Origin of the sequence: Pseudomonas sp. 2995-3 (assembly GCF_002742565.1) — a bacterium.
GTDB classification, from domain to species: Bacteria; Pseudomonadota; Gammaproteobacteria; order Pseudomonadales; family Pseudomonadaceae; genus Aquipseudomonas; species Aquipseudomonas edaphica.
The window spans coordinates 1-115,343 of record NZ_LJSB01000125.1 but is presented as its reverse complement, the minus strand read 5'-3'; the positions used below and the strand labels follow the sequence as shown (position 1 = coordinate 115,343).

Annotated in this window: 89 protein-coding genes and 1 riboswitch; of the genes, 43 read left to right on the top strand and 46 right to left on the bottom strand. The window is 61.4% G+C overall.

Features of this window, described 5'->3' with window-relative positions:
* Positions 1-17: 17 nt before the first annotated feature.
* Both AOA62_RS05615 and AOA62_RS05610 read right to left on the bottom strand, forming a co-directional pair.
* Positions 18-467 carry a DUF1249 domain-containing protein gene (locus tag AOA62_RS05615; protein ID WP_017138485.1) on the bottom strand — a complete coding sequence of 150 codons (450 nt, stop codon included), beginning with the start codon at positions 465-467 and terminating at the stop codon, positions 18-20.
* Positions 458-1,075 carry an NUDIX domain-containing protein gene (locus AOA62_RS05610; protein WP_017138486.1) on the bottom strand — a complete coding sequence of 206 codons (618 nt, stop codon included), beginning with the start codon at positions 1,073-1,075 and terminating at the stop codon, positions 458-460. The genes AOA62_RS05615 and AOA62_RS05610 overlap by 10 nt, the downstream gene beginning before the upstream one ends.
* Before the next feature lie 194 nt (positions 1,076-1,269).
* Here AOA62_RS05610 and AOA62_RS05605 point away from each other — a divergent pair, with 194 nt between their 5' ends.
* Positions 1,270-2,016: an RsiV family protein gene (locus AOA62_RS05605; RefSeq protein ID WP_017138487.1), complete on the top strand. Its 747-nt coding sequence runs from the start codon at positions 1,270-1,272 to the stop codon at positions 2,014-2,016.
* Here the strand turns inward: AOA62_RS05605 and cytX are convergent.
* Both cytX and thiC read right to left on the bottom strand, forming a co-directional pair.
* On the bottom strand, positions 1,985-3,274 hold the full coding sequence (gene cytX, locus AOA62_RS05600) for a putative hydroxymethylpyrimidine transporter CytX (protein WP_017138488.1): 1,290 nt from the start codon (positions 3,272-3,274) through the stop codon (positions 1,985-1,987). The two genes, AOA62_RS05605 and cytX, sit on opposite strands and share 32 nt — an antisense overlap.
* Before the next feature lie 136 nt (positions 3,275-3,410).
* A complete protein-coding gene (thiC, locus tag AOA62_RS05595; RefSeq protein ID WP_017138489.1) occupies positions 3,411-5,315 on the bottom strand; it encodes a phosphomethylpyrimidine synthase ThiC in 1,905 nt (634 codons plus the stop codon).
* A 147-nt stretch (positions 5,316-5,462) separates the two neighbouring features.
* Positions 5,463-5,568, bottom strand: a riboswitch (TPP riboswitch).
* 196 nt (positions 5,569-5,764) lie between these two features.
* Here thiC and AOA62_RS05590 point away from each other — a divergent pair.
* Positions 5,765-7,204, top strand: coding sequence for a TolC family outer membrane protein (locus AOA62_RS05590; protein ID WP_026013800.1), 1,440 nt, complete (start codon positions 5,765-5,767; stop codon positions 7,202-7,204).
* Between the two features lie 137 nt (positions 7,205-7,341).
* Here the strand turns inward: AOA62_RS05590 and waaA are convergent, their stop codons facing one another.
* Together waaA and AOA62_RS05580 are read right to left on the bottom strand one after the other, a co-directional pair.
* Entirely contained in the window at positions 7,342-8,619 is a 1,278-nt protein-coding gene (gene waaA, locus AOA62_RS05585; RefSeq protein WP_017138491.1) for a lipid IV(A) 3-deoxy-D-manno-octulosonic acid transferase, read from the bottom strand.
* Between the two features lie 23 nt (positions 8,620-8,642).
* Entirely contained in the window at positions 8,643-9,533 is an 891-nt protein-coding gene (locus AOA62_RS05580; protein WP_017138492.1) for a LysR family transcriptional regulator, read from the bottom strand.
* Between the two features lie 103 nt (positions 9,534-9,636).
* On the opposite strand from AOA62_RS05580, the gene AOA62_RS05575 reads away from it, so the two are divergent.
* The 4 genes from AOA62_RS05575 to AOA62_RS05560 are packed head-to-tail and all read left to right on the top strand — an operon-like array spanning position 9,637 to position 13,013.
* Positions 9,637-9,972, top strand: coding sequence for a multidrug efflux SMR transporter (locus tag AOA62_RS05575; RefSeq protein WP_017138493.1), 336 nt, complete (start codon positions 9,637-9,639; stop codon positions 9,970-9,972).
* 55 nt (positions 9,973-10,027) lie between these two features.
* Complete coding sequence (locus tag AOA62_RS05570) at positions 10,028-11,203, top strand: FAD-binding oxidoreductase (RefSeq protein ID WP_017138494.1); 1,176 nt, start codon at positions 10,028-10,030, stop codon at positions 11,201-11,203.
* Complete coding sequence (locus AOA62_RS05565) at positions 11,200-12,012, top strand: aldo/keto reductase (protein ID WP_017138495.1); 813 nt, start codon at positions 11,200-11,202, stop codon at positions 12,010-12,012. The genes AOA62_RS05570 and AOA62_RS05565 overlap by 4 nt, the downstream gene beginning before the upstream one ends.
* Before the next feature lie 41 nt (positions 12,013-12,053).
* Entirely contained in the window at positions 12,054-13,013 is a 960-nt protein-coding gene (locus AOA62_RS05560) for a hypothetical protein (protein ID WP_017138496.1), read from the top strand.
* 74 nt (positions 13,014-13,087) lie between these two features.
* Here the strand turns inward: AOA62_RS05560 and AOA62_RS05555 are convergent, their stop codons facing one another.
* The 3 genes from AOA62_RS05555 to msbA all read right to left on the bottom strand — a co-directional run bounded on the left by AOA62_RS05555 (position 13,088) and on the right by msbA (position 17,462).
* The gene (locus AOA62_RS05555) at positions 13,088-14,023 is read right to left on the bottom strand and encodes an NAD-dependent epimerase/dehydratase family protein (protein ID WP_017138497.1); all 936 of its coding nucleotides are present in this window, start codon (positions 14,021-14,023) and stop codon (positions 13,088-13,090) included.
* Positions 14,016-15,440: a bifunctional D-glycero-beta-D-manno-heptose-7-phosphate kinase/D-glycero-beta-D-manno-heptose 1-phosphate adenylyltransferase HldE gene (gene hldE / locus AOA62_RS05550; RefSeq protein ID WP_017138498.1), complete on the bottom strand. Its 1,425-nt coding sequence runs from the start codon at positions 15,438-15,440 to the stop codon at positions 14,016-14,018. The genes AOA62_RS05555 and hldE overlap by 8 nt, the downstream gene beginning before the upstream one ends.
* Before the next feature lie 216 nt (positions 15,441-15,656).
* Positions 15,657-17,462: a lipid A export permease/ATP-binding protein MsbA gene (gene msbA, locus AOA62_RS05545; protein WP_017138499.1), complete on the bottom strand. Its 1,806-nt coding sequence runs from the start codon at positions 17,460-17,462 to the stop codon at positions 15,657-15,659.
* Between the two features lie 159 nt (positions 17,463-17,621).
* Here msbA and AOA62_RS05540 point away from each other — a divergent pair, with 159 nt between their 5' ends.
* Complete coding sequence (locus AOA62_RS05540; RefSeq protein ID WP_099548084.1) at positions 17,622-19,484, top strand: bifunctional O-antigen ligase/aminoglycoside phosphotransferase family protein; 1,863 nt, start codon at positions 17,622-17,624, stop codon at positions 19,482-19,484.
* A gap of 555 nt (positions 19,485-20,039) precedes the next feature.
* Here AOA62_RS05540 and AOA62_RS05530 read toward each other — a convergent pair.
* From AOA62_RS05530 to AOA62_RS05495, 8 genes are all read right to left on the bottom strand, one after another.
* Positions 20,040-20,924, bottom strand: a complete 885-nt coding sequence (locus AOA62_RS05530) for a glycosyltransferase (RefSeq protein ID WP_099548082.1) — start codon at positions 20,922-20,924, stop codon at positions 20,040-20,042.
* Positions 20,921-22,075: a glycosyltransferase family 4 protein gene (locus AOA62_RS05525; RefSeq protein ID WP_017138502.1), complete on the bottom strand. Its 1,155-nt coding sequence runs from the start codon at positions 22,073-22,075 to the stop codon at positions 20,921-20,923. Before AOA62_RS05525 ends, AOA62_RS05530 begins: the two co-directional genes overlap by 4 nt.
* On the bottom strand, positions 22,072-22,956 hold the full coding sequence (locus tag AOA62_RS05520; protein WP_099548081.1) for a DUF6625 family protein: 885 nt from the start codon (positions 22,954-22,956) through the stop codon (positions 22,072-22,074). The genes AOA62_RS05525 and AOA62_RS05520 overlap by 4 nt, the downstream gene beginning before the upstream one ends.
* A gap of 58 nt (positions 22,957-23,014) precedes the next feature.
* Positions 23,015-24,430 carry a PIG-L family deacetylase gene (locus AOA62_RS05515; RefSeq protein ID WP_099548080.1) on the bottom strand — a complete coding sequence of 472 codons (1,416 nt, stop codon included), beginning with the start codon at positions 24,428-24,430 and terminating at the stop codon, positions 23,015-23,017.
* Positions 24,427-25,323, bottom strand: a complete 897-nt coding sequence (locus tag AOA62_RS05510; protein WP_017138505.1) for an antimicrobial resistance protein Mig-14 — start codon at positions 25,321-25,323, stop codon at positions 24,427-24,429. The genes AOA62_RS05515 and AOA62_RS05510 overlap by 4 nt, the downstream gene beginning before the upstream one ends.
* Positions 25,323-26,453, bottom strand: a complete 1,131-nt coding sequence (locus AOA62_RS05505) for a glycosyltransferase (RefSeq protein ID WP_056860561.1) — start codon at positions 26,451-26,453, stop codon at positions 25,323-25,325. The genes AOA62_RS05510 and AOA62_RS05505 overlap by 1 nt, the downstream gene beginning before the upstream one ends.
* Positions 26,437-28,194, bottom strand: coding sequence for a carbamoyltransferase (locus tag AOA62_RS05500; RefSeq protein WP_017138507.1), 1,758 nt, complete (start codon positions 28,192-28,194; stop codon positions 26,437-26,439). Before AOA62_RS05500 ends, AOA62_RS05505 begins: the two co-directional genes overlap by 17 nt.
* Positions 28,195-28,327: 133 nt before the next feature.
* Positions 28,328-28,663 carry a YceK/YidQ family lipoprotein gene (locus tag AOA62_RS05495; protein ID WP_099548079.1) on the bottom strand — a complete coding sequence of 112 codons (336 nt, stop codon included), beginning with the start codon at positions 28,661-28,663 and terminating at the stop codon, positions 28,328-28,330.
* Positions 28,664-28,846: 183 nt separating this feature from the next.
* Here AOA62_RS05495 and AOA62_RS05490 point away from each other — a divergent pair, with 183 nt between their 5' ends.
* Positions 28,847-30,925, top strand: a complete 2,079-nt coding sequence (locus tag AOA62_RS05490; RefSeq protein ID WP_099548078.1) for a TonB-dependent receptor — start codon at positions 28,847-28,849, stop codon at positions 30,923-30,925.
* Positions 30,926-31,056: 131 nt separating this feature from the next.
* Here AOA62_RS05490 and AOA62_RS05485 read toward each other — a convergent pair whose 3' ends face one another.
* From AOA62_RS05485 to glnE, 8 genes are all read right to left on the bottom strand, one after another.
* Positions 31,057-32,499: a lipopolysaccharide kinase InaA family protein gene (locus AOA62_RS05485; protein WP_099548077.1), complete on the bottom strand. Its 1,443-nt coding sequence runs from the start codon at positions 32,497-32,499 to the stop codon at positions 31,057-31,059.
* Positions 32,499-33,251 carry a lipopolysaccharide kinase InaA family protein gene (locus AOA62_RS05480; RefSeq protein ID WP_099548076.1) on the bottom strand — a complete coding sequence of 251 codons (753 nt, stop codon included), beginning with the start codon at positions 33,249-33,251 and terminating at the stop codon, positions 32,499-32,501. The genes AOA62_RS05485 and AOA62_RS05480 overlap by 1 nt, the downstream gene beginning before the upstream one ends.
* Positions 33,248-33,982 carry a lipopolysaccharide kinase InaA family protein gene (locus AOA62_RS05475; protein ID WP_017138512.1) on the bottom strand — a complete coding sequence of 245 codons (735 nt, stop codon included), beginning with the start codon at positions 33,980-33,982 and terminating at the stop codon, positions 33,248-33,250. Before AOA62_RS05475 ends, AOA62_RS05480 begins: the two co-directional genes overlap by 4 nt.
* Positions 33,982-34,788 (bottom strand): lipopolysaccharide core heptose(I) kinase RfaP, encoded by an 807-nt coding sequence (gene rfaP / locus AOA62_RS05470; RefSeq protein WP_017138513.1) that lies wholly within the window; start codon positions 34,786-34,788, stop codon positions 33,982-33,984. The genes AOA62_RS05475 and rfaP overlap by 1 nt, the downstream gene beginning before the upstream one ends.
* Positions 34,785-35,909 carry a glycosyltransferase family 4 protein gene (locus AOA62_RS05465; protein WP_017138514.1) on the bottom strand — a complete coding sequence of 375 codons (1,125 nt, stop codon included), beginning with the start codon at positions 35,907-35,909 and terminating at the stop codon, positions 34,785-34,787. The genes rfaP and AOA62_RS05465 overlap by 4 nt, the downstream gene beginning before the upstream one ends.
* Positions 35,909-36,970 carry a lipopolysaccharide heptosyltransferase I gene (gene waaC, locus AOA62_RS05460; protein WP_099548075.1) on the bottom strand — a complete coding sequence of 354 codons (1,062 nt, stop codon included), beginning with the start codon at positions 36,968-36,970 and terminating at the stop codon, positions 35,909-35,911. The genes AOA62_RS05465 and waaC overlap by 1 nt, the downstream gene beginning before the upstream one ends.
* A 1-nt stretch (position 36,971) precedes the next feature.
* Complete coding sequence (waaF, locus tag AOA62_RS05455) at positions 36,972-38,006, bottom strand: lipopolysaccharide heptosyltransferase II (protein ID WP_017138516.1); 1,035 nt, start codon at positions 38,004-38,006, stop codon at positions 36,972-36,974.
* A gap of 229 nt (positions 38,007-38,235) precedes the next feature.
* Positions 38,236-41,175 carry a bifunctional [glutamate--ammonia ligase]-adenylyl-L-tyrosine phosphorylase/[glutamate--ammonia-ligase] adenylyltransferase gene (gene glnE / locus AOA62_RS05450; protein ID WP_099548074.1) on the bottom strand — a complete coding sequence of 980 codons (2,940 nt, stop codon included), beginning with the start codon at positions 41,173-41,175 and terminating at the stop codon, positions 38,236-38,238.
* A 383-nt stretch (positions 41,176-41,558) separates the two neighbouring features.
* On the opposite strand from glnE, the gene aceE reads away from it, so the two are divergent.
* The 4 genes from aceE (at position 41,559) to msrA (ending at position 49,585) form a co-directional block, all read left to right on the top strand.
* The gene (gene aceE, locus AOA62_RS05445; RefSeq protein WP_017138519.1) at positions 41,559-44,204 is read left to right on the top strand and encodes a pyruvate dehydrogenase (acetyl-transferring), homodimeric type; all 2,646 of its coding nucleotides are present in this window, start codon (positions 41,559-41,561) and stop codon (positions 44,202-44,204) included.
* Between the two features lie 11 nt (positions 44,205-44,215).
* Positions 44,216-45,865: a dihydrolipoyllysine-residue acetyltransferase gene (gene aceF, locus AOA62_RS05440; RefSeq protein ID WP_099548073.1), complete on the top strand. Its 1,650-nt coding sequence runs from the start codon at positions 44,216-44,218 to the stop codon at positions 45,863-45,865.
* 306 nt (positions 45,866-46,171) lie between these two features.
* Entirely contained in the window at positions 46,172-48,865 is a 2,694-nt protein-coding gene (locus tag AOA62_RS05435; protein WP_017138521.1) for a bifunctional diguanylate cyclase/phosphodiesterase, read from the top strand.
* A 72-nt stretch (positions 48,866-48,937) separates the two neighbouring features.
* A complete protein-coding gene (gene msrA, locus AOA62_RS05430; protein WP_017138522.1) occupies positions 48,938-49,585 on the top strand; it encodes a peptide-methionine (S)-S-oxide reductase MsrA in 648 nt (215 codons plus the stop codon).
* A gap of 95 nt (positions 49,586-49,680) precedes the next feature.
* Here the strand turns inward: msrA and AOA62_RS05425 are convergent, their stop codons facing one another.
* A complete protein-coding gene (locus tag AOA62_RS05425; RefSeq protein WP_017138523.1) occupies positions 49,681-50,517 on the bottom strand; it encodes a 23S rRNA (adenine(2030)-N(6))-methyltransferase RlmJ in 837 nt (278 codons plus the stop codon).
* Between the two features lie 250 nt (positions 50,518-50,767).
* On the opposite strand from AOA62_RS05425, the gene AOA62_RS05420 reads away from it, so the two are divergent.
* Positions 50,768-52,045, top strand: coding sequence for an O-acetylhomoserine aminocarboxypropyltransferase/cysteine synthase family protein (locus tag AOA62_RS05420; protein WP_099548072.1), 1,278 nt, complete (start codon positions 50,768-50,770; stop codon positions 52,043-52,045).
* Here AOA62_RS05420 and AOA62_RS05415 read toward each other — a convergent pair.
* Positions 52,031-52,756, bottom strand: a complete 726-nt coding sequence (locus tag AOA62_RS05415) for a DUF4123 domain-containing protein (protein ID WP_099548071.1) — start codon at positions 52,754-52,756, stop codon at positions 52,031-52,033. The two genes, AOA62_RS05420 and AOA62_RS05415, sit on opposite strands and share 15 nt — an antisense overlap.
* 15 nt (positions 52,757-52,771) lie before the next feature.
* Positions 52,772-54,784 (bottom strand): type VI secretion system tip protein VgrG, encoded by a 2,013-nt coding sequence (locus AOA62_RS05410; protein WP_099548070.1) that lies wholly within the window; start codon positions 54,782-54,784, stop codon positions 52,772-52,774.
* Positions 54,785-54,970: 186 nt separating this feature from the next.
* Here AOA62_RS05410 and AOA62_RS05405 point away from each other — a divergent pair, with 186 nt between their 5' ends.
* Positions 54,971-55,459, top strand: a complete 489-nt coding sequence (locus AOA62_RS05405; RefSeq protein ID WP_099548069.1) for a DUF2165 family protein — start codon at positions 54,971-54,973, stop codon at positions 55,457-55,459.
* Between the two features lie 139 nt (positions 55,460-55,598).
* Here AOA62_RS05405 and putP read toward each other — a convergent pair whose 3' ends face one another.
* Positions 55,599-57,083, bottom strand: coding sequence for a sodium/proline symporter PutP (putP, locus tag AOA62_RS05400; protein ID WP_017138528.1), 1,485 nt, complete (start codon positions 57,081-57,083; stop codon positions 55,599-55,601).
* A 460-nt stretch (positions 57,084-57,543) separates the two neighbouring features.
* Between putP and putA the strand changes: the two genes are divergently transcribed.
* Together putA and AOA62_RS05390 are read left to right on the top strand one after the other, a co-directional pair.
* Positions 57,544-61,497: a trifunctional transcriptional regulator/proline dehydrogenase/L-glutamate gamma-semialdehyde dehydrogenase gene (putA, locus tag AOA62_RS05395; RefSeq protein ID WP_017138529.1), complete on the top strand. Its 3,954-nt coding sequence runs from the start codon at positions 57,544-57,546 to the stop codon at positions 61,495-61,497.
* 210 nt (positions 61,498-61,707) lie between these two features.
* Positions 61,708-63,510, top strand: coding sequence for an acyl-CoA dehydrogenase (locus AOA62_RS05390; protein ID WP_099548068.1), 1,803 nt, complete (start codon positions 61,708-61,710; stop codon positions 63,508-63,510).
* On the opposite strand, the gene AOA62_RS05385 is transcribed toward AOA62_RS05390, so the two are convergent.
* Both AOA62_RS05385 and AOA62_RS05380 read right to left on the bottom strand, forming a co-directional pair.
* Positions 63,507-63,800: a cell division protein ZapA gene (locus AOA62_RS05385; RefSeq protein WP_017138531.1), complete on the bottom strand. Its 294-nt coding sequence runs from the start codon at positions 63,798-63,800 to the stop codon at positions 63,507-63,509. The genes AOA62_RS05390 and AOA62_RS05385 overlap by 4 nt on opposite strands.
* The gene (locus AOA62_RS05380; RefSeq protein ID WP_017138532.1) at positions 63,797-64,027 is read right to left on the bottom strand and encodes a hypothetical protein; all 231 of its coding nucleotides are present in this window, start codon (positions 64,025-64,027) and stop codon (positions 63,797-63,799) included. The genes AOA62_RS05385 and AOA62_RS05380 overlap by 4 nt, the downstream gene beginning before the upstream one ends.
* A gap of 277 nt (positions 64,028-64,304) precedes the next feature.
* Here AOA62_RS05380 and AOA62_RS05375 point away from each other — a divergent pair, with 277 nt between their 5' ends.
* The 5 genes from AOA62_RS05375 to trxC all read left to right on the top strand — a co-directional run bounded on the left by AOA62_RS05375 (position 64,305) and on the right by trxC (position 73,492).
* Positions 64,305-65,930: a methyl-accepting chemotaxis protein gene (locus AOA62_RS05375; RefSeq protein WP_017138533.1), complete on the top strand. Its 1,626-nt coding sequence runs from the start codon at positions 64,305-64,307 to the stop codon at positions 65,928-65,930.
* 261 nt (positions 65,931-66,191) lie between these two features.
* Entirely contained in the window at positions 66,192-67,934 is a 1,743-nt protein-coding gene (locus AOA62_RS05370; protein WP_017138534.1) for a potassium/proton antiporter, read from the top strand.
* Positions 67,935-67,990: 56 nt separating this feature from the next.
* A complete protein-coding gene (gene mscK, locus AOA62_RS05365; protein ID WP_017138535.1) occupies positions 67,991-71,329 on the top strand; it encodes a mechanosensitive channel MscK in 3,339 nt (1,112 codons plus the stop codon).
* A 48-nt stretch (positions 71,330-71,377) separates the two neighbouring features.
* Positions 71,378-72,841: a protein adenylyltransferase SelO gene (gene selO / locus AOA62_RS05360; RefSeq protein ID WP_017138536.1), complete on the top strand. Its 1,464-nt coding sequence runs from the start codon at positions 71,378-71,380 to the stop codon at positions 72,839-72,841.
* A 216-nt stretch (positions 72,842-73,057) separates the two neighbouring features.
* Complete coding sequence (trxC, locus tag AOA62_RS05350; protein ID WP_017138537.1) at positions 73,058-73,492, top strand: thioredoxin TrxC; 435 nt, start codon at positions 73,058-73,060, stop codon at positions 73,490-73,492.
* A 125-nt stretch (positions 73,493-73,617) separates the two neighbouring features.
* Here trxC and AOA62_RS05345 read toward each other — a convergent pair whose 3' ends face one another.
* The gene (locus AOA62_RS05345; RefSeq protein ID WP_099548066.1) at positions 73,618-73,839 is read right to left on the bottom strand and encodes a DUF6124 family protein; all 222 of its coding nucleotides are present in this window, start codon (positions 73,837-73,839) and stop codon (positions 73,618-73,620) included.
* 478 nt (positions 73,840-74,317) lie between these two features.
* Positions 74,318-75,088, bottom strand: a complete 771-nt coding sequence (locus AOA62_RS05335; RefSeq protein ID WP_017138539.1) for a ParA family protein — start codon at positions 75,086-75,088, stop codon at positions 74,318-74,320.
* A gap of 317 nt (positions 75,089-75,405) precedes the next feature.
* Between AOA62_RS05335 and AOA62_RS05330 the strand changes: the two genes are divergently transcribed.
* From AOA62_RS05330 to AOA62_RS05235, 20 genes are all read left to right on the top strand, one after another.
* The gene (locus tag AOA62_RS05330; protein ID WP_099548064.1) at positions 75,406-76,125 is read left to right on the top strand and encodes a beta-ketoacyl synthase chain length factor; all 720 of its coding nucleotides are present in this window, start codon (positions 75,406-75,408) and stop codon (positions 76,123-76,125) included.
* On the top strand, positions 76,101-76,913 hold the full coding sequence (locus tag AOA62_RS05325; protein WP_017138541.1) for a 1-acyl-sn-glycerol-3-phosphate acyltransferase: 813 nt from the start codon (positions 76,101-76,103) through the stop codon (positions 76,911-76,913). Before AOA62_RS05330 ends, AOA62_RS05325 begins: the two co-directional genes overlap by 25 nt.
* On the top strand, positions 76,891-77,160 hold the full coding sequence (locus AOA62_RS05320; protein ID WP_017138542.1) for a phosphopantetheine-binding protein: 270 nt from the start codon (positions 76,891-76,893) through the stop codon (positions 77,158-77,160). The genes AOA62_RS05325 and AOA62_RS05320 overlap by 23 nt, the downstream gene beginning before the upstream one ends.
* A 9-nt stretch (positions 77,161-77,169) precedes the next feature.
* A complete protein-coding gene (locus tag AOA62_RS05315; protein WP_003187949.1) occupies positions 77,170-77,424 on the top strand; it encodes an acyl carrier protein in 255 nt (84 codons plus the stop codon).
* Positions 77,421-77,966, top strand: a complete 546-nt coding sequence (locus tag AOA62_RS05310; RefSeq protein WP_017138543.1) for a membrane protein — start codon at positions 77,421-77,423, stop codon at positions 77,964-77,966. Before AOA62_RS05315 ends, AOA62_RS05310 begins: the two co-directional genes overlap by 4 nt.
* Entirely contained in the window at positions 77,963-79,633 is a 1,671-nt protein-coding gene (locus AOA62_RS05305) for an acyl-CoA synthetase family protein (protein WP_017138544.1), read from the top strand. Before AOA62_RS05310 ends, AOA62_RS05305 begins: the two co-directional genes overlap by 4 nt.
* A gap of 167 nt (positions 79,634-79,800) precedes the next feature.
* A complete protein-coding gene (locus tag AOA62_RS05300; RefSeq protein WP_017138545.1) occupies positions 79,801-80,535 on the top strand; it encodes a glycosyltransferase family 2 protein in 735 nt (244 codons plus the stop codon).
* A complete protein-coding gene (locus tag AOA62_RS05295; protein WP_099548063.1) occupies positions 80,532-81,467 on the top strand; it encodes a glycosyl transferase in 936 nt (311 codons plus the stop codon). Before AOA62_RS05300 ends, AOA62_RS05295 begins: the two co-directional genes overlap by 4 nt.
* Positions 81,451-82,992: a histidine ammonia-lyase gene (gene hutH / locus AOA62_RS05290; RefSeq protein WP_099548062.1), complete on the top strand. Its 1,542-nt coding sequence runs from the start codon at positions 81,451-81,453 to the stop codon at positions 82,990-82,992. Before AOA62_RS05295 ends, hutH begins: the two co-directional genes overlap by 17 nt.
* Positions 82,985-83,410, top strand: coding sequence for a thioesterase family protein (locus AOA62_RS05285; RefSeq protein ID WP_099548061.1), 426 nt, complete (start codon positions 82,985-82,987; stop codon positions 83,408-83,410). Before hutH ends, AOA62_RS05285 begins: the two co-directional genes overlap by 8 nt.
* A gap of 29 nt (positions 83,411-83,439) precedes the next feature.
* The gene (locus tag AOA62_RS05280) at positions 83,440-84,090 is read left to right on the top strand and encodes an outer membrane lipoprotein carrier protein LolA (RefSeq protein ID WP_099548060.1); all 651 of its coding nucleotides are present in this window, start codon (positions 83,440-83,442) and stop codon (positions 84,088-84,090) included.
* Positions 84,080-86,392, top strand: a complete 2,313-nt coding sequence (locus AOA62_RS05275; RefSeq protein WP_099548059.1) for an MMPL family transporter — start codon at positions 84,080-84,082, stop codon at positions 86,390-86,392. Before AOA62_RS05280 ends, AOA62_RS05275 begins: the two co-directional genes overlap by 11 nt.
* Before the next feature lie 33 nt (positions 86,393-86,425).
* The gene (locus AOA62_RS05270) at positions 86,426-87,673 is read left to right on the top strand and encodes an NAD(P)/FAD-dependent oxidoreductase (protein ID WP_099548058.1); all 1,248 of its coding nucleotides are present in this window, start codon (positions 86,426-86,428) and stop codon (positions 87,671-87,673) included.
* The gene (locus tag AOA62_RS05265; protein WP_017138552.1) at positions 87,670-88,404 is read left to right on the top strand and encodes a class I SAM-dependent methyltransferase; all 735 of its coding nucleotides are present in this window, start codon (positions 87,670-87,672) and stop codon (positions 88,402-88,404) included. Before AOA62_RS05270 ends, AOA62_RS05265 begins: the two co-directional genes overlap by 4 nt.
* Entirely contained in the window at positions 88,401-88,883 is a 483-nt protein-coding gene (locus AOA62_RS05260; RefSeq protein WP_099548057.1) for a hypothetical protein, read from the top strand. Before AOA62_RS05265 ends, AOA62_RS05260 begins: the two co-directional genes overlap by 4 nt.
* Positions 88,880-90,046, top strand: a complete 1,167-nt coding sequence (locus tag AOA62_RS05255) for a beta-ketoacyl-[acyl-carrier-protein] synthase family protein (protein WP_099548056.1) — start codon at positions 88,880-88,882, stop codon at positions 90,044-90,046. Before AOA62_RS05260 ends, AOA62_RS05255 begins: the two co-directional genes overlap by 4 nt.
* Complete coding sequence (locus AOA62_RS05250) at positions 90,043-90,504, top strand: hotdog family protein (RefSeq protein WP_017138555.1); 462 nt, start codon at positions 90,043-90,045, stop codon at positions 90,502-90,504. The genes AOA62_RS05255 and AOA62_RS05250 overlap by 4 nt, the downstream gene beginning before the upstream one ends.
* Positions 90,501-91,229, top strand: a complete 729-nt coding sequence (fabG, locus tag AOA62_RS05245; RefSeq protein ID WP_099548055.1) for a 3-oxoacyl-ACP reductase FabG — start codon at positions 90,501-90,503, stop codon at positions 91,227-91,229. Before AOA62_RS05250 ends, fabG begins: the two co-directional genes overlap by 4 nt.
* On the top strand, positions 91,229-92,455 hold the full coding sequence (locus tag AOA62_RS05240; RefSeq protein WP_099548054.1) for a beta-ketoacyl-ACP synthase: 1,227 nt from the start codon (positions 91,229-91,231) through the stop codon (positions 92,453-92,455). Before fabG ends, AOA62_RS05240 begins: the two co-directional genes overlap by 1 nt.
* A 26-nt stretch (positions 92,456-92,481) precedes the next feature.
* Positions 92,482-92,901 (top strand): hypothetical protein, encoded by a 420-nt coding sequence (locus tag AOA62_RS05235; RefSeq protein ID WP_017138558.1) that lies wholly within the window; start codon positions 92,482-92,484, stop codon positions 92,899-92,901.
* 118 nt (positions 92,902-93,019) lie between these two features.
* On the opposite strand, the gene AOA62_RS05230 is transcribed toward AOA62_RS05235, so the two are convergent.
* Entirely contained in the window at positions 93,020-93,913 is an 894-nt protein-coding gene (locus AOA62_RS05230; RefSeq protein ID WP_017138561.1) for a LysR family transcriptional regulator, read from the bottom strand.
* A 124-nt stretch (positions 93,914-94,037) separates the two neighbouring features.
* On the opposite strand from AOA62_RS05230, the gene AOA62_RS05225 reads away from it, so the two are divergent.
* Positions 94,038-95,312, top strand: coding sequence for an MFS transporter (locus AOA62_RS05225; RefSeq protein WP_099548053.1), 1,275 nt, complete (start codon positions 94,038-94,040; stop codon positions 95,310-95,312).
* 117 nt (positions 95,313-95,429) lie between these two features.
* On the opposite strand, the gene hemE is transcribed toward AOA62_RS05225, so the two are convergent.
* The 10 genes from hemE to pilM all read right to left on the bottom strand — a co-directional run bounded on the left by hemE (position 95,430) and on the right by pilM (position 109,913).
* Entirely contained in the window at positions 95,430-96,497 is a 1,068-nt protein-coding gene (gene hemE, locus AOA62_RS05220; protein WP_099548052.1) for a uroporphyrinogen decarboxylase, read from the bottom strand.
* A gap of 238 nt (positions 96,498-96,735) precedes the next feature.
* Positions 96,736-98,154 (bottom strand): FAD-dependent oxidoreductase, encoded by a 1,419-nt coding sequence (locus AOA62_RS05215; RefSeq protein ID WP_099548051.1) that lies wholly within the window; start codon positions 98,152-98,154, stop codon positions 96,736-96,738.
* 32 nt (positions 98,155-98,186) lie between these two features.
* Complete coding sequence (gene gltB / locus AOA62_RS05210) at positions 98,187-102,632, bottom strand: glutamate synthase large subunit (RefSeq protein ID WP_099548050.1); 4,446 nt, start codon at positions 102,630-102,632, stop codon at positions 98,187-98,189.
* Between the two features lie 354 nt (positions 102,633-102,986).
* Positions 102,987-104,555, bottom strand: a complete 1,569-nt coding sequence (locus AOA62_RS05200) for an AAA family ATPase (RefSeq protein WP_099548049.1) — start codon at positions 104,553-104,555, stop codon at positions 102,987-102,989.
* Between the two features lie 10 nt (positions 104,556-104,565).
* Positions 104,566-105,666 carry a 3-dehydroquinate synthase gene (gene aroB / locus AOA62_RS05195; protein WP_017138566.1) on the bottom strand — a complete coding sequence of 367 codons (1,101 nt, stop codon included), beginning with the start codon at positions 105,664-105,666 and terminating at the stop codon, positions 104,566-104,568.
* Between the two features lie 123 nt (positions 105,667-105,789).
* The gene (aroK, locus tag AOA62_RS05190; protein ID WP_099548048.1) at positions 105,790-106,308 is read right to left on the bottom strand and encodes a shikimate kinase AroK; all 519 of its coding nucleotides are present in this window, start codon (positions 106,306-106,308) and stop codon (positions 105,790-105,792) included.
* Between the two features lie 4 nt (positions 106,309-106,312).
* A complete protein-coding gene (locus AOA62_RS05185; RefSeq protein WP_017138568.1) occupies positions 106,313-107,641 on the bottom strand; it encodes a type IV pilus secretin PilQ in 1,329 nt (442 codons plus the stop codon).
* A 69-nt stretch (positions 107,642-107,710) separates the two neighbouring features.
* Positions 107,711-108,712: a pilus assembly protein PilP gene (locus AOA62_RS05180; RefSeq protein WP_099548047.1), complete on the bottom strand. Its 1,002-nt coding sequence runs from the start codon at positions 108,710-108,712 to the stop codon at positions 107,711-107,713.
* Positions 108,709-109,260 (bottom strand): PilN domain-containing protein, encoded by a 552-nt coding sequence (locus tag AOA62_RS05175; protein ID WP_017138570.1) that lies wholly within the window; start codon positions 109,258-109,260, stop codon positions 108,709-108,711. The genes AOA62_RS05180 and AOA62_RS05175 overlap by 4 nt, the downstream gene beginning before the upstream one ends.
* Complete coding sequence (gene pilM / locus AOA62_RS05170) at positions 109,257-109,913, bottom strand: type IV pilus biogenesis protein PilM (protein ID WP_099548046.1); 657 nt, start codon at positions 109,911-109,913, stop codon at positions 109,257-109,259. Before pilM ends, AOA62_RS05175 begins: the two co-directional genes overlap by 4 nt.
* 216 nt (positions 109,914-110,129) lie before the next feature.
* Between pilM and AOA62_RS05165 the strand changes: the two genes are divergently transcribed.
* The gene (locus AOA62_RS05165; RefSeq protein ID WP_099548045.1) at positions 110,130-112,595 is read left to right on the top strand and encodes a penicillin-binding protein 1A; all 2,466 of its coding nucleotides are present in this window, start codon (positions 110,130-110,132) and stop codon (positions 112,593-112,595) included.
* 741 nt (positions 112,596-113,336) lie between these two features.
* Here the strand turns inward: AOA62_RS05165 and AOA62_RS05160 are convergent.
* Positions 113,337-114,605: a malic enzyme-like NAD(P)-binding protein gene (locus tag AOA62_RS05160; protein ID WP_099548044.1), complete on the bottom strand. Its 1,269-nt coding sequence runs from the start codon at positions 114,603-114,605 to the stop codon at positions 113,337-113,339.
* Between the two features lie 288 nt (positions 114,606-114,893).
* Positions 114,894-115,121, bottom strand: a complete 228-nt coding sequence (gene rpmE / locus AOA62_RS05155; RefSeq protein ID WP_017138574.1) for a 50S ribosomal protein L31 — start codon at positions 115,119-115,121, stop codon at positions 114,894-114,896.
* Positions 115,122-115,343 lie beyond the last annotated feature (222 nt).

The window sequence follows — 115,343 nt, the reverse complement described above, 5'->3', positions numbered from 1 at the left end:
AAAGACGCAGTTCACATCTAGCGCACGACTTCGAATTCATGGCCCAGGGCCAGGCAGTGACTCAACCATTCGCCGAGGAACACATTGAGTTGTGCTTTCTCATCGGGCTGGTGCATGAACACATTCGGATAAGGATAGATGCTGCGAAAGCGTCGCGCGTGTTCTGCGCTGATGACTTCGGCCATGCGCGCATCGTGATACACCTGAACCTCCAGCTGCGGCACCGGCAGCCAGGGCAGGCTGTGCTCCTGGCGCACCCGCAGGGTGGTGGTGTACGGGCAGTTGACGATGACCTCAAGGGTCAGCACGCCCAGCATCTGGTCGCCATGGGTCACGGCAATACGCCGCGCCTCAGGCGCGTGACGCATGTCGGGGAGCAGGCGCATCAGCCGCGCATAATTGGCCTCGCAGGCGGCTTGCAGCCCGATCAGGTCAACCCGGTATCGTTCCCGTGCCTTTACTGCCATAACCCCCTCACTTCCGCGCGATTAAGCGCAAGCCATTGCAGGGCGATAATGCTGGCTGCGTTGGAAATTTTGCCGTCACGCACCGCTTGCAGGGCATCTTCAAAGGCCCAGGGGGTGACGCGGATATCTTCTGCTTCTTCTTCCAGTCCATGGACGCCACCTGCACCTGAGCTGTCGCAACGACCGAGGTACAAGTGCACGAATTCGGTACTGCCACCGGGCGACGGGAAATATTTGGTGATCGGCCACAGCGCAGAGAACGTAAGGCCAGCTTCCTCCTCGGCTTCGCGGTGTGCAACCTCCTCCGGTTGTTCGTCCTTATCAATCAGCCCCGCGACCATTTCCACCAGCCACGGGTTGCCGGTACGGCCCATGGCGCCGATACGGAACTGCTCGATCAACACCACTTCATCGCGCTGCGGGTCGTAGGGCAGCACGCACACCGCGTCATGACGCACAAAGACTTCACGATTGATCACCCGGCTCATGCCGCCATCGAACTTCTCGTGGCGCAGTTGCACGCGATCAAGCTGGTAAAAGCCCTTATAGGCATTGTCGCGCTGAACGATCTCGATGGTGTTCGGCGTCGATTTGGCAATGTCCGTCATATCCTTCCTCGTTACGCAGGTGCAATTCGCGCCATCCTAACGCGCCCATGGCCCTTGATGCAGCCCCTTTCCGGTTGCCGGGATAGACGGCGAGCGTCAAACTCACTCTAATCAGCTTAGTGGCGAACTGACGGCTTTGTTCGCAGTCGAAGCGCTACTCTTTTTCGCTTTCCATCGATTTCCGAAGGACGCACATGTCGCTTTTAAAAATCGCCTCCGTGGCCTGTATTGCCTTGACTCTGGGCGCTTGCCAGAGCCTGTTCCAGCCCAGCTACCTCAAGCCCCTGGACACCAAGCCGGACACTTCCGAACAAATCAAACCCGGCTGCAACAGCCCGGAATGCCCACTGGTGAACATCGACACCGTGCACTTCCCCAGCGAGCCGCAGTTGGACAGCATTGTTGAGCAACGCCTGCTGCAAATGACCCGCACCACGCCCGGCGCCAGCGTGCCGCCGACCCTGAATGCCTACCGCGACAAGTTCCTGCGCGAGTCGCCGAACCGCAACAGCATGTACTTGCAAGCCAAGGTACGTGAGCAGCATGACGGACTGGTGATCGTTGAAGTGTCCAGTTATCTGGATACCGGCACCGCCCACGGCGCGCCCGGCCGCGGTTTCATCAACTATTCACGCCTGCTGCACAAAGAGCTGAGCCTGGCCGACATGTTGCTGCCGGGCCAGGAACAGGCGTTCTGGAACACCGCGAAAGTCGCCCACAACAGCTGGCTGATCAATTCGCAGATGGACCGCGACCCGGAGTTCGTGAAGAGCTGGCCGTTCCAGAAAACCCCGAACGTGGCCCTGACCAGCGCCGGTGTGGTGCTCAAGTACAACGTGAGCACCATCGCCCCTTACGCATTGGGGCTGATCGAAATGACCATCCCCTACGCGCGCCTCACCGGCGTGCTCAAGCCTGAGCTGATGCCTGCGCGCCACTGACCGCACGCCCTAACACCAGCTGTAACAACCCTGCCAGTACCAGTGCCGGCAGGGTTGCGCCGATATCCGGATACAGGTTGGCCAGCACGTGATAGGTGGCGATGCCACCCAGCCAGGCCACCAGCGCCGGCCAATGCAGGTTGGCAACCGTGCCCTGGCCACGCCGGCGCAGGATAAAGTGATCCACCAGCACCACGCCGAACAGCGGCGCAAACACCGAGCCGATCAGCAGCAGGAAGTTCTGATACTGCGCCAGCGGCGCCAGGCAGGCGATCAAGGTGCAGATCACACCGATGACCAAGGCCAGGTGCTCGACCTTCAAGCGCAACAGAATCCCGCTGGACACTGCCGCCGAGTGAATATCGGCAAAGGCGTTTTCCGACTCGTCCAACAGGATCAGCAGCAACGGAATGCCCAAGCCAGCACCGGCCAGCGCCAGCAACAGCGCATTCACTTCACCACTGGGCGCAAACGCCAGGGTGTAGGCCACGCCCAGGCTCATCAGCCAGAAGTTACCGATAAAGAAGCCCAACGCCGTACCGCCGAACACGCTTTTGGCGCGCTGGCCGAAGCGTGAGTAGTCGGCGATAAGCGGCAACCACGACAGCGGCATGGCGATGGCAATATCAAAGCCCACCGCAAACGGCATCGAGCCGTCACCGGACTTGGCCCACAACGCCGTGAGGTCAGCCTTGGCGAACAGGTTCCAGGTCAGCCACAGGCAGGCGGCGAGCAGCAGCCAGATGCCCCATTTACGCAGGATCTGGCGCACGAATGTCAGCGGCCCGCTGACCGCCAGCAACGTCGCCAAGCCACCGAAAAACAGGGTCCACAGCAATGGGCTGGCGAGCAGGCTGCCCTCGCTGAACGCGCGAGTGCCCAGCAAGCTGGCGGCGTCGCGCATCACGATGATCTCGAACGAGCCCCAGCCGACCAGTTGTAAAAGGTTCAGCAGTGCCGGAAGGCTCGCGCCCTTGGCGCCGAGGCTGAGCTTGAGCGCGGCCATGGCGGACAGGCCGGTGTCGCTGCCGATCACACCGACGGCGGCCAGCAGCAACACACCGACCAGCGTGCCGAGAAAAATCGCCAGCAACGAGCCGGACAAGCCCAGGCCCGGCGCGAGCAAGGCGCCGGTTTGCAGGACCATCAGGCCGATGCCAAGGGAGAACCACAGGGAGAACAGGTCGCGGGCGCCGAACACGCGTTTGTCGGCGGGGACCGCGATGTCCGGAGAGTAAGTACTCGGTTGAATGCTCAAGGGTGTTATCTCTGAGGGACATGATCGTTCCCACGCTCTGCGTGGGAATGCCGCTAAGGACGCTCTGCGTCCGCCTTTGTGACGCAGAGCGTCACGGGATGCATTCCCACGCTGAGCGTGGGAACGATCGTGGATGTCAGACCTTCTTGTACAGCTGACTGCCTTCGTGCTTGAACCGCTCCGCCTGCTCGGCCAAGCCCTTGGCCACGTCCACATCCACCGCTTCAATGCGCTGGTTGGCGGCGTACTCGCGTACTTCCTGGGTAATTTTCATCGAGCAGAATTTCGGCCCGCACATCGAACAGAAGTGCGCGACCTTGGCCGAGTCCTTCGGCAAGGTTTCATCGTGATACGAACGCGCGGTGTCAGGGTCCAGGCCGAGGTTGAACTGGTCTTCCCAGCGGAACTCGAAGCGCGCCTTGCTCAAGGCGTTGTCACGAATCTGCGCGCCCGGATGCCCCTTGGCCAAGTCCGCAGCGTGCGCGGCGATCTTGTAGGTGATGATCCCGGTCTTCACGTCATCCTTGTTCGGCAAACCCAAGTGTTCCTTGGGCGTGACATAGCAGAGCATGGCGCAACCGAACCAGCCGATCATCGCCGCACCGATACCCGAGGTGATGTGGTCGTAGCCCGGTGCGATGTCGGTGGTCAGCGGGCCGAGGGTGTAGAACGGCGCCTCGTCGCAGCATTCGAGCTGCTTGTCCATGTTCTCCTTGATCAACTGCATCGGCACGTGGCCCGGGCCTTCGATCATGGTTTGCACGTCGTGCTTCCAGGCGATTTTGGTCAGCTCGCCGAGAGTTTCCAGTTCGCCGAATTGCGCAGCATCGTTGGCGTCGGCAATCGAGCCTGGACGCAAGCCGTCGCCAAGGGAGAAGCTGACGTCATAGGCCTTCATGATTTCGCAGATTTCGTCGAAATGCGTGTAGGTAAAGTTCTCTTTGTGGTGCGCCAGGCACCACTTGGCCATGATCGAACCGCCACGGGACACGATGCCGGTCACGCGTTTGGCAGTCAGCGGCACATAACGCAGCAGCACGCCTGCGTGGATGGTGAAGTAGTCGACGCCCTGCTCGGCCTGTTCGATCAGGGTGTCGCGGAACAGCTCCCACGTCAGGTCTTCGGCGGCGCCGCCGACTTTTTCCAAGGCTTGATAGATCGGAACGGTGCCAATCGGCACCGGCGAGTTGCGGATGATCCACTCGCGGGTTTCGTGGATGTGCTTGCCAGTGGACAGGTCCATCACCGTGTCCGAACCCCAGCGAATGCCCCAGGTCAGTTTCGCCACTTCTTCTTCAATGGACGAACCCAACGCACTGTTGCCGATATTGCCGTTGATCTTCACCAGGAAGTTACGGCCGATGATCATTGGCTCCAGTTCGGTGTGGTTGATGTTGGCCGGGATAATCGCGCGGCCACGGGCGATTTCTTCGCGCACAAACTCAGGCGTGATGATTTTCGGCACGCTGGCGCCGAAGCTGTGACCGGCGTGCTGCTGGTCGAGCAGGCCACTGGCACGGGCTTCTTCAAGCTTCATGTTTTCGCGGATGGCGACGTATTCCATCTCGGCGGTAATGATGCCTTTGCGCGCGTAGTGCATCTGCGTGACGTTGGCACCTGCCTTGGCGCGGCGCGGGTTCTTCACGTGCGCAAAGCGCAGTGCGGTGAGCTCAGCATCGCTGAGGCGCTGTTGGCCAAAGTGCGAACTCAGGCCGGACAGGCGCTCGGTGTCGCCACGCACTTCGATCCACGGCGAACGCACATCACCCAGGCCTTTGCGCACGTCAATGATGACGTTGGGGTCGGTGTACGGGCCGGAGGTGTCGTACACCACCACCGGTGCGTTGATTTCACCGCCGAAATCGGTGGGCGTCACGTCCAGGCTGATTTCACGCATCGGCACACGAATGTCCGGGCGAGTGCCTTGCACGTAGATTTTTTGCGAGCGGGTAAACGGCTGCACGGAGCCGGAGTCGACTTTGGCCGATTCACTCAGGTGCACGGTATTTTTTAATTTTTGGCTTTTTAATTCAGTGCTCATCACGGGCTCTCCAACTTATCCAGGCGGTGGATTTTTGTCGGAGCGAACCTGTGACGGATGGACGCACTGAAACCAGTGCTGTGCAAGGCACGAGCGCTGTTCGATTGTCGAACAACATCCCGGACGAAGCACAAGAGGACTCGCCGGGTGACGAGAAATCTTGTTCCCTACGCAGGCGTTAACCTGATCAGGTTCAACGGGATCCGGTATTTACCGATCTCAGCCTTCCAACAAGGCACCCCGACAAGAACGCGGCCAGTCTAGACCATGGTGTGGGCAAATTGCCAATAGCGGTGTATTCAGCGTGATGAATGGCGTGATTGCGGGATTGTTGCGCGGGGTCAGCGCCACTACACTCGGGCGTCGTCACAATGCTTGACGCCAGGAATGGCCAGCCTTAGCCTTGGGCGCTTAATTACAGTCGTAATATTCACACTAGGGATCGCCTCATGCTGCGCAAACTCTCACTGGCTCTTGCCGTGTCTTGTGCGACCAATGGAATGGTCTGGGCAGCTGAAGCGCCCTTGTCCGCCAAAACCGACTTGGTCAGCGTCTACCAGGAAGCGGTGAACAACAACGCCGACCTGGCCGCCGCCCGCGCTCAATATGGCGCGCAAAAAGAAGTGGTGCCCCAGGCTCGCGCCGGTTTGCTGCCGAACCTGTCGGCCGGCGCCGACAGCAATAACGTGCGCACCCAGATCGACCAACCGGCAGCCACCGTCAACCGTGACGCGCACTCCTGGCGTGCAACCTTGAGCCAGCCGCTGTTCCGCGCTGATCGCTGGTTCCAGCTGCAAGCCGCCGAAGCCGTCAACGAACAAGCTTCGCTGCAACTCTCGGCGACTGAACAGAACCTGATCCTGCAAAGCGCCGAAAGCTACTTCGCCGTGCTGCGCGCCCAGGACAACCTGGCGTCGACCAAGGCCGAAGAAAACGCCTTCAAGCGCCAGCTCGACCAGTCCAACGAACGCTTTGATGTAGGCCTGTCGGACAAGACCGACGTGCTGCAATCCCAGGCCAGCTACGACACAGCCCGCGCCAACCGCATCGTCGCCCAACGCCAGGTGGACGACGCCTTTGAGGCGCTGATCACGCTGACCAACCGCCAATACAACGCGATCCAGGGCATCGTGCACACGCTGCCGGTGCTGCCACCGGCGCCGAATGACGCCAAATCCTGGGTCGAAACCGCCGGCCGCCAAAACTTGAACTTGCTGGCCAGCAACTACGCCGTGACCGCTGCCGAAGAAACCCTGCGCCAGCGCAAGGCCGGCCACTTGCCGACCCTCGACGCCGTGGCGCAATACGAAAAAGGCGACAACGACGCGCTGGGTTTCAGCAACCCGAACCAATTGCCCGTGCCGTACGGTGGTGATGTGTCTCAGCGCACCATCGGCCTGCGCCTGAATATCCCGATCTACAGCGGCGGTTTGACCAGCTCGCAAGTGCGCGAATCCTATTCACGCCTCGACCAGACTGAACAGCAACGCGAAGGCCTGCGCCGCCAGGTGGTGGAAAACACCCGTAATCTGCACCGCGCGGTGAACACCGATGTGGAACAGGTGCAGGCGCGCCGCCAGTCGATCATCTCCAACCAGAGCGCGGTGGAAGCCACGGAAATCGGCTATCAAGTGGGTACGCGCAATATCGTCGATGTGCTGGATTCACAACGCCAGCTGTACTCGTCGGTGCGCAACTACAACAACAGCCGCTACGACTACATCCTCGACAACCTGCGCTTGAAGCAGGCGGCGGGCACGCTCAGCCCTGGGGATTTACAGGACCTGACGCGTTACCTCAAGGCTGACTACAACCCGGACAAGGATTTTCTGCCGCCGGATCTGGCCAAGGCCGCCGCCGAGCAGCTCAAAGCCCGCCCCGGGTATTAACAACACAGCAAAACCAATGTGGGAGCTGGCTTGTGTGGGAGCTGGCTTGCCTGCGATGCAGGCAACTCGGTACATCAGACATGCCCAGTTGATGCTATCGCAGGCAAGCCAGCTCCCACATTTTGGTCCGTGTTGGTTCAGTGATTGAGCAGTTTGTCCAAACCGTCCAGTAAGCGTTTCAGCGCACCCTGGTTGGCCTGCATCACCTTCAATCCCGCCTCTGCCATCTTGCGCGCATCCTGCGGCAGTTCGAACAACTGCCGCACGGCTTCTGCCAAGCCTTGCGCATCATCCACCTCACGCAACGCCCCGGCCTCACGCATCATCGCGCTGATTTCGAGGAAGTTGAACAGGTGCGGCCCCATGATCACAGGCTTGGCCAGCGCCGCCGGTTCCAGCGGGTTGTGGCCGCCGGTAGGCACCAGGCTGCCGCCGACGAAGGCGCTGTCGGCAAGGGCGTAAAGGAATAGCAGCTCGCCCATGGTGTCACCGAGCAGCACGGAGGTCTGCGCCGTCACCGGTTCAGTGCTGGAGCGGCGCACCGTGGCAAAGCCTTGTTGCTCGCACAACTCGAACATCGGCCCGAAGCGCTCCTGATGACGCGGCACCAGAATCAGCAGCGCGTTGGGGTAACTTTCGAGCAGTTGGCGATGGGCGGCCAGCACCACTTCATCCTCGCCTTCGTGGGTGCTGGCGGCGATCCACACCGGGCGCTCGGTGGCGCCCCATTGCTCGCGCAAGGCGGCGGCACGCACCGGCAGTTGCGGATCGATGGTCAGGTCGAACTTGATCGAGCCGGTGACTTCAACGGTTTGTGGTCGTGCGCCCAGGCTCAAAAAACGCTGGGCTTCGGTTTTTGTCTGCACCGCAAACAGGCTCATCTCGGCCAGCATCGGCGCGGTCAGCTTGGCGAAGCGCGCATAACCTTTGGCCGAACGCGCCGACAGCCGCGCATTGGCCAGCGCTACCGGAATACCACGCTGAGCGCAGGCGTGGATGTGGTTGGGCCACAGCTCGGTTTCCATGATCACGGCGAGCCTGGGCTGCACACGATCAAGAAAGCGCTTGGCGGCGCAAGGCAAGTCATAGGGCAAGTAGCAGTGCTGAATGCGCGGTTCATTGGCGAACAGCGCCTGGATACGCTCCGAGCCGGTGGGCGTCATGCAGGTAACGGTAATCGGCAGCGTCGGGTGGCGCTCCATCAACCCGCGAATCATCGGCGCGGCCGCGATGCTTTCGCCCACCGACACCGCATGCACCCAGATCCCGCCCGGCTGCATCACCGGCAGGCCATAGGAAAACCGCTCGCCGATACGTTTTGCATACGCCGGCGCCTTGCGCGCGCGCAGCCACAGACGTAAAGCCACCAACGGCAGCGCCAGGTAAAACAGACAGCTGTAGAGAGTTCTATTCATGGCGGCGGAGTTTATCGGCTTTTTCAGTCGATCGCCTGCAAGCACTCGGCAAATCGCTCGGTCAGGAAGCGTGCGGCCGGGCCCAGGTGCTCGTCGCGGCGCCAGACCAGCTCCACCACCAGCGCCGGCGGCGTCCATTCGCTGTCCAGCTCGACCATCTGCTGTTGATAGGCCGGGTACTGCACGATGTGCCGAGGCAGCCAGGCCCAGCCCAGGCCACTCATCAGCCATTCGGCCAATACGTAGAAGCTGTCGGCACGCCACACCAAGGGGCTCGCGGCTTCACTGCCGGGGTACACGCTGGTCTGGGTCGACATCAGCAGTTGCCGAAACTGCGCCAGGCGCTGGCAAGTCACGTATTTGTCCTGGGCCAGTGGATGATTCACGCCGCACACCGTGACCATTTCCACGCTGCCCACCACCCGCCGCTCAAGCGCTTCGGGGATCTGGTCGTGATAGAACAGCAAACCCAGGTCGGCCTTGCGCTCCACCAGCTTGCGCGCCACATCGCCTTGCGCGGCGCTGGACAGTTGTACTTCCAGCAGCGGGTATTGCCGGGCCAACGCTTCAAGGCTGTCGAGCACCGGCTGAAATAACATGGCTTCGTCCTGGGCCAGGCGCAGGCAGGCTTCTTCACCACGGGTCAGCGACAACGCCCGACCATTGAGCCGTTCACATTGGCGCAGCACCTCACGCGCTTCTTCCAGCAACACACTGCCGGCTTCAGTCAGACGGGGCTGACGGCCGCTGCTGCGCTCGAACAGGCTAAGCCCAAGGTCCGCTTCCAGCAGGGCAATTGCGTTACTCACCGCCGATTGCGCCTTGCGCTGCCCACGCGCCACCGCCGAAAACGAGCGCTGCTCGGCGACGCTGACAAACAGGCGCATCTGTTCCAGGTTCCATTGCACGCTCATGACTCAACCCATCTTTAAATCGGATAGGTAATGACTTTATCTCATCTCGCGAAGGGTTAAAATGCGGACCTAATCAAGCACGTATCACACCGAGGATTCCCCCATGAATGTTGCCTACGTTTACCTGGCCATTGCCATTTGCTCGGAAGTGATCGCGACCGTTTCCATGAAAGCCGTCAAGGGCTTGAGCACGCCGATTCCGCTGTTGCTGATGATTGTGGGGTATGGCGTGGCCTTCTGGATGCTCACGCTGGTGGTGCGCACGGTGCCGGTGGGCATCGCCTATGCGGTCTGGGCCGGACTGGGCATTGTAATGGTCAGTATCGCCGCGCTGTTTATCTACGGGCAGAAGCTGGATGTACCAGCAATGCTGGGCATGGGCCTGATTGTGCTGGGCGTGGTGGTGATTCAACTGTTCTCGAAAACCGCCGGGCACTGACCGCCACGCTACAGCCTGTATACTGCGCCTCTTGTCTTGAACACTGAGGTCGCCGATGCCATCCGTTATTTCCACCGACGTTCTGATTGTCGGCGCCGGGGTTGCCGGCCTCTGGCTTAACGCACGCCTGCGCCGCGAGGGGTTTTCCACGGTAGTGGTGGAAAGCGCCACCTTGGGCGGCGGGCAAAGCGTGAAGTCCCAAGGAATCATTCACGGCGGCGCGAAATACGCCCTGCATGGCGCGCTCACCGGCGCGTCCGAAGCCATTGCCGACATGCCGCGCCGCTGGCGCGAAGCCCTGGCGGGTAACGGCGAGCTGGACCTGACCGGCGTGCGCTTGCTCTCCGAAGCCCATTACCTGTGGTCGCCCGGCACGATCGCCGGCAACCTCACCAGCTTCTTTGCCAGTAAAGCCGTGCGTGGCCGCGTCGATCAGGTCAAGGGCGACGAATTGCCGCCAGCCCTGCAGGACCGTCGCTTCAAGGGCAAAGTCTATCGCCTGGCCGAACTGGTCATCGATGTGCCCAGCCTGATCGAACGCCTGGCGCAATTGGCCGGCGACGGCTTGCTCGCCGGGCAACACATCGAACCGCTGCTTGAAGGCGATACCTTGGTGGGCCTGAAGGTCGATGGCCGCGAGATCCGCGCCCAGCGCATCGTGCTGAGTGCCGGTGGCGGCACCGCTGAGTTACTGACGGCCCTGGGCCTCAGCCAGCCCGCCATGCAAACCCGCCCATTGCATATGATCATCGCCAAAGGCCCTGGCCTGAAGCCGCTGTATGCGCACTGCCTGGGCGGCGGCACCAAGCCACGCCTTACCATCACCACTCACCCGGCTGCCGACGGCAACTGGGTGTGGTACATGGGCGGCGATATCGCCGAGGCGGATGGCGTGGCCCGCACACCACAAGAACAGATCGCCACTGCGCAAAAAGAGCTGGCGCAGTTACTGCCGTGGATCGACATGAGCCAGACCCAATGGGCCACCCTGCGTGTCGAGCGTGCCGAGCCGCTGCAATCGGGCCTGAGCCGCCCCGACAATGCCTTCCTCGCCGAACAAGGCCGCCTGCTGGTGGGCTGGCCGACCAAACTGGCGCTGGCACCGGACTTCGCCGATCGTGTACTCAACGCCCTGGAACGCGACGGCATTCGTCCAAGCGCCAGCGACGCGCTGCCCGAGCTGCCAAAACCGGCCCTCGGCCAACCTGCCTGGGAGCAACTGTTGCCATGAGCCTGCCAACCCTGCACGACCTGTATCGACCACTGGGCAGCACCGGCCTGCTGGTCTCGCCGCTGGGCCTGGGCACCGTCAAGCTGGGCCGTGATCAAGGGGTGAAATACCCCAACGGCTTCCAGATTCCCAATGACGACGAAGCACGGATGTTATTGCGCCAGGCCCAGCAATTGGGCATCAACCTGATCGACACCGCGCCGGCTTACGGGCGCAGTGAGGAGCGCCTGGGGCCACTGCTACGCGGCCAGCGCAACGACTGGGTGATTGTCAGCAAGGTCGGCGAAGAGTTTGCCGACGGCGTGTCCCATCACAATTTCAGTGCCGCGCATACGCGCATGTCCATTGAGCGCAGTTTGAAACGACTTGAAACGGATTTCATCGATCTGGTGCTGGTGCATTCTGATGGCAATGACCTGCATATCCTCAATGATTGCGAGGTGTACGAGACCCTGGCGCAGCTGAAAAAAGAGGGCAAGATCCGTGGTTTCGGCTTCTCCGGCAAAACCGTCGAAGGTGGCGTGAAGGCTCTGGAACAAGGTGATTGCGCGATGGTCACCTACAATCTGAATGAACAGGCCGAGAAAGCCGTGATCGATTACGCCGCCGCCCACGGCAAAGGCATCCTGGTGAAAAAAGCTCTGGCCAGCGGCCACGTGTGCCTTGAGCCAGGAATGGATCCAATTCATGCCAGTTTCATGCTGTTGTTTGCGCAAACGGGCGTCGCCAGTGCTATTGTCGGGACCATTAATCCGCTGCACCTGGCCCACAACGTGGCGACCGCTGCCCAGGTCATTCGTCAACTCTGATGCCGCCCACGCGGCCGACCCCGTCGCAAGAAGGAGCCGACATGCCGCGAACGCTGATTAGAAAAAACCCCAGTAACTTCAAGACACTGCCGCTGCACGTCGAAGCCACCCCCGAAGGCCTGAGTTACCAGAGCGTGGGCATGCCGCTCAACTTCGCCCAGACCCTGCAACGGCGCAAGCCGGTGGAGGTGGCAAACCCTGAACGTTTCGCCCTGGAACTGGCCAACCTCGGCGTGTCGGTGCGCCTGACCCTGCATTGGCAGAACAAGGATTACTGGGTACTGGTGCGTCAGCGCCGCCAGGACCGTGGCGACGTGGTGCTCAAGCTGATCTCCGGCTACGTACCCGCCCACGAACTGAACCTGCCACTGCACACCGCTATCCAGGAAATTGCCGAAGAATGCCTGCTGGAGACGCCCGAAGGCTGGCTGGGCGGGCGCTTCAATGACACCTGGCTGCCCGCGCCCTACTCCGCCGCGCTGCATTACCGTGAAGCCCTGCCGTTTCGCTTGAGCCCGCTGTCCGGCGCCGCTCGCCCGGTGCGCTGCGCCACCATGCAACTGATCGAGCGCCCACGGGCTTACGTGCATTTGCCCACGGCGTCGCTGCAGCTGATTTATGACCTGCGCCTGGAAGTGCCCAAGGAAGCCAAATCCCTCAGCCTGTTCCATGTCGATGAACGACTGGAAGGCGACCAACTGGTGGCGCGCCTCGACCGCCAGCGCCCGGATTTGTACCTGATGCCATTGAAGGACGGCCAGCCGCTGGCCGAGCTGTACACCGTCAAGAAAGACCAGCTATACCCGGCCAGCACACGCGGCTTGTACCTGGCGGAAAGCTTCGCCCAGCAGGAAGGCTGGCTGGTGCGCGATGAGCGCATTCGCTGGAAGGATTGGCTGCGCCAACAAGGCCTGGCGGAGCCTGAGAAGGAGTCGAAGTTGAAGCGATTGGCGCAACGGGTGCTGCGCAAGATCGTGCCGAAGAAAAAGGCCAAAGGCTGACGCAAATCCAATGTGGGAGCTGGCTTGTGTGGGAGCCAGCTCCCACACAAGCCAGCTCCCACAGATGACCGAGGTCAGCCGTTAAGCAAGCGCTCCAGGCCGACCTTCAGCGGCGTCGGCTCCGGCAGCGTAAAGCTCGCCAACAGGCGCTGGTTATTCGCCCGCGAATGGCGGATATCACCCGAGCGCGCCGGCCCGTAAGTGATCACCGGCAACTGCCCCACCACCTCTTCCAGCGCCTGAAGCACCTGCTTGAGCGTGGTCGTGCGGTTCCATCCCACGTTGATCGCACCCAGTGGCGCTTCGGGCGCTTCGATGGCCTGGACCAGCACATCCACCAGGTCTTCCACGTACATGAAATCCCGGGTTTGCTCGCCGTCGCCAAACACGCTGATCGGCACACCCTGCTGCACACGCTCGCTGAAGATACTGATCACGCCGGAATACGGCGATGACGGATCCTGGCGTGGCCCGAAAATGTTGAAGAAACGGAAAATCACCGGTTCCAGGCCATGCTGGCGGCGATAGAAATCAAAGTAGTGCTCGCCCGCCAACTTGTCCGACGCGTAAGGCGTCAGCGGCGCCTTGGTGGTGTCTTCGTCAATCGAAGCACCCTCGCCGTTGTTGCCATACACCGCCGCGCTGGAGGCAAACACCACGCGCTTCACGCCAGCCTTGCGCATGGCTTCGCAGACATTCAGGGTGCCGACGAAATTGCTCTGGTGCGTGCTCACCGGATCATCCACCGAGGCCTGCACTGAAGCCACAGCAGCCAGGTGCACGACGGCGGTGGCGCCGACGGCGGCTTGCGCCACCAACTCGGCATTGGCGACATTGCCTTCAATCAGTTGTACGCGCGGATTATCCAGCGGCAAATTGCTGCGTTTGCCGGTGGACAAGTCATCCAGCACCCGCACGGCATAGCCTTTGGCAAGTAGCGCATCGACCAAGTGCGAGCCGATAAAGCCGGCACCTCCGGTGATCAACACCCACTTTTCAGCATTACTCATTGTTGCGGATCTTCTCGACAATGGCTGTGGTCGAGCTGTTCTCAACCAACCCCAGCACTTTGACCGTACCACCGTAAGCGCTGACGATATCGGCGCCTACGACTTGATCGACGGAGTAGTCGCCACCCTTGACCAACACGTCCGGCTTGACCTGGGCCAGCAGGTTTTCCGGGGTGCCTTCAGAGAAGCTGATCACCCAGTCGACTGCGCCGAGACCTGCCAATACGGCCATACGCCGGTCAACACTGTTGATCGGACGGCCAGGCCCCTTCAAGCGGCTGACGGAGGCATCGTCGTTGACCGCGACGATCAGGCGGTCGCCTTGGGCGCGCGCCTGTTCCAGATAAGTCACGTGGCCAGCATGCAGGATGTCGAAGCAACCGTTGGTGAACACAATGCTTTCTTTGTGGGCACGGGCGTCGTCGATGGCCAGCAGCAATTGCTCGATGCCCAGCACGCCGCGCTCCGAGCCTTCGGAACGCTGGATCGCCCGGCGCAGCTCGGGTGCGCTGATAGCCGCGGTACCCAGTTTGCCCACCACAATACCCGCCGCCAGATTGGCCAGGGCCACGGCGTGGGGCAGTTCTTCACCCGCCGCAATCGAGGCGGCCAGGGTGGAGATGACGGTGTCACCGGCACCGGTGACGTCGAACACTTCACGGGCACGGGCCGGCAGGTGCATCGCCGGGTGGTCCGGGCGCAGCAGGGTCATCCCGTGCTCGCCACGGGTCACCAGCAAGGCGCCCAAGTCGAGATCGGCCATCAACGCCGCGCCTTTGGTCACCAGCTCATGCTCATCGGCGCAACCGCCGACAATGGCTTCGAACTCACTGAGGTTTGGTGTGATCAGGCTGGCGCCCCGATAAATCGAGAAGTCCTTGCCCTTGGGATCGGCCAATACCGGAATGCCGCGGGCCTTGGCGGCCTGGATCAGCATCTGGTGGTTTTTCAAGGCGCCTTTGCCGTAGTCGGACAACACCAGCACCTTGATACCTTCGAGCAGCGCGTCGACCTGGCCGCTGAGGGCCAGGGCGTCGGTGGCGAAGGGTTCTTCGAAATCGATACGCAGCAATTGCTGGTGACGGCTCATGACCCGCAGCTTGACGATGGTCGGCTGATGGGCAATGCGCTGGAACAGCGCGCGCACACCGGCACCGCGCAGGCTGTTGGCCAGGCTGTCGGCGGCTTCGTCGTCGCCGGTCACACCCACCAGGGAGGCCGGGGCGCCGAGGGCGGCAATATTGAGGGCAACGTTGGCAGCGCCACCTGGACGGTCTTCGATTTGCTCGACCTTGACTACCGGTACCGGTGCCTCAGGGGAAATCCGTGAGGTACCGCCATGCCAGTAACGGTCGAGCATGACATCGCCGACCACCAAGACAGGGGCTTGATCGAATCGCGGCATGGACAACTTCATGGAGCAACCCACATACAAAATGAACAGGGGCGCGATATTAGCACAGGGTTATGGGAGGCTTGTGGAGGGTGTGCACAGAAGATAGTGCGACGGACCTGCCATTGAATCCACCGAGGAACACATGTGGGAGCGGGCTTGCCCGCGATGGCGGTGAATCAGTCGAAACATTCGGTGACTGACACTGCGCTATCGCGGGCAAGCCCGCTCCCACAAGGTTTAGGTGATGTCGGCCGGCACCGGGGCATCCAGGCCCATGGCATGCAGGCGGGCGTAGTAGCCGTTCTGGGCCAGCAGCTCGGCGTGGCTGCCGCGCTCGACGATCCGACCGTCGTCCATCACCAGGATCAGGTCGGCCTTCTCGATGGTGGACAGGCGGTGGGCAATCACCAGGGTCGTGCGACCCTGCATGACCTTGTCCAGGGCCGCCTGAATGTGGCGCTCGGATTCGGTGTCGAGGGCCGAGGTGGCCTCGTCGAGAATCAGCAGTGGCGCGTTCTTCAGCAGGGCCCGGGCAATGGCCAGGCGCTGGCGTTGGCCGCCGGACAGCAGCACGCCGTTCTCGCCCACCTGGGTATCGAAGCCTTTCGGCAACTGGTCGATGAAATCCTTGGCGTAAGCATCCGCCGCCGCCGCTTCAACGTCGGCCCGTGGCGCGCCGGCCAGGTCGCCGTAGGCGATGTTGTTGGTCACGGTGTCGCTGAACAGCGTGACATGCTGGGTTACCTGGGCAATATGCTTGCGCAGGTTAAGCAGCTTGTAGTCTTCGACCTCTACGCCGTCGAGCAGGATTTCGCCGCTTTCGTGGTGGTAGAAACGCGGGATCAGGCTGGCCAGTGTGGACTTGCCGCTGCCGGAACGGCCGACCAGGGCGATCATCTGCCCGGGCTCTGCGGTGAAGGTGATGTCCTTGAGCACATGGCGCTCGGTGCCTGGGTAGGTGAAGTTCAGGTTGCGCACTTCCAGGCGGCCACTGACCTTGTCGCGCTCGACGCTGCCGCGGTCGACTTCCTGCTCTTCGTCCAACTGTTCGAAAATGCTTTCAGCACCGGCCACGCCTTTCTGGATGGTCGAGCTGACTTCCGACAGTTGGCGGATCGGCTTGGGCAACAGCCCGGCCAACGTGATGTAAGCCACCATGTCACCGGCCGACGCGTCACCGCGAAGGTAGAGCACCAGGAACATCAGCACCGCCATGGCGGTATAGATCACCAACTGCAGCAACGGGGTGTAGATGGCCCCGGTGCGGGTCATGCGCAGTTGCTTGTCGGTGTTGCCCTGGCTGGCCTTGAAGAAGCGTTTCTCCTCGTAGACTTCACCGCCGAAGCTGCGCACCACGCGATAGCCCTGGATGGTTTCCGAAGCCACGTGGGTCACATCGCCCATGGCCACCTGGATCTTCTTGCTCTGCTTGCGGAATTTCTTGCTGGCCGTGCTGACCATCACTGCAATCAACGGCAGGATGGCGATCATCACCAGCGTCAGGCGCCAGTTCATGAACAGCAGCGAGGCAAACAGGAAGATCACCGTCATGCCTTCGCGAATCACCACCTTGATGGCATCGGTGGCCGCCCCCGTAACCATGGTCACGTTGAAGGTGATGCGCGAAATCAGGTGCCCGGAGTTGTGGTTGTCGAAATAACGGTTGGGCAGCGTCAGCAGATTGTTGAACAGCTGCACACGCAAGTCGTGAACCAGGCCCAGGGAAACCTTGGCCAGCAAGTAGTTGCCCAGGAACGAACCCAGGCCCTGCCAGGCGGCGATCAAAATGATCAGCAACGGCACGGCTTGCAACAATTTCATGTCACGCAGGAATGGGACGCTGGGGAACAGCACGGCGTCAGGATTGGATAGGCCGTCGACAAAGTACTTGAGGATGTACCCCAGCATAGGCTGGGTCGACGCGAAAATCAGAAATCCGACAATACTCAACGCGAACAAGCCGGCGTAAGGCTTAACGTACATGAGCAGGCGGAAGTATATTTTCAAGCTCGAAGGGCTTGCGCTCGGACTGGAGTCGGTCATATCACGCGGCGTTTTGAAAAAGGAGGCTGACTTTAGCACAGCTTCTCTGTTGTACTTGCACCCGGCGTGACCCGCGGCCCGGCTGGATCCAACGGGCGACATTATATAGCCACTGTCTTAACATGGTCGGCTTTCTCTATTCTGGAACGGCTTTACTGTATGCACTCCAAGCGCCTTACCTATGGCACAAATCGCGTTTTCGACTTCCTGGTCCTCTGGATTTTGCCCATTGGCTTATTGTTGCTTCTGAGTTCGCTGTTTTTCGTCAACAATCGCAATGTCATGCACCGCGGCTTCTATATTTTCTTTGCCCTGCCGGCCTTGCTCCTGCTGTGCCTGCGCCCACGTGAACTCAAAGAGTTACTACGCGAGCCGCTGGTGCTTGCCTTCACAGCATTTTGCGCATGGGCAATGATCACGGTGCTGTGGAGCCCGGAACCCACCGGCGACTCCAACCTGTTCAAGATCCCGTTGCAGACGTTCATGTTGTTTGCCGGCTGCGGGCTGCTGCTGCATTACCGCAATGACCTGTTCAAGCCGATCTTCTTCAGCGCCGCCGTGATTGCGCTGGTGGTGACGCTGTTAAACCTGGTGGCATTCGTCAAAGGCTTCGAGCCGAGCATGCGCATGATTGGCGGCCTCGGCGCCTTGGACAACCCGCTGCTCAGTTCCCACCTGTTCGGCTTTTTCTGCGTGTATTGGCTGTACCTCTGCGTCACCACCAAACGGCTACGGGTACTGTGGCTCAGCGCACCCGCCCTGGCGGTCATGACCCTGGCAATTCTGGCCACCGGCTCCAGGACGCCATTGGTTGCACTGGTGATAGCAGTCCTCTGGATGGGCCTGCTCAGCCGCAATCGACGCTCGGCGCTGATGGTTGCCGCCCTGGTGCTGGCGGCCGCCGGCTTGCTGCTGTTTTACCCGCAACAGATCACCGAGCGCGGCAGCTCATTCCGCTTCGAAATCTGGCAAATCATCCTTGACCGCATCGCCGATCATCCATGGCTTGGCCACAGCTACGACTCCGAACTGTATGTAAAACCTGCCAACTACGATTTTGAACCACTGCGCGAACCCCACAGCTTTGCCTTGGGCGTGCTTTATTACGTCGGCATCATCGGCTTTATCCCGTGGATCTTCCTGCTTGGCCGCGGGCTGTACGCAGGGCTCAAGGAGCGCGCGCAGCCGCTGTTTATCCTGACTTCCTCGCTGCTGGCCTACGGCATCGGCGCGGGGCTTACCGAAGGCGGTGGCATCCTGTCGCGGCCCAAGGAGCACTGGTTCCTGCTGTGGATCCCCCTCGCACTGATCGCCGGCCTGAGCATCGCCAAGCGGCGCCACAGCCTGCTGCGCATTGTGGTGAGCACGCCCAAGCCACAGGTGTTCAAAGCCCTGTGCGAAGGCGCGCATATCGTCGAGGAAGATGGCCTGGGGCCTAAAGTCCTGCGCCTGGGCAATGGCAGCTTCCTTAAGCTGTTCAGGGCTCGACGCTGGTACACCTCGGGCACATTCAACCCGTACTCGGAACGGTTTGCCTGCAACAGCGAACAGCTCCAGGCACTGGGCATTACAGCACCGCCGATCCTCGACCTGTACAGCCTGCGCGACGGCAGCACCGCCGTGCGTTACCAGCCACTGCCGGGCCTGACGTTGCGCCAGGCCTTGCAAAGCCTGGACAGCAGCCTGCGCGAATCGCTGATCGAACGGTTTGGGCGGTTTATGGCCCAACTGCACGAACGCGGTGTCTACTTCCGCTCCCTGCACCTGGGCAATGTGCTTCTGTTGGAAGACGGCGAGTTCGGCCTGATCGACGTGGCGGATATGCGCGTCTATCCGTCAGCGCTGCGCAACACGCTGCGCCAGCGCAACCTCAAGCATATGCAACGCTATTCGCAGGATCGCAATTGGTTGTTCGAAGCTCACTTCGAGCAATTGGCCAAGGGCTATGCCTCGGTGGCTTCGCCGCACGCCACGCAGAAAATCCGCGAGCAGGTACTGACACTCGCCCGCCCGGCGGCCTGATGTGGGAGCTGGCTTGCCTGCGATGCAGACACCTCGGTACTTCTGATGCACCGAGGTGATGCTATCGCAGGCAAGCCAGCTCCCACCTTTGACCGAGTATGGCTCTGCTGTTGCTCTGGCCCTTACATCCTTTTCGATGACGAAGTCAGCGGTCTTTTGATCTGCGCTTTTGATCGTGATCTTGATCTGAAATCGCCCCGTCAAACACGATGGCCGCAATTCGACAGTGATTTGGGGGGTAAACCGGCAGGGATGCCGGTTTAGCCGCGCTGGGCCAAGGATGGCCCATCGCGGCGACCCCCCAAATCACTGGCGGATTGCGGGCATGCCGAGCCATAGCGAGGCACCGAGTGTTGGGGCGAAGACTTTTTGGTTACTTTTGTCTGGGCCGGCATTCCGGTCTTTACAAAAGTGACCCGCTGTAAGAGCGGAACCAATTGAAGCCGTTACCGCAGCAACGGATATGTACACCAACAACCCCCCATCGCAGGCAAGCCAGCTCCCACATTTAGATTGCGGCACACCCAGTGAAGGTGTGCTGCTCTGATCTTGGTATCAGTCTTTTTCCAGCGGGGAAAAATACAGGCGGCCCAAGCCGCGCCACGTCTTCTTGTTCCAGGCCCGAAACGGGATCTGCGCCAGCAGCTCTCGCGCCAACGCACGGTTGCGGTTGGAGGTTTTGAGGAACATGGAGCTGAGGAACTTGTAACGCACCTCGTTGTACAGCGGGTGATCACTGAACAACGCGTAGGTGCGCAGGATATTATCGATCATGAATCGATGATTCTTGTACGAATTGGTCGCGTGCTTGCGGTAGCGCGCCATCACCACGTTCAAGCCATCAATAAAGTACCCGGCGTGGGTAATCTTCAGTTCGATCAGCAAATCTTCCAGACGAATCTGCGGGTCAAACCCACCGACCTTTTCCAGCGCTTCACGCCGGATCATCAGCGTAGGCGCTGGCGGGTAAGGTTTGCGCTCCAGGAACATATCGTCGAAATCCAGGCGTCGAAACGGTACGTCACGGCGCTGGCGCTTCTCCGGGAACAGCTCGCCCTGGGAGTCGATCAGCTCGATATTGCCCGCACAGATCCCCACCTCAGGCTTGCCATCCATATAGGCCACCTGGGTCGCAATGCGCTCGGGCATCATGATGTCGTCCGAACCGAACGGCACGATCAGCGGCCCCTGAGACCGGGCAATCGCACCATTGAGGGTGTTGGTCAGCCCCTGGTTCTGCTGCACACGAAAGTCGAACCTGTGTTGCTCCTGCAGGCGACGGATGCGCTCGACACTGTCGTCTGTCGAGCCATCGTCCACCACCAGCAGTTCGATGTTGGGATAGGTCTGGTTCAACACACTGAGGATACTTTCCTCAATGTAGGGCGCATGGTTATACGACGCAATGATCACCGTGACCAAAGGCTGACTCTGGCTCATACATTCTTCCCGCGTGCTTGAGCCAACCCTGAATCAATCAGCTCCAGGTATTCCTGACGGAATACCTCAATGTCGTGTTGCGCCTGAAGGTACTGGTAGGCCTGCTCGCCTTTTTGTGCGAGTGCCTCGTCGGACAGCGCCAGGTAAGTGTCCAGCGCCTCGGTCAGCTGGGGCACATTGGCCGGCTCAACCGCCAGGCCACCGGCGCCTTCGATCAACGGCAGCATGGCCGGTACGCTGGAGGCAATCACCGGCAGGCGACCGCTCATGCCTTCCAGCAGTGCCAGGCCCAGGCCTTCTGCGAGCGAAGGCATTGCCCAGATGTCAAAGGCACGCACGTATTGCAGGGCATTTTCCTTGAAGCCCAACAGGTGCACGCGTCCATCCAGGCCAAGGTTCTGGATTTGCGCGGCCAGGTTGGCCTCTTCGCGCCCGGCGCCAATGATGGCCAGTTGCGCGGTGGGGTATTTATCTTTCAGCGCCGCAAACGCCTGCAACAAATAGGTGTGGCCCTTGACCGGCACCAGCCGGCCCAAGGCGCCGATCAAGCGCACCGAAGGGTCGATGCCCAGCAACTCGCGCGCGTGAGTGCGTGAATGCTGCAAGCCTTCGGCCTGCTCGATGTCGATGGCGTTGGTAATGGCGTAGGTATTCTGGTCGGTAAACCCGCACTGGCAATCGAGCAGGTACTGCTTGACCGCCGGTGACACGCCGACAAAGCGCCAGTGCGCGTCGATCCAGCGCTGCGCCTGCTTGCGGCGGTAGAGACGGTCATACTCGCCAAAACCGTGGGAGATGCCGATGCACAACGGGATCTTCAACCAACGGTTGAGCTGCAACATCATGTTGACCGGCTTGAAGCGGTTGCACACCACCACGTCGAACTGTTCGCGGCGGCAGAACTTATACAACTGCCACATGGCGCGCAGTCGCAAGCCTTTGAGTGACTTGTCGGAAAACTCGAAGTAGACCGACTTGGCAGCCCGGCTGACCGGTTCCCCAGGCGCCGGCTTGCCACGCAGGAACGCGGCGGTGACCTCATAGCGCTCGGCGGGCAATGCCTTGACGATCTGCTCGGCCAAGTCGGCAAAGTCATGGGATTTAACATTGTAGTCAGGCTGCAGTTGCAGGACCTTGAAACGCCGACTCATAACTCTCCTCGATGGAAACCTGTGGCATCAACCACCCAGGTTGTTTCAGCCGCCAGCGTCTCGACGTATTCGGCGTCAGGCTCCGGTAGCAACGGCCACTGATTACGCTTCCAGCAGACAAAATGGAAATACGGAAATTCCCGCTCACCATCCCTGTCGTTAGTCAGGCGGCCCTTGTTCCAGAACCACTGATGCGGGAAGCGATCACTGCCGTCGTGCCATTTGATCACACCACCGGGCGTACTGAACGCCTCGGTGAACTCACTGCGCCGACGCCATGGGTTGAACTTGCCGACCAGCTCAAACAACGGCTTCGGGAAGTTCTTGCGCCACAGGAAAATTCGACTGAATGCGCCTTCATCCAGCGCATGATGCGCCTGATCGGTAAAACGCGCTTCCCAATCCTTGATGTGCATGAACGCATGCCGCTTCCTGGGCGTGTTACGCATCAGGCACAAATGGCCGGCGACTCGTCGTTCATGAGTTGAAAACAAGTCATGGCTGGCCAACCGCTCGGCGGTGAAATACTCGCGCAGGTTGCCGTAGATCAGGTCCAGATCGCCAAACGCCCAGAAATCGTAACCGGTGAGGCGATCAGCGTGGATATGCCCCAACGCCGGCTTGATGTCGCACAGCTTGTACGGCGCCAGGGGTGCAAAATTGATGTACAGCCGCTGGGAAACCAGCGCGCAGTAATCGGCAAAGGTGATGCTTTCGATGCGGACATTGTCCGGCACATTGGCCGGCATCGGGCAGTCGCTGAACAGCAACCAGTCGACGTCCGCGTTTTGGCGGCAGCTTTCGAGAAAAAACGGCATCCAGAATGGCCAGCGGCCAAAGTAAGGAATAATGAAAAGGATGCGGGGGCACGAATTGCTCAAGGGGGACTCACTGTCATTTGGTACTGAGGCGCGCTGCGCGCCACCACGTTGCTTAACGTTACTTGTGCTTGATGAACCAAAAGAGTTCATGACGCCGAATGGCCTTGCGGAAAAACTCGTTCTCACCCCACGGTGAGACGGCCCTCCCCGCCAGCAGACGCTGTATGACTCGCCGCACCCGCCGCTTGAACGGCATCTGCGGTTGCAAGTCATGCATCATGCCCAGCGACATGGCCTTTTCACACTGCCGCTCCTCCGATACTGGCATGCAATATGGTTGCAAAATGTAAGTGGAGTCGAAGCATGGCGGCAAAGCGACACTATTGCCCGAATCCCCCATTGGCCAGCGGTCGTTGTCATGCAGATGGTTGGCGTAACCGAGCAAGGTCGTCGGCTGCCATTCCAGGCCCTGCAAGGCTTCCAATACAGCTTGCTGAGCGCAGATATGGTCAGGGTGCGGATCGATCACCGGATGCGGCAGCACAATGACCTCAGGACGTGCCATCAACAGCACGGCACGCAGGTCCGCCAGCAGGTTGTTCCAGGTCGGCTGGCCATCGGCGTCGGCGGGCAGTGGGAACGGGTTGAACTGGCGAAACAGGCGAATATCGCTCAACTCGGCTTCCCGCGACGCTATGGCACGCGCAGGCTCGGCCTTCATCGCCGCCAACTGCAGGCAAAAATACCCGAGCTGAACGCAGTGCTCTTGTGCCACGCCCGCCCAGCGCGGCACGGCGATACTGTCCCAGGCCCGCAGCCGGCCCTTGAGGCGCGCCGCTTCAGGCTTGCCCAGGCCCATGTGCTGATAATGCTCGGCTTCGATCTCCCCGGCGGTCAGTGTCACGATCCAGGGCTGTGCTGCCTGGCTGTACAGGCCAAAGGCGGCCAGTTCGGCATCGTCGGCATGCGGCGCAATCACCATCACCCGCTGCTGACGCACATCCGGCTGGCGGAACACCGACAGCACAGGCTCACCCTGTACCCGGCAAAACCGGCCACGCAACAGCAACTGCCCAGCCAGCAAGGCTTGCGCCTGACCCGTGAGATTGAGGTAGCGCAGGCCGTTGACGCCGCGTTCGAACACTTGGCGGTCGCCGCCCGGCAACGCAACATAGGGATCGATAAACCGCCCCAGCAGGTTGCTCTTGAGCCGCAGTGCGAGGATCAAGGTCTCATCGCCCGCCAGCTCCAGCGTCTGGCCCAGCACCAGCCGGCCCTTGTCCAACGTCACCTTGGGCTGTTCGGTATCGGCGGCAAATTGATACTGATAGTCGTCCTTGGGCGAGTAAAACAGATGGTCGGCAAACCAGGCTTCATGGGCCACCCAGGCCAGCACCGCCAACAGCAGCGGCAACCACCAGGCCACCAGCACACCCACCGCAATCAGTACCAACAGGCTGACCAGCAGCCCGATGCGCTTATTGCGGCGATGGCGCTTGAGCAACGCCTGCTTGCGGCTTGTCGAGGCACTCATACGGTGAACACCGGCACGGGGTTGCACCAACGGTCTTTGTACTCGCGGTCCGCACGGCCGAACGAAAAGCGCAACGGCTTGCCGACTTCCCGCGCCTGTTCCCAGGCACTTTGCGTATTGAGGAAGCTCAGCACGCTGCCGGGGCTGAAGGCACGGGTTTCGGGGTCTACGCCGCCATTGATGTATTCGACGCTGACCCACTGCGGCGCTTCAACGCGATACACCAATTGCACAGCAATCGGCGCATCGTTGAGGAAAATCACCGAACCGATCAGCCACTCACGCAACAGCTCGATCACCTGCGCCATATGCGCGGCACCGGTGGCCGCGAAGCCCCAGCGGCGCTGGAACAGGTCGCAGTAGATCGCCGCCAGCTCGGCGCTGGAGAAGTCCTGCACCGGCCGCACCACACCGCCCGCCTCTTCCAGCAGGCGCAATTCACGGCGCTGGTTATAGCGAAACTTTTTTGACAGTTCTTCAGGCGTGCGCGCCATGGCCAACTGTTCGGCCTGGAGTTTGATGCCGGCAAAGCGGCCTTCATTCAGGGCCGACAGGTAACGCGCGCGATGGCGCAGCGGCGCCTGGGCATCGGCAGCGGCGGGCAGGATCAACTCGGCGTTGCCGAGGTCGAACAAGCCTTTTTTGCCATTGCGCTTGAGCACGTCTTTGGACAACGCCAGGTCGCGCCCCCAGGTCGCAATACACGCTTTAAGCTCGCCGCTTTGCTCCCAGGCCAAATAGCGCACCGGAATTTCGGCCAGCCCGGCCAGACGCTCGACCACCTGCGGATGGGTGGCGACACTGCCGCCAAAACGCTGCCAGGCGTCGCTGTAGGTCGGCGCGTCAACGACCGACCAACCGCGCTCGCGAAAGCCTTGGAATCGATTGAGCATCAAGCCCTCGCGGTCAGTTCGGTGACAGCAGGCAACTGCCAGAAGGTATCGCGCACGGCCTGATCCGAAAACCGTTGGTGCAGGCGCTCAAGCATCATCTCGGCGCACTGCTGGTGCTGCTGACGATCCATCGCGGCCAAGTGCCGAAGGCCCTGCCCCAAATGCTCGGCATCGCCAAACGGAAACAGGATGCCCACGCCTTCAACCACTTCCTTGGCGCCGCCGCAAGACGTGGCGAGCAGCGGCACGCCAGCGGCCATGGCCTCCAGCAGCACCATGCCGAACGGCTCATGGTCGGAGCTCAGGGCAAAGACGTCGAATGCACGGAAATACCGGCGCGCATCCGGCACCTGGCCGAGGAACAGCACCTGCTCGGCAATGCCCAGTTCGCGCGCCAGAGACTTAAGGTCTTGCTCCAGGCGGCCGGTGCCGAGGATCGCCAACCGGCTCTGCGCCGGCAAATGCGGCAAGGCCAAGGCAAAGCCTTTGAGCAAGGTGGCTTGGTCCTTGTCCGGGTGCAGGCGGCCGACGTTGCCGACCACCCACTCATCCGGCGACAGCCCCAAGGCATCGCGCGCCTCATCGGCCGACACCTGCAACGCTTGCATGGCCTGGACATCGATGCGGTTATACAAGGTCTGGATACGTGCCGCCGGCCAGGCCGGCAGGCAGCGGCGCATATCGTCGCGCACCGCGTCAGATACACCGAGCAGGCTCAAGCGCTTGCTGAAAATCGAGGCAAACAGCTTGCGGCTACGGCGCTGATAATCACCAAAAGCGTGATGTACGCCGATCACTGGCAGGCGCGTACCGAGCAAGGCGATGTAGATCGGCTTGAAGCGGTGGGCAATACAGAAACTGAAGTTGCGCGACGCGGCGATCTTGCGCAATTCACGGATGGCGCCCAGCTTGAGGCCACGAATGGCCTTGGAGCTGAACTCCATGAACAGCACTTCATCAGAGGCGCAACCGGCGGCCACATCGGGGTCGGCGACCCCGGTGAGAAACACCGTGGTCACCTTGTAGCCTGTGCCTGCGAACAGGCTGGCGTACTGCCGCGCGCAGTCCAGAAACGGCCCGTCATAGCCGTGGCAGAACTGCAGGACGTGGCGCTCAGCCGACCGAGTCATAAGGGTCCACGCCGTCTTTGACGACCAGGATGTCTTCCATGATCAGGTACTGCAGGTCGGAGCCGAAGAACATGTTCAGCGCGTCGGTTGGCGAGCAGATCATCGCTTCGCCACGGCGGTTGAGCGAGGTGTTCAGCGACACGCCGTTGCCGGTCAATACTTCCAGCTCTTTCATCATGTCGTAGTAACGCGGGTTGTATTCGCGCTTGAGCACCTGGGCGCGGGAGGTGCCATCTTCATGGACCACTTCCGGTACGCGGGTTTTCCACTCTTCGGACACTTCAAAGGTGAAGGTCATGAACGGCGCCGGGTGATCGACCTTGATCATCTGTGGGGCCACGGTGTCGAGCATCGACGGGCAGAAAGGCCTCCAGCGCTCGCGGAACTTGATCTGGTGGTTGATGCGGTCGGCCACGCCGGTCGCGCTTGGGCAACCGATGATCGAACGACCGCCCAACGCACGCGGGCCGAACTCCATGCGGCCCTGGAACCAGGCCACCGGGTTGCCGTCGACCATGATCTTGGCGATGCGCTTGGGCATGTTTTCGATCTTGCGCCACACCGGCTTGCTTTCGTGTTTGGCGCACGCGGCAATCACGTCTTCATTGCTGTAGGACGGGCCGAGATAGACGTGTTCCATCTTCTCCACCGGCACGCCACGGGCGTGGGACACATAGGCCGCCGCGCCAACCGCGGTGCCGGCATCGCCGGACGCCGGCTGCACGAACAGCTCTTTAACGTCATCGCGGGCAATGATCTTCTGGTTCAACTTGACGTTCAGCGCGCAACCACCGGCGAACGCCAGCTTGCCGGTGTCCTTGAGGATGTCGCCCAGGTAGTGGTCGATCATCTGCAAGGCCAGCTTCTCGAACAGCGCCTGCATGCTGGCTGCGTAGTGGATGTACGGCTCGTCGGCGATGTCGCCTTCGCGCTTGGGACCCAGCCACTCGATCAGTTTTGGCGAGAAGTAGAAACCCTTGCCCTTCTCTTTATAACGACGCAGGCCGATGACGTTGGCGTAGTCAGTGTTGATCACCAACTCGCCGTTTTCAAATGAGGCCAGGCGCGAGAAATCGTATTTGCTGGCGTCGCCATACGGCGCCATGCCCATGACCTTGAACTCGCCGTCGAGCATCTCGAAACCGAGGAACTCGGTGATCGCGCCATACAGGCCGCCCAGGGAGTCCGGGTCGTAGAATTCCTTGATCTTGTGGATCTTGCCGTTTTCGCCATAGCCAAAGAACGTGGTGGCGTACTCACCTTTACCGTCGATGCCCAGGATCGCGGTTTTTTCCTGGAAACCCGAGCAGTGGTAGGCGCTGGAAGCGTGGGCCAGGTGGTGTTCAACCGGTTCGATCTTGATTTTCTTCGGATCGAAGCCCAACTGCTCCAGGCACCAGACGATCTTGTTGCGATAGCGCTTGTAGCGACGGTTACCCATCAGGATCGCGTCAAGGGCGCGGTCCGGGGCGTACCAGTAACGCTTGGCGTAGTGCCAGCGCGCCTCGCCGAACAGGCTGATCGGGGCGAACGGGATCGCCACCACGTCAACGTCGGAAGGCTTGATGCCGGCTTGTTCCAGGCAGAACTTCGCCGATTCGTAGGGCATGCGGTTCTTTGCATGTTTGTCGCGTACGAAGCGCTCTTCTTCGGCGGCCGCGATCAGCTTGCCGTCGATATACAGCGCTGCGGAAGGATCATGGCTAAGGGCGCCGGACAGGCCAAGAATCGTCAATGCCACTGGGGTCTAGCCTCTTTTAGTCTGCATGCAGGCGGGTTGCGCCTGAAAAAAGTGTGCCTCCCGCCTGAGCGAGAAACAGCTAAAGGGCGGGATTATAGCGTAAAAGAGCCAGGAAGCTGTTAGCTGCGAGGGACTAGCGAAGCTCAATGCTGCCATCGACATTTTGCTGGTAGATCGTGTAGGGCAAGATGAGCGTATCCAGAACAGCGGAGAGAGGCACATCGATAAAAGCCCATGGCACGTCGTTCAACGCGATCCCGCTTGCGGAATTCGGCGGCCCATGCAGTACGCAGAGGTCATAGACCACCCCGCTGTAGATACGCGGAACAGACTGACAATAGGTTTTTTTCGCCTTGAGCGTTCGAACCGTGTCGCCATCCTCACGGAACGCCGTGGTCACGGTGCCGCAGCCGCCCAGAACCAGAAACCCGCCTATCAAGACCCACAGGCTCGCTTTTTTGCCTTTCATGGTTGCCTCTAATCGTTGGAAAGGCGAGAACCTACCATTATGGCCGGCGACTGACAGATAACTCGAAGCTCAAAACGGCGTAGGAGTCTTCTTCTTCGGCAAAAGCAGGAGGGAGCCGTTAAACTCGCGCTTTTCTTGCGCCGACGTCTATCCCTTGCGTCGCGCCACTGATCCGGCTTCCCGATGAATACACCCCCACCCGTTCCCCTTGCCCTGCTGCTGCTCGGCTTGAGCAGCACCGTCCTGGCCGACGATGCCACTTTGGTCCTCGACCCCAGCGTGGTCACCGGCTCGCGCAGCGCCAGCCCGACTTTCGACCTGCCGTACTCGGTGGACAGCATCAGCCACGCGCAAATCAGCGACGGCCAACTCGGCATCAACGCCTCCGAAGCCCTGTCGCGCGTACCGGGCCTGGTGGTACAAAACCGCCAGAACTATGCTCAGGACCTGCAGATCTCCTCGCGCGGCTTCGGCGCGCGCTCGGCGTTTGGCGTACGCGGCCTCAAGTTGATCGCCGACGGCATCCCGGCCAGCACTCCGGACGGCCAGGGCCAGGCGGCCACCTTCAACCTCGACACCGCCGAGCGCATTGAAGTGCTGCGCGGCCCGGCCGCCACCTTGTATGGCAGCAATGCCGGCGGCGTGATCCAGATGTTTTCCCGCGACGGCGAAGGCCCGCCGCGCATCGGCGCCGAAACCCTGGTGGGCAGCGACGGCATGAGCAAAAACCACCTCACCGCCGAAGGCGCGGCGAACGGCGCAGGTTTTGTGCTCGACGCTTCACGCATGGACACCGATGGCTACCGCGACCACAGCAGCGCCCGTCGTGACCAGACCTTCGCCAAGCTCAACTTCCAGCCGGACGAAGACAGCAAGTTGGCGCTGATCTATAGCAGCCTGGAGCAAAACGGCACACAGGATCCGCTTGGGCAAAGCTGGGCAGCCTACAAGGCCGATCCGCGCTCGGTAGCGCCGGCTGCATTGCAGTACAACACGCGAAAAAGCATCGATCATCAGCAGTTGGGCCTGAATTACGAACGCTACATCGGCGATGCCACGCTGCAGGTGAATGCGTACACCGGGCGCAGGAGCGTGATTCAGTACCTGTCGATTCCAGGCGGCACCGCCTCTGACAAGCGCGGCGGCGTGGTGAACTTCGACCGTAAATTCTACGGCGGTTCGGTGCATTGGCTGCAACCGATCACCAGCGCCCCCGGCGAGCTGACCCTGATCACCGGCCTCGATTACGACCGCAGCCAGGATGACCGCCAAGGTTATTCCAACACCCTGGACGGCGTGCACGGTGTCAAAGGCGCCCTGGGCCGTGACGAACTCGACACCGCCACCAGCATCGACCCGTTCGTGCAAGCCAACTGGCTGCTGGGCGACTGGACCCTGCAAGCCGGCCTGCGCCACAGCAGCATGAAAATGGAGGTGGACGACCACTTCACAAGCGACGGCAATGACAGTGGCAGCAAGACCTACCAGAAGAACACGCCTTCGGTCAGCGTGATGTACGCCTTCACGCCGGACCTGCATGGCTATGTGAGCGCGGGCAAAGGCTTCGAAACCCCGACCCAGGCCGAGTCGGCGTATTCGACCACTTCAAATGGCTTCAACTTCGCCTTGAAGCCGTCAGTCAGCAAACAATTTGAAGTCGGCTTGAAGGCAAAGATAGGCCAGGACACGCGTGTCAACGCGGCCCTGTTTCAAATCACCACTGACGACGAACTGGTGGTGCTGTCATCCAAGGACGGCCGCACTACCTACCAGAACGCCGGCCGCACCTTGCGCCGAGGCTTCGAACTGGGCATCGAAAGCCAGCTCTCGGAACAATGGAGCACCAACCTCGCCTATACCCGCCTGCAAGCCACCTATGACAGCGATTTCATGGGCGGCGGCAAGCCTGTGGACAAAGGCAACTACCTGCCCGGCGTACCGCAAACCACGCTCTTCGCCGAGCTGAACTGGAAACCCCGCGACTGGGTCAGCACCGCCCTCGAAGGCATGTACCGCAGCAAGGTCTACGTCGAAGACACCAACCAGCAACGCGCCGCGCCGGGCTACAGCGTGTTCAACTGGCGGGCGCGCTTCGAACAAAAGGTGGAGCACTGGACCTTTCACCAGACGGTGCGCCTGGATAACTTGCTGGATCGCCAGTATGTCGGTTCGGTAATTGTTGGGGACGGCAACTTCCGTTACTACGAGGCGGCGCCGGGAAGGTCGTGGTATGCGGGGGCCGGGGCTGAATACCAGTTCTGAGTATCGGGCTGATCGTTCCCACGCTCCGCGTGGGAATGCATCCCGTGACGCTCCGCGTCACCTTGCACGTGGCTTGAGGAGCGGGACGCAGAGCGTCCGGGGCGGCATTCCCACGCTGAGCGTGGGAACGATCATTGCACCTGTTTGGGCAAACGCTGATCTATAAGCTGGTACAGCGCACTGCTCTCAGGCCAGTTACGCATAAACCGCGCGCGGTCCTTGGCGAACGCCGGCGCGAAGCTTGCGACCGAGCTGTGCTGACACATGGCGTCCAGGTCGATCAACGCCCAGCGATCCTCGGCCCAGAACAGGTTATGGCCCTTGAAATCACCATGGCTGATGCGCTCGCGGATCAGCTCGGCGAACAAGTGGTCCAGGGCCAGCAGTTCATTCTCGGGTGCGTCGCCTTTCTCAACATACGGTGCGAAACGCTCGATGATGTCCGGCCCCGGCAGGTATTCAGTCACCAGGTAAGCCCGGCTGCGCAGCCACAAAAAACGTTTTTCCAACACCGCCAGCGGTTTGGGCGTGGCGATGCCGAGGAACGCCAGGCGGTTGCCCTCGCGCCACGAATGCCAGGCCCGGCTGGGGCGCCAGAAGCGCTTGAGCCAATGGGCAAACCCCTTGATGTTATAGCGCTTGATCACCAGTGGCCGCCCGCCCGCTTCGACCTTGGCGACGGTGGCCGCACCACCGGTTTTGTACAAATGGCCTTGGTCGAGCAGCGCGTCGGCCTGCTCCAGCACCGGCAGCATCGCCGCCTCTTCCTCACGACGAATCGCACGCAAGGCAAAGGCGCCACGCACCACGCTGAACAGCGTGCATTCACGGCCGACCTTGTTCAAAAAGTCTTTCAAGCGCCAGGCGCTGACCTTGCGCACCTGTTTTTCCAGGGCTTGCAGCGGCAAGGCGTGCTCGCCGTTGCCCAGCAGGTAGTACACCAGCAACTCTTCGGTGAACGGCTCGAGGTTTTTCGGCAACTGGGCGAAGAACACGCCAAGGTTTTCCAGCACCCGGTTGCGCGACAACGGCTTGCCCGCCGCTTCAACACGAATCCCGGCGCCGTCGATCAGGTACAGCTTGCCGTCCTGGCGCAGCAGGTTGTCCAGGTGCAGGTCTTCCTGCCACAGGCCTTTGGCGTGCATCTGCGCAATTGCGCCCAACGCCTCTGCGAGCACAGCCGTTTGCTCGTCCGCCAATGGTGGCAACCCTTCGACCGCCTGCCAGGCATCGGCGAGGCTTTCGGCACCTTCGATAAATTCAAACAGCAGCCAGCCGCCCTCGCCTTCCTGCAAGCCATCGGCCAGCAATTGTGGCGTGGTCAGGCCTTGCTCGGCCAGCAGGCGCACGCCGCTGAGTTCACGCTGAAAATGCCGCGCGGCCTTGCTGCCTACCAGCAACTTGGCCAACACCGGACGGCCGCGCCAGACGGCGGCGCCCACGTAGCGTTCGCCCGGCAACACGCGCAACAGGTTAAGCAGTTGCAGCTGGCCAGGGCCTGCGGCGTCGGCCAGCTCGAGGGTCAGCGGCAGCTCGGGCGTGCGGCCGGCTTTTTTCAGTTCGGACAAGCGCATCAGCGCTTCTCCTTGTGACTGCGCCGGGCCGTCAGGCGCTCGAACCAGGCGCCCACCAGCGCGCTGTCTTCAGGCTGGTCCAGATACGCTGCCAGCAGCTGCCGCACTTGCGCGTCCGACCATTGCGGCGCACGGCGCAGCAATGGCTCCAGGTCCTTGACCCGATCACGCCGGCCAAACAGCAGCGGGCGGGTTTTCTCCAGGTCGATCAACTGCGCGGCATAACCGTCTCCGAGCGGTTGCAGGAAAATATGCTTGGGGTAAAAACAGCCATGCACTTGCCCTACGCTGTGCAGGTGGCGCGCCAGCTGACCACAGGCCAGCAAGATCGCACGGTGCTGGTCGTCACTCAGCTGCGGCCATTGTTCGAGCAGTGAATCCAGGTCATTCCAGCCATCCAGGGCTCGGGTCAGCAACATCGCGCGGCGCTCGCCTTCAACCTTGCGCTCACCGAAAAACGCCGCCTGCAACGCCGGAATGCCCAGCTTCCGGTAGCGGCTGATATTACGGAACTCGCGGGCAAACGTCGGCTCGCCAAACGGCTTGCTGAGCGTGCGCGTCAGGTAGTTGCTCTGGCGCTTGAGGTAGTAACCCTGGCCATCAAGCTCCAGGCGAAACACGCTGCTCCAGCCGCCGTCGCTGGTATTGGGTTCATCCACCGCGTCCAGTTGCCTGGCCCACAGCGCATCGAAGTCAGCCAGGCCGTGGCGCGCAAGCAATGCGCGATCATCGGCCGCCAGGAAATCAGTCATTCGCGCCCCTCGAAAAACTTCACCACGTGACGGATTCGCTGTTTGTCCGAAGCCGTCAGGTGCTTACGTTGGCGGTATTGCATGTAGAAACGCAGGCGCTGGGTGGCCGACAAGTGATACTTGGCGACTTTATCCAGGCAGGCCAGGTCCTTGGTAATACGGTACTTGAGCCAGAAACCGCGCCAGAAATCGCCGTTGGGGCAATCGATCAGGTACAGCGTACGGTTATCGTCAACCAGCAGGTTGCGCCACTTCAAGTCGTTATGGGTAAAGCGGTGTTCGTGCATCGTGCGCGTGTATTCGGCGAGCTGACGGCTGATCACGTTGACCCACTGGGGGTCTTTCAAGCACGGATCGTTACGATCGGCCAGCACCGACAGGTCTTCGGTCTTGGGCAGCTCGCGGGTAATCATCGCCCCGCGCGCATAGGCCAAACCCTTGCGCTCAAGGCCCCAGGCCACCACGTCGGCGGTGGGAATCCCCCACTTGGCGAAGCGCTTGAGGTTCTGCCATTCGGACTTTACCCGAGGTTTTCCCAGGTAACGGCGCAGGCCTTTGCCGGCGCCTACGTAGCGTTTGACGTAGTAATTGACCCCGCCACGCTCCACCCGAATCACTTCCGACAAGGGGTCGCGCGTCAGTCGCTCACCCTGCAAGGCAAACACCGCCTCCAGGCTGCCGAAATCATCCGCCAGGGCGGCGTAAGCAGGTTCCAGGTTCCAACCCGCCATCAGATCGCATCCCCCAGGCGTTGCTTGCGCGCATACAGCTTGTCTGCCTTGCGCTGCAACAGGCTCAGGGACGCCGACTGCTCGGCCAGGATCTGGCGCAGCGGCTGTCGGAAGTAGCCTTTGAGAAAGCGCAGTTTGTCGCGCTGAGTCAGGCCGATGTCCAGCGCCGAGTAGTACAGCGCGGACAAGTCCTTGTCGCGCCAGCGCAGCGGCAGATGGGCACGCAATTGGGCACGGTGCAGGTCGATCACTGAAAGCTTGATGGTGCGCGCATCGATCGGCCGGGACGTATCCAGCAGGAAGTGGCACAGGTAGCAGTCGCGGTGATTGACGCCGCCACGGTGCATGTCGCCGACCATGCGCGCCAGTTCAGCGGTGAGCGCATGGCGCAATGCCGGTGCCGGCGGCTCGGCCACCCAGTTGACGGTCAGGTCTTCCAGGCTGATGGTCGGGGCCAGTTCTTCGGTGATGATGAACGAGTGCTGGTCGGCCGGGTTGCTGCCTTTTTCACCGAAGGCCACGCCGGTCATGGTCGGCACACCCAGTTCCTGCAAGCGGTGGATGGCCGACCATTCCAGGCCGGCACCCAGCACCGGCAGCTTGGCGGTGATCAGGTTCTTGAAGATCTCGCCCCAACCGATGCCACGGTGGATTTTCACGAAATACGGGCGGCCCTCCACCTCGGTACGCAAGGTGCGACGCGCCGCCAGTTCACGAAATACCTGGCCTTGCAGTTTCTCGACTTCGGCAAAGGCGTCACGCCCGGCCCATAAGGTCTTGAACGGTTCGGCAAGAATCAACTTCATCGTTTCGGCTCCGCCAGAATCACATCTGCCGCGTGCTGCGGCATGCTGTAGAGGTCGGCCGTCTCGGCGAAGGCCAAACCATTACGGCCCCAGGCCGCGCGCTGTGCAGTGTCGGTAAGCATGTGCGTGAGGTACTGGTTGAGCTGCGCTTGTTCAAACGGCTCATCCAGCACCAGCCCGCTGTCGGCTTCGCCAATGTAGTGGGCATACCCACACACCGCCGAGACCAGCACCGGCAACCCGGCCACCAGGGCTTCGAGCAACACGGTACCGGTATTTTCGTTGTACGCCGGGTGAATCAACAGGTCGGCGCCCAGCAGGAAACGCGGGATATCGCTGCGGCCCTTGAGGAACTGCACGTTATCGCCCAGCCCCAATGTGGCGCTCTGCAACTGGAATACTTTGGGGTCGTCCTGGCCGATTACAAACAGGCGCGTACGTTTTTTAAGCTCGGTCGGTAGCGCGGCCACGGCCTTGAGGCTGCGGTCGACGCCCTTGGTCTTGAAGCCGGAACCGATTTGTACCAGCAGCAACTCGTCGTCGCGCAGGTTGAACTCCTTGCGGAAACCTTCGCGGATTTCGGCCGCATTTGGCGGCGCGCGGCGGTCCTGGGCAATGCCCGGCGGCAGCAGGTGGAAGCGCTCCAGCGGCGTGTCGTAATGCTTAATGAACAGCGGTTGCTGCACTTCGGAGATCATCAACACTTCGGTCTTGGCGTCTTTGGCGAACACCGCACGTTCGTACTCGGCAAAGTGCTTGTAACGGCCAAAGCTTTTGTACAGCGAGTGACGCAGGTTTTGCGCCTTGTCTTCAAAGCAGCCGTCGGCGGCGTAGTACACGTCCAGGCCGGGCATTTTGTTAAAACCGATCAAACGGTCCACCGGGCGCTTGGCCAGGTCAGCTTCCATCCAGGCCAACAGTTTCTCGTTGCGCCGATGGTTGAAGAACGCCTTGACCGGCGCCACCAGCACTTCAAAGCCGGGCGGAATCTCGCCTTCCCAGATCAGCGTGTAGACCCGAATCGTATGGCCGCGCTGCTGGCACTCCAGGGCGATGCGCATGAAGTCGCGCTGCAGGCCACCGAAGGGGAAATATTTGTACAAAACAAAAGCCAGTTGCATCAGTGCAGCTCCTCAGCCAATAACAACGTGCTCAGTCGGTTTGCCACACGCTCAGGGTTCAAGCGCGTGAAGCACAGGGGCGACTCGCGCGTGATGTCGAACCGACGCAGGTCGTCGGCCGTCGGTTGATAGGTACAGGTTTTTTGCAGGCACGGTGCGCATGGGAAATCGCTGGCCAGGTGAATCTGGCCTTTGCCGTAGGCGCCCGTCAGGCCCGGGTTGGTGGGGCCGAACAGGGAGATAGTCGGCACGTCCAGCGCGGCGGCCAAGTGGCCCAGCCCCGTGTCCACCGCCACACAGGCGCGGGCACCGGCCAGCACACGGGCGACGCCGGCCAGGTTGAGTTTGGGCAGCACTTCGGCGTTTTGCAGGCCTTGGGCCAGACGCTCGGCGCGGGCCTTTTCGGCGGCATTGCCCCATGGCAATTTCACGTCCGCACCCAGGCGGCCCATGCGTTCGGCCAGCTCACGCCAGTAGGCTTCGGGCCAGTGCTTGGTGTCCCAGGTGGTGCCATGCAGCAGCAGTACAAAGGGTTTTTTCGGCGGCAGGCCGAGCAACTTGTCGACGCTCAGGCCGTAATCGCCCAGGCCTTTGGGCAAGTCATAACCCAACGCCACGGCGAACAGCTGGCGCAAGCGTTCTACCGCATGCTGCCCACGGGCCACGGCTAGCCGGCGCGAGTAGAAACGCGCAGCCATCGGTTCACGGGCAGAATTCTTATCAAAACCGGCCACCGGCGCGCGTACATAGCGCGTCAGCCAGGCGCTTTTGAGCAGCCCTTGGGCATCGATCACCAAATCGTATTTGGTCGACTGCACGCTCTGCTTGAAGCGCCGCCATTCACCGCTCTTGATGGTTTGCCAGATGTTCTTGCGCCAGCGACGAATCGCCACCGGGATCACTTTGTCCACGGCTGGGTGCCAGGTGGGAATCTCGGCAAAGCCTTCTTCCACCACCCAGTCAAAGCGGATGCCAGGGATCGCCCGCGCCGCGTCGGTCAGTGCCGGCAAGGCGTGGATCACATCGCCCAAGGATGAGGTCTTGACTACCAATACGCGCAAACTAGCGAACCTCGACCGCGGAACCCTGCAACCGCTGCAAGGCTTCATTCACTGGCTGCGGCAGCAACTGACGCATGCAGTTGTAATGGCCAAAACGGCAGGTACGCTCAAAGCACGGGCTGCAATCCAGGCCCAGGCGCACCACCTCAACCTTGTCGGCCAAAGGCGGGGTAAAACCGGGCGACGTCGAGCCATACACCGCCACCAAGGGGCGGTTCAGCGCGGCCGCCACGTGCATCAGGCCGGAGTCGTTGGACACCACCGAATCGGCGCAGGAGAGTAAATCGATAGCCTCGGCCAGCGACGTGTCGCCACTGAGGTTCACCGCTTCTTCACGCAGGCCGGGGATCAGGCGCTGGCGAATGTCTTCGCCGACCGGGTGATCCTTCTTCGAACCAAACAGCCACACCTGCCAGCCTTCGCGAATCTTCATCTCGGCGACTTTGGCGTAATGCTCCGACGGCCAGCGCTTGGACTCGCCAAACTCGGCGCCGGGGCACAGCGCCAGCACTGGACGGTCAAGCGCCAGGCCGAACTTGGCCAGCGCCGCGTCACGGCTCACCGGATCGATCTGCAGGCTCGGGCGCGGGTACGGCGTGGGCAACTCGGCGCCGGGCTCGTAGGCCAGCGCCATGAAACGTTCGATCATCAGCGGGTAGCGCGCCTTGTCGAGGGTGCGCACGTCATTAAGCAACACGTAGCGAAACTCGCCGCGCCAGCCGGTACGTTTAGGGATGCCGGCAAAGTACGGCACCAACGCCGACTTGAGCGAGTTGGGCAGCAAAATCGCCTGGTCGTACTGGCCGACCATGGATTTACCGATGCGTCGGCGCGTCGCCAATTCAAGGGCGCCATGGCCGAGCGGGAAGCTCAAGGCCGTGCGCACTTCGGGCATGCGCTCGAGGATCGGCCGGCTCCACTCAGGGGCGAGCACGTCGATTTGGCAGTCGGGATGACGTTGCTTGAGGCACTGGAACAGTGTCTGCGCCATCACCATGTCACCGACCCAACTAGGCCCAACGATCAGAATATTCATGTAGTTTCCACAAACGATGCGGGGAGGCTTATGCCTCCCCGCATCGTTATTTACTGTAGGTCACGGTAGCCACTTTGTGTCAGAGCTGGCTTGTGTGGGAGCTGGCTTGCCTGCGAAGGCATCAACTCGGTATCACTGATAAACCGAGGCGTCTGCATCGCGGGCAAGCCCGGCTCCCACACAAAGCTGTGTGTCCACATTAGATTGGCATCCCACATTTAATCGAGTTTCAGCTTAACCCCAGTTCATTCCAGATTCGCTTCACCTGGCGCCGTTCGTCGGCGAACTGATCCCCGGCTACCGTGCCGGCCTCGTTTTGCAAGGCCTGGCGGTGCGCGGCGGAACGGTAGGCCTTATACACCTCCCGCAGCAGATGGGCATCGGCAGCGGGCATCAGCCCGACCTGCTCCAGGCCTTCCAGAATGCGGATATTGTCGGTATAGCGCAGCAACGATGGATGTTGCGCAGACCACGCCAAAGCCGCGTATTGCACCATAAATTCAATATCGACGATACCACCGGCGTCTTGCTTGAGGTCGAACACGGTCGTCGGCTCGAAGGCGTTCGCCCCCGTCCCGGCAGCCGTCGCCTTGGTGCCCAGGTTATCGCGCATCTTGGCGCGCATCTCGCTGACCTCCTGGCGCAGCTTCGCCAAGTCACGTTCACGCCCCAGCACGTTAGCGCGTACCTGTTCAAACGCATGGCCGACATCCTGACTGCCCACCAATACCCGCGCGCGGATCAGGGCCTGATGTTCCCAAGTCCAGGCTTCATTTTCCTGGTAGCGCTCAAACGCCCCCAACGAGCTGACCAGCAAACCGGAGGCGCCGGAAGGTCGCAGGCGCATGTCCACTTCATACAATTGGCCGGAGTTGGTCTGGGTGGTCAGCAGGTGAATGATCCGCTGGCCCAGACGCGTAAAGAACTGCGCGCCGTCGATGGGTTTGGCGCCATCGGTCTCGGCCTGGGGATCTCCGTCGTGGATGAACACCAGGTCAAGGTCCGAGCCATGCCCCAGCTCGATGCCGCCGACTTTCCCGTAACCCACAATGATGAACCCCGGGTCGCACAGGCTGCCGTCCACGCGCTGCGGTGAGCCATGACGGGCGACCGTCTGGCGCCAGGCCAGGGCCAGCACTTGTTCGAGGATAGCTTCGGCGAGCCAGGTCAAATAGTCGCTGACCTTCATCAACGGCAGGCTGCCAGCGATTTCCGAAGCGGCTACACGCAGGCGGTGGGCCAGTTTGAAGTGACGCAAGGCCTCCATCTGTTGTTCAAGGTCATCTTCGGGGATGCGTGTGAGGCGCTCACGCAGCTCAGCGGCGAGCTCCGGCGCCAAAGGTGGCTTGAACAGGCGGCCTTCGTTGAGCAACTCATCGAGCAGCAGCGGGAAGCGCGTGATTTGCTCGGCAATCCACGGGCTGGCGGCGCACAGCGTTAACAAGCGGCGCAGGGCGTCGGGGTTTTCGGTCAGCAGCACCAGGTAAGCAGAACGTCGCGCCACAGCCTCCACCAGCGGCAGCACGCGCTCGAGCACCAGATCCGGGTTGGCGTGCTCGACGGCCTGGGCCAGCAGGCGCGGGATAAAGGCGTCGAGCCGCTCGCGACCGAGGCGCTGCATGGCGCGCAACTGCGGGCTGCCACGCAGGCCAGCCAGGGCTTTGAGGGCTTTGGACGCGTCAGTAAAACCACCCTCGGCCAGTTGGCGACAAGCGGCGTCTTCGTCCTGGGACTCTTCCCACAACGGTAACCACTCCCCGCCCACCACCAGCTCGCTTTCTTCGCCTTCTTCTTCGTCAGGATCAGCAATCACCTGACGGAAGTGCCAGTCCACCCGGCCACGCCAGTACATCAGGCGCTCATGGAACGCGGCCCAGTCGGCAAAGCCCAGCATAAAGGCAATGCGCGCCTGATCTTCGGGGCTGTCCGGCAGCATTTGCGTCTGACGGTCGGCAATCGCCTGGATCGCGTGCTCGGTATAGCGCAGGAATTCATAGCCATTGCGCAACTCCGCGATCACCGCAGGCGGCAAGTAGCCCTGGCCTTCCAGCGTGCCGAGCACCATGAGCAACGGCCGCTGTTGCAGGCTCAGGTCGCGGCCACCGTGGATCAACTGGAACGCCTGGGCGATAAACTCCACCTCGCGGATGCCGCCCGAGCCCAGCTTGATATTCTCGGCCATGCCCTTGCGCCGCACTTCCTGCTGGATCAGCTGTTTCATGGTGCGCAATGCTTCAATCGCAGAAAAATCCAGGTAACGGCGGTAAACGAACGGGCGCAGCATATCCAGCAATTGCGTGCCGGCCACCTGGTCGCCGGCCACCACGCGCGCCTTGATCATGGCGTAGCGTTCCCAGTCGCGGCCCTGATCCTGGTAGTACTGCTCCAGCGCATTGAAGCTGAGCACCAACGCACCGGCCGAACCATAGGGCCGCAGGCGCATGTCGACACGGAACACAAAACCATCGACCGTCATCGGGTCGAGCGCCTTGATCAGTTTTTGACCAAGCCGAATGAAAAACTCCTGGTTGTCCAGCGCGCGCTTCACGCCGACCGTCTCGCCGCCTTCGGGGTAAGCGAAGATCAGGTCGATGTCCGATGACAGGTTCAACTCCACCGCGCCGAGCTTGCCCATGCCGAGGATGACCATGTGCTGGGCTTCGCCGCTGCGCCGGCCTGTGGGCGTGCCGAACTGTACGCAGTGGCGCTGGTACAGCCACTGGTAAGCTTGGTCGATGCTGGCGTCGGCCATGTCGGAAAGGTCGCGACAGGTTTGCACCAGGTCCGCCTGTCGGGTCAGGTCGCGCCAGATAATGCGCACTTGCTGACGTGTGCGTTGGCGGCGCAGCACCCGGCCCAACTCATCTTCTGTTTCGGCCTGTTGCACGGCACCGGCGATCTGACTGCACAGCTCACCGGGCGCAAAGCCGCGGTCCAGCTCGCCCCAGGCCACCAGTTCAAGCAACATCAAAGGGTCACGAACACTCTGTTCAATGACGAAATCACTGGCGGCGCACACCCGGGCAAAGTCGGCCCACCGTTGCGGCGTCCACGCAGAAAGTCCATGATCGGCGTCCAGCGCGGCCACTGCGTCACGAAATGACTGCTCGGCCCGCTGGGCAAAAGGCAAGAGAATGGCCGGCAGTTCGGCCAGCGTTGGAAGGCTCATGGTCTATCCTTGATCGGCGCGCGAAAGGCATGTGGTTGTGAAGGCAAGAACCACGCTTGGTGAAGGACTGTCGAACAAAGGTTAGAAATAGCTGAAATTAATTTCATCTTGGCAGCCAGCATCAAACTTTCACCTTTTCTTGTTCGCAAATGATCAACAATAACGATTATGCTCACCAGCCAGACCGAGCCATACGCTCAGTCTTGTGTAGTTTTACTACTCGTATATACATTCGAAAGGCTGAAATGGCCGACGATTTGTAGTAAAACTACAGGACGCCGAAGCAACCTTCGGCCATCCAAGAATTTATGTCGTCTGCCCACAAGGCCAGTCGCAAACTTCAGGCAACCGATTCTGGTAGCCTTTCCGCCCTGGAGCAAGCCATGCAAGACCTCGATCCCGTCGAAACCCAGGAATGGCTGGACGCCCTGGAATCGGTTCTCGACAAAGAAGGCGAAGACCGTGCTCACTATTTGATGACCCGTATGGGCGAACTCGCGACCCGCAGCGGCTCGCAATTGCCTTACGCCATCACCACGCCATACCGCAACACCATCCCCGTTACCCACGAAGCACGCATGCCTGGCGACCTGTTCATGGAACGCCGCATTCGCTCGCTGGTACGTTGGAACGCCATGGCGATGGTAATGCGCACGAACTTGAAAGATTCTGACCTGGGCGGTCACATCTCCAGCTTCGCCTCCAGCGCAACCCTGTATGACATCGGCTTCAACTACTTCTTCCAGGCCCCGACCGACGAACACGGCGGCGACCTGATCTACTTCCAGGGCCACACCTCGCCAGGCGTCTATGCCCGCGCGTTCATGGAAGGCCGCATCACCGAAGAACACATGAACAACTTCCGCCAAGAAGTGGACGGTAACGGCCTGTCGTCGTACCCGCACCCTTGGCTGATGCCTGATTTCTGGCAGTTCCCGACAGTATCCATGGGCCTTGGCCCGATCCAGGCGATCTACCAGGCACGCTTCATGAAGTACCTGGAAGCCCGTGGCTTCATCCCTGAAGGCAAGCAGAAAGTCTGGTGCTTCCTGGGCGACGGCGAGTGTGACGAGCCGGAATCCCTGGGCGCTATCTCCCTGGCTGGCCGCGAGAAGCTCGACAACCTGATCTTCGTCATCAACTGCAACCTGCAGCGCCTCGACGGCCCGGTTCGCGGCAACGGCAAGATCATCCAGGAACTCGAAGGCGTGTTCCGCGGTGCTCAGTGGAACGTGACCAAAGTCATCTGGGGCCGTTTCTGGGACCCACTGCTGGCCAAGGACGTCGACGGTATCCTGCAACGTCGCATGGACGAAGTCATCGACGGCGAGTACCAGAACTACAAAGCCAAAGACGGCGCGTTCGTACGTGAACACTTCTTCAACACGCCTGAACTCAAGGCAATGGTTGCAGACCTGTCCGACGACGAGATCTGGAAACTCAACCGTGGCGGCCACGACCCGTACAAGGTCTACGCGGCGTACCACGAAGCGGTCAACCACAAAGAACAACCGACTGTCATCCTGGCCAAGACCATCAAAGGTTATGGCACCGGTGCCGGCGAAGCGAAGAACACTGCGCACAACACCAAGAAAGTTGATGTTGAAAGCCTGAAGCTGTTCCGCGATCGCTTCGACATCCCGGTCAAGGATGAAGAGCTGGAAAACCTGCCGTTCTTCAAGCCGGAGCCAAACAGCGCCGAAGCCCGCTACCTCAGCGAGCGTCGCACTGCACTGGGCGGTTTCGTGCCACAGCGCCGCGCCAAGTCTTTCGACATCCCGACTCCGCCACTCGATACCCTCAAGGCTATCCTGGACGGCTCGGGCGACCGTGAAATCTCCACCACCATGGCTTTCGTGCGCATCCTGGCGCAGCTGGTCAAGGACAAGGAAATCGGTTCGCGCATCGTCCCGATCATCCCGGACGAAGCCCGTACCTTCGGTATGGAAGGCATGTTCCGTCAGTTGGGCATCTACTCCTCCGTCGGCCAGCTCTACGAGCCAGTCGATAAAGACCAGGTGATGTTCTACAAGGAAGACAAGAAGGGCCAGATCCTCGAAGAAGGCATCAACGAAGCGGGCGCCATGAGCTCCTTCATCGCTGCCGGTACTTCGTACTCCAGCCACAACCAGCCGATGCTGCCGTTCTACATCTTCTACTCGATGTTCGGCTTCCAGCGTATCGGCGACCTGGCATGGGCAGCAGGCGACAGCCGTACCCGTGGCTTCCTGATCGGCGGCACCGCCGGCCGGACCACGCTGAACGGCGAAGGCCTGCAACACGAAGACGGTCACAGCCACATCCTGGCTGCCACCATCCCGAACTGCCGCACCTTTGATCCAACCTACGGCTATGAGCTGGCGGTGATCATCCAGGACGGCATGAAGAAGATGACCGAAGAGCAGCAGGACGTTTTCTACTACATCACCGTGATGAACGAGTCCTACCAGCAACCTGCCATGCCGGCTGGTGTTGAGGAAGGCATCATCAAGGGCATGTACCTGCTCGAAGAAGACACCAAGGAAGCGGCGCACCACGTGCAGCTGATGGGCTCCGGCACCATCCTGCGTGAAGTGCGTGAAGCGGCGAAGATCCTGCGTGAAGAGTTCAACGTCGGCGCTGACGTGTGGAGCGTTACCAGCTTCAACGAACTGCGTCGCGACGGCCTGGCAGTCGAGCGCAACAACCGCCTGCACCCAGGTCAGAAACCAGCCAAGAGCTACGTCGAAGAGTGCCTGGCCGGCCGTAAAGGTCCAGTCATTGCCTCTACCGACTACATGAAGCTGTTTGCTGAACAGATTCGCCAGTGGGTCCCGTCCAAGGAATTCAAAGTCCTGGGCACCGACGGTTTCGGCCGCAGTGACAGCCGCAAAAAGCTGCGTCACTTCTTCGAAGTTGACCGTCACTTCGTGGTGTTGGCAGCCCTGGAAGCCTTGGCTGACCGTGGTGAGATCGAACCCAAGGTGGTGGCTGACGCTATCGTCAAGTTCGGGATCAACCCGGAAAAACGCAACCCACTGGACTGCTGAGGAGATTTTTTGTGAGCGAACTCATTCGCGTACCTGACATCGGCAGCGGTGAAGGTGAAGTAATCGAGCTGTTTGTGAAGGTCGGCGACACCGTCGAAGCCGACCAGAGCATCCTGACCCTGGAGTCGGACAAGGCGAGCATGGAAATCCCTGCTCCCAAGGCCGGCGTGGTCAAGAGCCTGAAAGTGAAGCTGGGCGACCGCCTGAAAGAAGGCGACGAACTGCTGGAACTGGAAATCGAAGGCGCCGCTGATGCGGCCCCTGCGCCAGCCCCGGCTGCCGCTGCTGCACCCGCACCTGCCGCTGAAAAACCTGCTGCTGCCGAGGCCCCTGCGGCCCCGGCTGCTGCTCCGGCCGCTGCCACTGTCCAGGATATTCATGTTCCGGACATCGGCTCGTCGGGCAAGGCCAAGATCATCGAGCTGCTGGTCAAGGTCGGCGACACCGTCGAAGCCGACCAGTCACTGATCACCCTGGAGTCCGACAAGGCCTCCATGGAAATCCCATCGCCGGCTGCCGGCGTAGTGGAAAGCATCGCGGTCAAGCTGGAAGACGAAGTCGGCACTGGCGACTTCATCCTCAAGCTCAAAGTACAAGGCGCTGCACCTGCTGCTGCGCCAGCACCGGCTGCTGCTCCGGCTGCCAAGGCTGAAGCTGCTCCGGCGGCTGCCGCTCCTGCACCTGCTGCAAAAGCCGAGGCCGCACCGGCTCCGGCGGCTGCGCCTGCACCTGCGCCAAGCGGTGCCAAGGTTCACGCCGGCCCTGCCGTGCGTCAGCTGGCCCGTGAGTTCGGCGTTGAGCTCAACGCTGTGTCGGCCACCGGCCCGCACGGTCGTGTGCTCAAAGAAGACGTGCAGGTGTACGTCAAAGCCATGATGCAGAAAGCCAAGGAAGCTCCGGCTGCCGGCGCTGCTACGGGCGGCTCGGGCATTCCACCGATCCCGGTCGTGGACTTCAGCCGCTTCGGCGAAACCGAAGAAGTGCCGATGACCCGCCTGATGCAAATCGGCGCGTCGAGCCTGCACCGCAGCTGGCTGAACATCCCGCACGTGACTCAGTTCGACCAGGCCGATATCACCGACCTGGAAGCGTTCCGCGTTGCGCAGAAAGCCGTGGCCGAAAAAGCCGGTGTGAAACTGACCGTGCTGCCACTGTTGCTCAAGGCGTGCGCGCACCTGCTCAAGGAGCTGCCGGACTTCAACAGTTCGCTGGCACCAAGCGGCAAGGCGATCATTCGCAAGAAGTACGTGAACGTAGGTTTCGCCGTGGATACCCCGGACGGCCTGCTGGTTCCTGTGATCAAGAACGTTGATCAGAAGAGCCTGCTGCAACTCGCCGCTGAAGCTGCTGCGCTGGCTGCCAAGGCCCGCGACAAGAAGCTCACCGCCGACGACATGCAAGGCGCTTGCTTCACGATCTCCAGCCTCGGTCACATTGGCGGTACTGGCTTCACGCCAATCGTCAACGCGCCGGAAGTGGCGATCCTGGGTGTGTCCAAGGCCACTATCCAGCCTGTGTGGGACGGTAAAGCGTTCCAGCCGAAGCTGATGCTGCCGCTGTCGTTGTCCTACGATCACCGTGTGATCAACGGCGCTGCTGCTGCCCGCTTCACGCAGCGTCTGAGCCAACTGCTCAACGACATCCGCACCATCTTGCTATAAGCCTCAAACGGGCCTCCCTGTCACCGGGGAGGCCTGGCACTACCGATTTCCGAGCGCCACGCTCGTACCTCAACCCCGCCACTTGGCGGGGCTTTTTTTGGGTGTCTGTTGAACACGCAAAACAGGTTTGTACACCTTCCATCACCCCGATTGCAGAAATCCCCCACGCGGCCGATAACAGGGTTATAGCACTTAGCCTTCATCCTCTCTTGTCAGTGCGTGCTGCATGATGCAACCTTGCCGCAGGTGACAGTAAAGAGGGCGTGAGCCCGGCGCCGTGCGCATCTTCCCAAGCGAGTTTCCCCCATGAAAAGCCAACCCGATGTCGCCCGTATGGCGGCCGAGGTAGTGACGCAATTACCGGTGCCTTCGCGCCTCGGTATGCTGCGTTTCGAGCGGCTTAATGAGGCAAGCTGGGCGCTGCTGTACCTGGACCCCAATTGCGAGCGCCAATTCGGCCTGCCGGCGGTGGAACTGTGCGCCTTGATCGGCACCCCCTACGCCAGCCTGATGGAACCCCAGGCGCGCTATCAACTGCACGACACCATCCAGCAGCAGTTGGCCCATAGCCCGCATTACCTGGTGCGCTACACCCTGCACACCAACGATGGGCCTTTGAGCCTGCTGGAGATGGGCGAGGCGTATAAACAACACAATCGCCACCTGTTGCGCGGCTACCTGATGGTGGTCGACGGCCTGTTCAGCGAAATCCCCACCGCCGCCCCGACCGCCGACCTGGAAAACCAGAACAGCCGCCTGCAGATCGCCCTGGAACTCAACCAGCGTGCCCAGCAGGAACAGCTGCAGCACCTTGAACGGGTACGCGCCCAACAGGAGCTGATCCTGCTGCTGGCGCGCCAGCGCTACACCACGCCGAATTCGCTGCAAGAAGCCGCCGAGCTGATCACCCGCAGTGCCTGCGATATCTACCAGATCGACTGCGCCAGCATCTGGAACCTCGAAGGCCAGCGCCTGGTGCCGATCTCGGCCTACCACCGCGAAGACCAGCAGCACCACTTGCCCGAAGCGATTGACGCCAGCAACTTCCCGGATTACCTGGAAGCCCTGCATTCGAGCCGTGCCATCGACGCCACCCACGCGATGCGTGACCCGCGCACCCGGGAAATGGCCGAGAGCCTGCGCGCCAAGGACGTCCACGCCATGCTCGACGCCAGCATCCGCGTAGATGGCCAGGTCGTCGGTGTGTTGTGCCTGGAGCAAAGTGGCAGCTCGCGTGCCTGGCAGTCGGATGAGATCGCCTTTGCCGGCGAGCTGGCGGACCAGTTCGCGCAAGTGATCAATAACCACAACCGCCGCACCGCCACCAGCGCCTTGCACCTGTTCCAGCGCGCGGTGGAACAAAGCGCCAACGCCTTTCTGCTGGTCAATTGCGACGGCGTGGTGGAGTACGTCAACCCAAGCTTTACCGCGATCACCCAGTACAGTGCCGAAGAAGTCCACGGCCACCGCCTGGCGCAGTTGCCGGCCCTGGAAAACCTCAGCGAACTGCTGTTCGACGCGCCGTCGAGCCTGGCCAAGAGCAACAGCTGGCAGGGTGAATTCAAGAGCCGGCGCAAAAACCTGGAACCCTATTGGGGCCAGCTGTCGATCTCCAAGGTGTATGGCGACAACCGTGAGTTGACCCACTACATCGGCATCTACGAAGACATCACCCAGACCAAGCTCGCGCAGCAGCGTATCGAGCGCCTGGCCTACACCGATAACCTGACCAACCTGGGCAACCGCCCGGCGTTTATTCGCAACCTTGATGAACGCTTCGCCCGCGACAGCGACAGCCCGATCAGCCTGCTGCTGGTGGACATCGACAACTTCAAGCGCATCAACGACAGCCTCGGGCACCAGACCGGTGACAAACTGCTGATCAGCCTGGCCCGGCGCCTGCGCAACAGCCTGAGTGCCGGTGGCAGCCTGGCGCGTTTTGCCAGTAACGAGTTTGCGGTGTTGCTGGACGACACCGACCTTGAGACCGGCCAACAGGTGGCCAGCCAATTGCTGACCACCCTCGACAAGCCGATGTTTGTCGACAACCAGTTGATCAGCGTCACTGGCTCCGTGGGCCTTGCCTGCGCGCCACTGCACGGCCGCGACCCACAGACCCTGATGCGTAACGCCGGTTTGGCCCTGCACAAGGCCAAGGCCAACGGCAAACATCAGGTGCAGGTCTTCACCGAGGCCCTGAACGCCGAGGCCAGTTACAAGCTGTTCGTGGAAAACAACCTGCGCCGCGCCCTGACCCAAAACGAGCTGGACGTGTTCTACCAGCCCAAACTGTGCCTGCGCAGCGGCCGCTTGCTGGGCATGGAAGCGCTGCTGCGCTGGAATCACCCGGAAAAGGGCATGATCCGCCCGGACCAGTTCATCAGCGTGGCCGAAGAAACCGGGTTGATCATCCCCATCGGCAAATGGATCGCGCGCCAGGCCTGCCGCATGAGCAAGCAGTTGAGCGCAGGCGGCATGGGCAATCTGCAGGTGGCGATCAACCTGTCGCCCAAGCAGTTCTCCGACCCGGACCTGGTGGCGTCGATCGCCACCATCCTCAAGGAAGAACAACTCCCGGCCAACCTGCTGGAGCTGGAGTTGACCGAAGGTTTGCTGCTCGAAGCCACCGAAGACACGCGCCTTCAACTCGACCAGCTCAAGAGCTTCGGCCTGACCCTGGCCATGGACGACTTCGGCACCGGCTACTCGTCGCTGAGCTACCTGAAAAAATTCCCCATCGACATCATCAAGATCGATCGCAGCTTTATCCACGAAATCCCGGACAACCAGGACGACATGGAGATCACCTCGGCGGTCATCGCCATGGCCCATAACCTCAAGCTCAAGGTAGTGGCCGAGGGCATCGAGACGGCCGAACAGCTGGCGTTCCTGCGCCGCCATCGCTGCGATGTGGGCCAGGGCTACCTGTTCGACCGGCCGATCCCCGGCGCAGAGTTGTTGGAAAAGCTTAAACGCTATCCGCGCGGGCCAATCGCCTGACAGCGCTGTAACACTCGGGCACACTGGCTGTCTGTCTTAATACATAACTCAATCTGACTGAGAGGACTGATCATGGTCTTGCGCTCGGAAATTCTGGTGAACAAAAACGTGCTGCCGACTCAAGAACAAGCTTTGCCTGGCCGTGAAACGCCGATGAACCTGCCCGAAACCCACTTCGTCAACGGCAACCCGCTGCTTGGCCCCTTTGTCGACAACGTAGAGTTTGCAATCTTCGGCCTCGGTTGCTTCTGGGGTGCCGAACGGCGGTTCTGGCAGCGCGACGGCGTGGTCAGCACCGTGGTCGGTTACGCCGGTGGCTACACGCCGAACCCGACCTACGAAGAAGTCTGCTCGGGCCTGACCGGCCACAGCGAGGTGGTACTGGTTGTGTTTGACCAGGACAAGATCAGCTATGAAGAACTGCTGAAAATGTTCTGGGAGTTGCACAACCCCACCCAGGGCATGCGCCAGGGCAACGACATCGGCACCCAATACCGCTCGGTGATCTACGCGGTGAAACCTGAGCATCTGGAAGCGGCCAAGGCCAGCGCCGACGCCTATCAGGCTGAATTGAACAAGGCGGGCCTGGGTGTGATCACGACTGAAATCGAACAAGCCCCGACGGTGTATTTCGCCGAGGCGTACCACCAGCAGTACCTGGCGAAGAATCCGCAAGGCTATTGCGGCATCGGCGGTACCGGCGTGACCTGCCCTATCTGACGCCAAAAGCATCGCGGGCAAGCCCGCACCACCTTGGAATGCATTCCGAATGTGGGAGCCGGCTTGCCCGCGATAGCGTTCCGACAGGCGACTCATTACTCAGCGATGAGCCAATCCATCTGCCACCCACCCTGGGTCTGACCAAGTTTCTTGGACAGCCACGGCAGCAGCTCACGCAGCTCCTCCTCCAGCCCCCACGGCGGGTTGGCAATCGCCAGGCCCGAGCCGGTCAGGGTGTTGGGCGTGTCCAACGGATGCACCAGCAATTCCACACGCAGCAGCTTCGGCGCGCCGGTGCCGGCCAGGTCCTGATAGAAACGCCGCAGCATGCGCTGGTCCTTCACCGGGTACCAGATCGCCGCGACGGTCTGGCGCATGCGGCTGACCGCTTCCTTGAGGGACGCTGCGCAGCGCTGCATCTCATCAAGCTGTTCAAACGGCGGATCAATCAGCATCAACGCGCGTTTTTCCGGCACTGGCAGCAAAGCACGTGGCACATGCCAGCCTTCGCCCAAGTGCACTTTGACCCGGCGATCGCCTTTCATGTTGTCCTTGAGCAGCACGCCGTCTTCCGGGTGCTTCTCATTGAGCAATACACGGTCCTGGGGCCGCGTGAGGCGGCGCGCCAGCTCCGGCGAGCCTGGGTAGTAGCGCAGCTGGCCGTCCGGGTTCATCTCGTGCAGCACACGCATGTAGTCGGCGGTGAGTGGCGGCAGGTCGCTTTCGCCCCACAGGCGCGCAATGCCTTCCAGGTATTCGCCGGTGCGGTTGGCCTGGTCGCCCTGCAAGTCGTACAGGCCAATCCCGGCGTGGGTGTCGAGGTAGGCGAACGGCTGCTCCTTGCGCGACATCAGGGCGATGAGGCGGGTCAAGGTCAGGTGTTTGAAGACATCGGCGTGGTTGCCGGCGTGAAAGGCGTGACGATAATTCATGGTTGCTCCTGCGCAGGGGGCGAAGTTTACCTTCTACGGCGGCAAAGGTGCAGGGCTGCGTGTCGGGCGGTGCTTATGTCGCAAAGGCAGGCGCACTGCCGAAAACAATCTATGGCTGCTGTGGGAGCTGGCTTGCCTGCGATGGCATCACCGCGGTATTACCCATACACCGCGGTGCTGGCATCGCAGGCAAGCCAGCCCCCACATTGCTTGGGGGCAACCCTGGAATCCAAGGAGGTCAACCCGCATCATGAAAGACGCCACCATTGCATTGCACCACGGCTTCAAGTCGGACCCGACCACCAAGGCCGTCGCCGTGCCGATCTACCAGAACGTCGCCTTCGAGTTCGATAATGCCCAGCATGGCGCCGACCTGTTCAATCTGGACGCGCCCGGCAACATCTACACACGCATCATGAACCCTACCAACGACGTGCTGGAGCAGCGCATTGCCGCCCTTGAAGGCGGTATCGCCGCCCTGGCCGTGTCGGCCGGTAGCGCGGCAATCCACTATGCAATCCAGACCCTCACCCGTGCGGGCGACAATATCGTCACCACGCCCCAGCTTTACGGCGGCACCTACACCTTGTTCGCCCACCTGCTGCCAAGCTTTGGCGTCGACGTGCGCTTCGCCCGCGACGACTCTGCCCAGGCCATCGCCGACTTGATCGACGACAACACCAAGCTGGTCTACTGCGAAAGCATCGGCAACCCGGCAGGCAATATTATCGACATTGAAGCCCTGGCCGATGTCGCCCATGCGCGCGGCGTACCGCTGATGGTGGATAACACCGTGGCCACGCCGATCCTGTGCAAGCCGATTCAGTTCGGCGCCGACATCGTGGTGCACTCGGTCACCAAATACGTGGGCGGCCATGGCAACTCCCTGGGCGGTGTGATCGTCGACAGCGGCACCTTCCCCTGGACCCAATACCCGGAAAAATTCCCCGGCCTCAACCAACCGGAGCCGGCCTACCACGGGGTGGTCTACACGGAAAAGTTCGGCCCCGCCGCCTTCATTGCCCGCGCCCGCACTGTGCCGTTGCGCAACACCGGGGCTGCGCTGGCGCCGATGAATGCATTTCTGTTGCTGCAAGGCCTGGAAACCCTGGCCTTGCGCATGGAGCGCCATACCGAAAACGCGCTGAAGGTTGCGCAATTCCTGCAAGGCCACGCCGAGGTGGAGTGGGTCAGCTACGCCGGGCTGCCGGACCACCCGCACCACGCCTTGGCGCAGAAATACATGCAGGGCAAACCCTCGGCGATCCTGTCATTCGGCTTGAAGGGCGGCTATGACGCCGGCGTGCGTTTCTACGATGCGCTGCAAATCTTCAAGCGGCTGGTGAATATTGGCGATGCCAAATCCCTGGCCTGCCACCCCGCGTCCACCACTCACCGGCAGATGAACGAGCAGGAACAGGCCAAGGCCGGCGTGAAGCCGGAGATGATTCGCCTGTCGGTCGGCATCGAGGCGATTGAAGACCTGATCGAGGACCTGCAGCAGGCCCTGGCTTCAACTCAACTCTGAAGCCAGATAATCCGCCAGCGCTTGAGGGCTGACGTCGGGCCTGCGCGAAAAGTAGGCGACCTTGTGCCGCAAGGTCGCAGGCCTGAGCGCGGTGTAGAGGTCCGGGCGCTGTTCTTCGAGCCATTGCAGCAGGTTGCCGATCAGCACCTGCGGCGAGTGCTCGGCCAAGTGCTCAAGCAGCGACGCCGGCACTTGCCACCATGGGCTGGCCTTGGCTGCCGTGGCCGGGCCGGTGCTGACGGCCAGCGGCTGGCCATTGATCAGGTAACGCTGAAACACCGGCAACACGCGTGCGGCCTCATCGCCGAGCTTCTGCAGAATGGGCAGCCACTGAGCGCCATCCCAAAAACGCAAAAACACCGCCTGCTCATCCGGCAACCACACTTTGGTCAGGCCTTGCAGGTGCGCAGCCACCGTCTCCGGCGGGCTGGACGAGACCGCGAGCCAACCCCAGTCCGTTGCCTCGGCGCTGGCGACCCAATCAAGGAAGGCACTGCCCGGCTCAACAATGCCCACATAAGGCATGACGTCGACCCATTCGGCGTAAGCCGTACCGGCCCATATCGAATGCGGCAATTTCCTCGGTGCCAGGGTTTGCCATGCATTAAGCGGCCTGGCTTCGCTGGCGCTGCCCAACACTGCGTAGAGGCGCTCCTCGGGTTGTAGTGGCCACTGTGCGAGCCAGGCGCTGGGAACCATGGACTGAAACATCGGGATAAATTCCATTTAAGGGTGAGAGTGTCCGGGAATATCACACTGGCCGTTCTTGCAGCGCTCACACTCCTCGCAAAACGGCGCACTGCGCTTGAGGCTGGCAACCTGTACGCCACTGAGTGGTGCAGCAACAGCCGCTGACAACGTTTCGGTAAGACCCGGCATCAACGGCATCGGCACGGCAGCGGGTGCACCGCCAACCTGGATCGGCACACTGCTGAAAATTCCGGCGGCCGACAGCGTGATCGATTGCCCTCCGGCCTGGATTGTCACGCTGGCGCCCGCATCGATGACCACGCTTTGCCCGGCGCCGATCTGGATGGTCCGCCCGGCCCGCACCTGCTGCGAGCCAGCGACGACCAGATGATCATCCTGCTTGAGTTCCGCGAGGCGATTGCCATGGGTGATGCGCTGCTCTTCACCCAGCAGCTCATGGTGGGATTCGCCGCCCACCTTGATCCGACGCTGGTTATCCACCTGGACGTGTTGGTCATGCAAGACGTGCTGGGTCCAGTCGCGCTGGGCACGCAGGTAAATCTCCTCGGCGCCCTTGCGATCCTCGATACGCAGCTCGTTGTAACCTCCGCCGCCCGGGGTGCTTTGGCTTCGGAACAGGCTGCGGGTCTTTTCCGCCGGCAGGTCAAGGGGCAACAGATTCGCCGCGTTGGGCAGGCAGCCCATCACCAGCGGCATATCCACGTCGCCATTGACGAAGCCCACCAGCACCTCCATGCCGACCCGCGGGATCAGCACCGCACCGTAACGGTCGTGAGCCCAGCCGCTGGCTACCCGCAGCCAGCAACTGGAGTACTCGTTGTGTTCGCCGTCGCGATCCCAGGCCATCTGCACTTTGACGCGACCGTATTCGTCGCAATGGACCTCAGCGTCGGCAGGCCCGGTGACCACTGCGTTCTGGTAGCCCGATATTTGCGGGCGGGACATGATCAGCGGCGTTCGAAACGGCACATCCCAAGGTGTGACGACAAACTCATTGTGGTAGCCGGGGGAGACGCCATCGTCATAAGTGTCAGGCGCAGATTCCTCAAGGACCTGAGGCTGTTGCCCTGAATGGTACAACCGGGTAACCAACCACAAATTATTCCATTCCGGACGAGGGTGCCCGGTCATCTTCAGGAACTGCCCAGTGGACAAGGCCGGCTGGTCACCACTGCCGCTGGCTTGGCGAAAGTCACTGCGATGACGCTCAAGCACCCGTTGCGCCAAGTACTTGCCATGGGCTCGATCAGTGAAGTGCCCAGGGTAGTACTGCTCATTCAGCACAGGCTGTTGCCCGCTGGATGCCGCGCTTTCCAGGACCAGACCGGGCTTTTTGAAATCATAATCGCGCACGCTTACGCCGGTGGTGCGGGTCTCCAACCGCAGGATGAAGTGCTTGATCGCAGGGGCCCCGGCCACCATGGCGGAACCGGCCGAGTAGGGAGTGGCTTGGTCTGGCTGGGTGAACACGCTTTGGTCATCGCCAAACACCAACAGATGGCGTTCGGGGCTGTGCTGGAAGTGATAGTGAATGCCCGACTCCACGCACAAGCGCTGAATGAACGCCAGATCGGTTTCGCCGAACTGAACACAGTACTCACGCTCGGGGTATTGCCCACTCAGCTGAAACGCAAAGGCATCACCCTGGATACCCTGTGCCTCCAGTGCCAGCGCAATGATCTGCGGCACGGTTTTTTTCTGAAAGATCCGCTGGTGCGTGCTGTGTTCCAGGTAAGCCAACTGCGGCACCAGGGTGATCTGGTAACGGGTCAGGCGCTTGCCGGAATCGCCTTGCGCCACCCGGTACACCTGGCCATGAACGCCGTGCCCTTGCGTATCAAACCCCAGGAACGCCTGACGGTGCAGGAGGCTATCGAGGTCCAGGTCGGGTTGTTCGCTCACCAACTCAAGGTCAAAACGAAAAGGCAGGCTGATAAATTCATCACCCGAAAACCCTCGAACCTTGAGTTCACTGGGCTGCCCATCAAGGGTCAGGTTAAAGGCACTTTGATTGGCAAGAGCAAACATCCGGTGTCTCTCCGCAAGGGGTGGGCGAGCGATTCTGCACCAGCTTTTCACCCACCAGAGCACACCACAGACAAATCAGTAAGCTCCTACACCCTGGGTGCCGGATTCTTCATGTATCTGGCGTCGAAGGCACGCCAAGGCCGTGCTAGCGTAATAGCTCCTCCTCACCGGATCACTGGAAAAAGCATGGCCACCCGCTACGCAAAAATCATCCTGACCCTGGCCCTCGCCGCCTTCGCCACCCTGGTTGCGTTCAACAACATCACGGACTACGGCTCCAACTTCGCCTTCGTCCAACATGTGTTGAGCATGGACACCACCTTCCCGAACAACGCCGCCATGTATCGGGCAATCACGACGCCGTGGATGTGGCACGCGGCCTACGTGCTGATCATTCTCGGCGAGGCGCTCACCGCTGTACTGCTGGCGCGGGGCGCGCTATCGCTATGGCGCGCGCGGCATGCAGGCGGGAGCGAATTCAACCGCGCCAAGGCAGGTGCAACAGCCGGCCTGACCCTCGGCTTTGTGGTGTGGTTTTTTGGCTTTATGGTGGTCGGCGGTGAGTGGTTTCTGATGTGGCAGTCCCATCAGTGGAACGGCCAGGAAGCGGCATTCAAGTTCTACATGGCGATCCTGGGCGTGCTGATTTTTCTCAATCAGCCGGATGCTGGCTGAACTGACAGCGGGACGCGGAGCGTACGGGGTGGCATTCCCACGCGGAGCATGGGAACGATCAAAACGATCAAAAAAAGGCCCGCTATCCTAAGGATGCGAGCCTTTTTTCTAACGCAATTGGCGCTTACCGCCCACCGAGTTACTTGTTGAGGTTGTAGTCTTTTTCCGCTGCATCAAAACGCTCGACCATACCCGCAGTCGGTGCGCCCATCTTGCTCACGAAATAGATCGCCAGGCTGGCGAAGATAAAGCCCGGGATGATTTCGTACAGGCCCAGCAGGTTGAAATGCTTCCACACGATCACGGTGATCGCGCCGACCAGAATACCGGCCAGTGCGCCGTTACGGGTCATGCCTTTCCAGATCACCGAGATCAGCACCACAGGGCCGAACGCAGCGCCGAAGCCTGCCCAGGCGTAGCTCACCAGGCCCAGTACGCGGTTGTCCGGGTTGGCGGCCATGGCGATGGCGATCAGGGCCACCAACAGCACCATCGCGCGACCCACCCACACCAGCTCAACCTGGGAGGCGTTTTTGCGCAGGAAGGTTTTGTAGAAGTCTTCGGTCAGCGCGCTGGAGCACACCAACAGTTGGCAGCTCAGGGTGCTCATCACCGCCGCCAGGATGGCCGACAGCAGCACGCCCGCGATCCATGGGTTGAACAGCAGCTTGGCCAGCTCGATAAACACACGCTCGTGGTTCTCGGTGACAGGACCGGCCACTTCCGGGTGCGCGGAGAAGTAAGCAATACCGAAGAAGCCCACCGCCACGGTGCCGGCGAGGCACAGGATCATCCAGGTCATGGAGATGCGACGCGCCTTGGCGATCGACTTCACCGAATCCGCCGCCATGAAACGCGCGAGGATATGCGGCTGGCCGAAGTAACCCAGGCCCCAGCCCATCAGCGAGATGATGCCGATGAAACTGGTGTTTTTGAGCATGTTGAAGTTGTCGGGGTTCTTGGCTTCGATCGCCAGGAACGTGGTGTCGACACCACCGGTGGCCAGCAGCACGATGATTGGCGTGAGGATCAGCGCGAAGATCATCAGCGTAGCTTGCACAGTGTCGGTCCAGCTGACCGCCAGGAAGCCACCCACGAAGGTGTAGGCGATGGTCGCCGCAGCACCGGCCCACAGCGCGGTCTCGTAGGACATGCCGAAGGTGCTTTCAAACAGACGGGCGCCCGCCACGATGCCGGACGCGCAGTAGATGGTGAAGAACACCAGGATCACTACCGCAGAGATGATCCGCAGCAGGCCGCTTTTATCTTCGAAACGGCTGGAGAAGTAATCCGGCAGCGTCAGGGCGTCGCCGTTGTGCTCGGTCTGCACCCGCAGGCGACCGGCCACGAACAGCCAGTTGAGGTAGGCACCGACGATCAGGCCGATGGCAATCCAGCTTTCCGACAGGCCGGACATGTAGATCGCGCCCGGCAAGCCCATCAGCAACCAGCCGCTCATGTCCGAGGCACCGGCCGACAAGGCCGTGACCACGCTACCGAGGCTGCGACCGCCGAGGATGTAATCAGAAAGGTTGTTGGTGGAGCGATAGGCCATGAAGCCGATCAGCACCATTGCTGCGATGTAGATCACGAATGTGATCAGGGTTGGATTGCTAACGCTCATAGGAGTGACGCCCTGGCTTTGTTTTTATGTAGCAGCGGTCTGGCAGACGGCCACCCATTGGTAACGGGTAGACGATACGGCGAGCCGCGCATTTATGACTGGCGTTTCCCCAGGAAAGCCGCCAGCCGATGAACCGACCCTTGCGAGTGGTTGCACCTTGGGCGCGAATGCTATTCAACAAAGTAAATAAGGTGCAACCAGTTTCTTGAGATTAAGTTGCACCTCGATATGTTTTCGCGTAAATACCGGGTTTTTGCTCCTTTTCGGAGCAAGAACAGCCGATTTTAGAAGTAAATGCACCAAGACGCAGCGTATTCCGTCGAGGGCCGGAATTTTTCCCGATCACGATCGAAAAATTCCTGAACAATTTGGGTTGCACCCGGTTGCACCTCTGCATGCGCAAAGCTAATCTTGCCGCCAGCAGATGCCACTCGGTAGTGGCACCCATGAGGATAAAAAGATGGCAACGACCACCCTTGGGGTCAAACTCGACGACCCGACCCGCGAACGCCTCAAGGCAGCCGCGACCTCCATTGATCGCACGCCGCACTGGCTGATCAAGCAGGCGATTTTCAATTACCTGGAGAAACTCGAGGGTGGTGCAACCCTGACCGAGCTCAATGGCTCGGGCAGCAAGGACGCTGAAGACGCCGGCGAAGTGCAACCTGACCACGCCCACCAGTGCTTCCTGGAGTTTGCCGAAAGCATTCTGCCGCAATCGGTATTGCGCGCCTCGATCACCGCCGCTTACCGCCGCCCGGAGCCGGAAGTGGTGCCGATGCTGATCGAGCAGGCGCGCCTGCCGCAGCCAATGGCCGAGGCCACCAACAAGCTGGCCGCCTCGATTGCCGAAAAACTGCGCAACCAAAAAAGCGCTGGCGGCCGTGCCGGTATTGTTCAGGGCTTGCTGCAAGAATTCTCCCTGTCGTCCCAGGAAGGCGTAGCGCTGATGTGCCTGGCCGAAGCGCTGCTGCGCATCCCGGACAAGGGCACCCGCGACGCGCTGATCCGCGACAAGATCAGCACCGGCAACTGGCAGCCGCACTTGGGCAACAGCCCATCGCTGTTCGTTAACGCGGCCACCTGGGGCTTGCTGCTGACCGGCAAACTGGTTGCCACCCATAACGAAGCGGGCTTGACCTCGTCCCTGAGCCGCATCATCGGCAAGAGCGGCGAGCCGATGATCCGCAAGGGCGTCGACATGGCCATGCGCCTGATGGGCGAGCAGTTCGTCACCGGCGAAACCATCGCCGAAGCCCTGGCCAATGCGAGCAAGTTCGAAGCCAAGGGTTTCCGCTATTCCTACGACATGCTCGGTGAAGCCGCGCTGACCGAACACGACGCCCAGAAGTACCTGGCCTCGTACGAACAAGCCATTCACTCCATCGGCAAAGCCTCCCACGGCCGTGGGATTTATGAAGGCCCGGGCATCTCCATCAAACTCTCGGCACTGCACCCGCGTTACAGCCGTGCGCAGTACGAGCGCGTGATGGACGAGCTGTACCCGCGCCTGCTGTCGCTGACCTTGCTGGCCAAGCAATACGACATCGGCCTGAACATCGACGCCGAAGAGGCCGACCGCCTGGAGCTGTCGCTCGACCTGCTGGAACGCCTGTGCTTCGAGCCGCAACTGACCGGCTGGAACGGCATCGGCTTCGTGATCCAGGCCTACCAGAAGCGTTGCCCGTATGTGATCGACTACGTGATCGACCTGGCACGCCGCAGCCGCCATCGCCTGATGATCCGCCTGGTAAAAGGCGCGTACTGGGACAGCGAAATCAAACGCGCCCAGGTCGAAGGCCTGGAAGGCTACCCGGTGTACACCCGCAAGGTGTACACCGACGTTTCCTACATTGCCTGCGCACGCAAACTGCTGTCGGTGCCGGAAGTCATCTACCCGCAGTTCGCCACGCACAACGCCCACACGCTGTCGGCCATTTACCATATCGCCGGTCAAAACTATTACCCCGGCCAGTACGAGTTCCAGTGCCTGCACGGCATGGGCGAACCGCTGTACGAGCAGGTTGTAGGCAAGGTTTCCGAGGGCAAGCTGAACCGTCCGTGCCGCGTGTACGCTCCGGTCGGCACCCACGAAACATTGCTGGCGTACCTGGTGCGTCGCCTGCTGGAAAACGGCGCCAACACCTCATTCGTCAACCGCATTGCCGACCATACCATTTCGATTCAGGAGCTGGTGGCCGACCCAGTGGCCAACATCGAGCAGATGGCCACGCTGGAAGGCGGCTTCGGCCTGCCGCACCCGCGTATCCCGCTGCCGCGTGACCTGTATGGCAGCGACCGCGCCAACTCGGCCGGTATCGACCTGGCCAACGAACATCGCTTGGCGTCGCTGTCTTGCGCACTGTTGGCCACCGCGCACAACAACTGGAAAGCCGCGCCGATGCTGGGCTGCGCTTCCAGTAATGAAGCCGCTGCAGCGGTGCTGAACCCGTCCGATCTGCGTGATGTGGTGGGCCATGTACAGGAAGCCACCGTCGAAGACGTCGACAACGCGATCCAGTGCGCCATCAACGCCGGCCCGATCTGGCAGGCCACCCCGCCTGCCGAACGTGCCGCGATCCTGGAGCGCGCCGCCGACTTGATGGAAGGCGAGATCCAGCCGCTGATGGGCCTGCTGGCCCGTGAAGCCGGCAAAACCTTCGCCAACGCCATCGCCGAAGTGCGCGAAGCCGTGGACTTCCTGCGTTACTACGCGGTGCAGGCGCGCAACGATTTCACCAACGATGCCCACCGCCCCCTCGGGCCAGTGGTCTGCATCAGCCCGTGGAACTTCCCGCTGGCAATCTTCAGCGGTCAAGTAGCCGCTGCACTGGCCGCCGGTAACCCGGTACTGGCCAAGCCGGCCGAACAAACCCCACTGGTGGCCGCACAGGCCGTGCGTATCCTGCTCGAAGCCGGTATCCCGGAAGGCGTGCTGCAACTGCTGCCGGGCCAGGGCGAAACCGTCGGTGCCCGTCTGGTCGGTGATGATCGCGTCAAAGGCGTGATGTTTACCGGTTCCACCGAAGTGGCGCGCCTGCTGCAACGCAATGTCGCCGGTCGCCTGGATGCCCAGGGCCGCCCGATCCCGCTGATCGCCGAAACCGGTGGCCAGAACGCGATGATCGTCGACTCTTCGGCGCTCACCGAACAAGTGGTGATCGACGTCGTTTCCTCGGCCTTCGACAGCGCTGGCCAGCGTTGCTCGGCCCTGCGCGTACTGTGCCTGCAGGAAGATTCGGCCGACCGCGTGATCGAAATGCTCAAGGGCGCCATGGCTGAATGCCGCCTGGGCAACCCGGAGCGCCTGTCGGTGGATATCGGCCCGGTGATCGACGCCGAAGCCAAGGCCGGCATCGAGAAACACATCCAGGCCATGCGCGACAAAGGCCGCAACGTGTACCAGGTGGCGATCGCCGACGGCGAAGAGATCAAGCGCGGCACCTTCGTGATGCCAACCCTGATCGAGCTGGAAAGCTTCGACGAGCTGCAACGCGAGATCTTCGGCCCGGTACTGCACGTGGTGCGCTACAAGCGCAAAGAGATCGACCAGTTGATCGGCCAGATCAATGCCTCCGGCTACGGCCTGACCCTGGGCGTGCACACGCGCATCGACGAGACCATCGCCAAGGTGATCGACAATGTGCATGCCGGTAACGTCTATGTGAACCGCAACATCGTTGGTGCCGTGGTCGGCGTGCAGCCGTTCGGCGGCGAAGGTTTGTCGGGTACTGGCCCGAAAGCTGGCGGTCCGCTGTACCTGTACCGCCTGCTGTCGACTCGCCCTACGGATGCCATCGAGCAATCCTTCGTGCGCGGCGACAAGCTGGCTGCACCGGACGTGCGCCTGCGCGACGCCATGAGCCAACCGCTGACCACCCTGAAAACCTGGGCCGACAGCAACACGTTCAGCGACCTGAGCGCCCTGTGCAGCCAGTTTGCCGCACAGTCGCAAAGCGGTATCACCCGCCAACTGGCCGGCCCGACCGGCGAGCGCAACAGCTATGCCATCCTGCCCCGCGAGCACGTGTTGTGCCTGGCGGAAGTGGAAGGCGACCTGCTGACGCAACTGGCGGCGGTATTGGCGGTTGGTGGCTCGGCGGTATGGCCGGAAACTGACCTGACCAAAGCCTTGTTCCCACGCCTGCCGAGGGAAGTTCAGGCGAAGATCAAGCGTGTGGCTGACTGGACCAAGGATGAGGTGGTGTTCGACGCCGTTGTGCACCACGGTGATTCCGACCAACTGCGTGCGGTGTGCCAGCAAGTGGCGCAGCGCGGTGGCGCGATTGTCGGGGTGCACGGCTTGTCGCAAGGTGAGACGGCGATTGCGCTGGAGCGCCTGGTGATCGAGCGGGCATTGAGCGTTAACACCGCTGCGGCGGGTGGTAACGCGAGCCTGATGACCATCGGTTAACTCATGTGGGAGCTGGCTTGCCTGCGATAGCGGTGGGCCAGTGACTTAGATGTCAGCTGGCACGGCCTCATCGCGGGCAAGCCAGCTCCCACATTGACCGCATCCAACCTTTCGCCCGCGTTCTGCCCCTCCATCACGCAAATCAATCTTGCTATCCAGCCTCTATTCGCGCACTTAGACTCAGGCCATTCCCTTCAAAGGTAAGCCGCCATGTCCGAGACGCTGCTCAGTTCCCGCAATCTGGCTTTCGAGCTGTACGAAGTCCTCGATGCCGAGGGCCTGACCCAGCGCGAGCGGTTTGCCGAGCACAACCGTGAAACCTTCGACGCCGCCATCAGCACGGCGCGCAGCATTGCCGAGAAGTATTTCGCGCCGCACAACCGCAAAAATGACGAAAACGAACCGCGCTACGAAGATGGCCAGGCGATCCTGATCCCTGAAGTCAAACCCGCCGTGGACGCTTTTCTGGAAGCGGGCTTTCTGAACGCTGCCCGCAGTTTCGAAGCCGGGGGCATGCAGTTGCCTACCCTGCTCTCCCAAGCCTGTTTCGCGCACTTTCAGTCGGCCAACGCAGCGTCAACGTCCTACCCGTTCCTGACCATGGGCGCCGCCAACCTGATCGAAAGCTTCGGCACCGAGGCGCAAAAACAGCGCTTCCTGCAGCCGATGATCGAAGGCCGCTTCTTCGGCACCATGGCCCTCACCGAGCCACATGCCGGCTCGTCGCTGTCGGATATTCGTACCCGCGCAGAGCCTGCGTCCGACGGCACGTATCGACTCAAGGGCAACAAGATCTTCATCTCCGGCGGCGACCACCCGCTGTCGGAAAACATCGTGCATATGGTGCTGGCCAAGCTGCCGGACGCGCCGCCTGGGGTGAAGGGCATTTCGCTGTTTATCGTGCCCAAGTTCCTGGTCAACGAGGATGGCAGCCTGGGCGCGCGTAACGACGTGCTGCTGGCCGGGCTGTTTCACAAGATGGGCTGGCGGGGCACCACGTCCACAGCGCTTAACTTCGGCGATAACGGCAACTGCGTCGGCTATCTGGTGGGCAAACCCCATCAGGGCTTGAGTTGCATGTTCCAGATGATGAACGAGGCACGCATCGGCGTGGGCATGGGTGCGGTGATGCTGGGTTACGCCGGCTACCTCTATTCACTGGAATACGCCCGCGAACGCCCGCAAGGTCGCCTGCCTGACAGCAAAGACCCGAGCACCGCGCCGGTTTCGATCATCCAGCACGCCGATATCAAGCGCATGCTGTTGACCCAGAAAGCCTATGTGGAAGGCGCCTTCGACCTGGGCCTGTACGCGGCTCGGTTGTTTGACGACACCACCACGCTGGAAACCGAAGCCGAGCGCAAGCACGCCCACGAACTGCTCGACCTGCTCACGCCCATCGTCAAATCCTGGCCATCGGAGTTCTGCCTCAAGGCCAACGAACTGGCAATCCAGATCCTCGGCGGCCACGGCTACACCCGCGAATACCCGGTGGAGCAGTACTACCGCGATAACCGCCTGAACCCGATCCATGAAGGCACCCACGGCATCCAGTCCCTGGATTTGCTCGGGCGCAAGCTCGCGCAAAACGGCGGCGCGGGCTTGAAGCAACTGGTCCGCCTGATCGCCGAAACCGGCGCTCGGGCTCAGGAATACGCCTCACTGACGGCCCTGCGCGAACCGCTGGAGCAATTGGTCAGCCGCCTGCAAAGCGTGACGATTGGCCTGCTGACGGATCTCGCCCACGGCAAGGTCAACAGCAGCCTGGCGAACTCGGCACTGTACTTGAAGGTGTTCGGGCACACGGTGATTGGCTGGCGCTGGCTGGAGCAGGCGATTCGCGCCGAGGAAGGTTTGGCCAAGGGGAATGCGGCCGATGTGGCCTTTTATAAAGGCAAGCTCCAGGCCGCCCGGTACTTCCTGACCTGGGAAGTACCGAGCTGCCATCATGAACTGGCGATTCTGGAGGCACGCGATGACACGTGCCTGGGCATGCAGGACGCGTGGTTCTAAGGCGTTCCGATCGCCTTGGAAATCACTTCGACCGTGGCGCTGACTTGCTCTTGGTAACGGTCGAGTTCCTGCTGGTGATGCTTTTGCATGTCGATCTGCTCGGCGCACAGGTTCAGCGCAGCCAGTACCAATAATTTGTCACCGATCAGGGTCGGGTACTTTTTCTTGGTGGTGGCCAGGGAGGCCTTGAGCATGGTCACGGCGTGCATCAGGGTTTGATCCTCCCCTTGCGGCGCCTTGATCGAGTAATCCTCTCCGAGAATCGAAACGACCTTTATCCCTTCATTCATGCGCCGACAGGCCCTGCGCTCACACGCTCAACCAGCGCCTGGATACGCGCGGCGGTGGCGCCGTGTTTTTCTTCCTGTTCCATCAGGTTCAGTTGCAGGCTGTCGTTTTCATCCTTGGCGCGGGCCAGTTCCGCCTTCAGGGCTTCATTGCTGCCGAGCAGGTCTTGGTTTTGTTGTACGAGGTCAGTGACCAGCTGTTCAAGCTGGCTGAGGGATGCTTCTAACATTTTGATTTCTCGGGCATTTTCAAAGGGCGGTGACGATAAAGAAAATTCACCTCGGATGCCAGGGTTATCCCCGGCAGGCAGCCCGTTTTTTAAGGGCCGGGCCGCACTTTCGAGCCTTAGTGACTGCATTTACCCGATCTGGTTCCTGAATCCGTCCAACCCCTCGTCAGATGCGACAAAAGCGCGCGCCCCCTTAAGACTTTAGTCGCATGGCCGATACGCAATGCACACCTCGTCTCATGGCCGCACGGATCGCGCTTCTCCCCAGGACTCCCGCATGTCTCTTCGTAATATGAATATCGCTCCGAGGGCTTTCCTTGGCTTTGCGTTTATTGGCGCGCTGATGTTGTTTCTCGGTGTGTTCGCCTTGAACCAGATGAGCAAAATTCGCGCAGCCACCGAAGACATCACCCAGTCCAGCGTGCCGAGCATTCGCGCCCTCGACGAATTCACCCAGCTGACCCTGCGCCTGCGCGTGCTGTCGTACCGCCTGCTGACCAACCGCGAGCCGGACGTGCAGCAAAAAACCCTGGAAGCCTTTGAGCTGCGCAACCAGCAGATTCGTGCCGCCCAAGGCGTCTACGAAAAACTTATAGAAAGCAGCGAAGAGCGCGCCACCTACAACGAATACGTACGTTTGCTCGGCCAGTACCATCAGATCGAGGAGCGCATGAAGAGCCTGTCACGCGCCAACCAGATTGATGAGCTGCGCGCCTTGCTCAACACCGAATTACTGAGTAATTCCGAGCAAGTCAACGCGGTGCTCACGCGCCTGCTGGACATCAACAACCAAATGGCCAACGCCACCAACCAAGAAGCCAAAGACCAATACGACATGGCCTTTGATCTGGTAGTGGGCCTGCTGATCATTGCCACCGCGCTGACCCTGCTGTTCGCCTGGCTGCTGACCCGCAGCATCACGCTGCCCATTGCCCAGGCCCTGGAAGCCGCCGAAGAAGTCGCTGAAGGCAACCTCACACGCCCGATCAAGGTTGATGGCAACGATGAAGCCGGCCGCCTGCTCGCTGCCATGGCCAAGATGCAGGACAAGCTGCGCGACACCCTGCAACGCATCGCTGGCTCCGCGACCCAGCTTGCGTCCGCGGCAGAAGAACTGAATGCCGTCACCGACGAAAGTGCCCGTGGCCTGACCCAGCAGAACAATGAAATCGAGCAAGCCGCCACCGCCGTCAACGAGATGACCAGTGCCGTTGAAGAAGTCGCGCGCAACGCGGTGAGCACCTCCGAAGCCTCGCGCAACGCCACCACCTCTGCCGGTGACGGCCGTGACCTGGTACAGGAAACCGTCAGCGCCATCGAGCGCATGAGCGGCGACGTACAGGCCACCGCCACCTTGATTGGCGACCTGGCCAACGAGTCCCGCGATATCGGCAAAGTGCTCGACGTGATTCGCGGCCTGGCCGACCAGACCAACCTGCTGGCCCTGAACGCCGCGATTGAAGCGGCGCGCGCCGGTGAAGCCGGTCGTGGGTTTGCCGTGGTGGCCGATGAAGTGCGCGCGCTGGCCCATCGCACCCAGCAGTCGACCAGCGAGATCGAGCGGATGATCGGCAGCATTCAGGCCGGCACCGAGCATGCGGTGGATTCGATGCGCAACAGCACCGAACGTGCGGAGTCGACGTTGAACATCGCCAAAGGCGCGGGAATGTCGCTGGACACCATCAACACTGCGATTGTGGAGATCAACGAACGCAACCTGGTGATCGCCAGCGCGGCCGAAGAGCAGGCGCAAGTGGCGCGGGAAGTGGACCGTAACCTGGTGAATATTCGTGATTTGTCGGTGCAGTCGGCCACGGGTGCCAGCCAGACCAGTGCGGCGAGCAGTGAGTTGTCGCGCTTGGCGGTGGACCTGAATGGGATGGTGGGGCGCTTCAGGCTCTAACTGACACCAGTGATCCCTTGTGGGAGCTGGCTTGCCTGCGATAGCAATCTAACAGTCAATAACCCCAGTGACTGATACACCGCTATCGCAGGCAAGCCAGCTCACACATTGACAGCGGACGCAGAGCGTCCAACGAGGCATTCCCACGCAGAGCGTGGGAACGATCTTTTGACAGCACAGCAATTCAACAGGTTAGAATCGCTGGCACGCAGACTGCATGGTCAGTTTGCGCCCCGTCTTCCCCGCTCTGGAGTACTGCCTTTGAATGCAACGACCATCAACAGCCTGTTCTTGATCGGCGCGTTGCTGGTGGGTGCGAGCATTCTGGTGAGTTCTCTTTCCTCGCGCTTAGGGATCCCGATTCTGGTGATCATCCTGGCGGTGGGCATGGCCGCCGGCGTCGATGGCGGCGGCATCATCTTCGATAACTACCCAACCGCGTACCTGGTGGGCAACCTCGCATTGGCCGTGATCCTGCTCGACGGCGGTTTGCGCACACGGGTGGCGAGTTTTCGCGTGGCACTCTGGCCGGCGTTGTCGCTGGCCACGGTGGGGGTGTTGATCACCACCGGCCTCACCGGCATGGCGGCGGCCTGGCTGTTCGACCTCAATATCATCCAAGGCTTGCTGATCGGCGCGATTGTTGGCTCCACGGACGCCGCAGCCGTGTTCTCACTGCTGGGCGGCAAGGGCCTGAACGAGCGGGTCACCGCCAGCCTGGAAATCGAATCCGGCAGCAACGACCCGATGGCGGTATTCCTCACCGTCACCCTGATCGACATGCTGGCCAGCGGCCAGACCGGCCTGCACTGGAGCTTGCTGGCTCACCTGATTCGCGAATTCGGCATCGGCGGCATCGTCGGCCTGGGCGGCGGCTGGCTGATGCTGCAAATGGTCAACCGCATCAACCTGGCCACCGGCCTGTACCCGATCCTGGTGATCGCCGGTGGCCTGGTGGTGTTCGCCCTGACCAATGCCCTGCACGGCAGCGGCTTCCTCGCCGTGTACCTGTGCGGGCTGGTGATCGGCAACCGCCCGGTGCGCAGCCGTCATGGCATTTTGCATATGCTCGATGGCATGGCGTGGCTGGCACAGATCGGCATGTTCCTGGTGCTGGGCCTGCTGGTCACACCCCATGACCTGCTGCCCATCGCCCTGCCGGCACTGGGCCTGGCGTTGTGGATGATCCTGTTTGCGCGGCCGCTGTCGGTGATGGTCGGCCTGCTGCCGTTCAAGGCCTTCCACGGCCGCGAAAAAGCCTTTATCGCCTGGGTCGGCTTGCGCGGCGCGGTGCCGATCATTCTGGCGGTGTTCCCGCTGATGGCCGGCCTGCCGCACGCGCAGCTGTACTTCAACCTGGCGTTCTTTATTGTGCTGGTGTCGCTGCTGGTGCAAGGCACCAGCCTGCCGTGGGTGGCCAAATTGCTGAAGGTCACCGTGCCGCCGGAACCGGCGCCCATCTCCCGCGCCGCGCTGGAAGTGCACGTCACCAGCGAGTGGGAGCTGTTCGTCTACCGCCTGGGCGCGGAAAAATGGTGCATCGGCGCCGCCCTGCGCGAGCTGAAAATGCCCGAAGGCACACGCATCGCCGCACTGTTCCGTGGCCAGCAACTGCTCCATCCGTCGGGTAGTACGGTGCTGGAAGTCGACGATTTACTCTGCGTGATCGGCCACGAACACAACCTGCCGGCCCTCGGCAAACTGTTCAGCCAGGCGCCGCAACGCGGCCTCGACCTGCGTTTCTTCGGCGATTTCGTGCTCGAAGGCGACGCCCAGCTGGGCGCGGTCTCCGCCCTGTACGGGCTTAAGCTCGACGGCATCGACCCGGATATGCCGCTCAGCAGCTTCATCACCCAGAAGGTCGGCGGCGCGCCCATCGTCGGCGACCAGGTGGAGTGGAACAACACAATCTGGACCGTCGCGGTCATGGACGGGAACAAGATCGGAAAAGTCGGCGTCAAATTCCCCGAAGGAAGTCGTCCAGGCCCTGGACTCTTCCTCTAAACTGCGAGGCTATGGCGCCACGCCACCAGCCTCTTTACCTTGCTCGACCGGTATCCATGACCCTACTGCGCACCTTTTTAGCCACTGCCCTGCTGGGCCTGACCCTCTGCGTGGGCAACGTCTACGCCGCCGACCCGCCCAGCACCGACGCCATCCAGCAAAGCCTGGACAAGCTGCCCGACCGCAAGCTGCCCGACGCCGACATGAAGGCGTTGCAGAGCATCCTGCAACAGACGTTGACGTACCTGGGCAACAAGCAGGATTACGAGCAGCGCCTGGCCGACCTCAAGCGCCAGCTGGCAGACGCCCCGCGCCAGACCACCGACAACCAGCGTGAATTGGTGCGGCTCAAGGCGACTAAAATTGTCCCCGTGGCCCAACGCTATGCCTCGCTGCCCGTGCCGCAACTTGAGCAATTGCTCGTGCAGCGCAGCACCCAGCAAGGCGACCTGCAAAAAGAGTTGGCCGACGCCAACAGCCTGACCATCGCCGCCCAGACCCGTCCAGAGCGCGCCCAGACCGAAATCAGCAGCAGCCAGACGCGCATCCAGCAGATCAATTCGATCCTCAAGGCTGGTAAAGACAACGGCAAAACCCTCAGCGGCGACCAGCGCAACCAATTGAATGCCGAACTTGCGGCCCTTAATGCCCTGATCCCGCTGCGCCGCCAGGAACTGGCCGGCAACAGCCAACTGCAAGACCTGGGCAACAGCCAGCATGACCTGGTGGTGGAAAAGACCGCGCGCCTGGAACAAGAGATCCAGGACCTGCAAACCCTGATCAACCAGAAACGCCTGGCCCAGTCCCAGCAGACCGTGACCCAGCAGTCCATCGAAGCGCAAAAGGCCGGCGGCAGCAGCCTGCTCGCGACCGAAAGCGCGGCCAACCTCAAGCTCTCCGACTACCTGCTCAAAAGCACTGATCGCCTCAATGACCTGACCCAGAAAAACCTGCAGACCAAGCAGCAACTGGACACCGTCACTCAAAGCGACTCGGCCCTGGACGAGCAGATCAATGTGCTCAAGGGCAGCCTGCTGCTCTCCAAAATCCTCTACAAACAAAAACAGGCGCTGCCGCGTCTTACCGTCGACCGCAACCTGGCGGACGACATCGCCAACATTCGCCTGTACCAGTTCGAGGTCAACCAGCAACGCGAACTGATCAGTACGCCCAGCACCTATGTGGATAGCCTGCTGGCCAATCAGTCGCCGGATGACGTGACGCCACAATTGCGCCGCACTTTGCTGGAACTGGCGATCACTCGCAGCGACCTGCTCGAACGCCTGAGCCGTGAGCTGAGCGCGCTGCTGAACGAATCTATCACCCTGCAACTGAACCAGAAACAACTGCTCAGCACCGCCACCAACCTGCGCGCGACCCTCGACGAGCAAATGTTCTGGATCCCCAGCAACAAGCCGCTGGACACCGAGTGGCTGGAAACCGTGCCGGACCACCTGACCAAGCAAGTCACCACCCTGCCGTGGGCTTCGAGCGTCAGCGAACTGTATGACGGCCTGACCCAGCGCCCGCTGCTGTTCTTGCCGTTGCTGCTTTTGATTGGCGCACTGCTGTGGCGGCGTAAAGCCTTGTACGCGCGCCTGAAAAAGATCCACCTCGATATTGGCCACTTCAAGCGCGACAGCCAATGGCACACGCCGGTGGCCATCCTGGTGAATATCCTGCTGGCGCTGCCGGTGGCCCTGGCGCTGGCATTGTGCGGCTACGCGCTGCAAATAGACGCCCGTGGGCAAAACGCCAACTTGGGCGCGGCCTTGCTGCTGATCGCCCAAGCGTGGCTGGTGTTCTACACCGCCTACCGGATTCTCGCGCCGGGTGGCGTGGCCGAACTGCATTTCCGCTGGGAAAAGCCCCAGGTCGAATTCCTCCAGGGCTGGATCCGCAAGCTCGGGCTGGTGGTGCTGGCGCTGGTAGCCGTAGTGGCCATCGCCGAACACCAGCCGGCCGCGCTGGCCGACGACGTGCTGGGTATCGCTGTGGTGCTGACCTGCTACGCGCTGATGGCCTGGCTGCTGAGTCGCCTGCTGCTGCACAGCCCGACCCACGAAAAAGCCTCATTGTTCCGTAAGGCCGTGGGCCTGGTGTTTACCGCCCTGCCCGTCGCGCTGTTTATCGCCGTGTGCTTTGGCTACTACTACACCGCGCTCAAACTCAGCGACCGGCTGATCAACACGCTGTACCTGCTGATGTTCTGGCTGGTCATCGAGGCCACCTTTGTCCGCGGCCTCGGCGTTGCTGCACGACGCCTGGCCTATGCCCGCGCCCTGGCCAAACGCCAGGCCGCCAAGGAAGCCGGCGACGGCGAAGCGGTGATCGAAGAACCGACCCTGGACATCGAGCAGGTCAACGAACAGTCCATGCGCCTGATCCGCCTGGCCTTGCTCGGCGGCTTTATCGCCGCGCTGTACTGGGTGTGGAAAGACCTGATCACTGTGTTCTCCTACCTGGACAACGTGACCCTCTACGAATACACCAGCGGCACTGGTGCCAATATCAGCATGGTGCCGATCAGCATCGGCGACTTGCTCGGCGCCTCGATCATCGTCGGCATCACCTTCGCCCTGGCGCGCAACCTGCCCGGCCTGCTCGAAGTACTGGTGCTGTCCAAGCTGGACCTGGCCCAAGGCAGCGCTTATGCCACGACCACCTTGCTGTCCTATGTGATCGCCGGCGTCGGTTTCGTCTCCACCTTGTCCACCCTCGGCGTGAGCTGGGACAAGTTGCAATGGCTGGTGGCGGCGCTGTCGGTGGGGTTGGGCTTTGGTATGCAGGAGATCTTCGCCAACTTTATCTCCGGCATCATGATCCTGTTCGAACGCCCGGTGCGCATCGGCGACACCATCACCATCGGCAACCTGTCGGGCACGGTGAGCAAGATCCGCATCCGCGCCACCACGATTACCGACTTCGACCGCAAGGACATCATTGTCCCGAACAAGACGTTTATCACCGGGCAACTGATCAACTGGTCACTGACCGACACCATCACCCGCGTCACCCTGAAACTCGGTGTGGACTACGGCTCTGATCTGGACCTGGTGAAGGAATTGCTGCTCAAGGCCGCGCGTGAAAACCCGCGCGTGCTGAAAGAACCCGAACCCCATGTGTACTTCCTCAACTTCGGCGAAAGCACCCTCGACCACGAACTGCGCATGCACGTGCGCGACCTGGGTGACCGCAACCCGGTGATCGACGAGGTGAACCGCTTTATCAACCGCGAGTTCAAGAACCACCACATCAACATCTCGTTCCGCCAGATGGAGGTCTACCTCAAGAACCTTCACGGCCAGGAATACAAGCTGGTGGAAGTCGACGCACCGACCAAACCCGCCAACGACGGCGGCGTGCAAGAACCGCCGCCGAGCAAACTCGACTAAACGCCCTATCCCCAGCAGAATGCTCGGACATTCTGCTGGAGATGGCCGGTGAAAGCCCTCGACGAACTGACCTTCGACAACCGCTTCGCACGCCTGGGCGACGCGTTTTCAACCCACGTACTGCCTGAGCCCCTCGACGCGCCGCGCCTTGTGGTGGCGAGCGACGCCGCCATGGCCTTGCTCGACCTCGACCCGACCGTGGCCGAAACGCCGGTATTTGCCGAGCTGTTTGGCGGGCACAAACTGTGGGCCGAAGCAGAACCGCGGGCAATGGTCTATTCCGGGCACCAGTTCGGCGGCTATACCCCGCAACTGGGCGATGGCCGCGGGTTGTTGCTGGGTGAGGTGTACAACCAGGCCGGCGAGCATTGGGACTTGCACCTCAAGGGCGCCGGGATGACGCCGTATTCGCGCATGGGCGATGGGCGTGCGGTGCTGCGCTCTTCGATTCGTGAGTTTCTCGCTTCCGAAGCCCTGCATGCCTTGGGTATTCCCAGCAGCCGCGCCCTCTGCGTGATTGGCTCCGACACGCCGGTATGGCGCGAGAAACAAGAGCGCGGCGCCATGGTATTGCGCTTGGCTCACAGCCATATCCGCTTCGGGCATTTCGAATACTTCTACTACACCAAGAAGCCCGAGCAGCAGGCCGAATTGGCCGAGCACGTGTTGAATCTGCACTACCCCGAGTGCCGCGAACAGCCCGAACCGTACCTGGCAATGTTCCGCGAAATCGTCGAGCGCAATGCCGAGATGATCGCCAAATGGCAGGCCTATGGCTTCTGCCACGGCGTGATGAACACCGACAATATGTCGATCCTCGGCATCACCTTCGACTTCGGGCCGTTTGCGTTTCTGGATGATTTTGACGCGCACTTCATCTGCAACCATTCGGACCATGAAGGGCGCTACTCCTTCAGCAACCAAGTGCCGATCGGGCAGTGGAACCTGAGCGCGCTGGCCCAGGCGCTGACGCCGTTTATCAGTGTGGATGCCTTAAAAGAAGCCCTTGGGCTGTATCTGCCGCTGTATCAGGCGCACTACCTGGACCTGATGCGTCGACGCTTGGGGCTCACCACGGCTGAAGACGCTGACCAGCCACTGGTGGAACGCTTGCTGAAACTGATGCAGAACAGCGGCGTGGACTACACGCTGTTCTTCCGCCGTCTGGGTGATGAGTCTGCGGCACTGGCCGTGGCGCGCTTGCGCGATGACTTTGTCGACCTGGCCGGGTTTGATGCCTGGGCTGATCAATACAAGGCTCGCGTCGCACGGGATGGCGATTACAGCGAGGCACAGCGCCGTGAACGCATGCACGCAGTTAACCCGCTGTACATCCTGCGCAACTATCTGGCGCAAAACGCCATCGCGGCTGCCGAGTCAGGCGACTACAGCGAAGCGCGGCGGCTGCATGAGGTGCTGAGCAAGCCTTTTGAAGAGCAGGCCGGGATGGAGCAATACGCCCAGCGGCCACCGGACTGGGGCAAGCATTTGGAGATTAGTTGCTCGTCGTAAGATGATCGTTCCCACGCTCCGCGTGGGAATGCCGCCTGGGACGCTCCGCGTCCCGCCTTTTGCAGTGCATCTGCGCACGGGTGACGCGGAGCGTCACGGGATGCATTACCACGCGGAGCGTGGGAACGATCAGTGTTTCATCCTTTTCGCCTGGTCTTGATAAACCTCGTTGCCGGCTCCAGATTGAACCCATTGGCCACGTCCTAGGAGCCCACCATGTCCGAACCTCTTGTAATCCCCTGCCCGCATTGCAACGGCCTCAACCGCATCCCCGGCGAACGCTTGGGTGATGCGCCTAAATGCGGGCGCTGCAAGCAGCCTGTTTTGTTGAACAAGCCCTTCGAGCTGAAACAAGGCGACTACGCCAGCCAGATCAAGGGCGACCTGCCGTTGCTGGTGGATGTGTGGGCCGAGTGGTGTGGGCCGTGCAAGTCGTTTGCGCCGGTGTTTGAGCAGGCGGCTGGGCAGTTGGAGGGCAAGTGCCGATTGGCCAAGCTTGATAGCGAGGCTAATCAGCAGCTGTCGGCGCAGTTGGGGATTCGCTCGATTCCGAGTTTGATTCTGTTCAAGAACGGCCGTGAAGTGGCACGCCAGAGTGGGGCGTTCCCGTTGCCGCAGTTGATGAGTTGGTTGCGTAGCCAAGGGGTGTAAACCAGCCCCTCAATCAACGGGGTCAACTGTGGGAGCTGGCTTGCCTGCGATGGCCTCACCTCGGTCTAACTGATAGACCGAGTTGCCTGCATCGCAGGCAAGCCAGCTCCCACATTGACCGCGTTTTAAGCTCGGGCTACGGGGGTTTCGTGGTCCATCATCTGGCCGACCAGCATTACGCCGAGTTCGCTTAATTGATGAATGGCCAAAGCCACGTCGCGGTGCTCGCCGGTGAGGTCGTTGGACAGCTTGAGTAACAGGGTACGGACGGAAGTGAAGGTTTCGTAGCTGTTGAGTACGAGGGTTTCGGTAGGGAGGTTGGGTGCAACGGAATAAAGGTTAACCATGGAACGTCTCCGGGTAGGAGCCGCAACCAGCCGCTACTAAACGGAGGGTGGCAGCTGTACGCAGGTTAGTAGACCGGGGAGACTCACCGGCGCGCTCGAAAGCGCCCTCCGTACAGCCACCATCAAATACAGGGCAGTCCTGATCAATGATTTGCTGTACGTCTCACCACGGGCTACTAAACCCGATCACTGAACATTCAGCGACCGGCCAACCTTAGAGACGCCCATCCAGACGCACAAGCCGGGCGATTCTGGCTTAGCTGTAGGCAACGATACAACCCACAACCCCATTTGCCAGACCCTTCCTACAGCCTCCGTAGGAACAATCCAAATCCCCCTGCTGAAACACAAAAACAAATGTGGGAGCTGGCTTGCCTGCGATGGCATCACCTCGGTCTAACTGATAGACCGAGTTGTCTGCATCGCAGGCAAGCCAGCTCCCACATGAGTTCACAGGGGATTTGTGTTGCTATAGGGATCAGGCATTTTCCAGCAAGTTATGCAGCTCCACAAACTGCAACGTCAGCTTGTGCCGTGGGTCCAGGTGGATCAGCGGCTTGCTCTCCTGGTGCGACTCGCGCATGCGCACCGAGCTGGCCAGGTACACCGGCAGTACCGGCAAACCTTCGGCAATCAACTCATCCAGCATCTGCTGCGGCAGGCTCGCACGGGCCTGGAACTGGTTGACCACGATGCCTTCCACTTCGAGGCCTTCGTTGTGGTCTTCCTTCAATTCTTCGATTTCACGCAACAGACCATACAACGCCTGGCGCGAGAAGCTGTCGCAATCAAACGGGATCAGCACGCGATCAGCGGCAATCAACGCCGAAACCGCATAAAAATTCAGTGCAGGCGGCGTATCCAGGTAAATCCGGTCGTAATCTTCGCTCAACTCATCCAGCAGCTTTCGCAGCTTGTTGATCTTGTGTTTGGCCTCAAGCTTGGGCTGCAGGTCCGCAAGCTCGGCGGTCGCGGTGATCACGTGCAGGTTGTCGAATGGCGTTTCGTAGATATCCACCTGATTTTTCTTCGAAAACGGCCCGGAAGACAGGGTTTGCTTGAAGAAGTCGGCGATGCCCATCGGGATATCGTCGCCGGTCAGCCCTGTGAGGTACTGAGTTGAGTTCGCTTGTGCATCGAGGTCCACCAACAGGGTCCGATAGCCTTCACTGGCGCTCACCGCCGCCAGGTTGCAGGCAATGCTGGACTTGCCAACGCCGCCTTTTTGATTGAACACCACACGCCGCATGGAAAAAACCTCCGTGTATCAATGAATGTCCGAGTGTAGAGGGCAAAAGCGCCTGTTAGCTACCTCGTTCATCCATGCACTGGCGCATCACCTGTCGAACAAAAGGAGGAGTCCTACAATCCACACACCGCACGGGTAAAGGACAATCTGTAAATCTTTTCCGGCAAATTGTATTCATCCGTGAACAATTCTTTACCAAAGTTTGCTAGAACCCCACGGCACCGGGATAATGCGCGCCATTCGGCCATTGTTCCCTGTCCCGGTATTCGGGGCCAACGGCTGCACATGGAAGCCCGCAGGGGCGGGATAACTTCTCAGTGATCACTTTCAATATCGACCAATGGCGCGCCTGGGCTCCGGGCCTTGAGACTGCGCACGACTGGCGCGCCTGGTGCCAGGCTCCGGTGTTAGTGCCGGCCAGCGATGCGTCACCCGACGTGTCCTTCCTGCCCGCCATGCAGCGCCGCCGCCTGAGCCGGCTGGCGCGCATGGCGTTCAGCGTGGGCTGGCCGTTGGCCGAGGGCCGGCAAGACCTGCCGCTGGTGTTTGTTTCCCGGCACGGCGAAACCCCGCGCACCCTCGATATACTCAGCGACCTGGCCAACGACGAGCCGCTGTCGCCCACCCAGTTCAGCCTGTCGGTGCATAACGCGGTGATTGGCCTGTGGTCGATCCTGCGCAATGAGACCTGCGAAATGACCGCCCTCGCCGCCGCTGGCGATGGCCTGGAACACGGCATGCTCGAAGCCGCCGCGCTGCTCAACGAAGGCGCCCCGGCGGTGTTGCTGGTGATCACCGAAGAACAACCGCCTGCGGCTTACGCCGACTGGATCCGTGACGTGCCCTTCCCTTATGCCCTCGGCCTGCTGCTGACCCCGGGCGACGAGTGGCAACTGGAACTAAACAGCGGCGCTGTCCAACTCACTCAAACCCAGTGGCCCCACGCCCTGAACCTGCTGCGCACCCTGCTTACCGAGCAGGCCACCTGCCAACATGCCTGGAAGAACCGTGTATGGAACTGGCAACGCAAGCCCTGACCGACAAGCCACGGGACGCCTATTACTGGCGCCTGTTCGCCACCGCCGCGAGCTTCTTCTGCTTCGGTGTCGGCGGGCTGTGCCTGCGTTTGCTGGTGTTCCCGCTGCTCAGTTGCCTGCCAGGCAGTGCCGCTAAACACCAGCGCCGCGCCCGCCACACCATCAGCAAGCTGTTCTGGCTGTTTATCCGCATGATGCAACGCGCCGGTGTGCTGACCTACAGCGTTGAAGGCGCAGAAAACCTCGGGCGCCCCGGCCAGATGATCATCGCCAACCACCCGTCGCTGATCGACGTGGTGTTTTTGATCGGCCTGATGCGCCAGACCAACTGCGTGGTCAAGCAGAGTCTGTTCCAGAACCCGTTCACCCGTGGGCCGGTGCGCGACGCCGGTTACATCAGCAATGACGGCAGCGCCGATATGCTCGATGCCGCGGCCGATGCGCTGCGCGATGGCCAGACGCTGATCATCTTTCCCGAGGGCACGCGCACCACGCCCGGCGTAGCACCGGCCTTTCATCGCGGCGGCGCGGCCATTGCCCTGCGCGGTGCGACAATCATCACCCCGGTGGTGATCAAGGTCAGCCCCACCACCCTGACCAAGGCCGAACCCTGGTATCGCATTCCCAAACGCCGTTTTCACTTCAGTTTGCGCGTAGGTGCCGATATAGACCCACAGGCGTTTGCCACACTGGGGCCAGCGCCCCAGGCTTCACGCAAGCTCAACGATTACCTGCATCACTATTTCATTAAGGAGCTCGCCGAAGATGAGCAACCAACACAGCCTTGAGCACGACATAAAGGCGCTGATCATCGAGGCCCTGGGCCTGGAAGACATCAGCCCCGACGACATTGGCAGCGACCAGACCCTGTTCGGCGAAGGCCTGGGCCTGGATTCGGTGGACGCCCTGGAGTTGGGCCTGGCGATCCAGAAAAAGTACGGCATCAAGATCGATGCCGACGCCAAAGACACGCGCAATCACTTCACCAACGTGGCCAGCCTTGCGGCATTCGTCACGGCTAAAAAGGCAGCTTGAGACCGGACCATGCAAACTCGTGACGATATTTTCAACACCCTGCGCGATGCCTTGGTGGAACTGTTTGAACTGCCGCCTGAGCGCGTCACCCTCGACGCCAACCTGTATCAGGACCTGGAAATCGACAGCATCGATGCCGTGGACCTGATCGACCATATCAAGCGCCAGACCGGCAAGAAGATCGCCGCCGAAGAGTTCAAGGCGGTGCGCACTGTCAACGACGTGGTTGAGGCGGTGTACCGTCTGGTCCAGCCTGCCGCATGAGCCGGCTGATCGGCCTTGGCCTGTTGCTGGCGGGGCTGCTGTACCCTTTTGCGGTGTATTACGGCACCGAGCACTTCGCGCCGTGGCAATTCGGTTTGCTGCTGGGCAGCCTGTGGCTGTTGCGTGCGCTGACCGGCGCACGGCGCCCCGGCAGCCGCTGGATGGCCGTAGCGGTGATCGTGTTCTGCCTGCTGTTGGCCTGGTTCGACAACCCGCAGTTGCTGCGCTGGTACCCGAGCCTGGTCAGCGCGTTCATGCTGGCGCTGTTCGGCATGAGCCTCAAATACGGGCCGCCGATGGTCGAGCGTCTTGCACGCATGACCGACCCGCAGCTGCCGCCCAAAGCAATTGTGTACACGCGCCAGGTCACCGTGGTGTGGAGTGTGTTTTTTCTGTGTAATGGCTTGCTCGCCGCCGCCCTCACGCTGTGGGCGCCACTGAGCTGGTGGACGTTGTACAACGGCCTCATCGCCTACGGGCTGATGGGGCTGCTGTTTGCCGTGGAATGGCTGGTACGACAAAGGGTTCGAGGCCGCGTATGAATGGGTTGAAACTTGAGCACTTGCTGCTTGAGGCGCTGGAACAACGTTCGGTCACCACCGAACCTGCGATGAATCACGTCCAACTCTGCGAGCAGGCCCTGAGCCTCGCGGCGGGCCTGCAGGCGCGCGGCATCCAGCGCTTGGCGGTGCACCTGGAAGACGCAGGCGTGCTGGCCGTTGCCCTGCTGGGCGCCTGGCGTGCCGGGGTCAGTGTGCTGCTGCCTGCCGACTTGCAGCCCCAGACCCGCCAACGCTGGGACGACAGCGTGGACGCCTGGCTGGTAGAGGCAGCCGACCTTGACGCGTTGTATCAGGCGCCATTGAGCCCTGCCGCGCTCGACCTCGACGCCTGCCAATTGAGCCTGTGCACCTCCGGCTCCAGCGGCGAACCCAAGCGCATCGACAAGACCCTGCGCCAACTGGCCAACGAAGTGGCGGCGCTGGAAGCGCTGTGGGGCGCAGGCCTCAAAGACGCCTGCATCATCGGCAGCGTGGCCACCCAACATATCTATGGTTTGCTGTTCCGGGTGTTGTGGCCGCTGTGCGCCGGCCGCACCTTTGTGCGCAAGCAACTGGCCTTCCCTGAAGACATGCAGCGCGCCAGCCGCGAACATGCGCAATTTGCCTGGGTCGCCAGCCCCGCACTGCTCAAGCGCATGGGCGACAACCTCGACTGGCCCGCACTGAGTAAAGTGTCGCGAGTGTTCTCCTCCGGCGGCGCGCTGCCAGTGGAAGCCGCCGGCAGCCTGTACGACCGCTTGCAGCAATGGCCGACGGAAATCCTCGGCAGCTCGGAAACCGGCGGTATCGCCTGGCGCCAGGGCGCACAGCCGTGGCAGCCATTTGCCGATGTGGAACTGAGCCAGGATGCCGACGGCGCCCTGCGCATTGCCTCGCCGTACCTGCCGGCCGGGCATATCGAACAAACCGCCGACGCGGCGCGCATTCATTCCGATGGCCGCTTCGAGCTGCTCGGGCGCCTGGACCGCATCGTCAAACTGGAAGAAAAGCGCATCTCCCTGCCCATGCTCGAACAGGCACTGCTGACCCACGCCTGGGTCGCTGAAACCCGTCTGGGCGTGGTGCAGGAAAACCGCGCTTCACTTGGCGCGCTGGTGGTGCTGAGCGCCGAGGGCCTGCATGCGCTGCGCAACCAGGGGCGACGCAGCGTCACCCAAACCCTGCGCGAGCATTTAAGCCAACATTGCGAAGCCCTGGCTCTGCCACGTCGCTGGCGTTTGCTGCGCCAGCTGCCGCTGAACAGCCAAGGCAAACTGCCCCAGGCTGACGCAGAGGCATTGCTGCTGGCACCACGCCCAAAAGCACCCGAAGTGCTGGAACAGGTCGAAGCCAACGGCGAATGGACTGTGCAACTGAGCATCCCGCCGGACCTGGCCTACTTCAGCGGCCATTTCCCGGTCACACCGGTGCTGCCCGGCGTGGTGCAGGTGGAATGGGCCTTCAACCTCGGCCAGCAACTGCTCGATTTACCCGCGACCTTTGCCGGGATGGAAGTGCTCAAGTTCCAGCAACTGGTGCGCCCTGGTGATCAGGTTGAACTGCACCTGCGCTTCGATCCGGAGCGCGGCAAGCTGTACTTCGCGTACCGCAACGGCGATGCGGCCTGCTCCAGCGGCCGGATCGTGCTGGAGGCCCCAAGTGAATAGGCTTTTGTGGCGAGGGAGCTTGCTCCCGCTGGAGTGCGAAGCGCTCCCAACTCAGGCGCCGCAATGCGTCAGGATGCTCTCGGTCGACTGGACTGGGGCTGCTTCGCAGCCCAACGGGAGCAAGCTCCCTCGCCACAAGGGTCGCAGTAATCCTGGGAATGTTCAGCATGCATAACCCCTGCGCCCTCATCCCGGTCTACAACCACGAAGCCGCCGTGCCCGCCGTGGTTCACAGCCTGTTGAACAGCGGCCTGCCGTGCCTGCTGGTCGATGACGGCAGCAGCCCGGCGTGCGCGGCGGTATTGGCGCAACTGGCAACGCTCGATCACGTCACCTTGTTGACCCTGCCAAACAACCAAGGCAAAGGCGGCGCGGTCATGGCCGGTTTTCGCGAAGCCGCGCGCCTGGGCTACACCCACGCGCTGCAGGTAGACGCCGACGGCCAACACGACCTGCGCGAAGTCGACAGCTTCCTCGACGCCTCGCGCACGCACCCAAACGCGGTGATCTGCGGCTACCCCGAATACGACGACAGCGTGCCCAAGGGTCGCCTTTACGCGCGCTACCTGACCCACGTGTGGGTGTGGATCAACACCCTGTCGCTGCAGATTCGCGACTCGATGTGCGGTTTTCGCGTGTACCCGCTGGCGCCGACGCTGGCCTTGATGGATTCGGCGTACATCGGCACGCGCATGGATTTCGACTCCGACATCCTGGTACGCCTGGCCTGGCGCAACCAGCCGATGCGCTGGCTGCCGACCCAGGTGCATTACCCCACCGATGGCGTGTCACACTTCCGCCTGTTCCGCGACAACGTGCGCATCAGCGCCATGCACACCCGGCTGTTCTTCGGCATGCTGGTACGCGCGCCGATGATTGTGTGGCGACGGTGGCAGGCATGAGCGACAGCACCAAACACTGGGCCGACCGCGAAGAGCGCGGCAGCTTCTGGCTGATGAAACTCACCGCGTTCGCGGCCAAAGTGCTGGGCCGCCGCCTGTTGAGCCCGGTGCTGTACGGCATCGTTTTGTACTTTTTCCTGTTCGGCCGCACAGCGCGCCAAAGTGCCTGGCAATACCAGCAGCGCCTGGCCGACTGGAGCGGGCGCGCTGCGTTGCGGCCCAGCCATAAAAGCGTGTTCGCGCAGTTCATGGCCTTCGCCGACTCCTTGCTCGACAAGCTCGACGTGTGGAACGGCAAGCTGCGCATCGAACAGATCGAAATCAACGACCCGGCGCAATTGCGCGGGCAGTTACGCGGCAAGCGCGGCCAGATGCTGGTGGGCGCGCACTTGGGCAACCTGGAGGTGTGCCGCGCACTCGCAGAGATTGGCGAACAAGTCACCATGAACGTGTTGGTGCACACCAAGCACGCCGAACAATTCAACCGCCTGCTGGGCGAGGCCGGGGCCACGCACTTGCGCCTGATCCAGGTCAGCGAGCTGGACCCGGCGACCATGCTGCTGCTCAGCCAGCGCCTGGACGAGGGCGAGTGGCTGGCGATTGCCGGTGACCGCGTGCCCCTGCACGGCGGGCGCAAGGTGCGCGTGGACTTTCTCGGGCATGCCGCCGCGTTCCCCCAAGGCCCGTGGCTGCTGGCCGGCCTGCTTAAATGCCCGGTCAACCTGCTGATGTGCCTCAAGCACAATGGCCGCTATCGCCTGACCATCGAGCCGTTCGCCGCCTTGATCGAATGGAAGCGCAGCACCCGCGAGCACGTCATCGCCCAGTGGACCGCCCGCTACGCCGCACGCCTGGGCGATTTTTGCCTGGAGGCGCCCCAACAATGGTTCAACTTTTACCCTTTCTGGAAGACCGATGACCCCGCATCTTGAGCCGGTAATTTTTGGCGAACGCCACCTGCCAATCGAAGACGTGCTGGCCCTGGCCAACCGTCAGGCGCCCACGCAATTGCAGGATGACGCCGCTTATCGCCAGCGCATCGCCAAGGGCGCGCAGTTCCTCGACTCGCTGCTGGACAAGGAAGGCGTGATCTATGGCGTGACTACCGGCTACGGCGATTCATGCGTGGTGGCGGTGCCGTTGCAGCACGTCGAGGCGTTGCCGCGTCACCTCTACACCTTCCACGGTTGCGGCCTGGGCAAGTTGCTCGACGCACAGGCCACCCGCGCCGTACTCGCCGCACGCTTGCAGTCGCTGTGCCACGGCGTGTCCGGCGTGCGTGTGGAGTTGCTGGAGCGCCTGCATGCGTTCCTCGAACACGACGTGCTGCCGCTGATTCCGGAAGAAGGTTCAGTGGGCGCCAGCGGTGATCTGACGCCGCTGTCCTACGTGGCGGCGACCCTGTCCGGTGAGCGCGAAGTGCTGTTCCGTGGCGAACGCCGCCAGGCTGCCGACGTACACCGCGAACTCGGTTGGGAGCCGCTGGTGCTGCGCCCCAAGGAAGCCCTGGCCTTGATGAACGGCACCGCCGTGATGACCGGCCTTGCCTGCCTGGCCTTCGCCCGCGCCGACTACCTGCTGCAACTGGCCACGCGCATCACCGCATTGAACGTGGTAGCGCTGCAAGGCAACCCGGAACACTTCGACGAGCGCCTGTTCGCCGCCAAGCCGCACCCGGGGCAGATGCAAGTGGCCGCCTGGCTGCGCAAGGACCTGGCGATCGATGCGCCGACTGCGCCGCTGCATCGTTTGCAGGATCGCTACTCGCTGCGCTGCGCGCCCCATGTGCTGGGCGTGCTGGCCGACAGCCTGAACTGGCTGCGCTCGTTCATTGAAATCGAGCTGAACAGCGCCAACGACAACCCGATTATCGACGCCGAAGAAGAGCGCGTGCTGCACGGCGGGCACTTCTACGGCGGGCATATCGCCTTTGCCATGGACAGCCTCAAGACCCTGGTGGCTAACGTCGCCGACCTGCTCGACCGTCAGCTCGCGCTGCTGGTGGATGTGCGTTACAACCACGGCCTGCCGAGCAACCTGTCCGGCGCGCCGGCCGACCGCGCGATGATCAACCACGGCTTCAAGGCCGTGCAGATCGGCACCAGCGCCTGGACCGCCGAAGCGCTGAAAAACACCATGCCGGCCAGCGTGTTCTCGCGCTCCACCGAATGCCATAACCAGGACAAGGTGAGCATGGGCACCATCGCCGCCCGCGACGCAATCCGCGTGCTGGAGCTGACCGAACAGGTCGCCGCCGCCACCTTGCTCGCCGCCAACCAGGGCGTGTGGTTGCGCGCCCAGGCTGAAGACGCACGCCCACTGCCACCCGCACTGGCGGCCATGCATATCGAGCTGGCCAAAGACTTCCCGCCGGTGATCGAAGACCGCGCATTGGAAGGCGAACTGCGCCTGTGCCTCAAACGTATCGCCGAGCAACACTGGAGGCTGCATGCGTAGCCAGGGCGTGTTGCATTGCGACACGCAAATCCTCGTGCCGTTTTTTGATGTCGACACCATGAACGTGGTGTGGCACGGGCATTACGTGAAGTACCTGGAAGTGGCGCGCTGCGCGTTGCTGGACAAGCTCGGCCACAACTACACGGCGATGCTCGAATCCGGCTACGCCTGGCCGGTGATCGACATGCAGCTGCGCTATGTGCGCGGCGCGACCTTTGGCCAAACGATCAATGTGCGCGCCAGCCTGGTGGAGTGGGAGAACCGTTTGAAGGTGAACTATCTGATCACCGACCTGGCCAGCGGCGAGCGCCTGACCCGCGCCAGCACCGTGCAAGTGGCGGTGGAAATCGCCAGCCGCGAGATGCAGCTGGCCTCGCCCGCAGTCTTTACCAACGCAGTAGAAAGGGCCTTGAAATGAGATCCAATGTGGGAGCGGGCTTGCCCGCGATGGTCGTCAACGATAACGCGCTTCGCCTGATACTACGCGGCGCCCTCGGGTTCATCGCGGGCAAGCCCGCTCCCACATTGATCGGGTTGCTACTGAGTTTCAGTGCCCACGCCTTCGACCTGCAGCAGCTAAGTGACCAACTGGCCAAACCCGCCGTAATCCACGGCAGCTTCATCCAGGAAAAACACCTGCGCGCCCTGCCCCAGCCACTGGTCAGCAAAGGCACGTTCGTACTCGCCAAAGACCACGGCCTGCTGTGGCTGTTGAAAACCCCACTGCAACAGGACTACCGCATCAGCGCCCAAGGCATCGCCCGACGTGACGCCAACGGCTGGCAATTGCTGCCGAACAAGAGCGCCGGTGCCGAGCAGAATCGCCTGTTCCTCGCCGTACTCCAGGGCGACAGCAGCGGATTGCAGCGCGATTTCGAGTTACAGCTGCAAGGCGAAGCCCAACAGTGGAAGCTGACGCTGGTCCCACGCTCGCTGCTACTCAAGCAGGTATTCACCCAGATCAATATCGACGGCGGCGAGCTGGTGCAAACAATCGAACTGCTCGAAACCCAGGGCGACAGCACCGTGCTGCGCATGCAGGACAGCACTGCCGGCCAACCGTTGAGCGAATCGGAGCAACACGACTTTGCCCAGTGAGCGCTGGCTGCCACGCCTGTTCCTGATCCTGCTGGTGGCGGTGTTGGCGCTGGCCGGCTGGCAGTGGCGCCATGGCGCGCCATTGTCGGCCAACCTGATGGAACTGGTGCCGGGCAGCACGCCGGATGCGCTGGAACTCAAGGCCGAACAGCGTATGCAGGAACCGCTGAACCGCGAAATGCTGGTGTTGGTGGGGCATGCCGATCGGCAAAAAGCCGTAGCAGTGGCGCAGCAAATGGGCGAACGCTGGCAGGCCAGCGGCCTGTTTGAAAAAGTGCAGTGGAACCTGCAAGCCGACTTGCCCGCCCTGCGTGAACAATTGCTGCGCGGTCGGCTGGCGATGCTCTCGGCCAAGGACCGCGAACAACTGATCGAGCACCCAGACGCGTTCATTCAGCAGCGCGTGCAAGCGCTGTTCGACCCGTTTACCGGGTTCAGCCTGGTGCCGAGCCAGGACGACTGGCTGGGCCTTACCGGGCGCATCCAGAACAGCCAACCGCAGCACGGTTCGGTGCAGCTCGATATCGGCAGCGGCGCCTTGATTGCCGATGCCGACGGCAAAAGCTGGGTGCTGCTGCGTGCGCGCACCACCGGCAATGCCTTTGACATGAAACTGCCGCTGCAAGTGGCGGACCTGCTCCAGGCCAGTCGCGAACAGGCCCGCGAGCAAGGCGTGCAATTGCTCGCTGCCAGCGGCCTGCTTTACGCCGCCAACGGGCAGCAACAGGCCACGCGGGAAATCACCTGGGTCGGTGGTGGCGCCACGCTGGGCATCCTGTTGTTGCTGTTGCTGGCGTTCCGGCGCTGGCGCGTGTTGCTGGCGTTTGTGCCGGTGCTGGTGGGTATGCTGTTTGGCGCGGTGGCCTGTGTGGCACTGTTCGGCCATATGCATGTGATGACCCTGGTGCTGGGCTCCAGCCTGATCGGCGTGGCGGTGGATTACCCGCTGCATTACCTGTCCAAAAGCTGGAGCCTGCAACCCTGGCGCAGCTGGCCGGCATTGCGCCTGACCTTGCCAGGGCTGAGCCTGAGCCTGGCGACCAGTTGCATTGGCTACCTGGCGCTTGCATGGACGCCGTTCCCGGCGCTGACGCAAATCGCCGTGTTCTCCGCCGCCGGTTTAGTCGGTGCCTACCTGTCGGCGGTGTGCCTGCTGCCCGCGCTGCTCAAGGGTGTGGAGCTGCGCCCGGCACAATGGCCACTGCGGATTGCCGAATGCCTGTGGCTATTGCGCGCCGCGCTGCTCAAGCGCGTGCCAAGCCCGGTGCTGCTGGCACTGTTGCTGCTGTTTTGCGCGGGCGGCCTGTGGCACTTGAACAGTAAAAATGATATCCGCCAGTGGATCGGTGCCCCGCCGCAATTGCTGCAAGAAGCGCAGGCCGTGGCGCGCATTACTGGTTTCCAGCCCACCAGCCAGTTTTTCCTGGTGCGCGCCGACAACCAGCAGCAGTTACTGGAACGCCAGGCCGCCCTGGGCGAACGCCTGGATCAGTTGGTGAACATGGGCAAGCTGCAAGGCTACCTGGCGCTCAACCAACTGGTGAGCCTGCCGGCTGAGCAGCAGCAACTTCGTGATGCGCTGAACAACCTCGCGCAGCACTGGCAGCCGCTGCTGGACCTTGGCGTGCCGGCCAGCGCGCTGCAAGCCGAAGTCACGCAACTGCAAGCGCTGCCCACCGAAGACATCGATGCCGCGCTGGTTGGCCCATTGGCTGAGCCTTGGCGCACCTTGTGGCTGGGGCCGGTAAACGGCGGCGTGGCGGCGATGGTCAGCCTGCAAGGCCTGAACAACCCGGCGCTGTTGCGCGTGCAGGCGCTGGATTTACCCGGCGTGCAACTGGTTGACCGGCTGGGTGATTTGAACCAAGTGTTTGCCGACACGCAGATCAGCGCGGCTGAGTTGAAGCTGATGTCGTGTGTGCTGATCGTGCTGTTATTGATCATGCCATTCGGTGTTGGCGGCGCCTTGCGCATCGTCGCCCTGCCACTGCTCGCGGCGCTGTGCAGCCTCGCCAGCCTCGGTTGGCTGGGCCAGCCGCTGACCTTGTTCAGCCTGTTCGGCCTGCTGTTGGTCACCGCCATCAGCGTCGACTATGCGATCTTGATGCGCGAGCAGATCGGCGGCGCGGCCGTGAGTCTTTTAGGTACGCTGCTGGCAGCACTGACGACCTGGTTGTCGTTTGGCCTGCTGGCGGTATCGAGTACACCCGCCGTGAGCAATTTCGGCCTGTCGGTCAGCCTCGGCCTGGCGTTCAGCTTTATGCTGGCGCCTTGGGCCGGGCATCAGAAGCACGCCTTATGAATGTGTTAATCGCCAAAGTGGCAAGGAGCCCTCGTGCCCACAGTTGAAATGGAACGTCGCCAGGTGGTGGTGATTGGTGCCGGGCCATCCGGCGCTATCGCCGCCGCGCTGTTAAAGCGCCACGGGCATGATGTATTGATAATCGAGCGCGAGCATTTCCCACGCTTCTCGATTGGCGAAAGCCTGCTGTCGCACTGCATCGACTTTATCGAAGAAGCCGGCATGCTCGACGCCGTACAGGCCGCGGGTTTCCAGGTAAAAACCGGCGCGGCGTTCGCCTGGGGCGAGCGCTACAGTGCGTTTGATTTCGGTGACACCTTCAGCAACGGCAAGCCCACCACCTTCCAGGTGCAGCGCGGCGAGTTCGACAAGTTGCTGGCTGATCAAGCGGCGCTGCAAGGCGTAGAGATTCGCTATGGCGAAAGCATCGTCGGTGTGGATTTCGCCGGTGAAAGCCGCTACCTGCACGTGCGTCGCCAGAATGGCAGCGAGTATCACCTCAAGGCCAAGTTCGTGCTCGATGCCAGCGGCTACGGCCGCGTGCTGTCGCGCCTGCTGGACCTGGAAGCACCGTCGAATTTCCCGGTGCGCCAGGCGGTGTTTACCCACGTTGAAGATCACATCACACACCCAGGTTTTGATCGCAGCAAAATCCTCGTCACCACTCACCCGACCCAACGCGATATCTGGTTCTGGACCATCCCGTTCAGCCATGGCCGCTGCTCGGTAGGCGTGGTGGCGGCAAAAGAACATTTCGACGGCCGCGACAGCGACCTCGACGCCTGCCTGCGCGGTTTCATCGCTGAGACGCCAAGCCTGGCGGGCGTGCTGCAAAACGCCGTGTGGGATACGCCCGCGCGTACCCTCGCCGGCTATTCGGCCAACGTCAAAACCCTGCACGGCCCTGGCTTTGCGCTGCTGGGCAATGCGGCGGAATTTCTCGACCCGGTGTTCTCTTCCGGCGTGACCATCGCCATGCGTTCGGCGAGCATGGCCGCAGCGCTGTTACATCGCCAACTCAAGGGCGAAACCGTCGACTGGCAAACCGAGTTCGCCGAGCCGCTGAAACGCGGGGTCGACACCTTCCGTTGCTATGTCGAAGGCTGGTATGCAGGCACCTTCCAGGACGTGATTTTTCACCCAGGCAGCTCGCCGGAGATTCGCCGGATGATCAGTTCGATCCTCGCCGGTTACGCCTGGGATGAGCGCAACCCGTTTGTCAGCGAGCCCAAACGGCGGCTGCGGATGTTGTCGGAAATTTGTGCGGGTGAGCCGGTATGAGTAGCCAATACCTGAGTAAAAACTACGTCGAAGAAACCAAATTCGGCTTCTGGTTCCTGCGCAGCCACACTTGGCAGCACCATGTATTGCGCGTGGCGATCAACGACCTGCGCGGCCTGTTCACCGACCCGCTGCCCGTGGCGCCGGTGCTGCTGGACGCCGGTTGCGGCCAGGGCAAGTCGTTCCAGTATTTGCAGCAGGTGTTCGCGCCACAGCGCTTGATCGGCCTGGATGCCGACCCGCACAGCCTCGAGCTGAGCCAGGCAGAAGCCAAGCGCCAAGGCTTGGCCATCGAGCTGATCGGCAGCGACTGCGCCACACTGCAGGTGCCGGACGCAAGCGTGGATATCCTGTTCTGCCACCAGACCTTTCACCATCTGGTGGAACAGCATCGCGCCTTGAAAGAGTTCTATCGCGTCCTTAAGCCGGGCGGCTATCTGCTGTTTGCCGAATCCACCGAAGCCTATATCGACACTTGGGTGATTCGCTGGCTGTTCCGCCACCCGATGCATGTGCAGAAGAGCGCTGAAGAATACCTGGAGATGCTGCGCGAGCAGGGTTTTGAGTTCGGCCCGCAGAACGTTTCGTACCCGTATTTGTGGTGGAGCCGCTCCAGCGATTTCGGCCTGCTGGAACGCTGGGGCCTGCGCAGCCCACCACCGGTTGGCCAGCGCGAAGAAACGCTGGTCAACTGCGTGGCGCGTAAACCTTTAGCGAGCGCCGAAACATGATTCGTATGCTGTTGATGGGTTGCCTGTTGCTGCTGAGCGCCTGCGTCAGCCAGCCGCCACTGCCCGAAAAAACCCCGGCCCTGGCCTTGCCCATGCAATTGCACGTGCAGCGCCGCGCCGACGGCCAAACCCAGGATTGGCTGCTGGTGATCCAGCGCGAAGGCGCGGCCATTCGCTGGTCGATGATGGACCCGTTGGGCATTCCCCAGGCCCGGCAAAAGCTGATCAATGGCCAGTGGCAGGCCGACGGCTTGCTGCCGCCCAATCCCCAGGCGCGTGAGCTGTTTGCGGCGCTGTTGTTTGCGCTGACCTCGGCCGATGACGTGCCCACGCTATATCCGCGTGCCCAGGCGATGGACCTGACGCGCACGCTGCCGGGGCATTGGCAGATCGTCTATCAGTCCTCCGAGGTGTTCAGCGTGAACATGGCGGGCCAGCCGTTGAGCTACCGCATCACCCCACTGGGGGCGGCGCGATGACGGCTTACCTGAATGCCCTGGGCGTGATCTGCGCCCTGGGCCGCGGCCAGGCTGAAGTCAGCCGCAGCCTGTTTACCGGCGATTGTTCCGGCATGCGCGCCGAAAGCGGTTGGGTGCCAGAGCGCGTGCTGCCGGTGGGCGGCGTGCGCAGCGAGCTGGTGGCAATCCCGGCTGACCTACGCCCGCAGAGCAGCCGCAATAACCAGTTGCTGCTGGAAGCGGCCTTGCAGATTGAAAGCGAGCTGCGCCAGGCGATCCACACCTACGGCGCCTCGCGGGTTGGCATTGTGCTGGGCACCAGCACCTCGGGCATCGATGAAGCCAGTCGCGGCATCGCGCATTACCTGCGTGGGCAGCAGTTCCCGGGCGACTATGACTACCAGCAACAGGAACTCAGCGCACCGGCGAATTTTCTCGCTGACTGGCTACAGGTAAGCGGCCCGGCCTATGTGATTTCTACTGCCTGCACTTCCAGCGCCCGTGCGTTGATGAGTGCCCAGCGCCTGCTCGACCTGGGTGTGTGTGATGCGGTGATCTGCGGTGGCGTCGACAGCCTGTGCAAGCTGACGCTGAACGGCTTTACCGCGCTGGAAGCGGTCTCCAGCGAGCGTTGCAATCCGTTTTCGGTGAACCGCAACGGCATCAATATCGGCGAAGCGGCAGTGCTGTTTCTCATGACCAAAACACCTGCGCCGATTGCCTTGCTCGGCAGCGGCGCCAGTTGCGATGCGCACCATATCTCCGCGCCAGAGCCCAGCGGCAAAGGTGCGTTGCAGTCGATGCGCAAGGCCTTGGCCAGCGCCAAACTTGAACCGGAACACATCGGTTACCTGAACCTGCACGGCACTGCCACCCAGCACAACGACGCCATGGAAAGCCTGGCCGTCGCCAGCCTGTTTCCTCAAGGCGTAGCGTGTTCGTCGACCAAGCCCATGAGCGGCCACACCCTCGGTGCCGCAGGCGCGCTGGAAGCGGCGTTCTGCTGGTTGAGCCTGATGCATGACCGTGTGCCGCCGCATGTGTGGGACGGTCAAGCCGATCCGACGCTGCCCGCGCTGCAGTGGGCACAGACCGGCGACACCTTGAAAAAACGCTGCCTGATGAGCAACTCGTTTGCCTTCGGCGGCAATAACGTCAGCCTGATAATCGCGGAGGCCCCATGATCGATTGGCCACTCGCCGAACTGCTGCCCCACGCGGGTGACATGATCCTGATCGACCAGGTGCTGTCATTCGATGAAGAGCAGGTTCACACCCGCGCCACCGTCAAGCCCGGCGGCCTGTTCAACCGGCCGGACGGCAGCCTGCCAGCCTGGGTCGGCATCGAGCTGATGGCGCAAAGCGTCGCCGCCTATGCCGGCTGCCGCGCGCGCCAGAACGGCGAGGCAGTGGAACTGGGTTTCCTGCTCGGCACGCGCAAATTCGAATGCAACGTGGAACACTTCCCGGCCGGCGCCGAGCTGCGCATCCACGGCCTGCGCTCGCTGGAAGACGACAACGGCATGGGTGTGTTCGAATGCCACCTGACCGGTGACGGTATCCAGGCCAGCGCACGTTTGAACGTATTTCGACCGCCCCAGGCGGCCAATTATTTAGATGAATCGAAGGACTCAACGCCATGACTGAATCCGTACTGGTCACCGGCTCCAGCCGTGGCATCGGCCGCGCCATTGCCCTGCGCCTGGCCCAGGCCGGGCATGACATCGTGCTGCATTGCCGCAGTGGCCGCGCTGAAGCGGACGCGGTAAAGCTCGAGATCGAGGCGCTGGGCCGCAAGGCGCGGGTGCTGCAATTTGATGTGGCGGATCGTTTCAGCTGCAAGGAAATCCTTGAGGCCGACGTGGAGCAATATGGCGCCTATTACGGCGTGGTGCTCAACGCCGGCCTGACACGCGACGGTGCGTTCCCGGCCCTCTCCGAAGACGATTGGGATGTGGTGATGCGCACCAACCTGGATGGTTTCTACAACGTGCTGCACCCGGTGATGATGCCGATGATTCGTCGTCGCGCCGCTGGCCGTATCGTTTGTATCACGTCGGTTTCCGGTTTGATCGGCAACCGTGGCCAGGTCAACTACAGCGCCTCCAAAGCCGGTTTGATCGGCGCGGCCAAGGCGCTGGCTATTGAACTGGGCAAGCGCAAGATCACCGTCAATTGCGTCGCCCCAGGCTTGATCGACACGGCGATGCTGGATGAAAACGTGCCGGTCGAAGAACTGATGAAGATGATCCCGGCGCAACGCATGGGCACCCCGGAAGAAGTCGCCGGTGCGGTGAACTTCCTGATGTCGGCCGAGGCCGGCTATATAACGCGCCAAGTGCTGGCCGTGAATGGAGGCCTGTGCTGATGAAGCGCGTCGTCGTCACCGGCATGGCCGGCATGACCTCCCTGGGCAGCGATTGGGACACCATCGCCGCCAACTTTCGCGCCAACCGCAGCGGCATCCGGCGCATGGATGAGTGGGACCGTTTTACCGAACTGAACACGCGCCTGGCCGGGCCGATCGACGACTTTGTCGTGCCCTCGCACTGGACGCGCAAGCAACTGCGCAGCATGGGCCGCGTGTCGCGCCTGGCGGTGTGGGCGGCGGAACAGGCGTTGCAGGATGCCGGCTTGCTCGGCGACGAATCGATCAAGGACGGGCGCATGGGCGTGGCCTGTGGCTCATCCACCGGCAGCACCGATGAGATCAAGGCGTTCGGCAATATGCTGCTGAACTCGGTGGCCGAGGGGCTGAATGCCAACTCCTATGTGCGCATGATGCCGCACACCACAGCAGCGAATATCAGCATCTTCTTTGGCCTCACCGGGCGGCTGATCCCGACCTCCAGCGCCTGCACCAGCGGCAGCCAGGGCATTGGTTACGCCTACGAGGCGATCAAGTTCGGCCGCTTGCCGTTGATGCTTGCCGGCGGCGCCGAGGAATTGTGCCCCACCGAAGCCATGGTGTTCGACGCGCTCTACGCCACCAGCCTGAAAAACGATGCGCCACAGACCAGCCCACGCCCTTACGACAGCGGCCGCGACGGCCTGGTGATCGGCGAAGGCGGCGGCATGCTGGTGCTCGAAGAACTGGAGCACGCCTTGGCACGCGGCGCGCACATCCACGCCGAACTGGTCGGCTTCGGCAGCAACGCCGACGGCCAGCACACCACACGCCCAGAGCAGAAAACCATGCGCCGCGCCATGGAGCTGGCCCTGGAAGATGCCGGGCTTGAGCCATCCGCCATCGGCTACGTCAATGGCCACGGCACCGCCACCGACCAGGGCGACATCGCCGAGACGCTGGCCACCAGCAGCCTGTTCGGCAGCCGCATGCCGATCAGTTCGCAGAAAAGCTTCCTGGGCCACACTTTGGGCGCGTGCGGCGCACTGGAATCGTGGTTCAGCATCGAAATGATGAACCGCGACCAGTATGTGCACACCTTCAACCTGGATGCCGTCGACCCGCAATGCGGCGAGCTGGATTACCTGCAAGGTGGGTTTCGCGAGATGCACAACGACTACGTGATGAACAACAACTTTGCCTTTGGCGGCGTCAACACTTCGCTGATCTTTCGCCGCTGGTCCTGATTTTTTAATTGACTGGAGAAAACGGAATGTCTTCCTTGCTACGCGCCACCCTGATCACTCTGGCTTTGCTGACCACCGCCGGTTGCACCAACAAACCCGTGCTAAACACCCAGCACGATTTGCCGGTCACGGCCCAGCTCAGCGAAGAAAAAATCAAACAGGTGATCGTCGCGGCCCTGCAAAAACGCGAATGGACCGTGCAACGCCTGAGCCCGCAACTGGTGCAGGCCGAAATCACTGTGCGCAACCAATTCCACGCCGAAATCGATATCCGCTACACCCGCACCAGCTACGCCATCACCTACCGCGACAGCCGCGACCTGGGCTACAAGGACGGCAAGATCCATCGCAACTACAACCGCTGGGTGAGCATGCTGGATCGCGACATCATGGCGGGCTTGCAGAGTGCGGGTATCAATGGCGTGGAGGCCTTAAAGCAGAACTGAGGCTTTCGCATCCAAATGTGGGAGCTGGCTTGCCTGCGATGGGATCACCTCAGTTTTTCTGATAAACCGAGGCGCCTGCATCGCAGGCAAGCCAGCTCCCACTTTTGACCGTGTTCGACTATAAGATCGCCTGGCGCGTCAGCAGCTCCACAAAGGCCTTGGCCATTGGCGTTTGCGCACCCTTGCGTTGCACCAGCCACACCGCCGTCACGGCCTCCCGATCGAGCAAGGTGCGATAGACCACGCCATCAATGCGGATGCGCTGGTAAGACGCCGGCAGCACCGACACCCCCAACCCCGCCGCCACCAGGCCGATGATGGTCATCGCTTCTCCAGCTTCCTGGGCGAAGTGCGGGCTGAAGCCGGCATCGCGGGCCAGGTTGAGCAGCTGAGCGTAGAGGCCGCTGCCGTAGGTGCGCGGGAAAAATACAAACGGCTCTTCGGCCAGTTGCGCCAGGTGCAGGCCGCGCTCGCTGCCTTCCACCAACGGATGGCCAGCGTTCAATACCGCAACCAACGGCTCGCGCATCAACTCGATCACGCTTAGAGAATCCGGCAACGGCAGCGGGCGCATCAGGCCCACCTGAATCGACTCATCCACCAGCGACTCGGCCACTTCGGTGCTGCTCATTTCCTGCAAATTCAGGTGCACCGCCGGGAAGGCTTTACGAAACGCAAAGATCGCCTGTGGAATGCTGGCGTTGAATGGCGCCGACGAGGTGAAGCCGATCTTCAGTTCGCCTAACTCCCCCAATTGCGCGCGGCGGGCAACGTCGGCGGCTTTATCCACCTGCGCCAACACCAAACGCGCCTCGTGCAGGAACAATCGGCCGGCCTCGCTCAGCTCAACCCGACGATTGGTGCGCTCAAACAAGCGTGCGCCGACTTCCTGTTCCAGCGCCTGGATCTGCTGGCTCAACGGCGGTTGAGAGATGCCCAGCACCTGCGCGGCGCGGCCAAAATGCAGCTCTTCGGCGACGGCAATGAAGTACCGCAAGTGACGCAATTCCATGCAAACCTCATTAGGTCGTAAAAGCTCTTAAACAGGTCGAACAATATATTGGAAAGAATCATTAGGCAGCTATATTCTTTTTCGTATTGCCAGTCCTGGCAGGCTTTTCCTCCCCGAGGTCCCCGTGAAATCTGCTGTCGCGCCATTCGCTCAAGAAGTCCCGCCTACCGCCTTGGATGAGGTGGTCGCCCAGCTCAATGACGCGTACATCGAAAAAGGCACGCCGATGTTCATGCGCACGGTGCTCGCGCTGTTCTCCGGCGGGTTTGCCACCTTTGCCCTGCTGTACTGCGTGCAACCGATGATGCCGGCGTTATCCCACGAGTTTTCCATCAATGCGGCGCAAAGCAGCCTGATCCTCTCGGTCGCCACGGCGATGCTGGCGCTGGGCCTGCTGATTACCGGACCGATTTCCGACCGCTTGGGGCGCAAGCCGGTGATGGTTTCAGCCCTGTTCTGCGCCGCGCTGGCGACCATCGCCAGCGGCTTGATGCCGACCTGGGAAGGCATTCTGCTGATGCGTGCGCTGGTGGGCTTGTCGCTAAGCGGCCTGGCCGCCGTGGCGATGACTTACCTGAGCGAAGAGATCCACCCTCAGCACATTGGCCTGGCCATGGGCCTGTACATCGGCGGCAACGCGATTGGCGGCATGAGCGGGCGTCTGATCATCGGCGTGTTGATCGACTTTGTCAGCTGGCACACCGCGATGCTGATCATCGGCGCGCTGGCGCTGATCGCAGCCACGGTGTTCTGGAAAATCCTGCCTGAATCGCGCAACTTCCGCGCCAGCAGCCTGAAGCCGCGTAACCTGGTGAACGGTTTTGTCATGCACTTCAAGGACGCGGGCCTGCCGTGGCTGTTCCTCGAGGCCTTCCTGTTGATGGGCGCATTCGTGACGATGTTCAACTACATCGGCTATCGCCTGTTGGCCTCGCCCTACGAACTTAGCCAGGCGGTGGTTGGCCTGTTGTCGCTGGTGTACCTGTCAGGCATCTACAGTTCGGCGAAAATCGGCTCTCTGGCTGACCGTCTCGGCCGCCGTCGCGTACTGTGGGGCACCATCGTCTTGATGCTGTCGGGGATGCTGCTGACCCTGTTCACGCCGCTGTGGCTGGTGGTGCCGGGCATGCTGATCTTCACCTTCGGCTTCTTCGGCGCGCATTCGGTAGCCAGCAGCTGGATTGGGCGGCGGGCGGTAAGGGCCAAAGGGCAGGCGTCGTCGCTGTACCTGTTCTGCTACTACGTGGGGTCGAGTGTCGCGGGGACGGCGGGCGGGTTCTTCTGGCACTTTGCCGGGTGGAACGGGATTGGCGGGTTTATCGTGGCGCTGTTGATTGGCGCGCTGTTGGTGGCGCTGAAGCTGGCGAAGTTGCCGCCGCTGGGGAATGTAAAAACCTGACGCGGTCCTGCTTTTAATGTGGGAGCTGGCTTGCCTGCGATAGCAATAGTGAATTCACTACTGCTATCGCAGCGGTGCGACGATTCGACAAGCCAGCTCCCACATTAGGTTTGCGTTTTATTCGTGGTATTGCGCCGACAGCTCATGCACTGCACGCAGGAACGCGCCAGCGTGCTCCGGGTTCACTTCCGGGGTGATGCCATGGCCGAGGTTGAACACGTGGCCGCTGCCCTTGCCATAGCTGGCCAGGATGCGGCCGACTTCGGTGCGGATCGCTTCCGGCTTGGCGTAGAGCACGGTCGGGTCCATGTTGCCTTGCAGCGCCACGCGGCTGCCCACGCGCTGCCGGGCTTCGCCGAGGTCGCAGGTCCAGTCCAGGCCCAGCGCATCGGCACCGGCATCAGCAATGCTTTCCAGCCACAGGCCGCCGCCTTTGGTGAACATGATGACCGGCACTTTGCGACCTTCGTGTTCGCGGATCAGGCCGCTGACGATTTTGCGCATGTAAGCCAGGGAGAACTCCTGATACGCCGCCGACGACAGGTTGCCGCCCCAGGTGTCGAAGATCTGCACCGCTTGCGCGCCAGCCATGATCTGGCCGTTGAGGTAGCTGGTAACCGACTGCGCCAGCTTGTCCAGCAACAGGTGCATGGCTTGCGGGTTGTCGTAAAGCATGGCCTTGGTTTTGCGGAAGTCTTTCGACGAGCCGCCTTCGACCATATAGGTAGCCAGGGTCCACGGGCTGCCGGAGAAGCCGATCAACGGCACGCGGCCGTTAAGCTCGCGGCGGATGGTGCTCACAGCGTCCATCACGTAACCGAGGTCTTTGTGCGGGTCCGGGATCGGCAAGGCTTCGATGTCGGCCAGGGTGCTGACGACTTTCTTGAAACGCGGGCCTTCACCGGTTTCAAAATACAGGCCTTGGCCCATGGCATCAGGGATGGTGAGGATGTCGGAGAAGAGGATGGCCGCATCCAGTTGTGGGTAGCGGTCCAGCGGCTGCATCGTGACTTCGCAGGCGAACTCCGGGTTCATGCACAGGCTCATGAAGTCGCCGGCATTGGCGCGACTGGCGCGGTATTCCGGCAGGTAGCGACCGGCTTGACGCATCATCCACACGGGCGTGACGTCTACGGGTTGCTTGAGCAGGGCACGAAGGAAACGGTCGTTCTTGAGGGCAGTCATGTCGGCATCCGCAAAAAAAGTGCGGGCATTTTCTCAGAGCGCGACGCAAAAGGCACGGAGTGAGCCGTGCCTTTTGTCTATCGGGTCAATTTGTCGCGGTGTCTTGCGGTATGACAGACACCACCAAACCCTATCTGGAATGGGGTTTGTGTGGGAGCTGGCTTGCCTGCGATGGCGGTGGTGAATTCACTATCGCTATCGCAGGCAAGCCAGCTCCCACCGTTGACCGTGTTTCAAATCAAACTTGCAGGTAGTCCAGGATGCCTTCGGCGGCGTTGCGGCCTTCGAAGATCGCGGTCACTACCAGGTCAGAGCCGCGCACCATATCGCCACCGGCGAAGATTTTCGGGTTGCTGGTCTGGTGCTTGTACTGGCCTTGTTCCGGGGCTACCACGCGGCCCTGGCTGTCGGTCTGGATTTCGAACTGCTCGAACCACGGCGCCGGGCTTGGACGGAAACCGAAGGCGATAACCACGGCGTCAGCCGGGATGATTTCTTCGGAACCCGGGATCGGCTCGGGGCTGCGACGGCCACGGGCGTCCGGCTCGCCGAGACGGGTCTCGACCACCTTCACACCTTCAACACGGTCTTCACCGACGATGGCGATCGGCTGGCGGTTGTAGAGGAACTTCACGCCTTCTTCCTTGGCGTTCTTCACCTCTTTGCGCGAACCGGGCATGTTGGCTTCGTCACGACGATAAGCACAGGTCACCGACTTGGCGCCCTGGCGGATCGAGGTGCGGTTGCAGTCCATCGCGGTGTCACCACCGCCCAGTACCACGACCTTCTTGCCTTTCATGTCGACGAAATCTTCCGGCGACTTTTCAAAGCCCAGGTTGCGGTTGACGTTGGCGATCAGGAAGTCGAGCGCGTCATACACGCCCGGCAGGTCCTCACCGGCAAAGCCGCCCTTCATGTAGGTGTAGGTGCCCATGCCCATGAACACGGCGTCGTATTCGGCGAGCAGTTGCGCCATGGTGATGTCTTTGCCGATTTCGGTATTGAGACGGAACTCGATACCCATGCCGGTGAAGACTTCACGACGGTGGCTCAGCACGGTTTTTTCCAGCTTGAACTCGGGAATACCAAAGGTCAGCAGGCCGCCGATTTCCGGGTTCTTGTCGAACACCACCGGGGTCACACCGCCGCGCACCAGCACGTCGGCACAGCCCAGGCCCGCCGGGCCTGCGCCGATGATCGCAACGCGCTTGCCGGTCGGCTTGACCTTGGACATGTCCGGGCGCCAACCCATGGCGAACGCGGTGTCGGTGATGTACTTCTCCACCGAACCGATGGTCACCGCGCCGAAGCCGTCGTTAAGGGTGCAGGCACCCTCGCACAGACGGTCCTGGGGACAAACCCTGCCGCAGACTTCCGGCAGGGTGTTGGTCTGGTGCGACAGCTCGGCGGCAGCGAGGATGTTGCCCTCGGCCACCAGCTTGAGCCAGTTGGGAATGAAGTTGTGCACCGGGCACTTCCATTCGCAGTACGGGTTACCGCAACCCAGGCAGCGGTGGGCCTGGTCGGCCGAGTGCTGGGGTTTGAAGGGTTCGTAGATTTCCACGAACTCTTTCTTGCGTTGACGCAACAGTTTCTTCTTCGGATCTTTGCGCCCGACATCGATGAACTGGAAGTCGTTATTCAGACGTTCAGCCATGTTAAAACCTCATCAAACTCTTCAGGCGCATATCACTGCGGGTTGGCACGGATGCTGGAAAGCAACGATTTCAGGTTGGCAGCCTTGGGCTTGACCAGCCAGAAACGACGCAGGTAATCATCGAGGTTTTCGGCGAGGTTACGGCCCCATTCGCTGCCGGTCTCCTCGACGTACTCGTCCAGCACGTGCTGCAAGTGGTTCCGGTAGGACTCCATGGCTTCGCCGCTGATCCGCTGGATCTCGACCAACTCGTGGTTGACCTTGTCGACGAAGGTGTTGTCCTGGTCAAGCACGTAGGCGAAACCGCCGGTCATGCCCGAGCCGAAGTTGTAACCGGTCTTGCCCAGTACCGCGACAAAGCCACCGGTCATGTACTCGCAGCAGTGATCGCCAGTGCCTTCCACCACGGTGTGGGCACCGGAGTTACGCACGGCGAAACGCTCACCGGCAGTACCGGCAGCGAACAGCTTGCCACCGGTGGCACCGTACAAGCAGGTGTTGCCGATGATGGCACTGTCCTGAGTCTTGTAGATGCTGCCTTTAGGCGGAACGATCACCAGCTTGCCGCCGGTCATGCCCTTGCCCACGTAGTCGTTGGCGTCACCTTCGAGGTACATGTGCAGGCCGCCGGCGTTCCATACGCCAAAGCTCTGGCCGGCTGTGCCGTTGAAGCGGAAGGTGATCGGCGCTTTCGCCATGCCTTGGTTGCCGTGCTTGCGCGCGATTTCGCCGGAGATGCGTGCGCCGATCGAACGGTCGCAGTTGCAGATATCCAGGGCAAAGTCGCCACCGCTGGCGTCATTGATCGAGGAACTGGCCATTTCGACCATCTTCTCGGCCAGCAGGCCTTTGTCGAACGGCGGGTTGCGGTCCACCTGGCAGAATTGTGGCTTGTCTGCCGGGATGTGATCGCTGCCCAACAGCGGCGTCAGGTCCAAGTGCTGTTGCTTGGCGGTCTGGCCTTCGAGGATGTCGAGCAGGTCGGTACGGCCGATCAGCTCTTCCAGCGAACGCACGCCCAGCTTGGCCAGCCACTCACGGGTTTCTTCGGCGACGTAGGTGAAGAAGTTCACCACCATGTCGACGGTGCCGATGTAGTGATCCTTGCGCAGCTTCTCGTTCTGAGTGGCGACGCCGGTGGCGCAGTTGTTCAGGTGGCAGATACGCAGGTATTTGCAGCCCAGGGCGATCATTGGCGCAGTACCGAAGCCGAAGCTTTCGGCGCCGAGGATCGCGGCCTTGATCACGTCGAGGCCGGTTTTCAGGCCGCCATCGGTCTGCACACGAACTTTGCCGCGCAGGTCGTTGCCGCGCAGGGTCTGGTGGGTTTCAGCCAGGCCGAGCTCCCACGGTGCGCCAGCGTACTTGATGGAAGTCAGCGGCGAAGCGCCGGTGCCGCCGTCATAGCCGGAGATGGTGATCAGGTCGGCATAGGCCTTGGCCACACCGGCGGCGATGGTGCCGACGCCAGCTTCTGCTACCAGTTTCACCGAAACCAATGCTTGCGGGTTGACTTGTTTCAAGTCGAAAATCAGCTGCGACAAGTCTTCAATCGAATAGATGTCGTGGTGCGGCGGCGGCGAAATCAGGGTGACGCCCGGCACTGCGTAACGCAGCTTGGCGATCAGACCGTTGACCTTGCCGCCTGGCAGCTGGCCGCCTTCGCCGGGCTTGGCGCCCTGGGCGACTTTGATCTGCAGCACTTCGGCGTTGACCAGGTATTCCGGCGTTACACCGAAACGACCAGTCGCCACTTGCTTGATTTTCGAGCTCTTGATGGTGCCGTAGCGCGCCGGGTCTTCGCCGCCTTCGCCGGAGTTGGAACGCGCACCCAGGCGGTTCATGGCTTCGGCCAGGGCTTCGTGGGCCTCAGGCGACAAGGCGCCCAAAGAGATACCGGCGGAGTCGAAGCGCTTGAGGATCGATTCCAGCGGTTCGATTTCACTGATGGCCAGCGGCGTGTCCAGGGTTTTCACCTTGAACAGGTCACGGATCATAGACACCGGGCGGTTATCCACCAGCGCGGTGTATTCCTTGAACTTGGCGTAGTCGCCCTGCTGCACGGCGGCTTGCAGGGTGTTGACCACGTCCGGGTTGTACGCGTGGTATTCGCCACCGTGTACGAACTTCAGCAGGCCGCCTTGCTGGATCGGCTTGCGCGCGCTCCAGGCTTCGGCTGCCAGGGCTTTCTGTTCGGCTTCGATGTCGACGAAACGTGCGCCCTTGATACGGCTTGGCACACCACGGAAGCTCAGCTCGCAAACCTCTTCGGACAGGCCGATGGCTTCGAACAGCTGTGCGCCACGGTAAGACGTGACGGTGGAGATGCCCATCTTCGACAGGATCTTCAGCAAGCCCTTGGTGATGCCCTTACGGTAGTTCTTGAACACCTCATAGAGGTCGCCCAGTACTTCACCGGTACGGATCAAATCACCCAGCACTTCGTAGGCCAGGAACGGGTAAACCGCCGAGGCGCCGAAACCGATCAACACTGCGAAGTGATGCGGGTCGCGGGCAGTAGCCGTTTCCACGAGGATGTTGGAGTCGCAACGCAGGCCTTTTTCGGTCAGGCGATGGTGCACCGCGCCGGTGGCCAAGGAGGCGTGGATCGGCAGCTTGCCTGGCGCGATGTGACGGTCGGTCAGCACGATCTGGGTACGACCGGCGCGCACAGCCTCTTCGGCCTGATCGGCGACGTTGCGCACAGCGGCTTCAAGGCCGAGGCTCTCGTCGTAGTTCAGGTCGATGATCTGGCGGTCGAAACCTGGACGCTCCAGGGTCATCAACGAGCGCCATTTGGCCGGGGAAATGACCGGCGAGCTGAGGATCACACGGGAGGCGTGCTCAGGCGATTCCTGGAAGATGTTGCGCTCGGCACCGAGGCACACTTCCAGCGACATCACGATGGCTTCACGCAGCGGGTCGATCGGCGGGTTGGTCACCTGGGCGAACTGCTGGCGGAAATAGTCATACGGCGTGCGCACGCGCTGGGACAGCACCGCCATTGGCGTGTCATCGCCCATGGAGCCGACCGCCTCATAGCCTTGCTCACCGAGCGGGCGCAGCACTTGGTCGCGCTCTTCGAACGTGACCTGGTACATCTTCATGTACTGCTTGAGCTGGTCGACGTCATAGAAAGCCGAACCGTGGTCGTTGTCTTCCATGGTCGCCTGGATGCGCAGGGCGTTCTTGCGCAGCCATTGCTTGTACGGGTGACGCGACTTCAAGCGGTTGTCGATGGCGTCGGTGTCGAGGATCTGCCCGGTTTCGGTGTCCACGGCCAGGATCTGGCCCGGGCCTACACGGCCTTTGGCGATCACGTCTTCAGGCTTGTAGTCCCACACGCCGATTTCCGACGCCAGGGTGATGAAGCCGTTGGTGGTGGTCACCCAACGCGCCGGGCGCAGGCCGTTACGGTCGAGCAGGCACACCGCGTAGCGGCCGTCGGTCATCACCACGCCAGCCGGGCCGTCCCACGGCTCCATGTGCATCGAGTTGTACTCGTAGAACGCACGCAGGTCCGGGTCCATGGTCTCGACGTTCTGCCACGCAGGCGGAATGATCATGCGCACGCCACGGAACAGGTCAATGCCGCCGGTGACCATCAGTTCGAGCATGTTGTCCATGCTGGAGGAGTCGGAACCCACGCGGTTAACCAGCGGGCCGAGCTCTTCGAGGTCCATCAAATCGTTGGCGAACTTGGTGCGACGGGCCACAGCCCAGTTGCGGTTGCCGGTGATGGTGTTGATCTCGCCGTTGTGGGCGAGAAAGCGGAATGGCTGAGCCAGCGGCCATTTCGGCAGGGTGTTGGTGGAGAAGCGCTGGTGGAACACGCAGATTGCGGTTTGCAGGCGCTCATCGCTCAGGTCTGGATAGAAGGCGGTCAAATCCGCCGGCATCATCAGGCCTTTATAAATGATGGTCTTGTGCGAAAAGCTGCAGATGTAGTGGTCGGTGTCGGCGGCGTTGGACACCGATGAACGACGACGCGAGGTAAACAGCTTGATCGCCATGTCCTGATCGCTGAGGCCATCGCCTGCGATGAACACTTGTTCGATCTGCGGCAGGCGCTCCAGGGCCAGGCGGCCGAGCACGCTGGTGTCGATCGGCACTTTGCGCCAGCCCACCAGTTGCAGGCCAGCAGCCAGGATCTCGCGGTTCATGTTCTCGCGAGCGGCTTCGGCTTTTACCGGGTCCTGGTTGAAAAACACCATGCCCACGGCGTACTGCTTGGGCAGGTCGACAGCAAATTGCTCTTTTGCGACAGCGCGCAGGAACTGGTCGGGCTTTTGAATCAGCAAACCGCAACCGTCACCGGTCTTGCCGTCGGCGTTGATCCCACCGCGGTGGGTCATGCAGGTCAGGGCCTCGATGGCCGTTTGCAAAAGGGTATGACTGGGCTCGCCCTGCATGTGGGCTATCAGGCCGAAACCGCAGTTATCCTTGAATTCATCGGGTTGGTACAGACCTGCTTTCATAGACACTTTCTCACCAGGCTGCCTCTTATATCGAGGCAAATTTCTTTTCAATTCAACCGGTTACCTTCCACGCCGAACGTACGCCGGCTTAGCGGGGGCAAAAGGGAGGTCATTGTACACACCGACACGAACGCTCACAAATTTAGCGACGAAATGTCGCAAATCTATGTCGCATTTATGAAAGGTTTAAAGCGATATGCTGTGCTAGTCAAAACTTTTTTAATTCTGACCGCTACGACTCAAAAGCTACTGTGACGCAGACACCGCAGGGCGCGCGGCCTTGAGGGCAGCACGCACTTGCGGTTTTAATTTTGAGGTGCCGGGAGAGGCGGCCTGGGTAAGGCCGCCGAATCTTCAGCGACTTGTTGCGAGTTCTTGTTGAACGCTGGCAACAGTGCGAGGCCAAGGTTTACCAGCCTGAACCTTCGCTGGCAAGGCTTTGATAGCGGAATCAGCTGCTGCACGGCTTGGGAAGCTGCCGTAGGTGATCACGTAGAGAGGCTTGCCGTTGAGCACTTTCTTGAAATAACGGTACTGGCCGCCCTGCTCTTTCACAAACGCCTGGGCGTTGGCTTCGGAGCTGGTGCCCAGGATCTGCACGACGAAATTACCGGTTGGCTGGCTGGCGTACCAGCTGCTGCCGGCGGCGGCAGGGGCAGCGGCCTTGGCAACAGCGGCAGGTTTTTCAGCAGGCTTGGCGGCCGGTGCCGGCTTGGCCACTGGCGCAGGCGCGACAGGCTTGGCAACCGGGGCAGGCTTGGCAGTGGCAACGGTCGGCGCTGGCGTCGGCTTGGCAACTGGAGCGGCTGCCGGGCCAGCCGGAACGCCGGCAGGCGGTGCGGTGGTGGTTACGGTTGGCGGCGTGGCGCTGGAGCCTTCCACCGGCACACCATCGTCACCTTCAGAGATACCACCGGCGGCTTCAGCGAGCGGGCCGCGCATGACTGGCTGGCCGACCATCGGCAGGTTGGTCGGTTGGCCGGAGTTGGCGAATTCGACATTTGGCGTGGGCTTGCCCAGTGGCAACTGCGCCTGTTCGGTTGGCGCACCGGCGGTGGCGGGTGCCTTGCTGCGACCCGGGATCAACCAGGCAGCAGCGACAGCGACCACGACCACGGCAGAAATCGCCAATACGTGCTTCTTAGGCATAGTAAACCCCATCTTTGGACGCTTAACCGCAGAGCGGCTGGCAATCATGGCTTCGATCAAGGCATCGCGGGCAACCTGGTTGATGGTGCCAGGCCAGCCGCCTGCGCTTTCGTGAATATCAGAGATCTGATTTGCCGTGAAAAGTTCGATACCGGCACCGGCGCCTTCGAGGCGTTGAGCCAGGTATTCGCGGGTTTCTTCCTCTTCGTACGGCTGCAATTCGATGACGTGAAACAGCTCCTGCTCACCGCTGATCTGCTCCAGATCGGCGATCAAGGACGACTCACCAAACAGGAACACATGCGGGCGCCCTTCCGGCGTACCCGCCGCCAGCGCCAGCAGCGCTTCCAGGGCGGATTCGTCGAGCTGCTCGGCATCGTCCACCAGCAAGTAGACTTCCTGGCCGGTGAGGCCCAACTGCACAACCTGCTTGAGGATCGCGTTCGGCTCGGCATTGGCAACGTTCAGCGCCTGGGCAACCTGGCGCAGTACGCCGGCTGCATCACCGGCACCACGGGCCGATACCACCACGCTCTGTACCGATTGCTTGTTGGTGCTGGCAACCAGCGCCTGGCGCAGCAGGGTCTTGCCACTGCCCAACGGGCCGGTCACAACCAACAACAGTTGGCTGTAGCGCGCCAGGTGGTGCAACTGACCGAGCACCGGCTTGCGCTGGGCAGGGAAAAATTTGAAGCCAGGCACCCGTGGAGCAAAAGGGTCGTGGCTTAACTGGTAGTGGCCGAGGAACGCCTCGTCGGCATGCAAACTAGTCATCGGGATCTTATTAACCTTTAAGCTGGGCCAGGGCGCGGTAATCCGCTCCCAGCGTGGCCTGTAAAATCTCTTTCGGATAATCGTCGGTCACTACCGCTTCGCCCATGTGGCGCAGCAGCACCAGTCGCAGGCGACCGTCGATCACTTTCTTGTCGATTGCCATATGTTCGAGGAAATCCGCCTCGGTCATCTCTTCCGGCGGAATAACCGGCAAGCCGGCGCGCTGGAACAGATGGATGCCGCGATCACGCTCCTGGGCGCTGATCCAGCCCAGGCGTTGCGACATTTCCAGTGCCATTACTGTGCCAGCCGCCACGGCTTCCCCGTGCAACCACACACCATAGCCCATGTGCGTTTCGATCGCATGGCCGAAGGTGTGGCCCAGGTTCAGGGTGGCGCGCACACCGGACTCCCGTTCGTCGGCATTCACCACCAGCGCCTTGGCGGCGCATGAACGGGAAATCGCTTCGGTCAGTGCCACCTGGTCCAGGGCACGCAGGGCGTCCATGTGTTCTTCGAGCCAGGTCAGGAACGGCTCGTCACAAATCAGCCCGTACTTGATGACCTCCGCCAGACCGGCCGACAGCTCGCGCGGCGGCAAGGTGTTGAGGGTCGCGGTGTCGATCAGCACGGCTTGTGGTTGATAGAACGCACCCACCATGTTCTTGCCCAGCGGGTGGTTGATGCCAGTCTTGCCGCCCACCGACGAATCGACCTGGGACAACAAGGTGGTCGGCACCTGGATAAAGTCCACGCCGCGCTGGTAGCAAGCTGCGGCAAAGCCGGCCATGTCGCCGATCACGCCGCCGCCCAGGGCGACCACCGTGGTACGTCGGTCATGCCGTGCAGTCAGCAGGCCGTCAAAGATCAGTTGCAGGGTTTCCCAGTTTTTGTGGGCCTCGCCATCGGGCAGGATCACCGAAATCACCGAGTAGGCCGCAAGGCTGCGGCTCAGACGCTCAAGATACAGCGGCGCGACCGTTTCATTGGAGATGATCGCCACTTGCCGACCGGCAATATGCGGTGCGAGCAACTCGGGCAGGTCCAACAAACCTTCGCCAATATGGATTGGGTAGCTGCGCTCGCCTAGATCGACCTTAAGTGTCTGCATGTGTCCCCGCGTGAAGAAATATGTACGATCGGCAACGCTCGGAATTTCGTCGCCTGATGGCTCTGCGCCATACCCCGGAGGATGATGGCGCGCCGCCGAGAATAGCGCATTTCGGGCCTGGCTTTAACGGGGTGGCAATTGCTGCAAACGCTCAAGAATGTCGAAAACCACCATTCGAGGCGGCCGCTCATCGGTTTCGACCACCAGATCGGCGATTTCCCGATACAGCGGATCGCGCAGCGTGAGCAAGTCCCGCAAGGTTTTTGCCGGGTCTGCGGTGCGCAGCAATGGGCGATTGCGATCGCGGGCGGTACGCCCCACCTGCTGCTCGACCGATGCATGCAAATAAACCACGCGACCACCGGCATGCAGCGCCCGGCGGTTTTCATCGCGCATCACTGCACCGCCGCCGGTGGCCAATACCACGCCATCGCAGCCGCACAGCTCGGCAATCATCGCCTGCTCGCGGTCGCGAAAGCCCAGCTCGCCTTCCTTATCGAAGATCCATGGGATATTGGCACCCGTGCGCAATTCAATTTCCTTGTCGGAATCTTTGAACGGCAGGCGCAGCTCTTTGGCCAGCAAACGGCCGATGGTGCTTTTTCCAGCCCCCATCGGTCCTACAAGAATCAAATTTCGCACAGAATCAACGACTCACAGCAATCGCCTGGTTATTCATAATACGCGGAGTCAGGAATACCAGCAGCTCGGATTTTTTCTCCGCCAGCACATCGCGCCGGAAAAGGCGGCCAAGATACGGCACATCGCCCAAAAATGGCACTTTATCTACCACTTTGCTTTGGGTATTGGAGAAAACCCCGCCAATGACGATGGTCTCGCCATCCTTGACCCGCACCTTGGCGTTGACCTCGTTTTTCTTGATCGGCGGTACGTCGTTGAGCTTGTTCAGGTAGTCCGGCTCGTCCTTGGTGACCTTGACCTCCATAATCACCCAGCCATCCGGGGTGATTTGCGGGGTCACCTCCAACGACAGCGAGGCCTCCTTGAACGACACCGAGGTGGCGCCACGCGAGCTGGATTCCTGGTAAGGGATCTCGGTGCCCTTGAGGATGCGCGCAGTTTCCTTGTCGGACGTGACCACCTTGGGCTGTGAGACGATTTCGCCGTTGCCGGTTTTTTCCATGGCCGTCAGTTCCAGGTCGAGCAACAGGTTGTCGGTAATAAAAGCGATGCCCAAGCCAGACGTACCGGCCAGCGAGCCCATATCGACAAACGGCGAGCTGGGCGGATTCTCCGGTGGCTCCGCACCCTCGGCCAACGGTTTGCTGATACCGCCCGCGCCCCAGTTGCCGCGATTGAGCCGCCCGCCCCAGCGCACGCCCAGGCTTTTGTCGTAATCGACATTAGCCTCGACAATCCGCGCCTCGATCATCACTTGGCGTACCGGTACATCCAGCTGCGCCACGATGCGCCGCAGCTCGTCAATTTGCTCGCGGGTCTGGTAGGCGATGATGTTATTGGTGCGATCATCCACCGCCACCGAGCCGCGCTCATCGGTAAAGCCGTCAACGCCTGTCACCGACTGGAACAACTTGGCCAGGTCCGCCGCCTTGGCGTAATTGACCTGCAACAGCTCGCGCCGCAAGGGCGCCAGCTCTTCCATCTGCTTGCGCGACTCCAGCGCCAGCAGCTCGCGGGCCGCCAATTCTTCGGCGGGTGCCACCAGCAAAACGCCGGCCTTCACGCGCTTATCCAAGCCTTTGGTTTGCAGCACCAGATCCAGCGCCTGGTCCCAGGGCACATCCTTGAGCCGCAAAGTGATCGAGCCTTGCACTTCATCACTGGCCACCAGATTAAGCCCGGCCACATCCGCAATTTGCTGCAACACGGCGCGCAATTCGATGTTCTGGAAGTTGAGGGTCAGCGTGTCGCCGTTGTAGGCGCCACTGGGAACCACGCTGCCAGGAGGCGGCAGCTGGATCAGATCGACGCGATTGGGCACAGCAAATGCCATCGGTGCCGTGAACGCTATCCATAGCGCCACACCGAAGGACGAGAAAGTCCTTTTCATTGTTTGATTCCGTTATGAGTTGACGTTTAAAACCAGGGTTCGCGAACGCGCAAGCCATGCGCCCTGTTCGTCCGGGAACAGTTCGACCAGTTCGATGTGGCCGGAATGAATGGCCGTGACCCGGCCATGGTTAGGCCCCAGGTAGTCGCCGACCGCCAGCCGGTGCACGCCAGAAGATGTGCGCAGCAGGGCGAATGTCTGCAGGCCATGGGGCAGTGCTTCGACCGACACTGCATCGATTGAAAGCGTGCCGACCATTTCGAACTGGTCGACAGCCAGGCCTTCCAGTGGGCCGCGCTTGCGCGCCAAGTCCGGCGCAAGAGCGGGTTGGCCCGGCATATGGTCGACCTGCGCCGCAGGCGGCTGGAACGGGTCACGCTGGGACGCTGCCTCATAGACAAAGTGCGCCCCCTGCTCGACAGCCATTCCAGGCTTGCCGCGCGCGGACAGGCCACGGTAAGTCTTGGCCAGCAAATCAAGGCGCAATAACGCCCCTTCAGACCGAAGCACCACATCCTGCACAGTGACGATCCGCGGCAAATCACCCAGGGCAGTCACGAAGCTCGCCAGGTCGTGGTAGGCACCCAACACACCGACTTGTGCCGGCTCCTCGATGTAGTACGGCTGCGTCTGTTCATCCAGTACCGTGACACCTTCGACCACCAAACCGTTGGCCGCCGCCAGCCGCGCCATGTCTTCGAGCAAGCCCGGCATGTCCGATTCGCCGGGCAACTGCCGCAACAGCTCGGCAACCTGCGCCTGGGCTCCCTGGGCCTGATGGGCACGCACCTCAAGATCGGCGGCCAGGCTGGTCTTTTGCGTAAGTTGCTGTTGCAACATCAGCGTCTGCGCTTGCAACCCTTGCAACTGTTCACGTGCCGGAGCCAGCAGCCATCCATCGCCCACCACCCACACCAATCCCCCCAGCGCGCAGCCGAGCAGAAGCTTGGCCGGTAGGGGCCATTTGGCAGCGTTGTGAGAAAGCGTGGAAAAGTCGAGCCTGGGCAGGCTCAAGGCTGGGCCTCGGTGGATTCCCCTTGGCGCACCATCAACTGGAATTCGTTGCCTCCGCCTTGGCCTTGCGCACGCACATGCTGCAGCCGGGTTGCGTGGGCACCTTCAGAGGCCTCGAGGCGGCGCATCAGTTGAGCGATATCCTGGCTGGACTCGGCACTGCCACTGACACTCACCGTATTGCCCTTGGCAACCACCTCATGCAGGTGCACCCCATCGGGCACGGCACGGGCGAGTTGGTCCAATAGCTGGGCGCCGGCCGAGCGGGATTCGTGCAGGTCCTGTACGACCTTCATTCGCGCGGCCAATTGCTGGCTCTGCTCCTGCAAGTCATCGATGGTCTTGAGGCGCGAGTCCTGGATGGCGACGTCTTTGTTGAGGTGGCTGTTGCGTGTCACTTGCCGGTCGATCGCCTGATCGATGACCTGGTTCGCCAGCCACACCGCCGCGAGTGCCACACCGGCGAACCCCAGCAGAAATATCAGGAAGTACTTGCGCCGCCGTTCTGCCTGCGCCTGGCGCCAAGGCAAAAGATTGATTCGTGTCATCCAGCGAAACTCCTCAGGGCCAGCCCGCAAGCAATTCCCATCCCGTGGGCATCCACGGCCCATTGTGCGCCATCGACTCGATGGCCCGGCATGAAGCTGGCGAAATCCTGACGGCAAGCGCGCTCCAATGCAAACCCTTCGACATCCACCACCCGCGCAACCAGCCCGGCCAGGGCCAAAACCGCTGCGCGGGCCTCGACCTGCTCCTTCAGGCACGCAGCCAGCACCACCTCGACCCGCGCCGAGTCCTGAGCTAAGGGGCCGCGCACCTGAAAATCGATGGCGACGTCATCCAGTGGGTAAGGGATGTACTGGTCGGCTTCCATCTGGATCATCCAGGCCATCTCTTCGTCACTGAGCCCCGCCTCCATGTCGATCACCCGCGTGATAACCGATGGCCCCGATACCGCCACTGCCGCCTGCCGGACGGACGAGTGCAACCGGGACAATGCCTGCTGCAGTGCCTGCCCCACCCCTTCAAGGTCCAACAACGTGCCATCGACGACCGCATTGGCGGGCAGCCCCTGCGCGACGTATGCCTTGACGCTGTAGGCGCCGGCGGTGTGGTCCAGTTCAATCAGCTTGATTCCAGTGTCATTGATGTCGACGCCCAGCAGGGTGTCGGCTTTGCGCCTGAAAAATCCCTTTCTCATAAAACTCCCTAAAACTTTGCCTGTCATACCGCCTGATTGCCGCTGGGAATCGTGCATTCGGTCGACTTGTTTGGCCGCCACGAATGACGCCCCAGGCCGAAAATGCTTTAATGCCCAGCGTTTTTTCCCGCTTTTTCCTGCTGCTCGGGTCGATCCATCGTTTGCCATGCATGCCCCGACGCGTAACTCATTCTTTTCTCTGGAAATCCAAAAGCCTTGATTCGTCTGCTGAAGTTTTTCGGGTACTCCATTGTCGCGATCGTCTGCGGGCTGCTGCTCGTACTCAGCGGGGCCTACCTCTACCTTAGTCCGGGTTTGCCCTCAGTAGAGGCACTCAGAAGTATCCAGTTGCAGATTCCTTTGCGGGTCTACAGCAGCGATGAAAAACTGATCGCGGAGTTCGGCGAAATGCGCCGCACACCGATCCGTTTCGCCGACATTCCACCCAATTTCATCAACGCCCTGCTCTCGGCTGAAGACGATAATTTCGCCAACCACTACGGCGTCGACCCAGGCAGCCTGGTGCGCGCAGCCACCCAGCTGGTAAAAAGCGGACACATCCAATCCGGCGGCAGCACCATCACCATGCAGGTGGCGAAGAACTTTTTCCTCACCAGCGAGCGCAGTTTTTCGCGCAAGGCCACCGAAATCCTGTTGGCGCTGCAGATCGAACGTCAGTTGACCAAGGACGAAATCCTTGAGCTGTACGTCAACAAGATCTACCTGGGCAATCGCGCCTACGGGATCGAAGCCGCTTCGCAGGTGTACTACGGCAAGTCGATTCGTGATGCCAGCCTGGCGCAGATGGCAATGATCGCCGGCCTGCCCAAGGCGCCGTCGCGCTTCAACCCGCTGGCCAACCCGGCGCGCAGCAAGGAGCGTCGCGACTGGATCCTGGGGCGCATGTACAAGCTGGGCAAAATCGACCAGGCCGCCTATGAGAGCGCCGTGGCCGAGCCGCTGAACGCCAGCTACCACGTGCCGACTCCGGAAGTGAATGCGCCGTATATCGCTGAAATGGCACGTGCCGAGATGGTCGGCCGTTATGGCAGCGAGGCCTACACCGAAGGCTTCCGCGTGACCACGACCATTCCAAGCAACCTGCAGGAAATCGCCAATAACTCAGTACGCGACGGTTTGGTGACCTACGACCAGCGCCATGGCTACCGTGGCCCCGAATCGCGCCTGCCGGGCAAGACCCTGAGCGCCTGGACCACCGAGCTGGGTAAACAGCGCCCGATCAGCGGCCTGGAACCCGCCATCGTCACTCAGGTGAAGAAGGATGGCGTGCAAGTGCTCACCCGCAGCGGCGAAGGCCATGTGTCGTGGGACAGCATGAAATGGGCACGCCCGTTCCTGAACACCAACAGCATGGGCCCGATGCCCAAGCAGCCGTCGGACGTGGCGCAAGTCGGTGACTTGATCCGCGTGCAACGCCAGAAAGACGACAGCCTGAAATTCAGCCAAGTGCCTGTGGCCCAGGGCGCTCTGGTGTCCCTGGACCCGCAGAACGGTGCGATCCGTGCGCTGGTCGGCGGCTTTGCCTTCGAGCAGAGCAACTACAACCGCGCCACCCAGGCCAAGCGCCAGCCGGGCTCAAGCTTCAAACCGTTTGTCTACAGCGCCGCGCTGGATAACGGCTACACCGCCGCCAGCCTGGTCAACGACGCACCGATCGTGTTTGTCGACGAGTACCTGGACAAGGTCTGGCGCCCGAAGAACGACACCAATACCTTCCTCGGCCCGATCCGTATTCGCGAGGCGCTGTACAAGTCACGCAACCTGGTCTCGATCCGCCTGCTGCAGGCGATGGGCGTGGGCAAGACCATCGACTACATGACACGCTTTGGCTTCGCCAAGTCGGATCTGCCGCCGAACCTGTCCCTGGCGCTGGGCACCGCGACCCTCACGCCGATGGAAATTGCTACCGGCTGGAGCACCTTTGCCAACGGCGGCTACAAGATCACGCCGTACCTGATCGACAAGATCGAAAGCCGCAATGGCGACACGCTGTTCACCGCCAACCCGCCACGCGTGCCGGGCGACGTGGTAAACGGTGTGGCTGCACCCGATGGCATTGCAGCACCGAACAACGGCGGCATCACCATTGAGCCGACGCCAGGCGCAGCAACGGCCGCCAATGCCGCCGTGCCCGCCGAGCCACAGGCACCAGCAGTGGCCGAGCGTGTGGTGGATGGTCGTACCACCTACATCCTCAACAGCATTCTGGAAGACGTGATCAAGAAAGGCACCGGCCGCCGCGCCCTGGCCTTGGGTCGCGCGGATATCGCCGGCAAGACCGGTACCACCAACGAGTCCAAGGATGCCTGGTTCTCCGGCTACAACGCCGACTACGTGACCACCGTGTGGACCGGCTACGACCAACCGGAAAGCCTGGGCCGCCGTGAGTTTGGTGGCACCGTCGCACTGCCGATCTGGATGAGCTACATGGGCGCGGCCTTGAAGGACAAGCCGCTGCATACCCAGGCTGAGCCGGAAGGTATTCTCAGCCTGCGGATCGACCCGGTCAGCGGCCGTGCGGCATCACCCAGCACGCCGAATGCGTACTTCGAGCTGTTCAAGAGCGAAGATACGCCGCCGTCGGTCAACGAGCTGGGCAACGGCGTTGCACCGGGCAGCCCACTGCCGGCGGATGAGGCGGCGCCGATCGATCTCTTCTAATGTGACACAGCTCCACTGTGGGAGCTGGCTTGCCTGCGATGGCGGTGTATCAGCCACTGATTCACCCCCTGATACACCACCATCGCGGGCAAGCCCGGCTCCCACAGGGTTTACCTGGCGCCTGAAGACCGTATTCATCAGCCACAAAAAAAGCCCCGACTCGCAAGAGCCGGGGCTTTTTGTTGGTGCGCTACAACGGCTTAGCCGTTGAACACATCATCCACGCTTTACACCGGGCAGCCCGCTGCCGGCAGATTAGGCGGCGCCGATCGATTTGTTCTGATGAGATCAATGGCCGACCCAGCTCCACTGTGGGAGCTGGCTTGCCTGCGATGGCCATAGGCATCTACACAACTTTTGAAGGCCGCCACTTTCTCCTGTGGCGAGCAGGCTTGTCCTGCGTTGGGCCGCGAAGCGGCCCCAACCCCTGACACTGAGTACTTTCAGGAAAATTGCAGTGCCTTTACTGGGGCCGCTTCGCAGCCCAACGCCGGCGGTGCGACGATTCGACAAGCCTGCTCGCCACAACAGCCCACCTGCCACAGACTTCGTGCTAACCGGCTGTGTAACCTATGCTGCGATGGCGGTGTATCAGCCACTGATTCACCCCCTGGTACACCGCCATCGCGGGCAAGCCCGGCTCCCACAGGGTTTACCTGGCGCCTGAAGACCGTATTCATCAGCCACAAAAAAGCCCCGACTCGCAAGAGCCGGGGCTTTTTGTTGGTGCGCTACAACGGCTTAGCCGTTGAACACATCATCCACGCTTTTCAGCGGGTAGTGCTTCGGATACGGCAGGGTAGCCACACCGGTCTCGATCGCGGCTTTGGCCACGGCATCCGAGATCAGGGTGATCAGGCGCTTATCCATTGGTTTCGGGATGATGTACTCACGACCGAATGCCAGTGGGGCACCACCGTAGGCATCGCAGACGTCCTGAGGTACCGGCAGCTTGGCCAGTTCACGCAGGGCGTTGGCGGCAGCCACTTTCATCTCTTCGTTGATGCGCTTGGCGCGAACGTCCAGGGCACCACGGAAGATGAACGGGAAGCCCAACACGTTGTTGACCTGGTTCGGGTAGTCCGAACGGCCGGTGGCCATGATCACGTCGTTGCGAGTGGCGTGGGCCAGCTCAGGCGAGATCTCCGGATCCGGGTTGGAGCAGGCGAACACGATCGGGTTGGCCGCCATGGACTTCAGGCCTTCGGCGCTCAGCAGGTTCGGGCCGGACAGGCCAACGAACACGTCGGCACCGTCGAGGGCGTCAGCCAGGGTGCGCTTGTCGGTGGCGTGGGCAAACATCGCCTTGTACTGGTTCAGGTCGGTACGCTCGGACTGAACAACGCCCTTGCTGTCGACCATGAAGATGTTTTCCAGCTTGGCGCCCATGCTCACCAGCAACTTCATGCAGGAGATGGCCGCAGCACCAGCGCCCAGGCAGACGATCTGGGCGTCAGCCAGGGTTTTGCCAGCGATTTCCAGGGCGTTGATCATGCCGGCCGCCGTCACGATCGCGGTGCCGTGCTGGTCATCGTGGAATACCGGAATGTCGCACTGTTCGATCAGGGCCTTTTCGATCTCGAAGCACTCAGGTGCCTTGATGTCTTCCAGGTTGATGCCACCGAAAGTGATGGAGATGCGCTTTACAGTGTCGATGAAAGCTTGCGGGCTTTCGGAATCGACTTCGATGTCGAAAACGTCGATGCCGGCAAAGCGCTTGAACAGCACGCCCTTACCTTCCATGACTGGCTTGGAAGCCAATGGGCCGAGGTTGCCCAGGCCGAGAATCGCGGTGCCATCGGAAATCACTGCAACCAGGTTGCCTTTGCCGGTGTACTTGTACGCCAGTTCAGGGTCGCGGGCGATTTCACGTACGGGCTCGGCAACGCCAGGGCTGTAGGCCAGCGACAAGTCGCGGGCAGTGGCAGTGGCTTTGGTGAGCTCTACACTCAGCTTTCCTGGACGAGGATGGGCGTGATATTCGAGAGCGGCAGTTTTCAAATCAGACATATCGGCATTCCGCTTTTACTGTTGGTCGACGGACCGCCGAGGATACGCGTGTGAGAAAGTCCCCACAAGACTGGTCAGTCACTGCCGTCAAGGGCCGCGCACTACGACTTTCGGCCAAGAGCCACGGGATACAAGGGCTTAACTGTTCACAATTACGATAAAAAATGTCTACAATTATTTTATTAAAATCGCTTTGAGTGCAGCACGGTCAAATCGCAGGCACAAAAAAGGCGCCCACAAGGGGCGCCTTTTTCAACAGCTTGCAAAAACCCTGGGGGCTTTTGGGCCTTACTCTGCAGCAGCAGGCTTCTTGCCGAAAGCACCAAAGCGATCTGCGAAGCGCTGTACACGGCCGCCGGTGTCCAGAGTTTTCTGCTTACCGGTGTAGAACGGGTGGCACTCGTTGCATACGTCAGTACCCAGTGGCTTGCACAGGTTCGAACGCGTTTCGAACTTGTTGCCGCAGCTGCAGGTTACTTCGATAGTTTCGTACGCTGGATGGATATCGGCTTTCATGGTGACTTCCTCGGGCTAGCGTGCCGCCACTCGACACTATTGTCGAATACCGCACGTAATTAGGCCGCGGATTCTACCAGACCTTTTTAAACGCGCAAGCGGCGCCTCCCGTGCTTTGCCTACATAAAAGCCCCTTTCATCAGAAAAACCCAACACACCACCGCCCATCTGCAAGGCCGTACTTTTTTGTGGCGAGCAGGCTTGCCCTGCGCAGGGCAAGCC

Coding starts and splice junctions, on each gene's coding strand:
- AOA62_RS05590 (WP_026013800.1), top strand. CDS start 5,765: ATGCTGCGCAAACTCTCACTGGCTCTTGCCGTGTCTTGTGCGACCAAT.
- AOA62_RS05265 (WP_017138552.1), top strand. CDS start 87,670: ATGAGTAGCCAATACCTGAGTAAAAACTACGTCGAAGAAACCAAATTC.
- hldE (WP_017138498.1), bottom strand. CDS start 15,440: ATGAAGTTGTCCATGCCGCGATTCGATCAAGCCCCTGTCTTGGTGGTC.
- msbA (WP_017138499.1), bottom strand. CDS start 17,462: ATGACCGACTCCAGTCCGAGCGCAAGCCCTTCGAGCTTGAAAATATAC.
- AOA62_RS05285 (WP_099548061.1), top strand. CDS start 82,985: ATGCGTAGCCAGGGCGTGTTGCATTGCGACACGCAAATCCTCGTGCCG.
- AOA62_RS05160 (WP_099548044.1), bottom strand. CDS start 114,605: ATGTCTGATTTGAAAACTGCCGCTCTCGAATATCACGCCCATCCTCGT.
- rfaP (WP_017138513.1), bottom strand. CDS start 34,788: ATGAAGTTGATTCTTGCCGAACCGTTCAAGACCTTATGGGCCGGGCGT.
- AOA62_RS05540 (WP_099548084.1), top strand. CDS start 17,622: ATGCACTCCAAGCGCCTTACCTATGGCACAAATCGCGTTTTCGACTTC.
- AOA62_RS05515 (WP_099548080.1), bottom strand. CDS start 24,430: ATGAGTGCCTCGACAAGCCGCAAGCAGGCGTTGCTCAAGCGCCATCGC.
- AOA62_RS05215 (WP_099548051.1), bottom strand. CDS start 98,154: ATGGCTGAACGTCTGAATAACGACTTCCAGTTCATCGATGTCGGGCGC.
- AOA62_RS05610 (WP_017138486.1), bottom strand. CDS start 1,075: ATGACGGACATTGCCAAATCGACGCCGAACACCATCGAGATCGTTCAG.
- AOA62_RS05570 (WP_017138494.1), top strand. CDS start 10,028: ATGCCATCCGTTATTTCCACCGACGTTCTGATTGTCGGCGCCGGGGTT.
- AOA62_RS05230 (WP_017138561.1), bottom strand. CDS start 93,913: ATGGAATTGCGTCACTTGCGGTACTTCATTGCCGTCGCCGAAGAGCTG.
- AOA62_RS05325 (WP_017138541.1), top strand. CDS start 76,101: ATGGAACTGGCAACGCAAGCCCTGACCGACAAGCCACGGGACGCCTAT.
- AOA62_RS05580 (WP_017138492.1), bottom strand. CDS start 9,533: ATGAGCGTGCAATGGAACCTGGAACAGATGCGCCTGTTTGTCAGCGTC.
- AOA62_RS05565 (WP_017138495.1), top strand. CDS start 11,200: ATGAGCCTGCCAACCCTGCACGACCTGTATCGACCACTGGGCAGCACC.
- aceE (WP_017138519.1), top strand. CDS start 41,559: ATGCAAGACCTCGATCCCGTCGAAACCCAGGAATGGCTGGACGCCCTG.
- AOA62_RS05420 (WP_099548072.1), top strand. CDS start 50,768: ATGAAAGACGCCACCATTGCATTGCACCACGGCTTCAAGTCGGACCCG.
- AOA62_RS05605 (WP_017138487.1), top strand. CDS start 1,270: ATGTCGCTTTTAAAAATCGCCTCCGTGGCCTGTATTGCCTTGACTCTG.
- AOA62_RS05315 (WP_003187949.1), top strand. CDS start 77,170: ATGCAAACTCGTGACGATATTTTCAACACCCTGCGCGATGCCTTGGTG.
- AOA62_RS05405 (WP_099548069.1), top strand. CDS start 54,971: ATGGCCACCCGCTACGCAAAAATCATCCTGACCCTGGCCCTCGCCGCC.
- hutH (WP_099548062.1), top strand. CDS start 81,451: ATGACCCCGCATCTTGAGCCGGTAATTTTTGGCGAACGCCACCTGCCA.
- AOA62_RS05530 (WP_099548082.1), bottom strand. CDS start 20,924: ATGAGCCAGAGTCAGCCTTTGGTCACGGTGATCATTGCGTCGTATAAC.
- AOA62_RS05425 (WP_017138523.1), bottom strand. CDS start 50,517: ATGAATTATCGTCACGCCTTTCACGCCGGCAACCACGCCGATGTCTTC.
- msrA (WP_017138522.1), top strand. CDS start 48,938: ATGGTCTTGCGCTCGGAAATTCTGGTGAACAAAAACGTGCTGCCGACT.
- thiC (WP_017138489.1), bottom strand. CDS start 5,315: ATGAGCACTGAATTAAAAAGCCAAAAATTAAAAAATACCGTGCACCTG.
- AOA62_RS05260 (WP_099548057.1), top strand. CDS start 88,401: ATGATTCGTATGCTGTTGATGGGTTGCCTGTTGCTGCTGAGCGCCTGC.
- AOA62_RS05385 (WP_017138531.1), bottom strand. CDS start 63,800: ATGAATGAAGGGATAAAGGTCGTTTCGATTCTCGGAGAGGATTACTCG.
- AOA62_RS05615 (WP_017138485.1), bottom strand. CDS start 467: ATGGCAGTAAAGGCACGGGAACGATACCGGGTTGACCTGATCGGGCTG.
- AOA62_RS05560 (WP_017138496.1), top strand. CDS start 12,054: ATGCCGCGAACGCTGATTAGAAAAAACCCCAGTAACTTCAAGACACTG.
- AOA62_RS05485 (WP_099548077.1), bottom strand. CDS start 32,499: ATGCGCTTGTCCGAACTGAAAAAAGCCGGCCGCACGCCCGAGCTGCCG.
- AOA62_RS05380 (WP_017138532.1), bottom strand. CDS start 64,027: ATGTTAGAAGCATCCCTCAGCCAGCTTGAACAGCTGGTCACTGACCTC.
- AOA62_RS05235 (WP_017138558.1), top strand. CDS start 92,482: ATGTCTTCCTTGCTACGCGCCACCCTGATCACTCTGGCTTTGCTGACC.
- glnE (WP_099548074.1), bottom strand. CDS start 41,175: ATGAGCCTTCCAACGCTGGCCGAACTGCCGGCCATTCTCTTGCCTTTT.
- AOA62_RS05525 (WP_017138502.1), bottom strand. CDS start 22,075: ATGAGTCGGCGTTTCAAGGTCCTGCAACTGCAGCCTGACTACAATGTT.
- AOA62_RS05490 (WP_099548078.1), top strand. CDS start 28,847: ATGAATACACCCCCACCCGTTCCCCTTGCCCTGCTGCTGCTCGGCTTG.
- AOA62_RS05175 (WP_017138570.1), bottom strand. CDS start 109,260: ATGACACGAATCAATCTTTTGCCTTGGCGCCAGGCGCAGGCAGAACGG.
- AOA62_RS05305 (WP_017138544.1), top strand. CDS start 77,963: ATGAATGGGTTGAAACTTGAGCACTTGCTGCTTGAGGCGCTGGAACAA.
- AOA62_RS05300 (WP_017138545.1), top strand. CDS start 79,801: ATGCATAACCCCTGCGCCCTCATCCCGGTCTACAACCACGAAGCCGCC.
- rpmE (WP_017138574.1), bottom strand. CDS start 115,121: ATGAAAGCCGATATCCATCCAGCGTACGAAACTATCGAAGTAACCTGC.
- AOA62_RS05510 (WP_017138505.1), bottom strand. CDS start 25,323: ATGCTCAATCGATTCCAAGGCTTTCGCGAGCGCGGTTGGTCGGTCGTT.
- AOA62_RS05335 (WP_017138539.1), bottom strand. CDS start 75,088: ATGCGGCGTGTGGTGTTCAATCAAAAAGGCGGCGTTGGCAAGTCCAGC.
- waaF (WP_017138516.1), bottom strand. CDS start 38,006: ATGAATATTCTGATCGTTGGGCCTAGTTGGGTCGGTGACATGGTGATG.
- hemE (WP_099548052.1), bottom strand. CDS start 96,497: ATGACTGCCCTCAAGAACGACCGTTTCCTTCGTGCCCTGCTCAAGCAA.
- AOA62_RS05320 (WP_017138542.1), top strand. CDS start 76,891: ATGAGCAACCAACACAGCCTTGAGCACGACATAAAGGCGCTGATCATC.
- AOA62_RS05575 (WP_017138493.1), top strand. CDS start 9,637: ATGAATGTTGCCTACGTTTACCTGGCCATTGCCATTTGCTCGGAAGTG.
- AOA62_RS05345 (WP_099548066.1), bottom strand. CDS start 73,839: ATGGTTAACCTTTATTCCGTTGCACCCAACCTCCCTACCGAAACCCTC.
- AOA62_RS05390 (WP_099548068.1), top strand. CDS start 61,708: ATGTCCGAGACGCTGCTCAGTTCCCGCAATCTGGCTTTCGAGCTGTAC.
- AOA62_RS05295 (WP_099548063.1), top strand. CDS start 80,532: ATGAGCGACAGCACCAAACACTGGGCCGACCGCGAAGAGCGCGGCAGC.
- waaA (WP_017138491.1), bottom strand. CDS start 8,619: ATGAATAGAACTCTCTACAGCTGTCTGTTTTACCTGGCGCTGCCGTTG.
- fabG (WP_099548055.1), top strand. CDS start 90,501: ATGACTGAATCCGTACTGGTCACCGGCTCCAGCCGTGGCATCGGCCGC.
- AOA62_RS05250 (WP_017138555.1), top strand. CDS start 90,043: ATGATCGATTGGCCACTCGCCGAACTGCTGCCCCACGCGGGTGACATG.
- AOA62_RS05280 (WP_099548060.1), top strand. CDS start 83,440: ATGGTCGTCAACGATAACGCGCTTCGCCTGATACTACGCGGCGCCCTC.
- AOA62_RS05240 (WP_099548054.1), top strand. CDS start 91,229: ATGAAGCGCGTCGTCGTCACCGGCATGGCCGGCATGACCTCCCTGGGC.
- AOA62_RS05375 (WP_017138533.1), top strand. CDS start 64,305: ATGTCTCTTCGTAATATGAATATCGCTCCGAGGGCTTTCCTTGGCTTT.
- AOA62_RS05200 (WP_099548049.1), bottom strand. CDS start 104,555: ATGACTAGTTTGCATGCCGACGAGGCGTTCCTCGGCCACTACCAGTTA.
- AOA62_RS05495 (WP_099548079.1), bottom strand. CDS start 28,663: ATGAAAGGCAAAAAAGCGAGCCTGTGGGTCTTGATAGGCGGGTTTCTG.
- AOA62_RS05480 (WP_099548076.1), bottom strand. CDS start 33,251: ATGACTGATTTCCTGGCGGCCGATGATCGCGCATTGCTTGCGCGCCAC.
- AOA62_RS05255 (WP_099548056.1), top strand. CDS start 88,880: ATGACGGCTTACCTGAATGCCCTGGGCGTGATCTGCGCCCTGGGCCGC.
- AOA62_RS05415 (WP_099548071.1), bottom strand. CDS start 52,756: ATGTTTCAGTCCATGGTTCCCAGCGCCTGGCTCGCACAGTGGCCACTA.
- AOA62_RS05475 (WP_017138512.1), bottom strand. CDS start 33,982: ATGGCGGGTTGGAACCTGGAACCTGCTTACGCCGCCCTGGCGGATGAT.
- AOA62_RS05310 (WP_017138543.1), top strand. CDS start 77,421: ATGAGCCGGCTGATCGGCCTTGGCCTGTTGCTGGCGGGGCTGCTGTAC.
- aroB (WP_017138566.1), bottom strand. CDS start 105,666: ATGCAGACACTTAAGGTCGATCTAGGCGAGCGCAGCTACCCAATCCAT.
- pilM (WP_099548046.1), bottom strand. CDS start 109,913: ATGAGAAAGGGATTTTTCAGGCGCAAAGCCGACACCCTGCTGGGCGTC.
- trxC (WP_017138537.1), top strand. CDS start 73,058: ATGTCCGAACCTCTTGTAATCCCCTGCCCGCATTGCAACGGCCTCAAC.
- AOA62_RS05465 (WP_017138514.1), bottom strand. CDS start 35,909: ATGCAACTGGCTTTTGTTTTGTACAAATATTTCCCCTTCGGTGGCCTG.
- AOA62_RS05410 (WP_099548070.1), bottom strand. CDS start 54,784: ATGTTTGCTCTTGCCAATCAAAGTGCCTTTAACCTGACCCTTGATGGG.
- AOA62_RS05435 (WP_017138521.1), top strand. CDS start 46,172: ATGAAAAGCCAACCCGATGTCGCCCGTATGGCGGCCGAGGTAGTGACG.
- AOA62_RS05185 (WP_017138568.1), bottom strand. CDS start 107,641: ATGGCATTTGCTGTGCCCAATCGCGTCGATCTGATCCAGCTGCCGCCT.
- AOA62_RS05505 (WP_056860561.1), bottom strand. CDS start 26,453: ATGACTCGGTCGGCTGAGCGCCACGTCCTGCAGTTCTGCCACGGCTAT.
- AOA62_RS05555 (WP_017138497.1), bottom strand. CDS start 14,023: ATGAGTAATGCTGAAAAGTGGGTGTTGATCACCGGAGGTGCCGGCTTT.
- putP (WP_017138528.1), bottom strand. CDS start 57,083: ATGAGCGTTAGCAATCCAACCCTGATCACATTCGTGATCTACATCGCA.
- gltB (WP_099548050.1), bottom strand. CDS start 102,632: ATGAAAGCAGGTCTGTACCAACCCGATGAATTCAAGGATAACTGCGGT.
- mscK (WP_017138535.1), top strand. CDS start 67,991: ATGACCCTACTGCGCACCTTTTTAGCCACTGCCCTGCTGGGCCTGACC.
- putA (WP_017138529.1), top strand. CDS start 57,544: ATGGCAACGACCACCCTTGGGGTCAAACTCGACGACCCGACCCGCGAA.